The organism is Dietzia sp. 179-F 9C3 NHS (assembly GCF_045369825.1).
Lineage (GTDB): Bacteria > Actinomycetota > Actinomycetes > Mycobacteriales > Mycobacteriaceae > Dietzia.
Genome location: NZ_JBIQES010000003.1, coordinates 112,127 through 220,486 on the forward strand (window position 1 = coordinate 112,127; position 108,360 = coordinate 220,486).

The following is a 108,360-nucleotide window of genomic DNA, read 5'->3' on the forward strand; positions in this document are numbered from 1 at the left end:
TCCACCTCCCCTGCGAGCGGCCGGGCGAGGCGACGCTGTCCGCCCGCCGCGCCGCCGTCACCTGGCTCGACCGGGTCCGTCCGCGCGCCCTGTGGGTGGACGCCAGCCCCGAGATGGCGCTCGCGGTCCGGATGACGGCGACCCCGCTGGTCGCCACCCTCACCCCCGGAGCGCGGTCGGACGAGCAGCACCGGCTGGGGTGCCGGGCCGCGGACGTGCTGCTGGCCCCGTGGCCCGCGGGCGCCCACCCGGCGGCCGTCGCGGGGGCGGGCCGTGGGAGGGTGTCGGAGATCGGGGGCCTGTCCCGGTTCGAGCACCGCGAGCCGGAGCCCCGGCCCCGCCACCGCCGACGGCTGTGTCGACGGCCGCGGGTGGTCCACCTCAACAGCTCGACGACGGTGGGCGACCACAGGTTCTGGCGGGCCGTCCGATCGCGCGTGTCCCGGGCGTGCGGCTCAGACTGGCTCGAGGTCGGCGGGCCCGACGGTCGGTGGCTCGACGATCCGTGGCCCGAGATCAGTTCCGCCGACGTCGTGGTGACCGGCGCCGGGCAGTCCTCCGTGGCCGATGCCGCGTGCGCCGACGTACCACTGGTGGTGGTGCCCGAGTGGCGGCCGCACGGCGAGCACGCCGCCACGGCGCGGGCGCTCGAGGGGCTCCCGGGCGCGGAGGTCCGTTCGTACGGCGACGGTCCCTCGGAGGTCGCGGAGGTGGTGTGCCGCCGACTCGGCGGGGTCGCCGACGGCGAGGTCACCGGGATCAGGGCGCGGTGGCGGGTCGACGGGGCGGCCGAGAGGGCCGCCGACGTGGTCCGCGGCGTTGCCGAGGCCACCTCCCGCGCCGGTTGACGGTGCCCCGGGCGAATGGATGACGGAACTCTCACTCTGTGCCCGTGCGAGACAAAAACCGAGGTCTACAGGCGTAAAGAGTCGTGGCAGCCGAGAAGTCTGGGGGAAAGCCCTGGCTTCTACTAGCGATTCCTCTCTGGTCCCCCGACATGTCATTACGGTTGACAACTGTATGGACCCAGGGCCCGCCGATGGGCACTCCAGCTAAGCCATGAGAAGGGATGCGGTGTGCCCAGATTCCGGAACCTCACCCCCACGTCGGACTTCTGGTCCTGGCGTGACGACGGAGCGTGCCTCGGCCACGAGGACCTCTTCTACAGCACCGAAGACGAGAGCAAGGGCGAGCGGCGGCGCAAAGAGCAGAAGGCCGTGGCGGTCTGCGACACGTGCCCCGTCCTCGACACCTGCCGGCAGTTCGCCATGGAGTCCAAGGAGCTCTACGGCGTCTGGGGCGGCCTGACCGAGTCCGACCGGCACAAGCTGGCCGGCCGGCACCGGACCGGCTGACCCGGGCGGCCCGGCTCAGGCGGCCCGGCTCAGACGGACCGGCTCAGCCAGTCCGCGCGCGCCGGGCGCGGTGGTGCCGCAGCGCGGTCACCAGGCCCGAGCGCGGTCCCGTGTGGTCGTCGTAGGTGCGCGGCTCGCCGTCGAACATCTTCTCCGAGCGCGTCTCCGGTGCGTCGTCGCTGGTGTCCGTGAGGAAGCGGTCCGGCAGCGAGAGCTTGGCGATGGTCCGCCACGACTGCCAGTACTGCTTGTAGAGCGGCCCGGTCGTGTACGGCAGGTCCCACCGTCGGCAGACCTCCTGCACCTTCTCCGCGATCTGCCCGTACCGGTTGGACGGCAGGGTCGGGTAGAGGTGGTGCTCGATCTGGTACGACAGGTTGCCGGACATGAAGTGGGTGAGCGGTCCGCCGGTGAAGTTGGCGGAGCCGAGCATCTGCCGCAGGTACCACTGCGCCTGCGACTCGTCCTCCAGGTCCTCGAGAGTGAACTTATCGGCGCCGTCCGGGAAGTGCCCGCAGAAGATCACCGCATTGGACCAGAGGTTCCGGATGACGTTGGCGGTCGCGTTGGCCGTGATCGTCGTCTTCCAATTGGGGCCCGAGAGCAGCGGGAGCCACACGTAGTCCTTGCCCACCTGGCGCCGGGCCTTGCGGAGGAACTGGCCGATGCGTTTCTTCTGCTCGCCCCAGCCGGACGAGTTGATGGTCCCCGGCGCGATCTCGAGGTGCTGGACCCCTACGCCCCACTGGAACGCGAACGCGAGCATCGCGTTCCACAGCAGGTTCCCGGCGAACGCCGGGTGCCACGGCTGGTCGCGAGTTACCCGCACCACGCCGTAGCCCACGTCGTCGTCCATCCCGATGATGTTCGTGTACGTGTGGTGATGGTGGTTGTGGGTGGCCTTCCAGTGCTCGGAGATGCCCACGATGTCCCACTCCCAATTGCTGGAGTGGATCTCGGGGTCGTTCATCCAGTCCCACTGCCCGTGCATCACGTTGTGCCCGAGCTCCATGTTCTCGATGATCTTCCCGGCCGCGAGCAACCCGGTGCCCAGGAGCCACGCGGGACGGTAGCCCGAGAACAGCAGGACCACGCGGCCGCCCGCGACGAGCCCGCGCTGCAGCCGGATCGTGTTCCGGACGTAGCGGCGGTCGCGCTCGCCGAGGTCCTCCACGATCTCCTCGCGGATCGCCTCGAGTTCGGCACCGATCTCCTCCACGTCCTCGGGGGACAGATGGGCGTACGCCTCGACGTCTGAGATCGCCATGGCCCGACGGTACGGAGGTTCGCCGCGCCTGTCGACCGGTCCGGTCCCCGACGGCGGCGGACCCGGCGGTGGTCTAACGGCCGCCCTCGTCAGTGTGGTCGTCTGGCCACTCGCACAGTTCCTCGACGCCGTCGGAGTAGATCACCGTGAGGGTCTCCCCGTCTTGCCGGGCCGGGAGGAGTTGTAGGCAGTCGAGCATCGCGGTCGCGGACGTCGATTCGGTCGGCACCGTGACCCACGCGTCGTCGCCCTCGACCCGGACGTCGGTCGCGTTCCTGATCGACGCGACCGGCGTGAGCCGCTCCTCGTACGAGTCGTCCCCGCCCGTCGCCTCGATCGAGGCACCCGTGTCGGCGCCGGTGACGGCGTCGTTGACGGCATCGTCGCCCTCGCCGTCACTCCCACCGGAACAGGCGGACAGGCCGAGCAGTCCGGCCGTCAGCGCTCCGGCCGCGATCGTCCTCGTGCGCGTCGTGGTGTCCATCCCCGGCCTCCCGCTCGTGTGCGACTGGGCATAACCATCTTTTAATGCTCCGGCCAGGGTGTCGCGCTGCCGACACCCTGCCGACACGGCGCGGGCCCCGCCGGAAACTTCTCCGGCGGGGCCCGCGGTGGTGGGTGGTGAGCCGTCAGCTCACTTCGGTGGCATCCGGATGCCGCCGTCGACACGCACGGTCTGGGCGTTCATGTAGGGGTTGGTGAGCAGCTCCATGACCATGGAGGCGAGCTCGTCGCCCTCGCCGAGACGCTTGGGGAACAGGACGGACTCGCCGAGCTTGGCCTTGAACGCCTCCGACTCCGGGCCCTCGCCGTAGATCGGGGTGTCGATGAGGCCGGGCGCGACGGTGTTGAGACGGATGCCGGCCGCCGCGAGGTCGCGGGCCACGGGCAGCGTGATACCCACGATGCCGCCCTTCGACGCCGAGTAGGCGGCCTGGCCGATCTGGCCGTCGAACGCCGCCACCGACGCGAGGTTGACGATCGCGCCCTTGTTGCCGTCGGTGTCGCCCTCGCCACGGCTCATCGCCGTGGCGGCCAGGCGCAGCATGTCGAAGGAGCCGATGAGGTTGATCTCGATGACCTTGCGGAACGCGTTGATGTCGAACGCGGACGAGAACTCGCCGTCGCGCCCGATCGTGCGCTGCGCGTGGCCGATACCGGCCGAGTTGACGAGGTAGCGCAGCGGTCCGAGCTCGAGGGCCTTCTCGACGGCGGCCTGGTTCTGCTCGGTCTGGGTGACGTCCACGGTGACGAACACGCCGCCGACCTCGTTCGCCAGGGCCTCGCCCTTCTCGGCGTTGAGGTCCGCGACGACGACCTTGGCTCCCGCGGCGGCGAGCCGGCGGACGACGGCGGCGCCGATACCCGACGCCCCGCCCGTGACGATGGCACTTGCTCCGTTGATCTCCATGGGTCAAACGGTAACAAGTACGACCGGCCGGAGCGGCGGAGACCGGGGTTATCCCCGCCCGCCCTGACCTGCCGATCGGTCAGAACGGCGGAGGGTCCTCGGTGTCGGGGTGGAGGTGCTGGTGGTCCTCGGCGCGGAGGCGTCGGCGTTGCTCGGCGCGCCGGTCGCGGCGGTGCGGGCGCCGGCGGCGCGTGCGCGCGCTGCCGGTCTCGCCCTCCTCCGCTGCGCGGCGTTGGCGGGCGCTGGTCTCGGGGTCCCGGGGCGCTGCGAGGTGGGCCAGGGGACCGGTGGGCTCGACGGTGATGGCGACACCGGGGTCGGGGTCGGGATGGTTGGGGCCGTGGGCCCAGGTATAGCTGCCGTCGGGATTGCGCCAGTAGACCCAGATGCCCTCGGTCTTGAGGTTGTGGTCGTGCCTGCACAACCCGCCGAGGTCGTCGCTGGTGGTGCGCCCACCCGCCGCGGGGTCGTCGTGGTCGAACGGGATGATGTGGTCGAGGTCGGTGTGCGTGGCCTCCGCCTGGCAGCCGGGGAAGACACAGGTGCCGTCGCGGCCCTGGCAGAAGTGGCGCAGCGCGTCGGAGGGGCTGTAGCGGCTGGCTGCGGCGCTCGCGCGGTCGGCCAGGTCGGCGAGGTCGCTCACCCGGGGCTCCGCGGTGTGCAGCAGACGGGCCAGGGTGTGATTGGTGACGGGGCCGTAGCCGGCCAGATCGGTGGTGCCCTCGTGGTGATAGAGGTGCAGCAGGACGCGGCGGACGGCGGGCTGGGCGTCCGGGTCGCCTGGCAGGTTTCCGTCGGGATCGGGCAGGCTGGTCCAGCCACGGGACAGGGCCAGCAGGCCGGCGGCGCGGAGTTCGCCGATGCTGCGGGGGTCGTCGGGGTCGGCGGTGCGGGCCAGGGCGTTGACCCGGTCCATGATCTCGGCCCCCGTGTCGGCAGTGACCAGGGCGGAGATCTCGGTCAGATCGTCGCCCACCGGGGTCAGGGTGACGTCCTGGCCGCGGGCGGCGGTCTTGGCGCGGGCGGCGGCGCCGACGGGGTCGGTGCGCAGGATGGCCTTGGTGACCATCTTGCGCAGGGGGCCGATACAGGGCGGGTGGGTGCGTCGGCGGGTGGGGGCCAGTTGTCCGGCGATGAGGGCGTCGAGGGCGGGCATGTACTCGTCGGCAACCGTGCGGGTCTCCTCGGCGATGGTGTGGGCGGCGTACAGGCCGATCCATCCGGCCGTGAGGAGGGCGAGGCAGCGCGGAAGTCGTTCGGTGAAGTCCACGGCGGTGTCGATCAGGCGGGAGGCGGCACGTCGGGACAGGGCCATGGCGGTGCGGAGGGTTGCGGCGGCGATGTCGTGGGGGTCGCGCCCGTCGGGCCGGCCGTCGGGCATCTCGCCGGGGCCGGTGTCGCCGGCCTCGCGCAGGCAGTCGTAGGCGTACGTCACGGAGCGGGCCTCGGCGGCGTTGATGTGCCGCTGGGCGAGGTAGCCGCGTTGCTGTGTCGGTCCCCAACGGTCGTAGGCCTCGGGGACCAACACGGGTAGCCCGGAGGTGTCGAGGTAGACGAACCCTTCGGGGGCGGAGGCCGTTCCGTCGGCGGCGGGGGTGGTGAAGGTCTGTGCGGTGGTCATGACTCGATCGTATGTTCGAGGTCGGACAGCGAACTCGTGTTGCCGGTGGCGCACCTCGTCGTCGTCACCGAACCGGCGATGACCTGCGGTGCCCTGAACCCCCCGTCCTGGGCGCCCCCGGGTCACCGGGGTGGCTCCCGCCGCGGGCGGGCGGCCGGCCCGGCCGCCCACCGTCACTGGTGAACGCGCCCTGACCTGCGGTGCCCTGAAGCCCCCGTCCAGGGCACGGCCGGTGGCGGTGTACCGGGCCCCGGCGGGAATGTCCGACCCGACGGATAGGTTGGTTCCGTCGAAGCGTCCCGAGAAAGGAACCCGCACAGCCATGAGCCCCGCCGCCGAGACCAGGGAGTTCCAGGCCGAGACCCGCCAGTTGCTGGATCTGATGATCCACTCGGTGTACTCGAATCCGGACACGTTCCTCCGTGAGGTCGTCTCGAACTCCTCGGACGCCCTCGACAAGCTCCGGTTGGCCGCCCTCCAGGACGCGAGCCTCGGGGTGGACACCACCGACCTGCACATCCAGCTCGAGCCGGACGCGGCGGCGCGGACGCTGACGATTCGCGACAACGGCATCGGCATGTCCCGCGACGAGGTCGTGGACCTCATCGGCACGCTCGCCAAGTCGGGCACGGCGCAGGCGCGGGAGGCCCTGGCGGCGGCGCGCGCGGCGCAGGAGTCCGGCGAGTTGAGCGAGCAGGCCACGGCCGATCTCATCGGGCAGTTCGGTATCGGCTTCTACTCGACGTTCATGGTGGCGGACACGGTCACGCTCGTCACGCGCAAGGCCGGTGAGGCCACGGGCACCCGCTGGGAGTCCGGCGGCGAGGGCACGTACACCATCGAGGAGGCCGTCGACGCGCCGCAGGGAACCGCCGTCACGCTCGCGCTCAAGCCGGCCGGCGGCGACGCGGCGCTGCCGGACTACACCGCCGAGCACACGCTGCGCCGGGTCGTGCGGACGTACTCGGACTTCATCGCCTGGCCCATCCGCATGGAGGTCGAGCGCCCCGCGCCGGAGGCCGGGGTCCGGGACCCGGGTGACGACGACGAGGGCAACGATCCCCAGGCGGAGGACACCGTGACGGAGACCGTCACGCTCAACTCCCAGAAGGCGCTGTGGACCAAGCCGCGCTCCGAGGTGACCGCCGAGGAGTACGCCGAGTTCTACCGCCACGTGTCACACGCGTGGGACGAGCCGCTCGAGACCATCACGCTCAAGGCGGAGGGCACGTTCGAGTACCAGGCGCTGCTCTTCCTGCCGAGCCAGGTGCCGTTTGACCTGTTCTCGCCCGACACCAAGCGGGGCGTGCAGCTCTACGTCCGTCGTGTGTTCATCATGGACGACTGCGAGGAGCTGGTCCCGCCGTTCCTGCGCTTCGTCAAGGGGATCGTCGACGCCCAGGATCTCTCGCTCAACGTCTCCCGAGAGATCCTGCAGCAGGACCGTCAGATCCGGGCGATCCGCAAACGCCTGGTGCGCAAGGTCCTGCAGACGATCGAGCAGCTCCGGGCCGACCGTCCGGAGGAGTTCCGCACGTTCTGGGCCAACTTCGGGGCCGTCCTCAAGGAGGGTCTCATCCCGGCGCCCGGCGGCGACGACGCGCGCGACCAGCTGCTCGCCGTGGCCACGTTCGAATCGACGGCCGAGGCCTCGACCACGATCGCCGAGTACGTCGAGCGCATGGCCGAGGGGCAGGAGGAGATCTACTACCTCACCGGGCGGAGTCGGGAGGCGGTGGAGAACTCGCCGCACCTCGAGGCGTTCCGGGCGCGCGGGGTCGAGGTGCTCGTGCTCACCGACCCGGTCGATGAGGTGTGGGTGGACGCCGTGGGCGAGGTCGAGGGCCGGCGCCTGCGGTCCGTGGCCAAGGGCGACGTGGACCTCTCCGGGATTGGTGCGGACGCGGAGGACAAGGCGGACGAGCCGGACGCCGAGGAGTTCACCGACCTGCTCGCGTGGCTGGGCGAGGAGTTGGCGGACCAGGTCAAGCAGGTGCGGCTGTCGCACCGCCTCACCGAGTCGGCCGCCTGCATGGTGGGCGACGAGTTCGACATGACGCCGCAGCTCGAGGCCATGTACCGGGCGTCGGGCATGGAGATGCCCACGAGCAAGCGGATCCTCGAGCTCAACCCTTCGCACCCGCTCGTGCAGCGGCTGCGCGCGCAGCACGCCGAGGACGCGTCCGCCGCCGGACTGGCCGAGTCGGCCAAGCTCCTCGCGGGGGCGGCGGTGCTCGCCGAAGGCGGCGCGCTCGCCGACCCGGCCGCGTTCGCCAAGCTGCTCGTCGACCGGATCTAGAGAAGCGACTCGGCGAGCCGGAGGGTCGGCTCGTCGAACAGGACCAGCGTCGCGTCCTCGACGGAGGTGACGGTGGCGCCCGCGTCGCGGAGGGTGCCCAGGGCGGTGCGGATCGCGTCCTCGACCGGCCACCCGTAGGCTCCCGCGGAGATGAGCGGGAACGCGATCGAGCGGGCGCCGAGCTCGTCGGCCACCGCGAGGCTGTTCCGATAGCAGTCGGCGAGCCGCGCCGCGCCGCCCGGGGTGCGGCCGTGCACCGGCCCCACGGTGTGGATCACCCACCGGGCGGGCAGGTCGCCGGCGGTGGTGGCCACCGCGTGGCCGGTGGGCAGGCCCTCGGGGAGCGGGCCGGCGCGCAGCTCGCGGCAGGCAGCGAGGATCGCGGGGCCGCCGGCGCGGTGGATCGCGCCGTCCACGCCGCCCCCGCCGAGCAGGCTGCTCTTGGCGGCGTTGACGACCGCGTCGGCGGACAGTCGGGTGATGTCGCCGCGGAGAAGGCCGATCCTCATCGGGTGTCCGCGGCCTCGAGGAAGTGGACGTCGGTGCGGGAGGAGTCGAGCCGGTCCGTGAGCCACATGATGGTGGCGACCTCGCCTACCCACGCGACGCTCACGCACCAGCCGGCGAGGATGTCGCTGGGGAAGTGCACACCGAGGTACATGCGGGTGACGCCGATCGCGGGGACGTAGGCGGCCGAGCCGGCGATGACGGGCCAGCGTAGCGGGGTCTTCCACGCGAGGACGCCGGCGCAGGCGGCGAGCGCAGCGCTGGCCATGGCGTGGCCGCTGGGGAAGGAGTAGCTCTTCTCCTGGACGATGTGGGCGAAGAACGTGGGCCGCTCGCGTCGGTACATGATCTTGAGAACGGAATTGATCGTCGTCGACCCCACCAGGGACACGGTGAGCAGCGCCGCCGGGCGGCGACTCCCGCGGACGTAGGCCAGGTAGCCGGCGGCGGCGAGCGCGAAGGCGGGCACCGCCCAGACGCCGCCGAGGTGGGTGACGGCCCGCATGGCGCGGGTCGTGGCGGGCGAGTGCCGCTGCTGCAGCCACTCCATCACCGGCTGGTCGAAGGGCAACTTGGCGCCGTCGGTGATCCGCTCCGCGAGCTCGACGAACCCGATGACCGGGGTCGCGAAGCCGAGAAAGGCGACTCCGAAGACGGGCCAGGTGCTCGCGGGGAGCGGGATCTCGCGGCGATCGATGATGCTGCCGGTGAGGCCGTCGGAGGGATAGAGGCGGCGCAGCAGGCTCAGGCTGCCGGGGAGATCGGGAAGCCTCATGGGTTCAGCCTAGGCGGGGCCGGGGCGCACCGGACTGGTTCGCGGGCACTCCCCGACGATCGTCTGCACCGCCGCCCCGGTGAGCTTAGGCTGGCGTCGGATACTGCCGTGCTGAACCGCGACGGGAAGGCCAGCGATGGGCGAGACCAGAACCGAAGAGGACCTGCTCGGCACAAGGGAGGTACCGGCGGACGCCTACTATGGCGTGCACACCGTGCGGGCGATCGAGAACTTTCCGATCGCGCCCACCACGATCAGCGACATCCCGGACTTCGTCCGCGGCATGGTCATGGTCAAGAAGGCCGCCGCGCTGGCGAACCTCGAGATGGAGGTGCTCGACCCGACGGTGGCGGAGGCGATCATCGGTGCCTGCGACGAGGTGCTCGAGGACGGCCGGTGCATGGACCAGTTCCCGTCCTGCGTCTACCAGGGCGGCGCCGGCACGTCGGTCAACATGAACACCAACGAGGTGCTGGCGAACCTCGCGCTCGAGCGGCTCGGCCACCCCAAGGGCTCCTACGACATCATTAGCCCGAACGACGACGTCAACCGCTCCCAGTCCACCAACGACGCGTACCCGACGGGGTTCCGCATCGCGCTGTGGCACGCGCTCGAGCGCCTCGAGCCGGCGATCGTCGCGCTGCGGGAGGCGTGCTACGACAAGTCGGAGGAGTTCCGCGACGTCCTCAAAATGGGGCGCACCCAGCTCCAGGACGCCGTCCCCATGTCGCTGGGCCAGGAGTTCGGCGGCTTCGCGGTGACGCTCGACGAGGAGCTCCACGTGCTCGGCACGGCGGCGAGGATGCTGCTCGACGTCAACCTCGGGGCCACGGCCATCGGCACCGGCGTCAACACCCCGCCGGACTACCGGCGGGCGGTGATCCACCACCTGCGGGACGTCACGGGGCTGCCGGTGACCGGGGCGATGAACCTCATCGAGGCCACGAGCGACACCGGCGACTACGTCAACGTGCACGCCGCCCTCAAGCGGGCCGCGGCCAAGGTGTCCAAGATCTGTAACGACCTTCGGTTGCTCTCGTCCGGCCCGCGGGCGGGGCTCAACGAGATCAATCTGCCGGAGCTGCAGGCGGGGTCGTCGATCATGCCGGCCAAGGTCAACCCGGTGATCCCCGAGGTGGTCAACCAGGTGTGCTTCAAGGTCATCGGCAACGACGTCACGGTGACCATGGCCGCGGAGGCCGGTCAGCTGCAGCTCAACGTGATGGAGCCGGTCATCGCGCAGGCCATGTTCGAGTCCATCTCACTGCTCACGACGGCGTTCGAGACGCTCACGGAGAAGTGCGTCCGCGGGATCACGGCAAACGAGGAGGTGTGCCGGCAGAACGTCATGGACTCGATCGGCATCGTCACCTACCTCAACCCGATCATCGGGCACCACAACGGCGACCTCGTGGGACGGGAGTGTGCGCGGTCCGGGCGCGGCGTCCGCGAGGTGGTGCTGGAGATGGGCCTGCTCACCGAGGAGGAGGTCGACGACGTCCTCTCGCCCACCAACCTGCTGCGGCCCAAGTACAAGGGCCGCAAGGCCGGGCCGACGGCCTGAGAGGCCCGTCGGCCCGGCCTTGCGGACAGCGTTACTCGGCGGTGGGGACCGTCACTTGGCGGTGGGGACCTCGCCGACACGGCCGATGCTGGTCACGGCGATCTGGCCGAGCGAGCTCTCGAAGCCGAAGGACTTCTCGATGGCGGCGGCCGAGTCGGAGACGACGGCGTTGATCGCGGCCGAGGAGCCGGTGGCGAAGTCGAACTGGGCGAGGAAATCGGCGAGGGCCTTGAGCATGGCGTGCTCCCTGTCTTGTGGTGAACCGGGCGGACCCGGGCGCGGACGGTCTGCCCGCGCACAACCCGATTATCGGCGCAGGTGAATCGGGCGTTAGCGGCCGGACGAGTGTCGTTTGTCACCCGCTTTGCGCCGATGATCGGGGGCGATGCCGGTCCAGGACACCCGGACCGGGTCGAGCGGATACGGTCGTTTCATGAGCACTCCCACGAGCCAGGTCGTCGCCGGTCGCACCGTCGAGTTCCCCGTCCCCGTCGTGGCCGCCTCGATCTCGGGCGCCGCGTTCCTGTCCCGGGCCGCGGTGGCGCGTCGGCTCATCGCCGGGGGACGGCAGTCGGCGGTGCTGGACCGGGCGGGGGCGGAGCCGGTCGCACTGCCGGGCGGCCGGACCCCGGTCACGCTGATCCACGTCCGTTACCACGACGTCCCCGGCAACGTCCTGGGCGCGTATCACGAGGTGGGCCTGGCCTTCCAGGTGCGGCTGCCCGGGGTGGGGGTGGTGCAACACATCCACGAGCTGCCGGTGGACCAGGACTTCACGCTCGCGGCCGGCAACGAGCTGTGGGGCTTTCCCAAGTGGAAGGGCGACATGGTGGGCACGGCCGGCGGCGCGCTCGACGACGCCCGGCTCGGCCCGGTCGGCTCGGGCGGGGCGGGCGGTGTGGACCTGCGGTTCGACACCCGTCGTGGGCTCCCGTTGCCGGGGCGGCATTCGCTGGGCATGGACTGTGTCCAGGTCCGCGACGACGAGCCGGTGCTCGTCCGCGCGAGGGCACGCGTGGGTGGCGGCCGGGTGCGGCCGCTCGGAGGGGCGCGGGTGGCGCTCGCGCCGGGGGCGCGGGACGGCGGCGACGTGGCGCGGACCGCCACGGCCGTGGTGGAGCTCGGGCTGGACCGCGCCCGCGCGCTCGGCACCTTCTCCTTCGAGCGGTTCGAGGCCGAGTTCAGCGCCCCGCAGCGGCTCTGAGTGCCTCCCGCGCCGCGGGCTCGGCGGCGGACCGGTCGGTGGCCACGAGGCCGATCCGGCTTCGCCGGTCGAGGACGTCGCCGGCGTCGAGCGCGCCCTCGTGGGTCACCGCCCAGGAGAATTCGGCGCGCGTCACGTCGAGGCCCTGCGCCACCGGGTCGAGCGGCCGGTCGAGCAGCGACGCCGCGACGACCGCCGGGGCCTCGGCGCCGAACCGGGCGACGAGCGGGGCGGGGAGGGGCTCGCCCCCGGACGGGGCCGGCGTCCCGTCCCGCCCCGCCCCGACGAGCGGTAGGTCGGCGGTGCGGCACGGCCGCGCGGCGCGGCCGGCCAGGCGCCCGACGACGAGGTCGACCACCTGCTCGGTCATGAGCCGGTACTCGGTGAGCTTGCCGCCGGTTACCGTGACGAGACCGTTCGCGGCGGTGAGGATCGCGTGCTCGCGGGACAGGTCGGCGGTCTCGGTGTCGGCGGCGCTCACGCTCGCACCCGCCTCGACGAGCGGGCGTAGGCCGGCGAAGGTGCCGATCACGTCGTCGCGGGTGAGCGGACGGGCCAGGGCGCGGCCGACCACGTCCAGCAGGAAGTCCACCTCGTCGTCGTCGGGGGTCGGGACGTCGGGGACGGGGCCGGGCGCGTCGACGTCGGTGAGCCCCACGAACACGCGCCCGTTCTCGGCCGGGAGGCAGAAGCAGAAGCGGTTGGTGCTGCCCGGCACGGCCACGGTGAGCGCGCCCGTCGGGTGACCGAGGGCCTCGGCGCGCACGACGAGGTGGGTGCCGCGGGAGGGGCGCAGCCGCAGGCCGGGGGCCAGCTCGTCGGCCCATACGCCGGTGGCGTTGACGACCGCGCGGGCGGGGAGGGCGAACTCGGCGCCGGCGAGCTCGTCGCGCACGGTGACCTCGGTGCCCGACGCGGCGACGGCCCGGGTCCGGGTGAGTATCGTGGCGCCCTCGCGGGCGGCGGTGCGGGCCACGGCGACGACGAGGCGGGCGTCGTCCACCAGTTGGCAGTCCCAGTTGACGTGCCCGAACAGCAGCCCCTCGCGGCGCACGCCGGGGACGAGGTCGGCCACCCGGGCGGGCCCGACGATCCGCGCGCCGGGCAGCAGCCGCCTGCGGGTGCGGGCGAGGCGGGTGAGGACGGTGCCGGCGAGGAACCCGAGGCCGGGCAGGACGGCGTGCGCGGGGCGGGTGCCGCGGTAAACGGGGACGACCTGGGCCAGCGGGCGGGTGAGGTGCGGGGCCGTGCGGGACAGGAGGATCCCGCGCTCGACGGCCGAGCGGCGTGCGATGCCCACGTCGCCGGAGGCGAGGTAGCGCAGTCCGCCGTGGGCGAGCTTGGAGGACCAGCGGCTCGTGCCCCAGGCCAGGTCGTGGGCCTCGAGCAGGACGGTCTCGAGGCCGCGGGAGGCGGCGTCGAGCGCGATGCCGACGCCGGTGATCCCGCCGCCGATCACCACGAGGTCGACTGGGTCGCGGCGCTCGCGCAGGACGGTGAGGTCGCGGGCGCGGCGGGCGGCCGACAGCGCGGTGGCATCGGGCGGGGACACGGGAGGGGTCACGGAACCTCGTCGCGGGTGGGAGGGGGTGATCTACCGTTCCAGCATGACCCCTCAGTCACCGTCAGACAACACCCGCCTCCCCCTCCCTCCCATGACGCTTTCCCGCTGGGGCGCGGACCCGGAGGGCGAGCCGATCTCCGAGGGCACGCGCGCCCTGGTCCACGAGCTGCTCGGCGTGAGCGCCGAGGACGCGCCCCGGTTCGACGCCGCGGCCGTGCGGTCGTCGGCGTCCCGACTCACCGCCGACGACCTCGCGGCGCTCGCCGGGATCGTGGGGGAGGGCAACGTCTCTACAGACGACGAGCAACGCCTGCCGCGGGCGCGCGGCAAGTCCACGCCCGACCTGCTCCGGTGGCGACGCGACTCCGAGGTGCCGTGCCCGGACGCGGTGGTGGCCCCGCGGACCGACGACGAGGTGCTCGCCCTGCTCACGTGGTGCGGCGAGGCGGGCGTGGCGGTGGTGCCGTTCGGCGGCGGGACGTCCGTGGTCGGCGGGCTCGAGCCCGACGCCGGCGCCCACCGCGCCGTCCTCTCCTGTGACCTCGTGCACTTCGACGGGCTCGCCTCGCTCGACCCCGTCTCCGGCGAGGCGGTCCTCGGCGCCGGGCTCACGGGGCCGCGCGCGGAGGACCTGCTCGCCGCTCACGGGTTCTCGCTCGGACACTCCCCGCAGTCGTTCCCCTTCGCGACGATCGGCGGCTACGCCATGACCCGCTCCTCCGGCCAGGCCTCGGCCGGCTACGGACGGTTCGATGAGATGATCCGTGCGCTCACCGTGGTGACACCGGTCGGGGTCGTCGAGGCGGGGCGGGCGCCGTCCTCGGCTGCGGGGCCGGACCTTCGGCACTGGCTCGTGGGGTCGGAGGGGACGTTCGGGATCTGCACGCGGGTCACCGTGCGCGTCCACCCCGTTCCCGAGGAGGTGCGGCACGAAGCGTTCCGCTTCCCCGACTTCGCCACCGGCGTGCGGGCCGTCCGCGCGGTGGAACAGCAGGGGGCCGGGCCCACGGTGATCCGCCTGTCGGACGAGACGGAGACCGCGCTCAAGGCCGCCGTCGCCGGGAGCGGGGGTGACGACGAGGCCGGCGGCTGCCTGTGCGTGACGCTGTTCGAGGGCACGCCGGAGCACGTCCGCTCGCGGCACGAGGAGACGCGGGCGGTGCTGCTGGACCACGGGGGCGTCTCGCTCGGGGCCGGGCCGGCGCGGTCGTGGGAGCACGGCCGCTATGCCGCCCCGCCGCTGCGGGACTCGCTGCTCGACGAGGGCGTGCTCGTGGAGACCCTGGAGACGGCGACGGACTGGGCGGGGATCGTGGGGCTGCGTGACGCGGTCGTGGGAGCGCTCACCGAGTCGCTCGAGGCCGGCGGCACCCTCGCGGCGGTCCTGACCCACGTGAGCCACGTGTACCCCACCGGCGCCTCCCTGTACTTCACGGTGGTGGCGGGGCAGCGCGGCGACGACCCGGTGGCGCAGTGGCGGACGGCCAAACACGCGGCGAGCGAGGCGATCCTCGCGGCCGGCGGGACCATCACCCACCACCACGGGGTGGGCGCGGACCACCGGCCGTATCTCAGCGAGGAGATCGGCGAGGTTGGTGTGCGGATGCTGCGCGCGGTCAAGGCCGAGCTTGACCCGCACGGAGTCTGCAACCCGGGAACGCTGATCCCGTGAGCGCCGGGGACGGGGGGCGGTTCTCCCACCACGAGATCGGCCGGGTGGCCCTACTGGTCAACCCGGCCGCCAGCGGCGGTCGCGGCGGCGGGGTGGCGGACCGCGCGGTGCATCGGCTGCGCGAGCGCGGGGTGGATGCGGTGGTGCTCACCGGCGGATCGGCGGCCGAGTCCCGCGCGCTGGCGGCGCGGGCGGTCGCGGACCCGACGGTGGACGCGCTCGCGGTGTGCGGCGGCGACGGCATGATCTCGCTGGCCGTGCAGGACCAGGCGGGCTCGGACACGCCACTGGGGATCGTTCCGGCGGGGACCGGCAACGACCTGGCCCGCGAGTACGGGATCCCGCTCGGCGACCCGGAGGCGGCGGTGGACGTGGTGCTGGCCGGCCGGGTCGAGCGGAGCGACCTGGGGCGCGCCATCACCGACAGCGGCGAGGAGCACCTCTTCGCCTCGGTCCTGTGCGCGGGGTTCGACTCGGCGGTCAACCGGCGGGTCAACGAGATGCGGTTCGTCCGCGGTGCGCTGCGGTACGTGGTGGCCTCCGCGCTCACCTACCCCGGCTACCGCGCGCAGCGGTTCCGCCTGACCTTCGACGACGCGGACGTGGTGGAGCAGGAGATCGTGCTCAGCGCGTTTGCGATCACGCGCTGCTACGGCGGGAGCATGCGGATCGCGCCGGACGCCGACCGCGCCGACGGGCTGTTGGACGTGGTGTACCTGGAGGACGTGCCCAAGGTGCGCGGCGTGTGGAACTTCCGGAAGGTGTTCGCCGGCGAGCACGTGGGGGTGGAGGGCGTGGTGACGCGGCGGTGCCGGACGGTGCGGATCGAGGCCGCCGGGGTGGAGGCCTACGCCGACGGCGACCTCGTGGCGCCGCTGCCGGTGACGCTCGACGTGCTCGCTGGACAGGGTGCGTTTCTCGTCCCCTGAGCCCCATCCGTAACGCTGGTATCCGCTGGTCACGGGCGTATCGCCCCACATCTGCCCCATTCGCCATTCGGTTCGCTTCAGGCACGCCGAGGCGGCATGATCACCTCTATGCGCTCCAGGCTCACCGCGTCACTCGCGACCGTCCTCGTCACCTCCGCCACCCTGATGGGCGCCGGCGCCGGGTCCGCGTCGGCCCAGTCGGTCGACGGTCTGCCGGCCCTCGGCCCCGCACCCGGCGTCGAGGCACTCCTCGCCCAGGCGCGGGCCCTCGTCCCGCAGGAGGCTCTCGCGGCCGTCGGTTCCACCGGGGTGTACCGGGACGTCGCCGGCGGGCTGCGCGGCGGGCTGCGCGGCGGGATCGTTGCCGAGATCGACGCCTACCGCGTGGCGCATGGCCGCGGACCACTCGCGTCCAACCCCGGGCTCGACCGTGAGGCCCAGGCGTGGGCCGACCACCTCGCGGCCCGCGACACCGTGGTGCACAACCAGGCGCTCATCAACCGCGGCTTCGGCGAGAACATCGTGGCGGCCGGCCACTCCTGCGGCGCCGTGTGCCTGGTGAACCTCTGGAAGAACTCGCCCGGCCACAACGCAAACCTGCTCGAGCCCGGCTACCGCTCGGCGGGCATGGGGATCGCCTACACGCCCACCAAGGTCTTCGTGGTCCACAACTTCTCCTACTGATCCGCCTCCACGCCGCGCACGTATGTACGCGGTGCTCACCTCGGGCGTACCGTCCTATCCATGGCCGAACGGATCATGAGCGCACTGAGGCTCAAAACGGATGCGGGGGTGTTCCTCACCACCGTCGGGATCGTGTTGACGTTCGTCGTCATCACCTTTGCCGCCGGGACCTGGGTGGGGAATGTCTTCGGGACCCTCTCCGGGTGGATCATGACCAACCTCGGCTGGTTCTACATCGCCGGGGTGACGATCTTCCTGCTCTTCCTCGTCTGGATCGCGATGAGCCGGTTCGGGCACGTCCGGCTGGGCGGCGACGGCGAGCTCCCCGAGCACTCCACGCCCGCGTGGTTCGGCATGCTCTTCGCCGCCGGCATCGGCACGATCCTCATGTTCTGGGGCGTGGCCGAACCCATCTCGCACTTCGCCACCCCGCCCCGGGGCGGGGTGGAGCCCGGCAGCTCCGAGGCCGCGCACGAGGCAATGGCCTTCACGCTCTATCACTTCGGTCTGCACACGTGGACGATCTTCGCGCTGCCGGCGTTGGCCTTCGCCTACTTCATCTACAAGCGCAAGATGCCGCCGCGCGTGAGCTCGATCTTCGCCCCGGTCCTCGGGCAGCGGGTCTACGGGCCGATCGGCAAGGCCATCGACGTCGTGGCCCTCGTCGGCACCGTGTTCGGCGTCGCCACCTCGGTCGGGCTGGGCACCCTGCAGATCAACGCCGGGCTCAACGAGCTCTTCGGCATCGAGGTCGCGCCGTGGGTCCAGGTCCTCGTGATCGTCGTGGTGACGACCATCGCGTGCATCTCGGTGGGGGCCGGCCTCGAGAAGGGCATCAAGCGCCTGTCCACGACGAACATCGTCATGGCCATCGCCCTCCTCGTCTTCATCCTCGTCACCGGCCCCACGTTGTACCTGCTCAAGGGGACGGTCGAGTCCTTCGGCGTCTACGCCTCGACGCTGCCCGAGCTCGCCTTCTGGAACAACGTGTTCCCGGCGAGCGAGGACCTCGCCGACTGGCAGAACACGTGGACGGTCTTCTACTGGGCGTGGACCATCACCTGGTCGCCGTTCGTCGGCATCTTTATCGCCCGCATCAGCCGCGGCCGCACCATCCGCCAGTTCGTCTTCGGCGTCCTCATCCTGCCGGTGGCGTTCTCGGTGATCTGGTTCGGGATCTTCGGTATGGCGGCGTTCGACGTCGAGCTCAGCGGCTCCGGGGGCCTCGTCGAGGCGGTGGTCGATGAGGGCGACATCCCGGGGGCCCTCTTCGCGTTCCTCTCGAACTACCCGCTTGCGACCTTCGTCTCCGGGGTGTCGATCCTCCTCGTCGTCATCTTCTTCACCACCTCCGTCGATTCCGCGTCGATGGTCGTGGACATGATGGCCTCGGGCGAGGACGACTCCGTCTCGCCGGCGCCCGCCCACCAGCGCATCATCTGGGGCGTGCTCATGGGCGCGGTGGCGGCCACGCTGCTCGCCGGCACCGGCGAGGGCGGGCTCACCGCACTGCAGGAGGTCATCACGGTGATCGGCCTGCCGTTCTTCGTCATGGGCTTCGTCATGATGTTCAGCCTCGTCCGCGGCATCGCCACCGACCTGGGCGAACGGCCGCCCACCGTCACCCGCCAGTGGGACCGCGCCTACTCGGCGGAGGAGTTCGAGCGGAACGAGGGCGCGCCGTCGCCGGAGCCCGTCGGGCCGCTCTCCCGGATCCCTGACGAGGACGAGAAGGTGGACGAGGACGACGCCCCGCCGGGACGCATGGGCTGATCGGCGGGTGTGGGCCACGGCCGCGAACCGGTTGTGGATTGACACCTGTCAAAACTACGGTGGACGTACAGCAACACGATCTCACCGAAAGAGGGGCGAGCGCCCGCCATGGGTCCCAGCGAGAGGTCCACCACCGTTCACGGCGCCGTCCACGATGCGGTCGCCGCCACGGTCCGTCTCGGGGCGGTCACGACGATCGAGGCGGCCCAGCTCGTCGTCGACCACACCGTCGGCCGGCTGCTGGACACCGATCCGGACCGGGTCCGCTAGGCGGTCAGTACCCGCGCACGCCGAGCATCGTCATGCCGGTATGCATACGGGCGCCCCATTGATACGAAAGAGAAATGTGGTGTACATAACACCATTTCGGTGACTTGACTTACACTCGGTAATCCAGCACGGGTGCTTGGAAATTCCGGGCGCCCGGGTAGTGCAGGAGGTTCTCGATGATCCAGAACGCCCTCGTCACCACGCTGCGCGTGGGGGTGGCCACGACCAACGAGGTCGCCCAGATCCTCGTCGACAACACACTCGGGCGCCTGCTCAACACCAACCCCGACAAGGTCCGCTAGCCGGGACCCGCCGCGGCTCACCGGCTCGGGGTGACGTCCCGGACCTCGCCCACGAGCCGTGCGAGCACGTCCCCGAGGGCCACGACGCCCTCCGGCTCCCCGCCCCCGCCCACGATCGCCAGGTGGGCGCGCGCCCCCTGCATCGCCGAGAGCACGTCGTCGAGCGGCGTGGTGGGCAGCACCTCGCCGATCACGCGGATCCGCTCGTCGCGCAGCGGCTCGGCCGGGTCGTCGGACACGATGTCCTTGACGTGGACGTAGCCAGCGAACCCGCCGTCGGCCGCCCGCACCGGGAAGCGCGAGTGCCCGGTCCGTACGCACAGCTCCTGCACCTCGCCGGTCGTCCAACCGGCCTCGACCGTGTCCACCTCCGCGAGCGGGCGGGCCACGTCGGAGGCGGTGATGTGGTCGAAGGCCAGCGCACCGGCGAGCAGGGTGGCCTCGTCCTCGTCGAGCAGCCCCTCGTCGCCGGAGGCCTCCACCATCCCCAGCATCTGGTCCACGGTGAACGTGGTCTCCACTTCGTCCCGCGGCTGCACCCGGCACACGTAGCGGACCACGAGGTTCGCGGTCTGGTTCATGAGCCAGATCGCCGGCAGGAACACCAGCACGAACACGCGCAGCACGGGCCCCAGCAGCAGCGCCGCGGCCGCGGGCCGGGCGATCGCCATGTTCTTGGGCACCATCTCGCCCAGCACCATGTGCAGGAACGTCACGATGAGCAGCGCGATCACGAGCGCGATGGGATGGACGAAGCCCCGGGGCACCCCGACGGCGTCGAGGGGCTTGGCGATGAGGTGGGCGATCGCCGGCTCGCCCACCGCGCCGATGAGCAGCGAGCACGCGGTGATGCCGAGCTGGGTCGCGGCCAGTGAGCCCGAGACGTTCTCCAGCCCACGCAGGGACCAGCGGGCCCGCAGGCTGCCCTCGGCCGCGCGCGGCTCCAGGTGGTCGCGGCGGGCCGAGACCATGGCGAACTCGGAGGCCACGAAGAAGCCGTTGCCCAGCAGCAGGAGTACCAGGATCGCGATCGCGGTGACGTCATTCATCGTCGTCCCCCTCCTCGGCGGGGCGCTCGACGGTGGCCCGGAGCCGGCCGACGCGGTAGGCGTCCATCGACTCGACGGTCAGGCGCACGCGGGCGCGGGTGGGCAGGTCGTCGCCGTCGCGGTGCTCGTGGTCGTGCGCGTCCACCACGATCTCGTCGCCCACCTCCGGGAGCCGGTCCAGCCGTTCGGAGAGCAGGCCGGTGAGCGTCGAGGAGGTGTCGGGCGGCGGGATCTCCAACTCGAGCACCGCGCCGAGCTCGTCGGGGCGCGTCAGGCCGGTGACGACGACGGTCTGGTGGTCCACCGGCTCGTGCGTGCGGGAGGCGGTGTCCTGCTCGTCGTCGATCTCCCCGACGATCTCCTCGACGAGGTCCTCGAGCGTGACGATCCCGGCGGTGCCCCCGAACTCGTCCACCACCACGGCCATCTGCAGCTCCGACTCGCGCAGCAGCCGCATGAGGGGGTCCAGGGACATCGCCTCGGAGACCACCGTGGCCTCGGAGACGATGTCGCGGACCGGGGTCGTGGCGCGGTCGGCCGCGGGGACGGCGAGTGCCTGGCGGTAGTGCACCACCCCCACCACCTCGTCGACCGTCCCGCCGAGCACCGGGAAGCGCGAGGTGCCCGTCCGGGCGACCGTGTCGAGCAGGTCCTGGGCGGTGTGGTCGCGGAGGAACCGGACGAGGGGGCGCGGCACCATCGCGTCGGAGGCACGGTGCTCGCCGAAGGAGATCGAGCGGGTGACGAGCTCGGCGGTGTGCGGGTCCATCGACCCCTCCCGGCCGGAGCGGGCGGCCGAGGCCCGCAACTCCTCGCCGCTGCGCGCGTCGCCCGGCTCCTCCTGCGGGGTGAACCCGAGCAGGCGCAGGACCCAGTTGGCGGAGGCGTTGAGCGCGGTGACGAGCCAGCCGAACACGGCCATGAAGATCTTCTGCGGGAGCACCACGAGCCGGGAGACCCGCATCGGCGCGGCGATCGCCCAGTTCTTGGGGACGAGTTCGCCGAAGACCATCTGGAGGAAGGTCACCACCACGAAGGCGGCCGTCATCGCGATTCCGCGGGCCGCCGCGTCCGGCATGCCGGCCAGGCCGAGAGCGTCGGTGAAGAGCTCGCCGACCGAGGGGCCGGTGAGGAAGCCCACGACGAGGCTCGTCACGGTGATGCCGAGCTGGGCGCCGGACAGGTTGGTGGAGGTGCGCGAGAGCGAGTCGTCGAGCGTCGAGGCGATCCGGTCCCCCTCCGACCTGGCCGCGCGCACGTCGGCGCGGTTGACGGTGAGGAAGCCGAACTCGACGGCCACGAAGAGCGCGTTGGCCGCGATGAGGACGACCACCGCGAGAGTGAGGACAACTGCGAGTGCCACGGGCGTGCGGGCCTCAGGCGCCGTCGGTGGTGCCCTCGGTGCCCCCGAGAGTGTGATCCGGCTGGTCGGGTGCCCGGTAGACGCCCTTCTGGCGGGCGCGCTCCTCGGCGTGCGCGTCCTCGTCGGCGGTCCCGCCGGTGGCCGCGCCGGCGTCGGCCGCGTCGTCCGTGCGGGCGTCGCAGCCGTCGCCCACCCGCGTGCCGTCGATGGTGTTGCCGTAGTTCTCCACGGGCTCGGGGGGTGTCTCGTCCTGCACGGGGGTCTCCTGACGGTGAGGGTGCTGGCGTCCGACAGAAACGACACTAACCGGCCGGGCCCGCGACGGCCTACTCTGTAGTCCATGGCGGACAACCCCTTCGGTCGGGTCATCACCGCGATGGTGACCCCGATGCACGACGACGGCGCGATCGACTACGACGGGCTGCAGCACCTCGCCGTCCACCTTGCCGACCGCGGCCACGACGGGCTACTGGTCAACGGCACCACCGGCGAGTCCGCTACCACCACCGACGACGAGGACTACGCGTGCGTGGCGGCCGTCGTCGAGGCCGTGGGTGACCGCGTCGCCGTCATGGCCGGGTGCGGCACCAACGACACCGAGCACTCGATGCGCGCCGCCGAGGAGATGGCCGACCGTGGCGCCGACTCGCTGCTCGTGGTGACTCCGTACTACAACAAGCCCACGCAGGACGGGATCGTCGAGCACTTCCGGATGATCGCCGAGGCCGGCGACCTGCCGGTGATGGCCTACGACATCCCCGGGCGCACCGGCACCGCGCTGGCCACGGACACGATCCGCCGCCTCTCCGAGATCCCCGGGGTCCGGGCCGTCAAGGACGCCAAGGGCGACCTCTTTGAGTCCAGCCGCCTCATGGCCGAGACCGACCTGCTCTGGTACTCGGGCGACGACGTGCTCAACCTCGTGCACCTCGCGATGGGCGCGACCGGCATCGTCTCGGTCGTGGGTCACGTGGCGGGCACCGACTACCGCGCCATGATCGAGGCCGTGGACGCCGGCGACCTGGCGCGTGCCCGCGAGATCCACACCCGCCTCATCCCCGCCGTGGACGCGATCATGCACACCTCGCAGGGTGCGATCCAGGTCAAGGCGGCGCTCAAGGATCTGGGCGTCATCGGTTCCGACCGGCTGCGGATGCCGCTCATGCAGGGCCCACCGGCGCACCGGGAGAAGCTGCGCGCGGGCCTGGCGGCCGCGGGACTGGCGTAGCGGGTTGACCGGTGCCATGGCGCAGCACGAGCTGCTCAGGGCACGGGGCGGGCGAACTCCACCATCTCCGTGCAGCGGTCGAACAGTTTCGCCGCGGCGGCCGGATCGTGGGAACGCCTGGTCGAGGAGACGACCGCGGGGTATCCCTTGAGGCCGCCGAGGGCGCGCGGGCCCACGAACGTCCCGCCGGGCAGGTCACGGACGGTCGCGGCGAAGAGGGTGGGCAGCGCGCCCATCGCGGCGGTCTGGCCCACCCCGGGGATGGCGTTGCCGAGGGCCATGAACCGGTCGACGCCGTTGCGACCGCTCTGCCTGATGAGTTCGGTGGCCGTGTACCCGGGGTGCGCTCCGTACGAGCGCAGGTCCTCGCCGGCGCTCCGGAAGCGGCGCTGCCACTCGTAGGCCAGCATGATGCACGCGAGCTTGGAGTGGCCGTACGCTGCGAGCGGCCGGTAACCGCGAAGGTCCATGCTCAGGTCGTCGGGCCGGATCCGCCCCCACAGGTGCGCGAGCGAGCCCAGCCACACCACGCGGTCGGTGAGGCGGCGGTGCAGACCCAGGGTGAGCGCGTGGTGGCCCAGGACGTTGACGCCGAACTGCATCTCGTGGCCCTGCGCGGTGCGCGCCCACGGGATGTTCATGAGGCCGGCGTTGTTGACCAGCACGTCGATCTTCTCGTCCGTGGAGTCGACGAACTCGCGGACCGAGTCGAGGTCGGCCAGGTCGAGGCGCCGGACCTCGGTGCGGTCGCGGGCCGCGGCGGGGAGGGAGTCGCGGGAGGCCGCGGCCTTCTCGAGGTTCCGGCAGGCCATGATCACGCGGGCGCCCCGGGCGGCGAGTGCCTCGGTGGTCGCCAGGCCGATGCCGGCGTTGGCGCCGGTCACCACGAAGGTCCGGCCCGACTGGTCGGCGATGTCGGTGCTGTTCCATCCCGGGGTGCGGCTCATGACGCACAGTCAACCAGCCCTGGTGGAGGGGCCGCACGGGATCTGGTGGTAACACAGTGTCGCCTGGGACGATGTTCTTGTGACACACTCGCGTGGTGTGTCCGGCCGGTCGTGCCCGCCGTGCCCACCCACGCAGTCTCGATCGATACCACCGGAAGTGACCCATGACCTTCGACCGCCGCACCTTCCTCCGCCGTGCGGGACTCGGCGCCGCCGGCGCCGGTGCCCTCGCCGCGGGCCTGTCGCCCGCCGTCGGCGCGCAGTCCTCGATCCCCGCCCCCCTCGGAGCGCTGCCCGGCGCCGGAGCCGGCGTCCCCATCGGAACCCTGCTCGACTACGCCGCGGGCCCGCCGTCGGGTGCCGCGGTCCGCGCGGCCGGCCACCTCGGCGCGGTCCGCTACTGCTCGCGCCGCCGTCCGGGTGCGGAGTGGATGACCGGCAAGCCACTGCTGCGCCGTGAGGTCGACGACTTCCGCGCCCACGGCCTGTCGATGGTCTCCTGCTACCAGTTCGGCAAGGACGCCACCGCGGACTGGAAGGCCGGCGCCGGCGGCGCCGACCACCACGCGCCGATCGGCATCCGCCTCCACCGCGAGGCCGGCGGCCCGGCCGGCGTGCCGATGTACGTGGCGATCGACGACAACCCGACGCGCTGGCAGTTCGACAACCAGATCGCGCCGTACCTCGACCGCTGGCGCGGGCACCTGCACGCCGCGGGCATGACGCTCGGCGTGTACGCCAACGCGCCCACGATCGACTGGTGCCGCCAGCGCGGCCTCGGGCAGTACTTCTGGCAGCACGACTGGGGCTCGGGCGGCCGCCTCAACCCGGCCGCCACCCTCCACCAGAAGGCCGGCCGACAGTGGGCCGTGGGCGGCGTGATGAGCGACATCAACGACGTCTACGCGCTGGACTTCGGCCAGTGGTGGCCGCTGGACCCGATCACGCTGGCCGCCGGCAGCCTGAGCTGATCGGCGGGCCGCGCGCCGTCCGGCACGGGGCGGGACCGTCTCAGTCGACGGTGATCTCGCCCATCGTCCCCCACTCCTCGCCGTCGAGCGTGGTGTTGAGGATCCGCGGCGTGCGCTGCAGGTATTGCGCGGCGCTGCCGGTGAAGTCGGCGAAGTGCTCCGAGTTCACGTGCTCGGCGGGGGCGTCGCCGTCGCGGAACGCCTCGCACAGCAGGTAGGTGTTCGGCTCGTCGGTGGAGCGGTACCAGTCGAACCACAGGTTCCCCGGCTCGGCGCGGGTGGCCTCGGTGAATGCGCGGGTGATCTCGATCCAGCGGTCGGCGTACTCGGGCTTGACGTCGAATCGGACGTTGATGAGCATCATGCCCCCATGATGCCGTCCGAACGCCGCCGCCGGGGGACGTGACTCGCACACGGGGCGGGAACAGGCCTACCCTGGGCCGGGTGACCACCGAGTTGAGCACCGCGAATCCCTGCGTCGCGCCGTCCGGGGCGGGCGCGTCCGTCCGCGCGGTGTGGGATCGCCTGTCCGCCGACGCCCGCACGAGCCGGGACGAGCCGCTCATCGCGGGCCTAGTCCTGGACCTCATCGACGGCTGCGACGACCTGGCGGAGTCGCTCGCCCGGCTCGCCGCCTCCCGCGTCGCGACCCCGGAGATCGGCCGCCACGTGCTGGAGAAGGAGATCCGGGGCGTCCTGGCCGAGGACCCGCGGCTTCTCGAGGCGGTCGCGGCGGACCTCGTGGTGAGCCACGAGCGTAACCCCGCCTACCCCAACTACCTCGTGCCGTACCTGTTCGCGAAGGGCTTCCTGGGCCTACAGGTGCACCGGGTGGCGCACGAGATGTGGAACTCGGGTCGCGTCATGGCCGCCTCGTTCCTGCAGAGCCGGGTCTCGGAGGTGTTCGGGATGGACATCCACCCGGCGGCCCGCGTGGGCTCGGGCGTGATGATCGACCACGCCACCGGGATCGTCGTCGGCGAGACCTGCGTGATCGGTGACGGGGTCTCGATCCTCCAGAGCGTCACGCTCGGCGGCACGGGCAACGAGGACGGCGACCGGCACCCCAAGATCGGCTCGGGCGTACTGCTCTCGGCGGGCTCGATCGTGCTCGGCAACGTCCGGGTGGGCGACTGCTCGCGGGTGGCCGCCGGCTCGGTGGTGCTCGACGAGGTGCCGCCGCACACGACGGTCGCCGGGGTGCCCGCCAAGGTGGTCCGCCGGCACGCCGACTCGCTGGTGCCCGCGGACCGCATGGATCAGGAGATCGACCCCGCCGGCTGATGGCCGCGAGGGGCACGACGCGACATGCGTGTACTGGTGGTGGACGACGAGCCGGCGCTGCGCGAGAGCGTGCGCCGCGGGCTCGTGTCCGGCGGCTGGACGGTGGAGACCGCACCCGACGGCGAGGAGGGCCTCTACCTCGCGTCGGAGGGCGATTTCGACGTGGTGGTCCTGGACATCATGATGCCGCGTCGGAGCGGGTACGACGTGGTGCGCGAGCTGCGCCGCCGCGGGGTGTGGACGCCGGTGCTCATGCTCACCGCCAAGGACGGGGAGTACGACGAGGCCGACGCGTTCGACCTCGGCGCCGACGACTACCTGGTCAAGCCGTTCTCCTTCGTCGTCCTCGAGGCGCGCCTGCGCGCGCTCGTCCGGCGCGGCGCCCCCGAGCGGCCCACCGCGTTCACCGCCGGCGACCTCGTCGTGGACCCCGCGGCGCGCGAAGTGCGGCGCGGCGAGCAGCGCATCAGCGTCACCGCCCGCGAGTACGCGGTGCTGGAGTTCCTGATCCGCAACCGGGGCCAGGTGGTGTCCAAGGCGCAGATCCTGAGGGCGGTGTGGGACGCGGCCTACGACGGCGACGACAACATCGTCGAGGTCTACGTCGGCTATCTGCGCCGTAAAATCGATGCGCCGTTCGGGGCGCGCGCTATCGAGACCGTGCGCGGCCAGGGGTACCGGCTCGTCGACTCCACCGCCGCGCGGTAGCCCCGGGTCTCAGTCGTCCGGCGCGCCGAGGGGCTCCACGGGCAGCTCGACGACGAAGCGGGCGCCACCGCCGGGAGCGTCCGCGACGTGGACCGACCCGCCGTGTGAGCGGGTGATCTCGGCGACGATGGCCAGGCCGAGCCCTGACCCGCCGCTGTCGCGGCCGCGGTCGGCGTCCAGGCGCGCGAAGCGGTCGAACACGGTCGCGCGCTGGTCCGGCGGCACGCCCTCGCCGTCGTCGTCCACGGTGAGCGCCGCGCGCGGCGCGTCGGGGGCGGAGCGGTCCACGGTGAGCTCCAGCGTCACCGCGGAGCGGGCGTGGCGGCGCGCGTTGTCGGCGAGGTTGCGGACCACGCGCAGCAGGGCGTCCGGGTCGCCGACGAGGCGGGCGGGCTCCACCCGCACGGTCACCTCGAGCGGCGCGCCGGCCCCGGGGCCGCCGACGCCGCGGAGCCGGGCGGCCTCGGACAGCACGATGTCGTCGAGGTCGGTGTCCTCGCGCCGCAGGGGGACGCCGCGCTCGTCGTTCTTGGCCAGTAGGAGCAGGTCCTCGACCATTGAGCGCATGCGCACCACCTCGGGCAGCAGCAGCTCGTCGACGGTCTCCACGTCCACGGGCGTGCGGGAGGTGGAGGAGAGCTCGAGCATCGTGGACAGGGTGGACAGCGGGCTGCGCAGTTCGTGGGAGGCGTCGCCCACAAAGGCGACCTGGGCGGTGCGGGCGGCGTCCAGGCGGGCGAGCATGGCGTTCATGGTCCCGGCGAGGCGGGCGATCTCGTCGTCGGCCTCGGGGACGGGGACGCGTTCGCCGCGGCCGGAGGAGGAGATGTCGGCGACGCGGGTGCGGATGGACTCGACCGGGCGCAGGACACGCCCCATGGAGTAGGAGACGAACACTGCGGTGGCGAGTCCGGCGACGGGCACGAAGCCCAGGAAGAGGACGGCGCCGGCGTCGAGCATCGTGGCGTAGCGGCTCGTGTCCGTGCCCACCTCCACGACGAAGGTCGCCCCGCCGAGGTCTACGCCCACGGAGGTCACCCGCAGCTCGACGCCGTCGGGGGAGCGCACCTCCTGCTCGAGGATCTCGCCGACCGCGGGCACGGGCAGCGGGCCGAGCCCCTCGAGGCCGTGGGTGACCTGGGCGGCGAGCAGCCGGTTGCCGGGCCCGGCGATCCGCACGAGGTCCACGCCGGAGGCGGGCTGGGAGATGAGGTCGAATGCGGCGCCGGGTCCGTGCCGGATGAGGTCGGCCGCCACGTTGAGGGCGCGCTCGCGGTCGGTGGTGTCGATCGCGTCGTGGACCGCCCAGCGCAGCACGAGCCAGGCGCCGCCGGCGGCCACCGTGAGCACGAGGGTGACGATCGCGGTGGCCACGACCGTGGTGGTGAGGCGGATGGGCCACCTGCGGGGATGGGCGAGGAGGTCCCGGTTCACGAGCACGCGTCCATTGTGCCGGTCGCCGGTAGGGTTCGAGCGGTGAGGGAATCGACGCACACCGGACCCGAGCCGCGCCTGGGCATCACGTGGACCGAGGACGCCGACGGCGAGTTGACCTGGCATCAGATCGTCGCCGACCAGGTGGTGGCGCCGGAGGGCCGCTTCGCACTGGGCGGGCTCGCGGTGCTCGTGGACTCGGCGCTGGGCAGCGAGAACCACAAGCGGCGCCCCGGCGGCACGTGGACCGTCACCACCGAGTTGCGCCTGGACCTGCTCGCCACGCCGCGGGCCGGCTCGGCGGGCCTGGGGGTCCGCGCGGCCCACCTCGGCGACGACGGCCACTGCCTCACCACGCGCGGCGAGGTGCTCGACGACGACGGGCGCGTGCTCGCTGCCGGCTTGGTCAAGTCCATGGAGATCCGCGGGATCGAGGGTGCCGACGAGTACGACGAGGAGCCCCCGTGGGCATCCGCCCTCGTGCCGGGCACGCTCGCCGAGGTGCTGTGCCTGGACCTGCGCGAGGCCGCCCCGGGGCCGACCGGGGCGCGAACGGTCGAGGGGGTCATCGCCCCGGAGCCCTCGCTGGCCAACCCGATCGGCGCGCTCCACGGCGGCGTCTTCGCTGCGGCTGCGGAGACGGTGGGCGCGGCGTTGTTCTCCCACGAGCGGCAGGTCAGCTCGTCGTCGCTCGACGTCCGGTACGTGCGGCAGATCCCGCTGGTCGGGCCGGTCACCGTGCGCGCCGAGGCGCTGCACGACGGGCGCAGCTGGGGCATCGCGCATGTGGAGACGCGCGACGAGCGCGGCCGGGTGAGCGCCACGGCGACGGTGACGGTGTACGGCGACCGCTAGGTTGGTGATACATCAACATTCATGTAGGTTGGGGTCGTACGGTAACGACGACCGGAAGGTAGGCCCCACATGAAGATCGGCATCGTCCTCGGCAGCATCCGGGAGGGTGCCAGCGGAGACTCCGTGGCGAAGTGGGTGGTCGAGCAGGCGTCCTCCCGCGACGCGGCCACCTATGAGCTCGTCGCGCTCCGCGACTTCGACGTCCCGCTGCTCACCTCGGCGACCGTGCCGGGGGCGGCGAAGAAGCAGTACGACGACGAGCGGGTCACCCGCTGGAGCCGGGCCATCGACTCCTACGACGCCTACGTCTTCGTCACCCCCGAGTACAACCACGGTGTCCCGGGCGGGCTCAAGAACGCCTTCGACTCCCTGGGCGACGAGTGGGCCGACAAGCCCATCGCCTTTGTCTCCTACGGCGCCGAGGGTGGCGTCCGCGCGGTCGAGCAGTGGCGCCAGATCGTCGCCAACTTCCGCATGTACGGCGTGCGCCAGCAGGTCTCCCTGAGCCTGTTCACCGAGTTCGGCGAGAACGGCGCGCAGCCCAACGAGCGCCGCGCCGGCGAGATCGCCACGCTCTTCGATCAGCTCGAGGACGCCGCGCGTCGCTTTGCGTGAGTCGGCCCGAGAGCAGTGGGCCCGCCCTCCGGTGGATCGGAGGGCGGGCCCGCCCGCGTCGTGTGCGTCGCGCGTCAGTTGAGCGCGGCGAGCGCGGCGTCGTAGTCCGGCTCGCTGGTGATCTCGTCCACGAGCTGGGTGTGGGTGACCTTGCCGTCGGCGTCGAGCACCACGACGGCACGGGCGTTGAGGCCGGCGAGCGGGCCGTCGGTCATCCGGGTGCCGTAGTCCTCGGCGAAAGACGCGCGGAACGTCGAGCCGGAGGTGGCGTTCTCGATGCCCTCGGCGGCGCAGAAGCGGCCGAGTGCAAACGGCAGGTCGGCCGAGACGTTGACGACGGTGGTGTTGTCCAGGCCGGCAGCCTTCTCGTTGAACGTGCGGACCGACTGCGCGCACACGCCCGTGTCGACGCTAGGGAAGATGTTGAGCACGACGCGGCGGCCCTTGAGCCCCTCCGAGGTGACCGCCGAGAGGTCCGAGCCGACGAGGTCGAACGCCGGCGCGGCGGAGCCGACGGCGGGGAGCTCGCCGGACGTGGTGACGGGGTTGCCCTTGAATGCGGTGGTTGCCATGCGTCCGTTCTACCGGATGGCGGGCTGCTCCGTCTGGTCCACGGCCCGCCACAGGTACCGCGCGGCCACCGAGCGGAACGGCGCCCACGACCCGGCCCGGTCCAGCATCTCGGCCGGCGTGGCCCGGCGCTCCAGGCGCAGCGTCCGCTCGAAGCCGCGACGCACCCCCACGTCGGCCACCGGGAACACGTCGGGGCGGTCCAGGAGGAAGATCAGCAGCATCTCGACCGTCCACCGGCCCACCCCGCGGACGGTGGTGAGGGCGGCGACCACCTCGTCGTCGTCGAGCCCCCGCAGCTCCTCCAGGGTCGGGATCCGGCCGGTGACCACCGTGTCGGCGAGGTCGCGCAGCGCCGCGACCTTGGGGCGCGAGACGCCGCAGGCACGCAGCTCCTCGTGGCCCAGGGCCGCCACCCGCGCGGGGTCGAGGTGGCGCGGCACGTCGGCGTCGGAGGCGCGGTCCCGGAGGCGCCCGGCGATGGTCGCGGCGGCCTTGACGGAGAGCTGCTGGGAGAGGATCGACGACGCCAGCCGGTCGAACAGGGTGTGCGGCCCGGCGTCGGGCGCCGGGGCCAGGGTGCAGGGCCCGACGACGTCGACGAGCAGCCGCAGATCACGATCCGCCGCCCGGAGGTGCCGGACCGCCTCCGTCCTGCTGTAACCCGCGTCCATAGGGGGCACGGTACGCCCGGATCCCGGGGAGTACCCGTCGGCGGGTAACGTCGGTAGAGTGGGCGCCGATATCCACCGGGTGAGGAGTTCCCCGGTACGGGGGAGAAGACCAACCTGGGGGAGGACCCTGATCGTGCGTGACCTCAATCGTCGTCTGGCCGCGGGTGCGGCCGCCGTCGCTCTCGGACTCGGCGCCGGCGCGGGCACCGCGTCCGCCGGCTCGACCGACATGCCCTCGGGAACCGCGCTCGTCAACGGCGCCACGATGCTCGGCTGCCAGTTCGGCGGGCAGGAGATCCTGCAGGCGTGCACCGAGATGGAGCTGCTCACCACCGACGACCCGGCGCTGCTCACCGTCAACCCCTTCACCACGGACATCGTGATCCTCGGTGCCGGGCTGTACCCGGACGGCGGCATCCGCCCCGTCCTCGAGGAGCGCCTGCGGACCGGGCTGCGCCTGGCCAACGACTTCCCCTTCGCCCGCGTCGTGGTGACCGGCGGCGTCCCGCAGAACGGCCGCACCGAGGCGCAGGCGATGTCGGAGTGGCTCCGCGGCGCCGGCGTGGCGCCGCACCGGATCTCCGAGGAGAACCAGTCCAACTCGACGGTGCAGAACGCCCAGTTCAGCAACCGGCTCTTCTACGACCGGGGCACCACCGGCGCGGTGATCGTCACCAACGACTTCCACCTCAAGCGCGCCATGCTCAACTTCCGGCAGGCCGTCGACGGCCGGATCCCGGTCGCGGGCGTCGTCGCGCGGGGGTGACGGCGAGGGCGGTGTCGTCCGCCGGTCCCTAGACTCGCCGCATGCCCCACACGCTTCTGTCGGCCGCCGAGGGCGGTGACCTCGGCGGGATCGCCGGCTGGGCCGTCGACGTGATGGGCGCCCTCGGGGCGCCCGGCGCCGCGCTCATCGTGGCGCTGGAGAACGTCTTCCCACCCATCCCCAGCGAGGTGATCCTCCCGCTCGCCGGGTTCGCCGCCGCCCAGGGCACGTTCTCGCTCGCCGCGGCGATCATCTGGACCACCGTCGGCTCCCTGGTGGGCGCGCTCGTCGCGTACGGGCTCGGCTACTGGCTGGGCGCCGAGCGGGTGCGCGCGCTGTTCGAGCGGGTCCCGCTGCTCAAGGTCGAGGACGTGGAGAAGACCCAGGAGTGGTTCGCGCGCCACGGCCCCGCCTCGGTGTTCCTCGGCCGCATGGTGCCGGTCGTGCGCTCGCTCATCTCGATCCCCGCCGGGATCGAACGCATGAACTTTCTGCTGTTCGTCGTGCTCACCACCCTCGGCAGCCTGCTGTGGAACGCGATCTTCGTGGTGGGCGGCTACCTCCTCGGCGCGCAGTGGCACCGGATCGAGGCCGTGGCCGGGTGGTTCTCCGACGCGGTGGTCGGTCTGCTCCTCGTGCTCGCCGCGGTGTTTCTCGCTCGACGCTCGTGGCAGGCGTGGGCGGCGCGGCGCGGGGCCCGCGCACCACGGGAATGACGACGACGGGGAATGACGGAGCCGGCCACCGCGTTGGGTGATGTGACAGCAACAATGCCGTGACAGTTCCGCCGTCGTCCCCGAGGAGGCCCCCGTGTCCGCCATCCGCCAGGTTGTCCCGCTCGCCCAGCAGTGGCCGGGCGTCGATCCGTTCCTCTTCGCCGTCCACCACCGCGACGAGTTCCCTGCCGCCGACGGCGACACCATGCGCCCCGCCGCCCCGCTCACGGGCCGCGACCTGGGCCAGGACTTCTCCGGCACCGACGGCTGGTCGATGTACCACGGCACCACCGTGCCGGGCTTCCCGCAGCACCCGCACCGCGGCTTCGAGACGGTGACGGTGGCACTCGAGGGTGTCATCGACCACACCGACTCCCTCGGCGCGGCCGCCCGCTTCGGAAACGGCGACACCCAGTGGCTCACCGCCGGCGCCGGGATCGCGCACGCCGAGATGTTCCCGCTCCTGCGCGACGACGCGGCCAACCCGCTCGAACTGTTCCAGATCTGGCTGAACCTCGCGCCCGAGGACAAGGACGCCGACCCGCACTTCGCCATGTTCTGGGGCGAGGAGACGCCGGTCGTGGTGCGGGGCGAGGAGGGTGCGCGGGCGCGGTTCCGGGTCATCGCCGGTGAGGTCGACGGAGTGCGCGCGCTCGCGCCGCCGCCGGAGTCGTGGGCCGCGCGTGAGGAGAACCACGTGGCGATCTGGATCGTCACCCTCGACCCCGGCGCTTCGACCGAGCTCCCCGCCTTCCCCGACGAGGCCGTGCGCACCCTCTACAACTACGGGGGCGCGCTCACCGTGGACGAGCGCGAGCTCGGCTACGAGGCGGCCGTACTCGAGCCGGCGCCGGTCACCGTGACAGCGGGCGACGACGGCGCGGCGTTCCTCGTCCTCCAGGGCCGGCCGATCGGCGCACCCGTCGTCCAGCACGGGCCGTTCGTCGGCACCTCCCGGGAGGACATCGTGGCCGCGATGGACGACTACCGCGCCGGCCGTTTCGGGCAGTGGACGCTCGAGCGGAACGATCCCGTGCACGCCCGCGGCGAGGGGCGGTTCGCCCGCTACCCGGACGGGATCGAGCACCGGCCGGGCGGGACCGCCTGACGGGCGCCGCGCCGGCCGGTCAGGCTGGCGGCCACCCCGATCGCAGCAGGTCCACGCTCTGCCCCTGGCCCAGGATGGACTGCCGCATCTGGTCGGAGAGGAACTCCAGGAGCGCCTCGGACAGGGGCGCGTGGTCGGAGGAGACCGCGTCGCGGTCCACTGCCACGTGCAGGTTGTGGGCAAAGGCGTCGACCGCGGTCTGCGCCACGCAACTGTGCGTGGACACCCCGCACAGCAGGAGGTGCGCCACGCCGAGTCGGGCGAGTTCGGCGCGCAGGGTGGTCTCGACGAAGGCGCTGTCGCGGGTCTTGGTCACCTCGACGTGGCCGCCGACCTCGAGCCCGTCGAGGAACCGGGCCTGTTCGCTGCCGGGGAAGGCGAAGCCCTCGCCGTCCTCGCGCATGTTGAGCGTCCACGTGGAGCCGTCGCGGGCGTGCTCGGTCCGCACGAGGATCACCGGCCGGCCGGCCTCGTGGGCGGCGCGGATGAGCTCGTTGACCCGGCCCACCAACTCGTCGCGCATCTCGGCGAGGTCGGGGAACTCGAAGTAGGAGTTCTGCATGTCGATCACCACGAGCGCCGTCTCGCCGGTGGGCTGCGCGAGTGCGCCCGCCGCGCGGTCCTCCTCCGGGCGCCACCAGGTGTCGGTCACCTCGACGGGTGTCGTCCGCTTGTGCCGGTTGCGCTTCCAGGCGGCCTCGATGGTCTCGGCGGCCTCGTCGGGGACGGTGCGGCCCTCGAGGTAGTCGTCGATGTCGTCGTAGCGCAGGCCCAGCTCCTCCTCGTCGGTCTGGCCCACGTTCTCGTCGAGCAGGTCCGCGGTGGGCACCTTGTCCCACAGCCGCTGGGGCGCGCCGAGGTGGCGGAGCAGTTCGCGGGCCTGCCGCTTGTTCAGGCCCGACATCGGCAGGACGTCCGCGGCGCCGTCGCCGAACTTGGTGAAGAACCCGGTGACGTTCTCGGCGGCGTGGTCGGCGCCCACCACGAGCAGCCCGCGGTCGCCGGCGAGCGCGTACTGGGCGACCATCCGCAGCCGAGCCTTGGCGTTGCCCTTGGTGAAGTCGGTGAGCTCGGCGCCCACGGCGTCCCGGAACTCGGTGTTGAACGCGTCCACGGGCGGGGCGACGTTGACCGTCACCACCTCGTCGGCGCCCACGAACTCCACGGCGGCCACGGCGTCGTCCTCGTCGTGCTGCACCTTGTAAGGCAGCCGCATCCCCACGAACACGGCCTCCCCGCCGGCGTCGCGGACGCGCTCGGCCGCGAGCTGGGCCAACCGCCCGGCGAGCGTGGAGTCCACGCCCCCGGACAGGCCCAGCACGTAGCCCTTCGTGCCGCTGGCCGCGAGATAGTCGGCGAGGAACGCCACGCGTCGCTCCACCTCCGCCGCGGGGTCGATCTCGGGCCGGACGGCCAAAGCGTCGATGATTCTCTGCTGAAGCGGGCGCATAGCCCCCAGTGTGGGAGGTCGGCGCGCGGCGGCGCCACCGGGGTCAGGCCCCCGGCCGCCCGGCCCGATCTGCCCGGCCGCGGACGAAGGCGCCCACGGTCTGTGGCCACGCGGCGACGTCGGCGGGGGAGCGCGCCACCCCGAGCCGGGCGTCCGGGAGCAGCTCGGCGAGGTGTTCGGCGACCTCGAGCGGGTGGGAGGCGTCGTCGGGCCACGCGAGGAGCTGCACCGGCACCGCGATGCGTGCCACCTCCTCTCGCGGCGGCAGGTCGGTGGCGGCGGCGCCGCGGAAGGCGGCGGGCAGCCACGCGTCGGCCACGTCGGGTGCGGTGGCGGGCAGGTCCGGGTCGATCGCGGGGGACGTGGGTGGCCGCCACGTCCGCTCGGCCCACCGGGCCACGCCCCAGCGCTCGACCTGGCGGGCGCCGAGCTCGTAGGTGCGCGCCTGCCCGTGCCGCCACTCCCACACGGTCGGCGGGATGGCCAGCGTGAGCGAGGCGAAGCGGGCCGGCTCCCGGACCGCCGCCGTGAGCAGCGTCGCGGCGCCCATCGACGCGCCCACCCCGTGGACGGGACGGCCCGGGAAGGTGGCGTCGAGCAGGGCGAACAGGTCATCGGCCAGGCGCGGCCACGTGTAAGCGGCGGGGTCGGGGGAGCCGGGGCTCTCGCCGTGGCCACGCGCGTCGTAGCGGAGCACGCACAGGCCGTCCTGGCCCGCCGTGAGGTCGCTCCCGGTCGACTCCGCGCGGCGCCGGCTCGAGGAGAGTCCGTGCAACTGCACCACGGGGAGGCCTCCGGCCACGGCACCGCGGAGGTCGTGGGAGAGATCCGGCCGGGTCACGCTCACACCTCCGGCCCTCCCGGGTTGCAGCGCTCGCCGACCATCGTGCCCTCGTCCACCACCGGGCGCCACGGCTCGAGGTTCCACGTGGGCTTGTCCGGCTCCACGAGGCGCGCCCAGGTCCAGTGGCAGGCGAACTGCTCCCACATGCCGGGGGCGTCGGCGTCCGGGGCCAGGGCGAGCACCTCGCCCCACGCGGTCGCCGCGTCGTCGGGACCCTGGGTGGCGCGGCCGCCCGGTGTCGGGGCGACCCGCAGCGTGCTGCCGAGGTCGGTGTCCGACCAGGTCGCCGACGCCACGTACGGCCCATTTAGCGAGATCGGAGCGGTGGTGGTGGCGGTGGCCGGTACCGACGGCGGGGTCACCGGCACGACGGGCGGGAGCGGTGAGGGCGGCGGGGGTGGTGACGACGAGGTGACCGCCGAGGTCGCCGCGCCCGCCGCCGGGCCGGCGTCCGGGGCGTCTACGTCGGGCGCGCAGCCGGCGGCGCAGGCGGCCGCCGCCACGAGCACGAGAGGTGTCGCGGAGGCCGGGCGGAGGAGGTGGGGACGCATCGGGCGCAGTCTGCCACGGCGTCGTCGCGTCGAGGAGGATCGACGGAAAGGGTTGCGCCGAGGCGCCCGTGGCGGGATCCTGTGGCACTGAGGGATCACGGTGTCCGCGGACCGCCCGCGGACCGCCCCGCCGACAAGGAGTGTGACAGTGTTCGACCTCTCCCAGTTCCAGGCCGTGTGGGACAGCATCTTCCCGACGGTCTTCGGCCCGCTCGCCGCGTCGGTCGACACCCTCGGCGCGTCCGTCGAGGGACCCTGACCCGAGGGGAGACGATCCCCGGGGTCTGCGTCACCCCGCCGCGAGCACCTTCCGCAGCGTCTTGACGTTCCGCGTGGTGAGGTGCCGCTTGTTCGCGCGCGCGTCGAGCACCTTCCCGGCAGCCGACGACAGGGTGGAGCCCTTGGCCACCCGCCAGTAGACGCAGCCGGGCCCGGCGGCGACGGCCTCGGTGTTGCCGCCGGTGCCCGGCTCCCGCGCGCTCGTCGCCGTGTCCACGGCAGGGTCCACGGCCGCGGCCATCGCCTCGGCGACCCGGGCGGTGACCGACGGGTCGTCGGAGAACACCAGGTAGTCGTGGTGTTCGGCGAGGCTCTCGAAGGGGTAGGCCGCGACCGCGTCGGCGAGCGCGTCCAGCGCGAGCACCTGGACCACGGCGTCGTAGCCGAAGCGCTCCCTGTAGGCGGCCTCGAGCGCGTCCCGCAGCTCGGGGTCGGGCCGGGAGTCGGTGAGGAGCACGTTTCCCGTCGCCAGGACGGTCCGCACGTCGGCGCATCCTGCGGCCTCGGTGCACGCCGCCAGGTCGGCCATGGCTATTCGGGCGCCCCGGCCCACGTTGATCCCGCGCAGCAGTGCGACCCGGCGGACCGCCGGCCCCCGGCCCGCGCTCGGGCCTGTGCCCGCGATCGTGCCCATGTGTCGATCCTCGCACCTGATCGCGCGCCCGAGGGTAGTTTCACGACCATGGCAGTCTCAGTGCAGTCAGTGACCGATATCGAGGCGAGCGTCTCCGAGATCATGGAGGTGCTCGCCGACGTCGAGAGCCTCGTGGACTGGTCCGCCGCGCACAAGGCCGTGGAGGTCCGCGAGGCCGACGCCGACGGATGGCCGCTCGTCGTGTGGGAGAAGATCTCCCAGTTCGGCGTCTCCGACGAGATGGTCGTGCAGTACGAGTGGTACGACGGCGAGGTCTCCTGGTCGCTTGTGGAGAGCGGCACCCAGAAGATTCAGAACGCCCGCTACACGCTCACCGACAACGGCGACGGTACGACCCATGTGGTGTTCGACCTCGAGGTGGACCTCAAGATCAAACTGCCCGGAATGGTGGTCAAGAAGGCGCAGAAGGCGATCGCCGACACCGCTACCAAGGGGCTTCGCGACGAGGTCCTGCGGCGACAGGACTGAGCCGGCCGGTCTCAGGAGCCGAGCAGGTCCAGCGCCGCTCGCACGCCGACCGCCGGGAGCTGTCCCGGCGCCGAGGCCTCGCCGACGGTGGCGAACGTGGCGGCCGAGCCGAAGACCCCGCCGCCGATCCGGGTCACCGCGCCGAGCGATCCCATCGCCATGGTGACGAGCGGGATCCCCGCGTCGCGGTGCCGGCGCTCGGTGGCGTCGAGCAGGGTGACGACGTCGGCCGCCGACCGCGGCATGACCGCGATCTTGGCCACGTCCGCGCCGGCGGACTCCATGGCGGCCAGCCGCGCGACGATCTCCTCCCGGGGCGGGGTCCCGTGGAAGTCGTGGTTGGACGCCACAACCGGGGTGCCGTGCGCGTGGGCGGCGGCGATCGCCTCGTCCGCGTGCGGGTGCCGGTACTCCACGTCCACCGCGTCCGCCAGGCCGGAGGCCGCCAGGGCCGTGACGAGCGCGGCGTAGGCCTCGGCTCCGAGCTCGGCGGCCCCGCCCTCGGCGCTGGTCCGGAACGTGGCGAGCACCGGCACCTGTGGTAGCGCCGCGGTGAGTTTCCCGAGCGCCTCCACCGCCGCCGCCGGGTCGGCCGCGGCGGTGAACGGCGTGTAGTGGTCCACCCGCCACTCCACCAGGTCGAACGGGTCGGGGTCGCACGGTGCCCCGCGCAGGGCCGCCACCCCGGCCTCGAGCTCGGCCGGCGTCGCGCCCGTGAGGGGCACGACGACGGACGGCGAGCGGTGGTCCAGGATCAGCGGCAGGCGTGGCATAGCCCTAGACGCTACGAGACCTCAGTGGGGTCCCTCGCACGGACACGGCAGATCGGTGCGGACCAGTTCCAGCGCCGGTCCCGGGTCGTGCGCCGGTCGGCCGTAGTACTCGTACGCCCAGATCAGCTCCCGGCCGTCCGCGGGGAGCACCTCCCAGCGGTGCCCGCCCGGGCCCTCGCAGAGGAGGTGGCCGACCGCGAGTTGCGTACCGTCGCGGACTGCGCGACTCCAGCCGCTCAGCACCTCTGCCGTCTCGCGGGCGTCGAGTCCGCGGACGAGGAGCTCGGGGTGGCCGACCTCGGTGAGGCCGACGGTGTAGCCGAAGCGCGCGGATACGGGCTCCGGGTCCGCCGTGCAACCGGGGCAACTGCAGCTCTCGCCCACGTGCACCAGGTGCACGCCCTGGCGGGCGATGTTCTGGGCCACCTGCACGGCGGGGCCGGATAAGAGATCCCGTGGGTCCGGCGCTACGGGCGCGACGGGCGTGCCGGTGCGGATGGCGCGGGCGCGGGCCCGCTTCCGGCGGCGGCGCTCGGCCCGGCTCGGGCGCCCGATGCGGTTCGGCGGCACGGTGCGGACCGGGCTGGCGGCGCGGGTGGGGCCGGAGGCGGGGATCACGGTGTCGGACATGGCGTACTCCTCGTCGCTGTGTGCGTCACGGTCCCGTGGACGGGACCACCGGATCGAACGGGTGCTCGATCCGGTGGTCACCGTAGATCCCCACTACGACATCGACCCGGGACGTGCGCCGAGGGGGCGGTCCGGGATCCGTGCCACACCTGATGTGTTCACCGCGTACTCATGGAATACTCATCCACATGCCTGCTCGCACAACGGGTTTCCGCCGGTCCGTCTCCGTCGCCGTGGCGCCGCTGCTCGCCGCGGCCGGCGTCGTCGTCACCCAGGCCGGCGCGCCCGCCGCGCAGGCCGCGCCGGCGTGGGGCCCGTGCCCCGAGTCGGTCACCACTCCCGGCGCGGTGTGCACCACGGTCTCGGTCCCCGAGGATCACGCGCAGCCGGACGGCGAACGGATCGACGTGACGGTCTCCAAGCTCCCGGCGCGGAACCCGGAGGCCAGGCGCGGGGTGTTGTTCGGCAACGCGGGCGGGCCGGGCGGGGACTCGCTCACCTACTTCGACGACGACGAGGTGGCCACCTGGCCACAGGAGATCCGGGATGAGTGGGACCTCATCGGAGTCCAGCCGCGGGGGCTCGCGCATGCCGGACCGCTGCACTGCGCGCCGCTCGATCCCAACGATCTGCTGACGTTGGCCACCAACTCGGGCGGGGCGCTCCGGGCGTCCTGCGAGGCGGTCGGCGGCGACCGGTGGCGGCACCTCACCACGGAGAACACGGCGCGCGACTGGGAGGAGGTGCGCCGCGCACTGGACGAGGAGCGGATCTCGATCCACGGCCTGTCCTACGGCACGCTGCTCGGCTCGACCTACGCGACGTTGTTCCCGCAGCACACGGACAAGCTGGTGCTGGACTCCGGCGTGCACCCCGACTGGATCTGGAACGAGATGCTGCTCCAGCAGTCCGAGCCCTACAAGCGTCGGGTGCACGCGATGTTCGACTGGATCGCGGCCAACGACGCGGTCTACGGGCTCGGCGACACCCCGCTCGCGGTGTACAGGCGGTGGTCGGCGCGGGTGGTGGAGGAGTCCGGCGCGGTGCCGACCCTCGCCCCGCCCCCGGCCCGTGAGGGCGACGTGCCGCCCGAGTGGCGCGTGGTGGCCCGGCAGTGGATCGACGGGGTGACGCTCACCGGCCCGGCCCGCGCGCAGCTCGACGGGCTGGCCTCCCAGCTGCTGCGCCCGGGCGCGATGCAGTCCCACTCGATCCTGTTCGCCGCGACCCGCCAGGCCGCGCCGCAGTCGGTGCTCTGGCCCGAGATCGCGACGGCGATCCGCGACGGCTCGCCTGTCGGCGCGCAGACCCCGGACATGCCGGAGGTGCCGGAGGAGTTCCTCATCGCGCTGAACATGCAGGCCATCGTGGTGTGCAACGAGAACCGTGTGCCCCCGAACCCCCTGGCCTACCCGGGTTTCCTGTGGACCCAGTTCGTCACCGGGGACCTCTTCGACTCGGTCGGCCTCATGTTCACCTCGGGCGCCGCGTGCGCGGGCGCGCCGCCCGTCACCACGCCCGTCGATCTGCGCAACCACGGTCTGGACACGCAGCCGCTGCTGCTCAACTCCCTCGGCGACCCGCAGACTCCGCACCACGGAGCGCTCGCCCTGGCCGATCGGATGGGCGCTCACGTGGTCACGGTCGAGGGCGGCGACCACGGTGTGGTGGCCAAGCGGAACCGGGTCGTCGACGACGCGGTGGTGGAGTACCTGCGCACGGGCCGCACCGGCGTCACCCACGCCCCGGCCCCGCCGATGCCCGCCGCCGGGTAGGGGCCGGGCGTCACCTCGGCGGCGGCGCCACCCCGCAGGTGTTCGGCGCGGGTGCGCCGTTGACGCGGTCCACGAGGTAGCGCTGCACGTCCAGGACGTGCAGCGGCATCGGCGCGAGGTGGTTGATCACCGAGCGCGGCAGGATCGGCGGCGTGGGATCGGTGACGAACTCGACGGTCGCACCGAGGTCGCACCAGTCGCGCGCGAGCTGCTCGACCTGGCCGTAGGGCACGGCGTCGTCGTGGAGGTTGCCCTGGACGCGCACCGGCACCGAGGGTGCGATCCGCCCGATTCGCTGGCGGTCCAGCGCGGCCATGATCACCGGGTTCTCGCGGATCACCTCCGAGGCCCGGCGGCCGTCGGCGAGGAACGCCGGGGTCTCCCGGAGTCCGAACGTGAGGATCGAGTCGGCGATGCACTGGTGGCGCGCCACCTCGAGCAGCTCCCTGCCGCGGTCGTTGAGGAGCCGGTCGAACTCCGGCCCGACCTCGGGATTGCCCACCTTCAGGCTGTTGACCGTGTAGGCCAGGGCGCCCACGATGAGCGAGCCGTCGATCCGGTCCAGGACCGCCACGAGGTCCGCCGGCGGCGCCGAGGCGGCCGCGCCCACCGCGTTGAGCTCGGACGCATAGCGGGCGGCCTCCTCCGCCGCGGCGGCGGCCGCCGAGCCGCCCTGCGAGTAGCCGGAGAAGACCACCGGGGTGTCCGGGGCCAGGCGCGAGCCCGGGATACGCAGCGCGGCGCGCGCGGCGTCGAGCGTGGAGTACGCCGACGAGGCGCGGTCCACGTAGGTGTGGTCGCCCGGGGTCCCCAGCCCCTCGAGGTCGGTGACGACGACGTCGAAGCCCGCGTCGAGCAGCACGCCGGCCTGTAAGATCTCGTATCCCGCGCCCAGAGAGGGCGGCGCCGTCTGGATGGAGAGCAGGTTCTCGAATCCCCTGGACGGCGCGCACAGGTCGCCCTGCCCCTGGGTGCCCGGCGCCACCGCGGCGAGCGGTCGCGTGCCCCGACCGGTCCACGGCCTCGGCGACTGCAGCAGCGTGCCCGTCACCGCGACGGGCGTGCCGGCCGCGCCAGTGGAGCGGTACATGATCCGCTCGGCCACGGGCGGCACCGGCAGGCCCGGAAGCCCGGCGGCCACGCGCATCGGCTCGTGCCGGAGGAGGTCGCCGTTCCGCTCGGCGGCCGCCGCGACGTCGGCGGGCGGGGTGTAGAAGGCGGTGTGCCGGGGGCTGTCGAGCGATCCGACGTCGACCGCCGAGGCGGTGGGCGCCGCGGCGCCCACCGTCAGCGCGACCGCCGTCGCCACGGACGCGAGGAGCCGGACCTCCCGCCCTCGGCCCCGGCGTCGCGATGCGGGCCTCGTCGTTGTCTCCATGTCCGTCCCCCGGTCCTGCTCGTCGTCCACCGCCGACCACCGGGGCCGGCGGGCTCTGGCGGGAGTATATGGCGCAGATCACCGGCGCGGTACGGGCACACTGGGAGGCACGGTCGCGAGGAGGTGCATCGGATGAGGGTCGGGTTGGCGCTCGGATCGGGCGGGGCGCGCGGATACGCGCACATCGGGGTGATCCGCGAGCTCCAGGCGCGGGACCACGAGGTGGTGGGTGTCGCCGGGGCGTCGATGGGAGCCGTCGTGGGCGCGCTACTCGCGGCCGGGAGACTCGACGACTTCGAGGAGTGGGTCCGCGGCCTCACCCAGCGCGACGTGCTGCGGCTGCTCGACGTGTCGTTCGCCGGCGGCGGCGCGATCCGTGCCAACAAGATCATGGGCGTCATCGGCGGGATGGTCGAGGACATGCGGATCGAGAACCTCGAGATCCCGTACACCGCCGTGGCCACCGACCTGCGCGCCCGCCGCGAGGTGTGGTTCACGCGCGGCCCCGTCGACGTGGCCGTGCGGGCGTCGTTCGCCATCCCCAGCGTCGTGACGCCCGCGCTCGTGGGCGGGCGGATCATGGTCGACGGCGGCGTGACCAACCCCGTCCCGCTCGAGCCGCTCGCCTCCGTGGACAGCGATCTCGTCCTGGCCGTCTCGCTCACCGGCCGACGCGCCGGCATCCGCGGCTCGACGTTCCACGAGAGCTCCGACCCCGACGAGCCCTCGCCCGAGGCCGAGCCGAGGATCGCCAAGCGGTCCTCCGGCTCCGGCTCCCCGGGCGCGGCGGCCAAGCTCGGCGGGCGCATCCGCACCGCGGCCGCCGACGTGCGCGACGCCGACCTCGTGCGGCTCATCGCCGCCCGCTTCGGGCAGGACCCCGCCGACGTCGACGCCGTGGGCACCGCCCAGACCGAGGAGGCCTCCGAGGAGGTCGAGGAGGTCGTGGAGGAGGCCGAGGAACAGGCCGCCGACAAGGGGCTCGGCACGCTCCCGGGGACGCTGCGCGTGTTCGACGTGGTCACGCAGACCATCGAGGCCATGGAGAGCCTCGTGACCGGCTATCGGATGGCCGGCAACCGGCCCGACGTGCTCGTCGAGGTGCCGTCGGACGCCTGCTCGGCGTTCGACTTCCACCGCGCCGACGAGATCATCGCGCTGGGCCGCCGGCTCACCGCCGAGGCCCTGGACCGCGTGGGGGTCTGAGGGGTCAGTTCCCGTCGGCCCCACCCTCGTTGGTGTCCCCGCCGTCCTGACCGAGCTGCGGCAGATGCTGCGAGCAGAAGGCCTTGACCGCCGCGGCCACGACGAGCGGGGCCTCGGTCACCGGCGCATCCGGGTGGGCGTCGTTGTACCGGCCCAGGACGTCGAGGTAGCCCGTGCCCTCGTCGAGCGAGGCGCAGACGTCGCGGCCACGGGTGAGGTAGTCCTGCTCGTCCTCGGGATCCACTCCCACGGCCCGGATGTCGCCGAGGAACTCCTGGTCGGGGTCCTCGGCGCCGCCGTCGGTGGCGCCGCCGACGGCCGAGGTGGCCTCGGCCGCAACCGAGCCCACGGCGCTGGTGGCCTCCCCGACCGCGTTCTCGGCGGTGCCCTCCTCGCCGCACGCCCCCAGGACGAGCGCGAGCGCGGCGAGGCCGGCGGCCGCGACCGTGGTGCGGGGGCGGGCGGTGTGTCGAGCGGACATGGCGGATCCTCCTGCGGCGGTAGGCGGGTTTCCCGCAGAGTACGAGGCGCCCGGCCGCGGGCACACCGATCCGGTCGGGGCCGTGGAGCGGGGCCGTCACCGGGCCGGCATCCGATGTTCTTCGTGTCGTTCCGCGCGCCGACCTAGGATGGGGCGCATGGGCAGTAAGTCGAGATTCACCGGAGTTCTGGAGGTGGGCCGCGCGCGCCACGACGACGGCGTCCGGCGCCTCGTCGAGAGCTTCCACGCCGTCCCCGCGGGCGAGCCCGTCCGGCTGGCCAAGCCCACGTCCAACCTCTTCCGGCCGCGGGCCTCGTCGTCGTCACCCGGTCTCGACACCACCGGGCTGACCCGCGTGATCTCCGTGGACCCGGTCGCCCGCACCGCCGACGTCCAGGGCATGTGCACCTACGAGGACCTGGTCGACGCCACCCTGCCCCACGGCCTCATGCCGTATGTCGTGCCCCAGCTCAAGACCATCACCCTCGGCGGCGCCGTGACCGGCCTGGGGATCGAGTCCACGTCGTTCCGGCTGGGGCTGCCGCACGAGTCGGTGCTCGAGATGGATGTGCTCACCGGCGCCGGCGAGATCGTCACCGCCCGGCCCGACGGCACCGGGCGCGAGCAGGCCCTGTGGCGCGGCTTCCCCAACTCCTACGGCTCGCTCGGCTACGCGGTGCGGCTGCGCATCGCCCTCGAGCCCGTGCAGCGGTACGTGGAACTGCGGCACGTGCGGTTCGATTCCCTCGCAGCGCTCGAGGACGGGCTGGCGCGGATCGGCGAGTCGGGAAGCCATGACGGCGAGGTGGTCGACTTCCTGGACGGGGTCGTGTTCTCGGCCGGCGAGGCCTACCTCTGCCTGGGGCGGCGGACCGACGAGCCGGGGCCCGTCTCCGACTACACCGGGGTGCGCGACAAGCAGGCCGTCTACTACCGCTCGATCCGCCACGGCGGACCGGCGGGGTCGGTGGTGCGCGATCGGCTGACCATCCGCGACTACCTGTGGCGCTGGGACACCGACTGGTTCTGGTGCTCGCGCGCCTTCGGCGTGCAGAACCCGAGGGTACGGCGGTTCTGGCCGCAACAATTGTTGAGGTCGTCGGCGTACTGGAAGATCATCGGCCTCGACCACCGCTACGACCTGGGCAACCGCATCGGTGCGCTGCGCGGTGAGGGGCCCCGTGAGCGCGTGGTGCAGGACGTCGAGGTGACCGTGGACCGGTGCGCCGAGTTCCTGGACTGGTTCCTGCGCGAGGTGCCCATCGAGCCGCTGTGGGTGTGCCCGCTGCGGCTGCGCGAGGGCGCACCGGCACCGGGCGGAACGCGACCCTGGCCGCTCTATCCCCTCGCGCCGGACACCCTCTACGTCAACATCGGCTTCTGGTCCTCCGCCCCGATCGAGCCGGGCATGGCAGAGGGGGCGTGGAACCGTCGCATCGAGGACGAGGTCTCCCGCCTCGGTGGCCACAAGTCCCTGTACTCCGAGGTGTTCTATTCGCGCGAGGAGTTCGATCGGTTGTACGGCGGCGGGCACGCGGCATCGTTGAAGGCGGAGTTCGATCCCGAGGGGCGGTTGCCGTCCCTCTACGAGAAGGCGGTGGGTACGCGGTGAAGCTGGGAGGGGGCCCGGGCAGGGGCCGGGGGGCGGGGGAGTCCACCCGCATGACGCTGGGCGAGATCATCGGGGCGTTCGCCACGGACGAGCCACCTCTGCGGATCGAGGCCTACGACGGCTCGGTGATCGGGCCGGCGGACAGCCCCCTCGCTCTACGGCTGAAGAGCGAGAAGGCGCTGCAGTACTTCGTTACCGCCCCCGGCGATCTGGGCCTGGCCCGCGCCTACCTCATGGGCGAGCTCGAGATCGTGGGCGTGCACCCCGGCGCCCCCCACGACGTGTTCGGCGCCCTCGAGGTGTTCCGCAAGCACATGACCCGTACCCCCGACGCCCGGACCATGCTGCGCATCGCCCGCTCGGTGGGGCTGGAGAACCTCAGGGTGCCACCGATCCCGGAGCAGGAGGTGCCACCGCCGTGGCGCCGCATGCTGCACGGCATGCGCCGGCACTCCAAGGAGCGGGACTCGCAGGTGGTGAGCTACCACTACGACGTCTCCAATCGCTTCTACTCGTGGATCCTCGGGCCGTCCATGACCTACACGTGCGCGTGCTACCCGTCCGCGGAGGCCTCGCTCGAGACCGCGCAGGAGAACAAGTACCGCCTCGTGTTTGACAAGCTGCGCCTGCAGCCCGGCGACCGGCTACTCGACGTGGGCTGCGGCTGGGGCGGCATGGTCCGTTACGCCGCCGCCCGGGGCGTGCACGTGATCGGCGTGACCCTGTCCCGCGAGCAGGCCGAGTGGGCGCGGGAAGCGATCGCCGCCGACGGGCTCGCCGACCTCGCCGAGGTCCGCCTCCAGGACTACCGCGACGTCCCCGAGCGCGACTTCGACGCCGTGAGCTCCATCGGCATGACCGAGCACATCGGGCGGCGGAACTACCTCGACTACTTCACCCGCATCGAGTCCTACCTGCGGCCCGGAGGGCGGTTCCTCAACCACTGCATCACCCGGCCCGACAACTCGCGGGTCACCAAGGCGGGCTCGTTCATCGACCGCTACATCTTCCCCGACGGCGAGCTCGCCGGCGCCGGCACCGTCCACGCCGAGATCGAGAACGCCGGCCTCGAGGTGGTCCACGAGGAGAACCTGCGCCAGCACTACGCCTTCACGCTGCGCGACTGGTGCGCCAATCTCGTCGAGCACTGGGCGGAGGCCGTCGAGGAGGTGGGCGAGCCCATGGCCAAGCTCTGGGGCCTGTACATGGGCGCCTGCCAGTACGGCTTCGAGTACAACAAGATCCAGCTCCACCAGATCCTCGCCGTCAAGCTCGGCGACCGCATGACCTGGGACGTGCCGCTGCGGCAGTGGTGGGAGGCCTGAGGACGGCCGCCGGATCGGTCGCGTCCGAAATCGGCGACTCGGCTGCACGATCGGCGAGGCATGTGAGAGCCGCCGATCCAGCAGTGGAGTCGCCGATTTCGGAAGGCGGGGACGGGGGCGGGCGGTCGTGCCGGGTGCCTCAGAACCAGTCGGGGTCCATGTCCAGCGTCGTGCGGTCGCCGGAGGCGAGCAGGTCCAGCTGGGCGTCCACGGTGGGCAGCTCCCACCGCAGGAAGTAGCGTGCGGCCTGGAGCTTGCCGGCGGCGAAGGCGTCGGAGGAGTCCTCGAGCCGCGGGCCCAGGGCGAGCACCTGCTCGAGCCACATCCACGCGATCACCACGTGCCCGGTGGCCTCGAGGTAGGCGGTCGCGTTGGCGAGCATCGCCACTGGGTCCGAGGCGCCGAGGCCCACGAGGAACCCGGTGACCTCGACCAATCGATCGACCCGCGTCCGGAGCGCCCCGGCCAGGTCCGCGAGCTCGCCGCCCGCCGCCTCGGCGGCCGCGCACGTGGCGTGGATCCGCTCGACGAGCGCGGCCGCCCCGGCGCCGCCGCCGGCGATCATCTTGCGCCCGAGCAGGTCCTGCGCCTGGATGCCGTGCGTGCCCTCGTGGATGGCATTGAGGCGGTTGTCGCGGTAGTGCTGCTCGACGTCGTAGTCGACCGTGTACCCGGCCCCGCCCAGGACCTGGATCGCCAGGTCGTTGGCGTGCAGGCACCACTGCGAGGGCCACGACTTGGCGATCGGCGTGAGGACGTCCAGGAGGGTCTTGGCGGCAGCGGCCTCCTCCGGAGACCCGGACTTCTCGTCGTCGACAAGCCGTGCGCAATACAGACCCAGGGCGAGCGCGCCCTCGACGTAGGACTTCTGGGCGAGCAGCATGCGCCGCACGTCGGCGTGCCCGGTGAGCGGCACCTGCGGCTCGTCCGGCGCCACGCCCACCGGCCTGCCCTGCGGCCGCTCGCGCGCGTACGCCAGCGACTTGAGGTACCCGGTGTAGCCGAGCGCCGTGGCGCACAGTCCCACGCCGAGGCGGGCCTCGTTCATCATGGTGAACATCTGCTTGAGCCCGGTGTTCTCGGCGCCCACGAGGTAACCGACCGCGCCGGGGCGGCCGCCGGGGGTGTGCAGGCCATCGCCGAGCGTGGGCATGGTGTTGACCGTGCCGCGGAAGCCCATCTTGTGATTGAGGCCGGTAATCACCACGTCGTTGCGCTCGCCGAGCGAGCCGTCGTCGTTCACCAGGAACTTGGGCACCACGAACAGCGAGATGCCGCGCGTGCCGGCGGGGGACCCGGGGACCTTGGCCAGCACGAGGTGCACGATGTTCTCGGTCATGGAGTGCTCGCCGCCGGAGATCCACATCTTCTGCCCGAACAGGCGGTACGTGCCGTCGTCCTGCGGCTCGGCACGGGTGGTGATGTCGGCGAGGTTCGACCCGGCGTGCGGCTCGGACAGGCACATGGTGCCGGTGAACCGGCCCTCGAGCATCGGCCGCACGAACCGCTCGATCTGCTCGTCGGTGCCGTGCGCGAGCAGCAGGTTGGCGTTGCCGGTGGTGAGCAGCGGGTAGCCGGTGGTGGCGACGTTGGCGGCGTAGAACCACGCCATGCACGCGAGGTAGGCGGTGTGTGGCAACTGCATGCCGCCGACGCGCGCGTCCATGGCGGCGCCCACGAGGTCGGCGTCGGCAAAGGCCCGCAGTGCCTCGCCGATCTCGGGGATGAGCTCCACGTCCTCGCCGACGAGTCGCGGCTCGGTGAGGTCGGAGGCACGGTTGTGGGGCGCGAAGTAGCGCGCGGCGAGGTCGGCGGAGAGGTCGACGACGGCGTCGATCGTCTCTCGAGAGTGGTCGGCGAACCGCTCGCGCTCACACAACTCGGACACGCGCAGCCAGTCGTGGAGGAGGTAGTCCAGGTCGGCTCGGCTGAGGATCGTGTCGCGGGTCATCGCGACGTCCCGGTGGTGCCGGCCCCGGCGTTCCCGGCACGCGCGGTCTCGGCGGCCTTCGCGCCCATGGCGCGCATGATCCGCGTGTACGCGACCGGCAGGAAGTGCTTGGCGCGGTAGGAGCGGCGCGCCTCGCCGTCGGGGAGGACGAGGAACGTGCCGGCGTCGAGCGCGCGCATCGCCTCTGCGGCGACCTGGTCGGCGCTACGGCCGGAGCGGTCGATGAGCTTGCCCGCGAACTCGGCCGCGGCCGGGTCGGAGGCGTTGAGGCTGGCGGCGAGGTTGGTGCGGAAGAACGACGGGCAGATCACGGAGACGTCCACGCCGTACGGCTCGAGCTCCCAGCGCAGGCTCTCCGAGATCGCCACGACCGCCGCCTTGACGGCCGTATAGGAGCTCATCGACGGCGGGTGGACGAGGCCGGCGAGCGAAGCGGTGTTGACGATCCGCCCGCTGCCCTGCGCCTTGAGCATCGGCGTGAAGGTGCGGCAGCCGCGGGCCACGCCGAGCAGGTTGATGTCGGTGATGAGCCGCCAGTCCTCCTCGGTGAGCAGGTCGATGCGGCCGCCCTGGGCGATGCCGGCGTTGTTGACGACGACGTCGACGCCGCCCCAGATCCGCTCGACCTCCTCGCGGGCGGCCCGCCACTCGTCCTCGGAGCGGACGTCCAACCGGAGGTAGCTGGCGTCCGGTGGGACGCCCGCGGGGCGCTCGTCGGTGGGGGCGAGGTCGGTGACGATGACGCGGTCGCCCCGCTCGAGGAAGGCGGACGCCAGGGCCAGGCCGAAGCCGGAGGCTCCGCCGGTGATGAGCACGCGGCGGTTGGCGTCCGGGGCGGAGGTCGCGGCGGGCGAGCCGAAGGGCAGGCGGTCGAGGGCTGAGCGGGCGGGTCCGGGTAGGCGCATGCCCGGCACGTTACCCGCCGGGCATGGGTGCCGGTTGCCCCGCGGACCCGAGGAAGTCGGCCGCCATGGTCACGGCGGGCCCGGAGGAGTCGGCGCCCTCGATGAGGACCGCGAACGCCAGGTCGCCGGTGGAGCCCACGAACCAGCCGTGGGCCGGCCCGTCGCCGACCTCCGCGGTGCCGGTCTTGCCGCCGAGTCCGGGGATTGACGACGCGGCGGTGGCCGTCCCGGAGCGCACGGTCTCCTCCATGAATCCGCGCAGGGTGCTCACCACATCCTCCGGTAGCGGCTCCGGCGACTGGTCCGCCACGGCCGGCATGCCGTCGATCACCACGGGCAGCACCATCCGCCCGCCGTTGGCGAGCGAGGCCTCGAGGAGCGCCATGCCGAAGGGGCTGGCCAGCACCTCGCCCTGACCGATCGCGGCCTCGACTCGGGCCGGCCCCTGCTCGGTGACGGGCACGGTCCCGGTGATCGTGGTGAGGCCGGGAGTGGTGAGGTCGACGCCGAGACCGAGCCTGGCCGCGGTGTCCTTCATCGCCGACGGCTCCAGCCGGTCGCTGATCACGGCCTGGCTCGTGTTGCACGAGCGGGCGAACGCGGTCCGCAGCGGGACCTCGCCCAGGGCGAAGTCGTCGTCGTTGGGGATCGTGCGGCCCGAGACGGTGATCTGGGCCGGGCACGGCACGACCTCGTCGCGGCCCACCACGCCGGCGTCGAGCGCGGCGGCGGTGGTGACGGTCTTGAACGTCGACCCCGGCGGGAACTGCCCCTGCAGCGAGACCGGCCCCTGGGCGTCGGCGGCCGAGTTCTGTGCCACGGCGAGCACGCCGCCGGTGGAGGGCTGGATCGCGACGATCGACGCGGCCCGCCCGGAGGCGTCCACGGCGCGCTGCGCCTCCCGCTGGATCGACGGCTGGTAGGTGGTGACGAGGTCGTCGACTTCGCCCCGGGGCGCGCCGCCCAGCTCCACCGGTTCGGCGTCGGGGTTGACGAGGGTCGCCGACCAGCCGCCCGCCTCGCGCAGCGCGGTGAGCCACGCGCCCTCGAGCTCGGTGAAGCCCGGCGAGCGCAGCTCGCGGTCAACCTGGATGAGCCGGCCGGACTCGGGCAGCGTGACCCCCTCGATCGCGGCCAGCTGCTCACGGATCGGGTCGATGTCCTCGGGCCGCAGCGCCACCACGGTGTACGGCTGCCCGGGGTTCTCGGACATGCCGTCGCGGATCGACTGCCCGGTGATCGTCGGCGCGGCGCCGCTCACGAGCCCGGCCACCGGGTCCGCGGCGTCGGTGGCGTCCGGAGAGAGTGTCACCGCCGTGACCGGCATCCATTGCATGAGCGGTGCCCCGGTGCGGTCGACGATGCTCGTGTCCCAGTCCAGGTCCTCGGTGAACCGCAGCGTGCCGCCGGGGGCGAGGCGGGTGTCGAGGATCGTCGGCGCCCACTCGACCCGCCACTGGTCACCCTCCTTGACGGTGCGCGCCTCGCCGCCGGTGGTGACACTGCGCTCGGGTCCTTCCTCCTGCGGCGGTTCGGTCGAGGACGCCAGGTCCCACGTGATCTCGAGCCGCACCGGGTCCTTGTCCGGCCGCCGGTCGCTGCCGGTGGTGGCCGCCGAGCCGATGGTGCCGAACGTCGAGATCGTCTCGGTGAGCCGCGCCTCGGCGGTCTCGGGGTCGGTGGTGAGCGCGGCCGCGGCGGTCAGGTTGCCGCGGGAGAGCTCGTCGATGAACTGCTGGAGCTCGTCGGACCCGGTGTCGCCGGTGATCGCGGCGCAGCCGGTGCCGGCCAGGGCCACCGCGAGTGCGACCGCGGCGAGACCTGTGGTGGCGCGACGGGCCCGGTGACTACGATGCATGGGGTGCATTCCTCCACGAAACCAGACTCGGGCCGGAAGCGCCCGGGCCGCGCGGCCGCGTGGGCCTGGACCCGGTGATCGGCCTGGTCCCGGTGGTGGGCGACGCCCTCGGCGGGATCGTCGCGGCCCTCGTTCTGGGTGAGGTCGTGCGTCACCGCGTGCCGATCCACGTGCTGTTCCGCATGGGGTGGAACTACGTCGTGGACGCCGTGATCGGACTCGTCCCGCTCGCCGGCGACGTGGCCGACGCCGCCCACAAGGCCACCTCCAAGAACCTGCGTCTGCTCGACCGCACGATCGCCAGCGGCACGCAGGTCGACACCACCGTTCGCGGCTACGTGGGCCGAGCCCTCGGCGCGGTCGGCCTCGTGCTGCTCGTGATCCTGGGTCTGGCCGGCATCGCCGTGTGGGGCGTGCTCCACGTCTTCGGCGTCGTCTGAGGCTCCGGCCGCCTCCGCTGCAGCCCTACCGAAATCGGCGACTCCGCTGGTGGATCGGCAGCGCATGTGAGGGTCGCCGACCCAGCAGCGGAGTCGCCGATTTGCCGGGGGCGAGGCGGGGCGGGGGTGGGGTCAGTCGCGGGTGACGGGAAGCAGGCGGCGGACCACGTCGTCGAGCGTGATGACGCCGCGCACCTCGGCGGCGTCGGTGCCGGGGATGCCCTCGGGCTTCTCGACGACGACGAGGTGGGCTCGCGCCTCCCGCATGCGCCGGAACGCGTCCGCCACGGACAGGTCGTGCTCGAGCGCCAGGCAGGGTCGCATGAGGTCACCGGCGGTGGCGTCGGGTCCCGCGGTGAGCGAGTCGCGGGCGTGGATCACGCCCACGACCGTCGTGCCGTCGAGCACGAGCAGCCGCAGGTGCCCGGTGCCGCGGGCGACCTCCCGGATCTCCTCGGGGGTGGCGTCGACGGGCACCGACGACATCCCCTCGGGCGTCGCGGACTTGTCCACGCCGCGCTCGCCGAGCAGGTCGCCCACGGTGAGCTCCTGCAGCTCGAGGGCGCCGAGGAGCTGGCGGTGGTGCGTGTCGTCGAGCGTGCCGGCCTCGCCGGAGTGGCGGACCAGCTCGCGCAGCGAGTCGGCGTCCTGTCCGGCGCCCACCTCGTCGATGGCCTCCACGCCGAGGCGGTGCAGGATCCGGTTGGCCGTGGTGTTGAGCACCACGAGCAGCGGTCGCGTGACCCACAGGAACGCCCGCATCGGCAGCGCGAGGATCGTGGCCGAGTACTCGGGGTGTGTGATGGACCACGACTTGGGCGCCATCTCGCCCGCCACGAGGTGGAGGAACGTGACGATGATGAGCGCCAGGACAAAGGCGATGACGTCGGCGGTCCAGTAGGGCAGCCCCCAGCCGGCGAAGACGGGCGTGAGCCAGTGGTGCACGGCGGGCTTGGTGATGGAGCCCAGCGCCAGCGCGCACAGTGTGATGCCGAGCTGCGCCCCTGCCAGCAGCAGGGTGAGCTCGGAGGCGTTGCGCAGGGCTGCGCGGGCGGCGGCACTCGTGGCGGCGGCATCCTCGAGCCGGTGACGACGGGCCGAGATGAGCGAGAACTCCACGGCCACGAAGAACGCGGAGGCCACGATGAGCAGGACGGTCGCGCCGAGCACGACGAACGGGTTGCTCATGAACCCGGTCGGTGCCTCGGCGGCGAGGACCACAGCGGGGCCGGCGGTCATCGGGCCACCTCCTCGACGACGATGTGCACCTGGGCGGGCACGCGACGCTCGACGCGCCGGACCTCGGCGCGCAGGATCCGGTCGGCGGACAGTTCCTCGAGTACGTCCGTGTCCGGCAGCGGGACGTCCACGCGGTCGCCCACGGCGGGCAGCTCGCCGGAGGTGGCGATCACCAGCCCGCCGAGGGTCTCGGCGTCCACATCGGGCAGGGTGATCTCGAGTAGCCGCTCGACCTCGTCGAGGTGGGTCTCGCCCGGCATGAGCCAGCCCAGGCCCTCGCTCACCGGCACGCCGGCGGCGGAGTGGGGGTCGTGCTCGTCGGCGATCTCACCGACGATCTCCTCGGCCATGTCCTCCATGGTCACGACGCCGGCGAAGCCGCCGTACTCGTCCACGACCACCGCCATCTCGGCGCGTTCGGTGTCCAGGCGGATGGCCACGTCGGGCAGGGGCAGGGAGGTGGGGACGACGACGGGGGCGCGCATACGGCGGGACACGGGCGTGGTGGCCGCCTCGTCGTCGTCGACGGTGAGCAGGTCGTGGAGATCCACGACGCCGAGCACGTCGTCGGCGTCCTCGCCCACCACCGGGTAGCGCGTGTGGCCGGTGGCCATCTTGGCCACGACGTCGGCGACCGTGTCCTCGGCCCGCACGACGTCGGTGCGCGAGCGCGGGATCATGGCGTGTTCGGCCGGCTGGCCCGGGAAGTCGAGCATGCGGTCGAGCAGGCGACTGAGCTCGGGGGACAGCTCACCGGTCTCGCCGGACTCGGCCACAATGTGCTCGAGGTCGCGCGCGGTGGCCGAGTGCTCCTTGTCGTGGACCGGCTCGATGCCGACCACCTTGAGCAGCGCCTCGGAGGCCTTGTCGAACAGCCCGATGAGCCAGCCGAACAGGGCCAGGTAGAGGGTGGTGGAGCGGGCGAGCCAGCGGGCGACGGGCTCTGGCTTGGCGATCGCCAGGTTCTTGGGCACGAGCTCGCCGAAGATCATCTGCACGACCGTCGAGAACAGCAGGGCGAGAATCGTGCCGATCGCCACCCCGGCGGCCTGAGGCACGTTGGCCATGCCGAGGAGCTCGCCGAGGGACCGGCCGATGAGCGGCTCGGCCACGTACCCGACAAGCAGGGCGGTGACGGTGATGCCGAGCTGGGCGCCCGACAGCATGAACGACGTGCGGCGGGTGACGCCGAGGACCCGCTCGGCGGCGGCGTCGCCCTTCTCGGCGGCGGCCCCCATGCGGGAGCGGTCGACCGCCATGAAGGCGAACTCCTGCGCCACGAAGTAGCCCGTGAGCGCGGTGATCGCGAGGACGACGAGAACGCCGACCAGTAGTGAGAGTGCGATGCTCATCCGGTGTGCCCCCTTCCGTGAAGGGGGCTGCTAGATCGGGCCGGGGTGTCGGCTCGGCTCACTGGTGGTGCTCCTGCGCAGGTCGGGGACGCGGAGACGTCCCTGGTTCGAGGATGTGTCCCGGGGTGATCCCGGGACCGTGTCGATTGTCCCGTCCCGTGGCCGGAAAGTCGATTCCGCGGATGATCGGAGAGTGAAGGCGGGTGAGCGGAAGTTGTCCGGCAGGCGTCGCAGGAGTATCACTGTCTGACATGGCAACCGACGAGACGGGCAGCACCCCCGCCGATCTCACCCCTCACACCGACCCTTCCGCCGACTATCCCGCCGGCGCCGACGAAGACCCCGCCCTCGCCGACTCCGACCGCCGGTTCTTCGGGCACCCCCTCGGGCTGGCCAACCTGTCGGGCATCGAGCTGTGGGAGCGCTTCAGCTTCTACGGCATGCAGGCGATCCTGGCTTACTACATCTACTACGCGGTCGGGGAGGGCGGCCTCGGTTACTCGCAGCAGATCGCCACCTCGATCGTCGGCGCGTACGGCGGGCTCGTCTACGCCTCCGCGATCCTCGGTGGCTGGGTCGCGGACCGGCTCCTCGGCGCCGAGCGGACGCTCTTCGGCGCGGCCGTGCTCATCATGGTGGGCCACGTCTCGCTCGCGGTGGTCCCCGGCGCGATCGGCCTCGGAATCGGCCTGGTGAGCGTGGCCGTGGGCGCCGGCACCCTCAAGGCCACCACCTCGACGGTCGTCGGCGGCATGTACCGGCTCACCGACGACCGCCGCGACGCCGCCTTCTCGATCTACTACATGGGCGTGAACATCGGCGGCCTGCTCGGGCCGTTCGTCACCGGCTGGATGTGGCAGTGGCGGGGCTTCCACTGGGGCTTCGGCGCCGCCGCCGTCGGGATGGCGCTGGGCCTGATCCAGTACGTCGCCATGCGCCGCTCCACCCTCAAGGGCGTCGGCGTGGTGGTCCCCAACCCGCTGCCCCGCCCGCAGCGCCTCTGGTATCTGCTCGGCGGGCTCGTCGTGGTGGCGCTGGTGGTCACGGCGATCGCCACCGGCCTCCTCCCGCTGGAGCGGCTGGCGACGGTCGTCACCGGCATCGCCGTGGTGGGAGCGATCGCCCTGTTCGCGATCCTCATCGGCAGCGCCCAGACCACGGCCGAGGAGCGCAGCCGCGTGGTGGCGTTCATCCCGCTGTTCTTCGCCTCGGTGGCGTTCTGGGCGATCTTCCAGCAGCAGTTCACCGTAATCGCCATCTACTCGGACCAGCGGCTCGACCGGAATCTGGGCGGCTGGGAGATGCCCGCGAGCTGGGTGCAGTCGATCAACCCGCTGTTCATCATCCTCTTCGCCGCCGTGTTCGCCGCGATGTGGGTCAAGCTCGGGGACCGGCAGCCCTCGACTCCCATGAAGTTCGCCCTGGCGAACCTCATCATGGGTCTGGCCGCCCTGGCCTTCCTGCCGTTCGTGGGCCACGCGGCCACCCCGCTGCTCGCGATCGTCGGGATCCTGTTCCTGTTCACCATGGCGGAGCTCCTGCTCTCGCCGGTGGGCCAGTCGGTGTCCACCAAACTCGGCCCGCGGGCGTTCAAGACCCAGATGGTCGCGCTGTTCTTCCTCACCGTCTCCATTGGCAGCGCCCTGTCCGGCGTGCTCGCCGGCTACTACAACCCGGACGACGTGGGCGCCGAGCGCACCTACTTCCTCGCGTTGGGCATCGCCGCGATCGTCGTGGCGGTGTCGATGGCCGCGCTCACGCCGTGGATCAGGAAGAAGATGCTCGGGGTCCGCTGAGGTCCACTGTCTGAGGTCGGTGAGCCGGGCGACAGGTGTCGTAGGCCAGGGCGTCGATCCCACGCCGCTCCACGCCGGTGTCACCGCCGGGCATCCGGCCTCTCCTCGGCCTCGTCGTTGGCCTCGCGTGGGGACCCGGATAGGGTCGGGGCCATGACGTCACCGGAGCCATTCCTCTCGGGCACCGGCCGTCGCCTCGATCCTGCGGGCGCGCTCGTCGGCGTCGTCCTGCCGCTGGTGGCCGTGGCCGCGGTCGTCGCGTGGCTCGCCACGCGGTGGGGTGAGCTCCCGGACCCGTTCCCCTCGCACTGGGGTCCATCCGGTGAGGCCGACGCGTGGGCGCCCCGAGGGGAGGCGATCGGGTTGCCGGCGGCCATCGTCCTGGTCACGGTCCTGCCGATGACGATGCTCGCGGCGTTCGCCCGGGTGGACCGATTTCTGCGGCGGATCCTGCTGGCGGTGGGCGCGCCGGTCCTCGGCATGGTCGGGGCGCTCCTGCTGGCCCCGGTGTGGCGGGCGCTGGCCGGCGATCCGGAGCCGCCGGTCACCGACTGGGAGGCCGCGCTCGGCGCGGCGGTCGGGCTCGTGGTGGGGCTCGTCGGCGCGGCGATGCTCGTGGACGGGCGGCCGCGTGTCCCGGCCCCGGAGCGTCCCGACCCCGCGCTGCCGCGTGCCCCGCTCGTCGAGCTGGAGTACCGCCTCGCGCTGGGGCCGTCATGGCGCTATGGCATCCTCGCGCTCCTCGTGGGCACCGTCGCGGTCACGCTGGTGCTCCTGCCCGGCCTCGGCGTGGCGATGGCGTTCGTGCTGCTGCCCGCGCTCGTCGTGGTGTTGCCGTTCGTGGTCCACGTCGGTCCTGACGGACTGAGCGTGCGGCAGGCGGGCATGGAACTCCTCCGAGTCGACGCCCGGGAGCTCGCCGCCGCGAGCGTCACCACGATCGACCCGTGGGCCCACGGCGGCGTTGGCTATCGCCTCACCGGCCGGGGTTCGGTGCTGCTCGCGACGGGCCGGGGGCCGGGTGTCCTGGTCGCGACGGGCTCGGGCCGGTCCGTGCGCCTCGGGGTGCCGGCAGCCGGGGCGGGCGGGCCGGCAGCGGCCGAGCGGGTGGCGGGCGTGCTCAACGCGGCCGCGGATGCCGCGGGCCCCGGTCGCTGAGTCCCTCACGACAGAGCATCCTTGACGGCGCCGGTGGTTTCAGGTCCGCGCGGTTGTCAGTCCGCCGAGCCCTTCTGCCAGGTACTCCACGGCACGGACCAGTCGCCGTTCTGCCACACCTCGAGTTCGGGGCCGCCGGTGCCGCGCACCTCCACGACGTCGCCGGCGACGGCCTGGTCGAAGTACCACTGCGCGTTGGCGGGGGACAGGTTGAGGCAGCCGTGCGAGACGTTGGTGTTGCCCTGCGCCCACATCGACTCGGAGAGGGCGTGGAAGTAGATGCCGTCGTTGGAGATGCGGACGCCGTGCGCGACCGTGGTCTTGTAGCCGCCGCTCTCGATGGGGAAGCCGTAGGTCGAGGAGTCCATGACCACCGAGCTGGCCTTGTCGAGGACCGTGTAGGTGCCCCGCTGGGTCCAGAAGTGCATGCTCACGCCGTTGTAGGTGGCGTAGCCGCCCTTGCCCATCGAGGTGGGCATGGTCATGACGGGCTTCTGGTCGTGGAAGACCGTGACCGTCTTGGTGGCGTCGTCGGCGATCGCGACGCGGCGCTGACCGATGGTGAAGTGCGCCTCGGCGTTCTCGCCGCCCCACTGGCCCCCGCCGAGGTCGCGGCCGTTGGTGTCCAGCTCCACGTTCACCTCGGTGCCGGTGGCGTAGAAATCCTTGGGGCGCCAGTGCGCGGTGTAGTCGTTGAGCCAGAACCAGTTGCCCTCGACGGCCGGCTCGGTGGTGACGTGCATGTGCTCCTCGACTGCGTCGCGGTCTGCCACCGGCTGGTCGAACTTGGCGGCCACGATGATCCCGACCCCGTACTCGCGGTCCGACTCCAGCGCGCCACCGCCGGAGGAGACGAGGCTCGGGGTGACGATGCTCGTCGGGTTGGCCATGGTGAAGGACCGCTTGTCGGTCTTCGGCCCGCCCTCGGCGCCCTGGTAGGTCACGTCGAGCGTGTAGGTGCGCCCGTAACCGAGCGGGACGGCGGGCTTCCAGGAGGAGCCGTCGCGCGCCATCTCGCCCTCGATGACCTTGCCCGCGTCGTTGGTGAGGACCGCCTTGGTGATGCGGCCGTTCGCCACCTCGGCGGTAACGCCGTCGACCACTGCTACGCCGGTGGCCTTGTCCTTCGGGGTGACCGTCAACGACGCCGGGGCGGGCGCCTCCTCGGTCTCGGTGGGGGTGGTCTCGCCGGCCGAGCCCGAGGGCACGGGGATCGTGCAGCCGGTGAGGGCGAGGAGGATCGCCCCGATCACCGCCACCAGGGCGAGGGCCGGGAACCCGGTGCGTGGGGCGACGCGGGACCTGGACAGGGACATGCAGAGCTCCGAAAAAGGCGAACGGGGGCGAACCGGTGAGAACCGGAGTCGCCGTTTATCATGCCCGTGGGGTCCGACACGCGGCTAACTCGACATGGCTCACTCAGGGTCTCGTGTCCGAGTTGTGATCGCGGAACACCGGGAACGGCCGCGATTGTGACCAGAATCTCAGCGGAGGCGGCGGTGTGGGGCGGAGGGGAGTACAACGGAGGGCATGAACCTCGAGCGTCCCGTCACGATCATCGGTGGCCACGGCAAGGTCGCCCTCCGCGTCGCCAGGATCCTCAGCGATCACGGCACCGACGTGTACTCGATCATCCGGAATCCCGACCACGCCGACGACGTCCGGGAGGCCGGTGCGCACCCGGTGGTCGCCGACGTCGAGGAGCTCGACGCGGAGGGGCTCGCCGAGAAGGTGGTGCGCGGCTCCGGCGCCGTCGTGTGGTCGGCGGGCGCCGGCGGCGGCAACCCGGACCGCACCTACGCCGTGGACCGGGACGCCGCGATCCGCACGATGGACGCGTGCGCGGAGGAGGGCGTGGAGCGCTTCGCCATGGTCTCCTACCAGGGCGCCGGGCCCGACCACGGCGTCCCCGAGGACTCCTCTTTCTTCCCCTACGCCGAAGCCAAGGCCGCCGCCGACGAGTACCTGCGCGGCACGAAGCTCCACTGGACCATCCTCGGACCCGGCAAGCTCACCGACGAGCCCGGCCGCGACACGATCGGGGTCGGCGAGGACATGCGGGAGGATCGCGCCACGAGCCGCGACGAGGTGGCCGCCGTCATCGCCGCCGTCCTGCGTCGCCCGGACACGGTTGGCCGCACCATCGAGTTCACCGACGGCGATACGCCGATCGGGGAGGCACTGACCCGCGAGTGACGTAGCGTCGGTGCCCGTGAGGGTTCTGGTGACGTGCTCCTGGATCACCGCCGCCTGTGCCCTGCTCATCGCGTTGTGGACCGCCCCGCAACTCCTGGCCACCGGGGTCGTGGGCGTCGGCGGCTCCCCGCTGTTCGAGGTGCTCTACCTGTTCCCCGCGCTCATCGGGGTCCCGGTGTGTCTGCTCGCCGCGGCGGTGGCCGCGACCCTTCTGGTCCGAGGGGTGGTGACGACGACGGCCCGCCGCCTGCTCGCCTGGGGGCAGATCCTCACCGTGACGCTCCTCGCGCTGTGTGTGGCGGCGCTCGCGACGCCCCGCGCGACCGGGTGGGAGCTCGCGCTCATGCCCGGTGCGCTGCAGGTCGGGCAGGTCGTCGTGGCGGCGGGGCTGATCCTGCTGGTCCGCGATGGCCGCCGAGGCGGGTGAGCGTGGGGCCGCGCCGCGGAGCGACATCCTCTCGGCCAGCCGGCAGCGGTCCGCCCGGGAGACTCGTCGACCGGGAACCGGCACGACGCGGTGCCTGATGGGCAGAATGGGGTCCATGCGCGCCATCCATATCTCCAGCCATGACGGCCCCGAGGCGATCGAGGTCGTCGACATCCCCGAGCCGGAGGGCGGTGATGCCGTCGTCATCGACGTCCACGCCTCCGGGGTGACCTTCCCCGAGGTCCTCCAGAGCCGCGGGAAGTACCAGATCTCGCCGCCGATGCCGTTCGTTCCCGGCTCCGAGGTCGCGGGCGTCGTGCGGTCGGCGCCCGCGGGGTCGGGCTTCGCCGCCGGTGACCGCGTGTGCGCCTTCCCCGGGCTGGGCGGCTTTGCCGAGGTCGTGGCGGCCGACCCGTCGTGCGTCTTCCCGCTGCCGGACTCCCTGAGCTTCGTCCAGGGCGCCTCGGTGCCGATGAACGTCCTCACCGTCCACTTCGCCCTGGCCCACCGCGGCCGGATGCAGCCCGGCGAGACCGTGCTCGTCCACGGCGCCGGCGGCGGCATCGGCATCGCGGCCACCCAGTTCGCGGCGGCGCACGGCAACCGCGTCATCGCCGTGGCCTCCACCGAGGAGAAGCGGGAGCTGGCACTGCGGGCCGGGGCCTCCGACGCGATCTCCCCCGAGGGGTTCAAGGACACCGCCAAGGAGCTCACCGACGGCCGTGGCGTCGACCTCGTCGTCGACCCTGTGGGCGGCGACCGCTTCACCGACTCCCTCCGCGCCCTCGGCCAGGAGGGGCGGATCCTCGTCATCGGGTTCACCGCCGGCGAGATCCCCACCGTCAAGGTCAACCGCCTGCTCCTCGGCAACAAGAGCGCCGTGGGCGTGGGCTGGGGCGAATACTGGATGAGCAACCCCGGCTACCTGCAGAAGCAGTGGGCCGAGGTCGAGCCGCTGCTCGCCGCCGGAAAGCTCGACCCGCTCGTCGGCGCCGAGTTCCCGCTCGAGCGGGCGGCCGAGGCGCTGCAGCTCATGGACGGCCGCGGGGCGGTGGGCAAGATCGTGCTCACCCACGGGCGCTGACGCCGGCCCCCGCAACCGGCGGCCTGCCCGCATGCTTCTGCCACCACCTGCCCCTGCCTTTGTCTTTGCCTCTGCCGGCCCCGCCACCGTTAGTGCACACTCGCCACGGCGCGCGCCGTGGCAGATGTACACGAAGGGTGGCGAGGACGGGCAACGGCGGCATCTGCTATAGCAGTTGCCACAGATCGGGTCTCGGGTCTCGGGCCTCGGGCCTCGGGCCTCGGGCGACTGGCCTCGGGTCTCGGGCGACGGGCGAGAAGCGACGGGCGTCGGGCTCGTGAGCGGAACCGCCGGAACCTGGCGCAGCCGCTGACACTCGCGGACGCTAGAACGCTCCCTCCGGCATCCGCATCACGTCGAGGTCCAGCAAGTCAGTCGTCGCGCAGGCGGCCCACACCTGCGGCAGATGCGCGCGGCTGTGCCGGATGCGTCGGTCAGGGGGAGCGTGCGGGGCCGGGGCGCCCAAGACCGGGCTTCTAGGGCACCGCAGGTCCGAGGCCTAGCGGTGGTGCGGGCGGTACCACCGCAGGCCGTCGAATCCGGCGAAGTCGGTGTCGAAGGAGCAGACGGCGGTGCCGTGTTCGATGGCGAGTGCCGCGAGGTGGGCGTCGGTGACGAGGTTGCCGCGGAGATCGCCGTCGACCAGGAGGCGTTCGAGAATGGCGCGGTGCCGAGTGCCCGGTTCCGGGATCCAGGTCTGGTCGGCGTCGAGCCAGTCGGTGATGAACCTCCACGCCTCGGACGTCGATCGGGGTGACGCGGAGACCCTCGGGTTGGTCGAGATCCGTTGGAACGCCAGTATCGACGCCCAGGGCAGCCCGACCCGCTCGTCCCCGTTCATCGCGGCGGTCAGCCAGTCGCGCGCGACGTCGTGATGGTGCGCGCTCTCGTCGACGGCGTAGAGCAGAACGTTCGCGTCGACGATCATCCGGCGGCCTCGGCGTCCCCGGCCGTCCTGTCTTCCGCGTCGTACTGGTCGAGAAGCTCCAGCACCTCGCCGATGTCGGTCACGTCGATCTTCAGGCCGAGGTCGGCGGTTCGTTGCGTGAAGGGGGTGCGACGGGGCCTGTCGGCAGCGGCGAGTCCGGCCTTCGCCAGCCGGTTGACCGCCTCGCCGAGACCGATGTGGTGCTCGCGGCAGAGCTGCTGGGCTGCGGCGAGCACCTCGGGATCCAGCCGAACCGTGGTGCGCATGTCCTGGACACTAGCATCAGTGATGCAGCCCTGGTGTGCCACTGAATCAGGGGTCTGACCTGCGATGCCCAGGATGGGGCATCCAGGGCACCGCAGGTCGGGGTCGCGCGCAGCCCGCCGCCTCCCCGCTGCCCGGCAGCTCAGCCCGTGAGCGCCTGCAGCCGCCGCCCGGCCTCATCGAGAACCGCGGGGCTCTTGCAGAACGCGAACCGCGCGAGGTGGGCGAAGTCGCCGGCGAAGTCGTCCACGAACCCGGTGAACGGCACCGCCGCCACGCCCACCTCGGCGGGAAGCTCCCGGCACCAGGCGGCCGCGTCGGTCACCCCGAGCGGGCGTGGGTCGGCGGCGAGAAAGTAGGTGCCGTGGGTGACGGCGAGGTCGAGCCCCACGCCCGAGAGGATCCCCACGAGCTGGTCCCGCTGGGCCTGCATCGTGGCACGTAACTGCTCGATCCACGCGGCCTCGTGGCGCAGCGCGTGCGCCACACCCAGCTGCAGCGGCGTTCCGGCGGCGTAGCTCATGTACTGCTTGGCGGCCCGCGCGCCGGACACGAGCGTCTCCGGGCCGGTCATCCAACCGATCTTCCAGCCGGTGCAGTTGAGCATCTTGGCGGCGCTCGAGATCCGCACGGTCCGCTGGCGCATGCCCGGCAGGGTGGCGATGGAGACGTGCTCGTGGCCGTCGAAGGTCAGGTGCTCGTACACCTCGTCGCTGATCGCGATCGCGTCGAACTCGTGGCACAGCGCGGCCACGGCCTCGAGGTCCTCGCGCGGCAGCACCGCGCCGGTGGGGTTGTGGGGGGTGTTGACGAGGACGGCGCGTGTCCGCGGGGAGAAGGCGGCCCGCAGTGAGTCCACGTCCAGGCGGAAGGAGGTGCCGTCGCGGACGAGCCGTGCGGAGCGACGGGTGGCCCCGGCCATCGCGACGGTGGCCGCGTACGAGTCGTAATAGGGCTCGATGACGACCACCTCGTCGTCGGGCTCCACCAACCCCACCACCGCGCCGGCGATGGCCTCGGTCGCGCCCACGGTGACCAGCACCTCGGTGTCCGGGTCGTGGACCAGGCCGGTGTGGTGGGCGACGTGATCGGCGACGGCGAGGCGCAGCTCCGGCATGCCCTGCCCGGGCGGGTACTGGTTGTGCCCCTCCCGCATCGCGCGGGCGGCGGCCTCGAGCATGGCGGGCGGGCCGTCGGTGTCCGGAAACCCCTGCCCCAGGTTGACGGCGCCGTGCCGTGTGGCGAGCTGGGAGACCTCGGAGAAGATCGTCGAGGCGTGGGGGAGGAGGCGTCGGACTGTCATGCGGGCAGCCTAGGCGGATCGGCGGCGCCCGATACGATGGGCGCATGACCGACCGCCCCGCCGTCACCCCGTCCGCCCCCGGAGCGTGCCCGCAGCGTCGCGCGTTCCTCGCCGCCGTCCCCGGCGTCGTGCTCCTGCCGGGCGTGCTCTCCGCGTGCGGGATCACCCAGCCCGCGCAGCCGGTGTCCACCGAGCAGGCCACCACCTCGGTGCCGCAGACCACCATCCCCGCCGCCGACATCCCCGTGGGCACGGCGAAGTCGGTCAAGGCGGGTGGCGAGTTCGTGATCGTGGCCCAGCCCACCGAGGGCGAGTTCGTCGCGTACTCCGCGCGGTGCACCCACCAGGGCGGAATCGTCCAGGTGGTCCAGGACCTGCACCTGCGCTGCCCGCTCCACGGTGCCGAGTTCGACGGCGCCACCGGCGAGAACACCTCGGCCCCCGCGCCGCGGCCGCTGGACGTGGTGCCGGTCAGCGAGTCGGGCGGGCAGCTCACGCTCGGCTGATCCCGGGCGGGCGGGTTGCGACCGTGCGCAGGTAGGAGTACAAATGAGAACACGTTCTCAGGGCGGGGTGAAACTCCCCACCGGCGGTGATGTCACCGGTCCCGTGACCGGCGACGAGCCCGCGAGCGCTCCGCGCGGGGGCCCGAATCGGCAGAGGCCGATCGGGCCGGACACGCGGGGGTCAGCAGACCCGGTGTGATCCCGGGGCCGACGGTCACAGTCCGGAGGGAAGAGAACGCCGCGTCGCCCGGGCGCACCGTCGGCCTCGTCCGAGGGTTATCCGGGGGCGCTGCATCGTAGCCCTGGGCCCGTCTGTGTACAGCCCGTGAAAGGGGCGCACGATGAGCCTTCTCACCCAGTTTCTCGACGCGCAACTGTTGATCGGCGGGGTGCCCATCCTGTGGCGCGAGATCGTCGGCAACGTCTTCGGCCTGGCGGCCGCGATCGGCGGCATGCGTCGCGTCGTGTGGGCGTGGCCGGTCGGTATCGTCGGCAACCTGCTGCTGCTCACCGTCTTCCTCGGCGGCGTGTTCCACACCCCGCAGGATGTGGACCTCTACGGCCAGGCCGGCCGCCAGGTCATGTTCCTCGCCGTGGGTGCGTACGGCTGGTGGCGGTGGTCCCGTGACAGGCGGGAGAACGCGGCCGCGAATCGTGCGGCCGCGCCCCCGGCGGGCGTCGTCCCCACCGAGGCGCCGGCGGTGCGCCCGCACTGGGCGACCGGCCGGCAGCGGGCCGGGCTGGTCATGGGGATGCTCGTCGGCACCGCGGTGTTCGGGTGGGTGTTCGCGCAGCTCGGCTCGTGGGGCCCGTGGGCGGACGCGTGGATCTTCACCGGTTCCGTGCTCGCCACGTACGGCATGGCCCGCGGCTGGACCGAGTTCTGGCTGCTGTGGATCGCCGTGGACATCGTCGGCGTGCCGCTACTCCTCCGGGCCGGGTACTACCCGTCCGCGGCGCTGTACCTGGTGTACGGGGCGTTCGTCATCTGGGGCTTCGTCGTGTGGTGGCGGGCCGACCTGCGCGAGCGGGCAGGCGCCGCTGCCCCGGCCGCCGCTGCCGCCGCCGCTGCCCCTGCGCCGGTCCCGGCCGCCGCTGCCCCGGCTGCCCCTGCCCCGGCTGCCCCGGCCCCGGCCGCCGCCGTCGCTGCCCCGGCCCCGGCCAAACAGCGATGATCGCGAGCAACAGCGTCCATGACCGGTGTTGGACACGATCATCGCTGTTGGAAGCGGGAGCAAGGAAGCGGGAGCAATCCGGTTGGCCCAGTCTCAACTGGCCTGGCGCTACAGCTCACGCGCGCGGCGCGGCCGCACGGCGGCCACCACGATCAGCGAGAGCGCGGCCAGCCAGAAGCCGAGCCCGCGGAAGTCGATCCACGCGAACACCAGTCCGGAGAGCAGCCCGCCCACGGCGCCGGCCAGGGCCACGGCGACGTCCGCCTGCCCCTGGACGGAGGCGCGCACCGCTATCGGTACCGCGGAGGCGAGCACGGTGGTGCCGGCCACGAGCCCCAGGCTCCAGCCCACGCCCAGCAGGATGAGCGCGATGGTGATGAACAGCGTGTTCTCGGGCGGTGACACGGCGGCTATCACGCCGGAGACGAGCAGGACGATCCCGGCGGAGATCGACACCGTGCGGGTGCCGTACTTGTCCACGAGCCACCCGGACAGCGGGGCGGGCAGGAACATTGCGGCCACGTGCAGCGAGATCACGAGCCCCACCACGGTCACGGCGTGGTCGTGCGCGCGCATGTGGACCGGGGTCATGGTCATCAGGCCCACCATGACGAACTGGGTCAGCGCCATCACCACGACGCCGGTGATCACCTCGCCGGTCCAGATGCGGCCGGGCACGGGGAGCGGCGCCTCCGGGGAGGAGAGGGAGGAGGGCGAGGAAGGGATGCTCGGCGACGACGAGGGGGCCGTCGCGGACTTGTCGGCGGCCGCCCGGCGGCGCGCCTCGATCAGCGGGTCAGGGCGCAGCAGCAGGGAGATGACGAGTGCCGCCGACCCGTACGCGAGCGCCGCGAGGAGGAACGGTCCGGCCAGCGGGGCGAGCCCCATGCCCTCGGCTACGACCCCCGTAGGGCCTACGAGGTTGGGGCCGGCGACGGCGCCGGCGGTGGTGCCGAGCAGGACGTAGGACAGTGCCCGCGCGCGGTGGGCGGGCGAGGCGAGGTCGGCGCCGGCGTAGCGGGCCTGCAGGTTGGTGGCGGTGCCGGAACCGTAGATCACAAACGAGAGGAACAGCAGGGGGAGTGAGCCGATCGCGGTGGCCACCACGATCCCCACCGCGCCGAGGGCTCCGAACGTAAAGCCGGCGGCCAGTCCGGGGCGGCGACCGCGGGCCTGGGAGAGCTTGCCCACGAGCACGGCGGCCAGCGCCGAGCCGCCCGTGAACAGGGCGGCCGGCAGGCCGGAGAGCGCCGAGCCGCCGAGCATGTCCTCGGCGAGGAGTGCGCCCACGGTGACGCCGGCGGCCAGGCCCGCGCCGGCGAGGAGTTGACCCAGGACCAGGACCGCGAGGATCCGGCGTTGGAGCGGCTCCTCACGAGTAGAGGTGACGGCGGTGCTCATCGCCGTTCCCAGTTCCGGGCGTGCAGCAGGACGTCCACGGCGGTGGCCTGTCCGGCGGGGCGCAGGTCGTGGCGCAGCGAGACCACCTCGAGGTCCGCGGCACCGCGGGCCAGGTCGGCCACGGTCGGCAGGACGGTGGGGTCCTGCGGGCCGCCGACGCCGCGCGCGAGGTTCTCGGGCGCGTGGCCCAGGTACACGAGGTGACCGCCGGGCCTGAGCCAGCGGCCCGCCTCGCTGATGACCCGCGTCAGGGCGTCCGGATCCAGGTGGAGGAAGCCGATGACGACGAGGTCGACCTGCTCGGCCGGGGACCAGGTCGTGGCGTCGCCCACCACCCAGTCGACGTGGCCGCTGCGTCCCTCGTCGCTGTCCTTGGCGCGGGCCTGTTCGATCGCCACCTCGGAGAAGTCCACCGCGGTGACGTCCCAGCCGTGCGCGGCCAGCCAGCGGGCGTGGCGACCGTCGCCGCAGGCGAGGTCGATCGCGGTGCCCACGGCGAGTCCGTGGTCCTCGGCGTTGGTCACCTCGGCGACGATCCGCGCGGCGGGCGTGGTGCCCCAGGCGTCGGGCTGGGCGAGGTACCGGGCGTTCCAGTCGGAGGCGTCCACGGGAGGTCCTTTCGGATCGTTCGGGCCGGCGGGACAAGCGAGTGCGCGAGTCAGGGGCGGCGGAGCCAGACGAGGTGTTCGGTGTCGCCCTGGAGTTCCAGTCTGCGCCACAGCACGCTGCCGGGCACGGCTTGGCTCGGGTGGCAGTCCACGGCCGCGCGCTGGGCGGTGCGGTCGACGCGCAGGGTGAGGTCGATCTCGGCGACGGGGCGGCCCACGAACCCGACGTGGCCCTCGTCGGCGAGGGTAGCGCAGAGCTCCTCGGGGACGGTCCAGGCCAGCACGCCCAGGTCGTGGCGGTCGGCCACGCGGACCGCGGCGGCGGTGGCCGCGATGTGGTCGGGGTGGCCGCTGATCCCGGTGGAGTCGAGCGTGACGATCCCGTCGGCACCGCTCGCGGCCACGGCCCGGTCGACCTCGCCGTCGAGCACCTCCTCCGCGACCCCGGCGAGGCCGCCGTCGGGCAGGCTCCGAAGGTTCACGTCGCGCGCGCCGAGGGCGTCGGCGGCGGCGCGGAGCTCGTGGGAGCGGATCTCGGACAGGTCGCCGTCCACGCCGTGAAGGGTGGACGCTTCGCCGCGGGTGAGGCACAGTACGTCCACGGCGGTCCCGCGGGCGACGAGGGTCGAGAGGATGGCACCGAGGCCGAACGACTCGTCGTCGGGGTGGGCCACCACGACTAGTGCTGTGTCCCAGGAGGGCAGGCCGTCCCCCGTTTCGCCGGATCGCGTCCGCTCGTCCCTCATACCCCAGAGGGTATCCGGAAGCGGCGTGACGCGTCAATGACCGGGGGTGGCCCGGGTGGGATCCGGGAGGACGTGGACCGAACCAGGTTCCGACCCGGCGATCAACCCGGGCGGCGCGGATCGAGCGGAACCACGGTGGGCGTGCCCGTCACCGGGTCGGCCGCGATCAGGCACGGCAGCCCGAAGACCTGGTGCACCAACTCGGCGGTGAGGACGTCGGCGGGAGCGCCGGTGGCCACGATGCGGCCGTCCTTCATCACGACCAGGTGCGTGGCGTAGCGGGCGGCCTGGTTGAGGTCGTGGAGGACGGCGATCACCGCGCGTCCGGCCTCGTGCTGATCGCGGAGCAGGTCCAGCACATCGTACTGGTGCGCGATGTCGAGGTAGGTGGTGGGCTCGTCCAGCAGGAGGATGGGCGTTTCCTGGGCGAGCAGCATGGCGATCCACACGCGCTGACGCTGGCCGCCGGAGAGTTCGTCGACGAACCTCGGTGCGAGCTCCGTCACCCCTGTGGAGGTCATCGCGTCTACCACCGCGGTGTCGTCGGCGCGGCTCCACTGGCGTAGTGGGCTATGGTGCGGATGCCGGCCCCGGGCCACCAGGTCATCGACACGGATTCCCTCCGGGGTGACCGCGCCCTGTGGCAAGAGCCCGATCCGGCGGGCGATCCCCTTGGTGCGCATCCGGTGGAGGTCCCGGCCGTCGAGAAGGATCCGTCCCTCGCCGGGGACGACCACGCGGGCCAGCGCCTTGAGCAAGGTGGATTTGCCGCAGGCGTTGGGGCCCACGATCACCGTGAACGCGTCCTCTGGTAGTTCCAGGTCGAGATCGGCGGCCACGACCCGGCGTTCGTATGCGAGCCGCGCCCCCTCCACCGTGAGCCCGCGGCGGCGTCCATGCTCGAGCTGGGCACCGGCGCGGGCATCACGGTCGAGGGGGGTGAGGCGCATCAGCCCAGGATCTCCCGGACATCGTCGAGGATCTCGTCGGCGCCCAGCACGCCGATGCCGACCATCCAGGTCTCGTCCTCGACCTTGTAGGCCTTCCCGGCCTTCACCGCGGGCAGGTCCCCCCACAGACCGGTCACGGTGGCCATGGTGGTGGCGGTGGGGTCGCCGCCTGGGTTGGTGAAGAACACGACGTCTCCGGCGATCTGCTCGTACAGCTCTGGGGACAGCTCGGCCATCGAGTACTCGTTCCACTCGCGCTGGCCCAGGTCGAAGCCCATCTGCGACAGGATCGACCCGGAGAACGTCCCCGGGCCGTAGAGGCGGAAATTGTCCGGGCGGAACCGCACGATCGACATGCTGGTGCCCTCGGCGCCCACCTGCTCGCCGACCTCGGCGATGCGGGTGTCGAGGTCGTCGATCAGCTCCTCCATCTCCTCGCCCTCGCCGAGGGCGGCGGCGGTGATCCGCGCCTGCTCCTGCCAGTCTGTGCCGGAGTTCTCGGAGAACACGGTCGGGGCGATGCCCGAGAGCTCGTCGTAGATGGCCTCGTGGCGGACCTTGGCGCCGATGATGAGGTCGGGGGCCAGGGCGGCTATCGCGTCGATGTCGGGCTCGGAGGTCAGGCCCACGATCTCGGCGTCCACGTCACCGAGGTACGGCGGTGCGCCGGTGCCGGCGCCGGACTCGGTGATGCCGACGGGTGTGTGACCGAGCGCGACGAGGGCGTCGAGGTGCGGGGAGTCGAGGACGACGACCCGCTCCGGCGCCCCCTCGATCACGGTGTCGCCCATCGCGTGCGTGACGGTGTAGGCGTTGTCCGAGGAGGCCTCCCCGGAGTCACCACCGCCCGAGCACGCGGACAGGGTCAGGGCGGAGGCGATCGTCACGGCGATCAGGGCGGGCACCGACCGGCGCCGGCTGAAGATTCTGGTCATGGGTACAGATCAAACCACATAGGCAAGGATAACCTAACAATCTCCCTGCTCTAGAGTTCCACCGTGGCCCCACGACCTCACACAGCCCCCGACATCGCCGAGCGCCCGGAAGCGCAGGACACACGACCATCCCGCCGCGGGGCCGGGCTGGTCCCCGGGTTGATCGTCGCCCTGCTCGCCCTGGCCGCCGCGGTGGTGGCGAGCCTCGGGATCGGCGCGCGTCCGATCCCGCCCATCGAGGTGGTGGGCGCGCTACTCGGCCAGGGCACGCAGAGCGTGGTGGGGATCGTCGGCGAACTGCGGGCCAACCGGACCGTGCTCGGGCTGGTGTGCGGGGCGGCGCTCGGCGCGTCCGGCGCGCTCATGCAGACCGTCACCCGCAACCCGATCGCCGACCCGGGGATCCTCGGAGTCAACGCCGGCGCCGCTCTGGGTGTGGTCGCCGGCGCGACGATCACCGGTGGGCTCGGTCTGGCCGCAACGGTGTGGTTCGCTCTTGTCGGTGCGGGCGTGGCGTCCGCGATCATCCTGCTGCTCAGCGCCTCGGCCCTGGCGGCCTCCTCCCCCGTCCGCCTGACCCTCGCCGGTGTGGCACTTGCGGCCGTGCTCTCCGGTCTGAGCCAGGCCTTCGTCGTCCTCGACGAGGCCGTGCTGCAGGCGTACAGCTTCTGGCAGGTCGGCTCGCTCACCGCCCGCTCGATCGACGAGGTCACCGGCGTCGTCCCGATCGTCGTGGTCGGCGCGGTGATCGCCCTGCTCCTCCTGCGCGGGCTCGACGCCCTCGCACTGGGCGACGATTCGGCGATCTCCCTGGGCGTGCGCCCCGGCCGGGTGCGCGTCTGGTCTCTGGTGTCCGTGGCGCTGCTGGCGGGCACCGCGACCGCATTGGCCGGGCCGATCAGCTTCGTGGGACTCGTGGTCCCGCATCTCGTGCGCGGAATGGTCGGCGCGAGCCTGATCCGGGTGGTGCCGATGTCGATGGTGGTGGCACCGGCGCTGCTGTTGGCGGCCGATGTGATCGGCCGTGTGATCGGCGGAGGTTCGGAGACCCCGGCGGGAGTGGTGATGGCGTTCATCGGCGCTCCGCTGCTCATCGCGTACCTCGCCACCGGACGGAAGGTGGGATCAGCGTGACCGCCGGAGCCCCTGACGCCCCCCAGGCGCCCCCGACCGCCGGCCCGGGCGGCGCCTCCGCCGCCGGCCTGCCGACCGGGGAACGCCTGCTGTCCGCGGGTGGCTTCACCGTGCGCGTGCACGAACGGACCGGCCTCGTCACGGCGATCCTGGCCGTGCTGACCGTCCTCCTCGTCGTCGTCTCCCTGGTCATCGGCGAGTTCAGGATCTCGGTCCCCGACGTCGCGGCGACCCTCGTCGGCGACGCGCCCGACCGCACCACCCGGTTCTTCATCCACGAACGTCGACTGCCCCGTGCGCTGGTGGCGGTGGCCGTCGGGGCAGCGTTGGCGGCCTCGGGCGCCCTGTTCTGCGCGCTCACCCGCAACCCCCTCGCCAGCCCGGACATCATCGGCATCACCCAGGGCGCCTCGGCGGGCGGGGCCACCGTGATCCTCGTGTTGGGCGGCGGGATCGCCCAGGTCGCCGCGGGCGCACTCGTCGGGGCGGCGCTCACCGCCGGGTTCATCCTCCTCCTCACGTGGTGGCGCGGGCTCGGCGGCGCGCGCCTCGTCCTGCTCGGGGTGGCGCTCGGTGCACTGGCGATGGCGTACGTCGCGCACCTGCTCTCCAGGGGGTTCGTGGCCAGCGCCGTGACCGCTCAGGTCTGGCTCACGGGCTCACTACAGGGGCGCGGCTGGTCCGAGCTGTGGCCGCTGGCCTGGGTGCTGCTCGCGGCCGCGGTGGTGATCTCCACGCAGGCGCGGAGCATGCGGGCGTTCGCGCTCGGCGACGACGTCGCGGTGGCGCTCGGCGTCCCCGTCCGCCGCGCCCGGTTGCTCCTTCTGGGGGCCGCCACCGCGCTCGCCGGCGCGGCGGTGGCCACGGCCGGGCCGGTCTCCTTTGTCGCCCTGGTCGCACCCCACGTTTCGCGGCTGCTCACCCGCGGCGACCGGGTCCTGCCCGCGGCGCTGCTCGGCGGGTTGCTGCTCTTGGCGTCGGACCTGGTGGCTCAGCACGCGTTCGCCCAGCCGCTACCGGTGGGCGTGGTGACCGTGGTGCTCGGCGGGGCGTTCTTCCTGGGCCTGTTGTGGCGGGAGGGGCGGCATGGTTGAGCGGTCGGCCCCGCCCGCGTCCGCGCCTGCTGCCCGGCGGCCACGCAACCCCCATCGCGCGGAGAGCTGGCAGCCGACCGCACTGCGCCGGGTCCGCGTGCGGGCGGTCGACGAGGTCGCGCCCGGGCTGGTGCGAGTCACGCTCGTCGGCGACGAGCTCGGGAGGTTCGCCACCCCCGGCACCACAACCCCCACCGGCCCGGTCGGCAGCCCCGAGCTCGTGCCCGCCGTGTGCAGCCCGTTCTTCGACGACGTGGTGGTCTTCTGCCTGCCCGATCCGGCGACGGGCGAGGTCACGCTCCCCGTTCCCACGCCGGGCGGCGGGCTGGTCAACCCGCCGGGCGGCGCGGCCCTGGTGCGTGAGTACACCGTCCGGACCGTGCGAGACGGCGCGCTCGTCGTGGACCTGGTGCGCCACGCCGAGGGCGCGGGCGTGCGCTGGCTCGAGACGGTCCGGCCGGGCGATGAGCTGACGGTCGTCAGCCCGCGGGTCAGCCGGGAGCTCCCCGCAGTGGAGCGCATGCTCGCGGTGGGGGACGCCACCGCCCTGCCCGCGTTGGCCCGGCTGATCGAGGAGCGGCCGCCGACCCTGGCGCTGGACGTGCTGGCCGCGGTCCCGGACCCGGCAGCGCTGCCGCGCTCCGTCCTGCCCGCGGTCCCCCTCGCCGATTCCGACCGCGTGCGGGTCCGGATGGTCACGGCGGCGCCCGGTTCGGCTGTGGAGACGATCGAGGCGCTGGCCGTAGCAGCCGTTCCCTGCGGCTTCGCGTGGGTGGCAGGCGAAGCAGGCATGGTCGCGGCGGTACGTCGACATCTGCTTGACCGCGGACAGGAACCCGACCGCGTCCAGTTCACCGGCTATTGGCGCCTCGGCGGGTCCCTCTAGAGGGACCTGTTCAGCCCTGAGCGCACCTCGCGCATCGGCGGGCGTTCGATCGGACTGACCTCGACGGTCTCGGCGGTGAACCCGCCGCTCGCGACCCCGTCCGCGGCGTCGCGCCGGTGCAGCGTGAGGCGAGCACGGACCGGTTCGGCGGACGCGATCCGCCCATGCCGGAGTAGCCGCTCCCGGACCGCGAGGTGTTGGTGCACGGCCATCACCGCCAGCGCCGCGTCGGGCGAATTGCGGTGCCTCCGCACGCCCAGGTCGACCTGAGCGAGCGCGTCGAGTTCGTAACATTCGTAGAGGTCGATGAGGATCCCCAGGTCGACGCCGTACGCGCCGGCGAAGGGGATGGATTCCAGGACCTCGCGGGTCCCGGCGTACTCGCCGGCGAGCGGCTGCACGAAGCCCCCGAGCTCCGGCCAGTGGGCTGCGAGCAGAGGGCGGGCCACGAGCTCTGTGACCCGGCCGCCGCCGGCGGGCAGGACGGTGCGGCCGTCGTCCAGGGGACGGTCGTAGGCGCCCTTGCAGAACACCACGCCCGGCTCGGTGAGCAGCGGGCCCAGCAGTCCCACGGCGTAGGAGGGGTCGAAATCGCGTAGATCGGCGTCGAGAAAGGCCAGCAGGTCGCCGTCGGTGGCGGCGAGAGATTTCCACAACGCCTCGCCCTTGCCGGGCACGTCGCCGTAGCCGGGGAGCACCGCGCCCTGGGCCACCACGTGGGCGCCGGCCGCACGCGCCACGGCGGCCGTGGCGTCGGTGCTGTGGGAGTCAACGACGACGAGCTGGTCGATCAGCGCGACCCGCTCCATCAGCTCGGTGCGCAGTGCGGCCACGATCGTTCCGACCGTCGCTTCCTCGTCGCGGGCGGGCAGCACCACAGAGATCCGCCGACCTGCTTTGGCCTTGACCAGATCGGCAGCCCGGAAGTCGCCTGCGCGGTACGAGCGCCGCGCGGCCCACTCGCGGACCCGGTCGAAGCGGTCCGCGAGTGGGCCGGCGGCATGTGGGTTCACGCCCGCGATCCTGCCAGAACGGCCGGGGCGGGGGCCGGCGGCGTCGCCGTTGCCCTCGGTGGGAGGTGGTCGCAGATGGTGAGCAGTCCGCGTCGCGTCGCACCACCCTGTGCCAGCATGGGGCCATGGATTTTTCCCCGTCCCCCCGGGCCGCCGAGATCACCGCCGCAGTCCGCGAGTTCATCGCCACCGAGATCGCCCCGGTCGAGCCCGAGATCCACGCCGACATCGCCCGCCGCCGACTGGCGGGTGAGGACTCGTGGGCCGTCGACCCCCGGGTCACCGAGCTCCAGCGCAGGGCCCGCGAGCAGGGCCTGTGGAACCTCTTCCTGCCCGCCGGGCACGAGGGTCCTTATGCCGAGCGGTACGGCACCCGCGGCGGCACCGGCCTGAGCAACCTCGACTACGCGCCCGTCGCCGAGGAGACCGGCCGGTCCTTCCTCGCTCCGCTGGTCTTCAACTGCAACGCCCCGGACACCGGGAACATGGAGGTCCTGCTCAAGTACGGCTCACAGGAGCAGAAGGACGAGTGGCTGGACCCGCTGCTCGACGGCCGCATCCGCAGCGCGTTCCTCATGACCGAACCCGCCGTGGCCTCCTCCGACGCCTCGACCATGGCCGCCACCGCGCGGATCGAGGGCGACGAGGTGGTACTGGACGGCCGCAAGTGGTGGTCCACCGGCGTCGGTCACCCGGACTGCCGGGTGGGCATCTTCATGGGCGTCACCGATCCCGACGCGCACCGCCACCAGCGCCACTCCATGGTGCTCGTGCCGATGGACGCGCCCGGCGTGACCGTCGACAGGATGCTCACCGCCCAGGGCGTCTACGACGAGCCGCTCGGCCACGGGGAAGTGACCCTCGAGGGGGTCCGCGTACCGGTCGGCAACATCATCGCCGGCCCCGGCCGCGCCGCCGAGATCGCCCAGGGCCGACTGGGCCCCGGCCGCGTCCACCACTGCATGCGGCTCATCGGGCTGGCAGAGATGGCGCTCGACCTCGCCTGCTCGCGCGCGTCGTCCCGCGTGGCCTTCAGCAAACCCATCGTCAACCTCGGCGGCAACCGGGAGCGGCTCGCCGAGGCCCGCATCGCGATCGACCAGGCCCGCCTGCTCGTCCTGCACGCCGCGTGGAAGCTGGACACGGAGGGCGCGGCGCCCGTCGAGGTGAGCGCCATCAAGGTGGCCGCCCCGCGCATGGCCCAGCAGGTCGTGGACATGGCCATCCAGCTCCACGGCGGCGGCGGGATGAGCGACGACTTCCCGCTCGCCGGCGCCTACGCCACCGCGCGTTCCCTGCGGCTGGCCGACGGCCCCGACGAGGTCCACCTCGGCGTGGTCGCCCGAGCGATGCTCGCCCCCTACCGCGACGCGGCCCGCGCCGCCGGGACCACGGAGGCCGCCCGATGAGCACCGAGCGCCGTACCGCCCCCTCTGACCGGGTGCCCGGCGCGCGCGGGGTTCGCGCGGAGGACGCGTTCGACGTGGCCGCCGTGGCCGCCTGGCTGCGCCGCGTCGCGCCCGAGGACCCCACGGTGCTGGCCGGGGTGGACCTGGGGACCGACGACGAGCCGGTCCTGCCCGAGGTCCGCCAGTTCTCCGGCGGGGCCTCCAACCTCACGTACCTCCTGCGCTATCCGGGCGTGGACCTCGTGCTGCGCCGCCCGCCCGGGGGGACCAAGGCCAAGAGCGCCCACGACATGCGGCGCGAGTACCGCGTCCAGTCGGCGCTGCGGCCGGTGTTCCCGCTCGTGCCGCGGATGGTCGGCTACTGCGACGACCCCGCGGTGATCGGCTCGGACTTCTACGTGATGGAGCGGCTCGAGGGCACGATCCTGCGCAAAGAGATCCCGCGCCAGCTGCGGATGGACGTGGTGGCCACGCGCCGGATGTGCGAGCGGGCCGTCGACGTGCTCGCCGAGCTGCACTCCGTGGACGTGGAGGCCGCCGGGCTCGGCGAGCTGGACCGGGGAGAGGGCTACGTGCGCCGCCAGGTCGAGGGATGGTCGGCCCGCTACCGCCGCGCCCGCACCCCTGACGTGCCCGACTTCGCGCCGGTGATGAGGTGGCTCGACGCGAACCAGCCGGAGGACGTGGCCCGCCGGCTCATCCACAACGACTACCGGCTCGATAACCTCGTCCTGGACCCGGACGACCCCACGCGGATCGTCGGGGTCCTGGACTGGGAGATGGCCACGGTCGGCGACCCGCTCATGGACCTCGGCAGCGCTCTGGCCTACTGGGTGGAGGACGGCGACAGCCCGCTGTTCAAGGCGTTCCGCCGCCAGCCCACCCACGCCCCGGGCATGCTCACCCGCGGCCAGGTGGTCCAGCGCTACGCCCGTCGTGCCGGGATCGAGATCACCGCCGAGCAGTGGCGCTTCTACGAGGTCTTCGGCCTGTTCCGGCTCGCCGTGATCGCCCAGCAGATCAACCATCGGCTCTACCACGGCCAGACCACCAACCCCGCCTTCCGCGCCTTCCGGCCCGCGGTGGTGCTCCTCGAGCAGCGCTGTCTGCGGCTCATCCGGACCGGGTCGGCGTCGTTCGAGCCGCGGAACCTCGGCCCGCGCGACGTGCTCCCGCGGACGCTCGAGGCCTCGCGGATCTGGGCGCCGCTCGTCACCGGCGCGGTCCACGACGTGCGTACCGGGGTGGCCCGACTCGTCCGCAAGGGGAGGCGGGGCTGATGGGAGCCATCCACCTGGTCCGCCACGGGCAGGCCTCCTTCGGTACCGGCGACTACGACCGGCTCTCCGAGCTGGGGCACGAGCAGGCCCGGCTGGCCGGCGAGGACATGGCCGCGCGCGGCCTCCGTCCCGACGTGGTGATCCACGGCGGTATGCGCCGCCAGCGCGAGACCGCGGAGGGGCTGCTCGCCGGAGCCGGCTGGGACTGCCCCGTCGAGGTGGACCCCCGGTGGGCGGAGTACGACGCGGACGCGGTTCTCGACGCTGCCCGCGAGGCCGGGCTCGCCTCGGACGCCGGGACGCTCGACACCGCCGGCTCCTCCGAAACGGCCAAGCGGGCCTTCCAGAGCCAGCTCGACGCCGCCCTCGGCCACTGGGCGGGGCTGCAGGCCTTCGCCGACTACCGGACGGACGCCGACGCCGCGCTGGCGGCGGCCGCCGAGCGCTCGGGCAGCGGCCGGACCACCGTCGTGGTGAGCTCGGCCGGGACCGTCTCCCTCGCCGTGGCGGGCCTGCTCGCCGACCCCGAGGGCGTGGTGGGGGTGTGGACCCGACTGCAGCGCGTCACCGTCAACACCGGCATCGCCCGCGTCGTCGTGGGGCGTGGCGGGATGACGTGCATCGCCGTCAACGAGCACCAGCACCTGGAGCGGGCCGCCGGGCCCGGGGACCGCAGTCGGCTCGTCACGCTGCGTTGAAGACGGTTGCCGACCGGCTCCGGTGTCCTACTGTGGTGACATGCCCACCTTCCAGCGCGGACACACCACGATCGCCTACACCGACACGGGCGCCCCCGCGGGCCGCGAGGACGCCCCTGTCGTGCTCTTCGCACACGGTCTGCTGTTCTCCGGCTGGATGTTCCAGCACCAGATCGCCGCGCTCCGTGAGCGCTTCCGCTGCGTGACCATCGACTTCCGCGGCCAGGGCGAGTCCCCGCGCGCGCTCGGGGGGTACGACATGGACACGCTCACCGTGGACGTGGCCGAACTGCTGCGCCACCTGCAGATCCCGGTTGTCAACTACGTGGGTCTGTCCATGGGCGGCTTCGTGGGCATGCGCCTGGCGGCCCGCAACCCCGAGAGCGTCCACACGCTCGCCCTGCTCGACACCGCGGCCACCGCCGAGGAACCCGCCAACCGCAGTAAGTACAAGACCCTCGCCAAGGTGTACCGTGTGGCCGGCATCAAGCCGCTGCGTTCGCGGGTCGCCCCGATCATGCTCGCGCAGCGCAACCTCGAGGCGCCGTGGGTCGACGAGTGGATGACGATGCTCGAGCGCACCGACCGCGCCGGCCTTGTCAAGGCGATCGAATCCGTGGCCGACCGTGACCCGTGCGAGGTCGAGGCCGGGCGGATCATCGCTCCGACCCTGGTCATGGTGGGCGCCGAGGATGCGGCCACCCCGCCCGAGAAAGCACGCCGCATCATCGACCTCATCCCGTCCGCGCGCCTCCACGAGATCCCCGGCGCCGGGCACTCGGCCACCATGGAGGCGCCCGAGGAGGTCAACGCCCTCCTCCTGCCCTTCCTCGAGGAGCACAACACCTGATGTCCAGGCCCTCCGGACCTGTCCGCATCCTCACGGGGAAGGTCTCGGCCTGGCTCACCCTGCTGGTCGTGCTGCTCTTCACCGGGGCCGTCATGGGCCTGAACTCGTCGGAGGGCTCCTCGGACGCCCCGTCGACTCTCCCGGACACCTCGGAGGCCGCCGAGGTCTCTCGCCTCCAACAGGAGTTCCCCGACTCGGGCACGGTCCCGGCCGTGCTCGTGGTGACCCGGGAGGACGGCGGAGCGTTGGGACCCGACGGTCTCGCCGCGGCGGCCGCCGCCGGGGGCCGGATAGCCGGGGTCGTGGGCTCGGCGCCCCAGGGGCCGATCCCGTCCGAGGACGGCGCCGCCGCGCTCGTGCTGGTGCCCGTGGACTCCGCGGTCCTCTCCCGCGAGGAGGGTCGCGACCTCGTCAAGGACATGCGCGCCGTCGCCTCCGAAGGCCTCGGTCCGGGCATGATGACGCAGCTCACCGGCGGTCCCGCCTTCGCCGCCGACACCGCCGCCGCCTTCGAGGGGGCCGACGTCCGCCTGCTCGCCGCCACGGCCGCCGTCGTGGCGATCCTGCTCGTCATCACCTACCGCTCGCCGGTCCTCTGGTTGGTACCGCTGCTCGTGGTGGCGCTCGCCGACCGGGTGGCCGCGCTGCTCGTCGAGCGCGCCGGTGAGCTCCTCGACGTCACCGTCGACGCGTCGACCTCCGGCATCGTCTCCGTCCTCGTGTTTGGCGCCGGCACCAATTACGCCCTGCTGCTCGTCTCCCGGTACCGCGAGGAGCTCCGCCGGACACCGGACCGTCGGCAGGCCCTACGCGACGCCTACCGCGGCGCCCTGCCCGCCATCCTGTCCAGCAACATCACCGTGGTGCTGGCGCTGCTCACACTCCTGCTCGCGGCGCTGCCCAACTACCGCTCCCTCGGCCTGTCCGCCGCGGTGGGGCTGCTCGTGGCGCTGGTCTACGCACTCGTGGCCCTGCCCGCCGCGCTCGCCGTGTGCGGACGCGGCCTGTTCTGGCCGTTCGTCCCGCGCCCCGGCGAGAGCAGGGCCACGGACGCGAGCACGGACGCGGAGGACGTGCCCGGGGTGTGGGGCCGCATCGCCCGCGCCGTCGCCGAGCGCCCCGTCCGCGTGCTCGTCTCGTGCGTCCTGCTGCTCGTGGTGCTGGCGTTCGGCCTGCTCGGTACCCGCGTGGGCCTGAGCCAGACCGAGCAGTTCCGCACCGCGTCCGAGTCCGCCACCGGCCTGGAGACCGCCGCCCGGCATTTCCCGGCCGGCGTCACCGACCCCGTCACCGTGCTCACGCGCACCGGCACCGAGGGCCCGGTCCTCGAGGCCGTCCGCGGCGTCGAGGGCGTGGTCCGGGCCCGGCCCGCGGGCGAGTCCGACACCGGCTGGTCGCGCGTCAGCGTGACCCTCGACGCCGCCCCCGCCACGGACCGCTCCGAGGAGAGCGTCACCTCCCTGCGCGAGGCCGTCCGCGAGGTCCCCGGGGCAGAAGCCAAAGTGGGCGGCTCGGTGGCCGAGGTCGTCGACACCACCGAGGGCAACCTCCACGACCTCCGGCTCATCGTCCCGTTGATCCTGCTCGTGGTGTTCGTCGTCCTCATCGTGGTGCTCCGCGCGCTCGTGGCCCCGGTGCTCGTCCTGCTCGCAACGATCCTGTCCTCGCTCGCGGCGCTCGGCATGGGCACGTTCGTCACCACCCGGATCCTCGACTTCCCGGGACTGGACGTCTCGGTGCCTCTGTTCAGTTTCCTGTTCCTCGTGGCGCTGGGCGTGGACTACTCGATCTTCCTCACCATCCGCGCCCGCGAGGAGGCGGCCACGCACCACACGCGCGAGGCGATGCTCCGCGCCGTGGCGCTCACCGGCGGCGTCATCACCTCGGCCGGCATCGTGCTGGCCTCGGTGTTCGTGGTGCTGGGCGTACTGCCGCTCATCGTGCTCACCCAGGTGGGCGTGATCGTCGCCCTGGGCGTTCTGCTCGACACCTTCGTCGTCCGCACGCTCGTCGTGCCGGCGCTGTTCACCCTCGTCGGGGACAGGGCATGGTGGCCCGCGCGGCTCGGCCACGCTCTCGACACCGGCCCCCGACCCGGAATCCACCGGAACGATAATCCCGAGGAGACCACCGCATGACCGCATCTCGCCGGACCACCGTCCGCTCCCTCGTCACCGTGCTCGCCGCGGCACCCCTGATCGCCGGGCTCGCCTCGGCGCCGGCCGCCGGCGGCCAGGACCTCACCGACGGCGGGCGCCTCGGCGGCGGCTCCTCCCAGCTCCTGCCCGAGGGCGTCGCGATCGGTTCGGTCGGTGGCCCCGAGCTCACTCAGGTGGACACCCTCGACCCCGCTCGCTACGCCGGAAAGTGGTACCAGGTCGCCGCGATTCCGCAGCCGTACACGCTGCAGTGCACCCACGGCACCACCGCGGAGTACGCCCTCACCTCGCCCACCACGATCTCGGTGCGCAACGCGTGCGGGTCGGCGATCAGCACCGACTCCGTGATCGAGGGGGAGGCGACGATCCGGGACACGGCGACCAACGCCTCGCTCCGGGTGAACTTCCCCGGCGTCCCTTTCCAGAATCCGAACGGTCCCGTCAACTACCGGATCACCTACCTCGCCGAGGACTACTCGCTGGCCGTGGTGGGGGACCCGACCCGCTCGTCGGGCTTCGTCCTGAGCCGGACGCCGGCCCTCACCGCCGAGCAGTGGTCGACCGTGCACCGTGTGGTCGAGCAGCGCGGCTGGTGGCCATGCGCCTTCCTCACCGTGCCGATGGACGGCGGACGCGGCGACGCGACCCCGGTGTGCCTGATGCCGCGATGAGCATCGAGTTGAGCTGCGCAGTCCGGGCCGACGCGGTCGAGGCCTGGCGGTACCTCGCCTCGCCCGGGGCGTTCCGCCGGCTCTCCCCGCCGTTCATGCCCCTGCGACCCGTGTCGGAAGCGGACTCGTTGCGCGACGGCCGCGCTGTCCTGGCCCCGCGCTCGGCGCTGCCCGGCCCGCTGGGAACGACGCTCGGTCCCCCCTGGGTCGCCCGGCACGAGCCGGACGGGTTCGTGGAGGGCGAGCGGTTCCGCGACCGCTGCGTCTCCCAGCCCTACGCCGCCCTCACCGGATGGGTACACGAGCACACCGTGGTCGACGGCCCCGGCGGCGCGGTGCTCGGCGACCGGGTGCGGGCGAGGGTGCCGGCTCGGATGCTGGAGCCGGTCTTCGCGTACCGCTACCGCCACATGGACGCCGACCTCGCGCGGCTGCGCGAGCTGGCCGGCCACGGCGGGGACGTGCCGCTCACGGTGGCGGTGACCGGGGCGTCAGGGCTCATCGGCACGGCGCTCACCGCTCTGCTCGGGGTGGCCGGCCACCGGGTGGTGCGGCTGGTGCGCGGCACCGCGGACGGCGTAGACGAGCGTCGGTGGGACCCGGACGCCCCCTCGCCGGACCTGCTCGACAGCGTAGACGTGCTCGTCCACCTGGCCGGCGCCCCGGTCGTCGGGCGGTTCACCGACGAGCACGTCGCCCGGGTCCGCGACAGCCGGGTCGATCCCACCCGTCGCCTGGCGGAGCTGGTGGCCGCCCGCGGCGGACGCACCACGCTGGTGTGCGCCTCGGCGATCGGCTACTACGGTCCGGACCGCGGCGACGAACCGCTCGACGAGCAGGCCGATGCGGGCGGTGGCGTGCTCGCCGGGATCGTCACCGATTGGGAGAACGCCTGCGCACCGGCTCGCGACACCGGGGCGCGGGTGGTCTCGATGCGCACCGGACTCGTGCTCTCCGGAGCGGGCGGGTTGCTGCCGCCGCTGGCCGCCGTCGTGCGCTCCGGACTGGGTGGCCGCATCGGTTCGGGGAGGCAGTGGATGTCGTGGATCTCGCTCGACGATCTCGCGGACCTCTACCTTCGCGCGGTCGTCGACCCGGACGTGGCGGGCCCGATCAACGCGGTCGCGCCCGGTCCGGTCCGCAATGACGAGTTCGTCGAGGCGCTCGGGTCGGTGCTGCGGCGACCCACACCGCTGCCGGTCCCCGGGTGGGCGCCGGGGGTGGCGCTCCGCCGGGACGGCGCACGCGAGACCGTGCTCGCCGATCAGCGGGTCGAGCCCGGGTGGGCAGTGTCCACCGGGCACCGGTTCCGCCATCTGGACCTGAGCAGCGCGTTCGCCGTCGAGCTCGGCAGGCAGTCCGTGCCCGGCCCCACCGAATTGCTCGGCGCCGGAGCGTGAGGCGAGGGGGCGTACGCATGAGCGAGCGGAGCAGCCGTCGGCCGTCGGTGCTGTGGGTACGCCGCGACCTGCGACTAGGCGATCATCCCGCGCTCGCGGTGGCAGCCACCACGGGCCCGGTGCTGCCGCTGTTCGTCGCAGATCCGGCGCTGTTGCGACGTGCCGGAGCACCCCGTCTGGCCGCGTTGCGCGGCGCGCTCGAGGCGCTGGACCGCGCGTTGGACGGGCGACTGTGTGTGGTTTCGGGTACCCCCACCACGGTGGTGCCGGCGGTGGCGCGGGCCGTCGATGCCGACACCGTCCACGTCTCCGAGGACTTCGCCCCCTACGGAGCGGCCCGCGATCGCCGAGTCGAACGGGCACTGGCGCAGGACGGCCGCGCGTTGGTGCGGACGGGGTCGCCCTACGCGGTCTCCCCGGGCCGTGTCCGCACCCGGCTGGGGGAGCCGTATAAGGTCTTCACCCCGTTTCGGCGGGCGTGGTACGAGCACGGCTGGCCCGCGCCGGCCCACGTGGACGCCGGTGTTGTGGGTTGGTGTCCGGCTCCGTCTGAACGGAACGCCACGCCGGTGCCCGTCGCCGAGGCGATCCCGGTCGAGGATCCGCACGCTCACCTGCGCGAGGGTGATCTCGGGCCCTTCGGTGAGGGCGCCGCCCTCGACCGGTGGGTGAGCTTTCGCGCCGAGCGGCTGGCCGGGTATGCCGCGGACCGTGACCGCCCCGACCTCGACGCCACCTCCCGCCTGGGCGTGGATCTCAAGTTCGGCACGATCCACCCTCGCACCCTGCTCGCCGACCTCGCCTCCCTCGGGGCCACCGATTCCCTGCCGGAGGACCTGGCGTCCGGGCGCGACGCCTTCGCCTCCGAGTTGGCGTGGCGCGAGTTCTATGCCGACGTCCTGCACCATCGCCCACGTTCGGCTCGCGAGGAGGTGGACCTGCGCTTCGCCGGGGTGGCGTGGGCGACCGGCGCCGAGGCGGAGGCGGACTTCGAGGCATGGAAGGCCGGGCGTACCGGGTACCCGATCGTCGACGCCGGGATGCGGCAACTCCTCGCCGAGGGATGGATGCACAACCGGCTACGTATGATCACCGCGTCCTTCCTCACCAAGGACCTGCACGTGGACTGGCGCCGTGGCGCCGCGCACTTCCTCGACCATCTCGTTGACGGTGATCTGGCCTCCAACCAGCACGGATGGCAGTGGACGGCAGGTACGGGTACCGATGCCGCCCCGTACTTCCGGGTGTTCAACCCCGTCGCCCAGGGGCGACGCTTCGACCCGGAGGGTGACTACGTGCGCCGCTGGGTTCCCGAGCTCCGCGGGGTAGCCGGTCCAAAGGTCCATGAACCGCGGACCGACGGTGAGGGTGGCTACCCGGCGCCTCTCGTCGACCACGCACAGGAGCGGCGCGTGGCCATAGCCCGCTACGAGGCCGCGCGCGATGCCGCGACCTAGCGGCCGCGGTCAGCGCTGCAGGATCATCGGCACGAGGGCGCGCCGGGCCAGTGCCCGTATCTGCTCCTCGGACTCCACAACCGGTGGCCCGTCCGGCATCACCACGAGTGAGTGGAGAAAGCGGCCGACCACGGCGCCGATCTCTCTGGACAGCCGCTGCACCTCGTCGTCCCCTATCGGCCGCGTGTGCACGTCGGCGTCCCACGTGTTGCGGAGGAACTCGGCGACGAGCTCGGTGATCGCGCCGAGCACCGAGTCCGACTGCGTGGCGAGCATGGCCATGGCCTCGGCGCGGTCCATCTCGACGAGGCGGCGCAACAGTTCGCTGTCGCGGATGTCGAACACCGTCCCCACGAGCAGGTCCTCGACGTGCCGGACGGCGTCCCACTCGAGGGACTCGAAGGGGATGAAGCGGTCGTTGAGCGACATCATGAGCCGCTGCGTCTCGTGCGCGTACATCGCGCGCAGCACCTCGTCGCGCGTGCCCAGCCGGCGGTACAGGGTCACGCGGGTGACGCCGGCGGCCTTGGCGATGTCGTCGGTGCTCGTGCCCTTGATGCCCCGCGAGGCGAACACCGCGGCCGCCGTCTCGATGAGGCGGATGTCCTCGGCGTCGAACTCCCGACCGGCGGTGGTCGCCTCGCTGGCGTCACTCACGGCCGGTGGTGCTGCCCGTACTCGTCGGCCTCCCGATGCGTGGGGTACGCGTCCGCCGGGCCCGGGGCCGGGCCGGAGGGCAGGCCCTGCGGCGGGCCGCCGAGGGCGTCCCTCTGGTCGTGCCCGGCGCCGGCGGTGTCGGGGGCCGCGCCGCCCTCGGACTCGGGGACCATGTCGAACACGTCCGGCTTGGGCTTGGGCCGGCGGCGCCCCTCGTCCTCCGTCGTCGACGACCCGGCCCCGCGGGCGGCGGCCTCGGCGGCGGCCACGGACTGCGCGATCTCGGGGTCGGTCGAGGTGTCGAACCAGCTCTCGGGCGCCGAGGGCAGCTCGGCGTCGTCGGCGTCACCGCTCGGCTCGTAGCGGAACACGCCCTCCTCGTCCTTCTTGGCCATCGCCTTGGCGAACGTCTCCAGCGAGTCGCCGAACTGCGAGGGGATCATCCACATCGTGGCGGCGTCGCCCTTGGCCATCTCCGGCAGGTTCTGCACGTACTGGTAGGCGAGCATCTCCGGCGTGGGCTTGGAGGACTTGACCGCGGCGTTGACGCGGGCGATCGCGGCGGCCTGGCCCTCGGCGACGAGGTAACGGGCGGCCCGCTCACCCTGGGCGCGGAGCATCCGCGACTGGCGCTCGGCCTCGGCGGAGAGGATCGAGGCCTGCTTGTTGCCCTCGGCGTCGAGGATCGCGGCCTGCTTGGCGCCCTGCGCGGTGGTGATGGCGGCCTCGCGCTGGCCCTCGGCGGTGAGGATGATGGCCCGCTTCTCGCGGTCGGCCTTCATCTGCTTCTCCATCGACTCCTGGATCGAGGGCGGCGGGTCGATCGAGCGCAATTCGACCCGGGCCACGCGCAGGCCCCAGCGGCCGGTCTCGGAGTCGAGTACGCCGCGCAGCTGCTTGTTGATCATGTCGCGGCTCGTCAGCGTCTGCTCCAGCGTGAGCCCGCCGACGACGTTGCGCAGCGTCGTGGTGGCCAGCTGCTCCACGGCCACGATGTAGTTGTTGATCTCGTAGACCGCCGACTTGGGGTCGGTGACCTGGAAGTAGACGACCGTGTCGATGCTCAGCGTGAGGTTGTCCTCGGTGATCATCGACTGCGGCGGGAAGGTCACGACGCGCTCGCGGAGGTCCACCTTGGCGCGGACGCGGTCGATGAACGGGATGATCAGTGTGAGCTGGCCGCTCACGGTGCGCTGGTAGCGGCCGAGCCGCTCGATGACGGCCGCCTCGGCCTGGGGGATGAGCTTCACCGAGCTCACCACCACCGAGACGATCAAGACGACGAGGAAGGCGAGGAAGATCAAGCCACCCATGGTTCTCCTAGCGGTTCGGTCGTTCTGGCGGTCTGCTAGACGCCGCGCACGACGATCGCCGTGGCGCCTTCGATCTGGTGCACGAGGACCTTCTCTCCGGCGGCGAACGTGTCGCCGTCGAGCAGCGGTCGCGCTGTCCAGGTGTCGCCGCCGATCTCCACCAGGCCCCCGCCGGGGCCGACGGCCTCGACGACGGTACCCCCGCGGCCGGTGAGCGCAGCCGTGTTGGTGTCGTGCTCCGGGAGCGCGGAGAGTATGCGGCGGCGGACCACCGGGCGGACGCCCACGACGAGGATGATCGAGACCAGAGCGAACGCCAGCGCCTGCCCCCACACCGGGGCGCCGAGGAAGGCCGCCGCGGAGCCGCCCAACGCGCCGCCGGCGAGCATGAGGAGGAAGAGTTCTCCACTCACGGACTCGCCGGCCGCGAGCAGTACCGCCGCGCCCAGCCAGATCAGCCCTACGTGCATGCCTCCGACAGTACCGATTTCGGGCGCCCCGCAGTGGCTCACCTCACCGCGGACCGTGCGGGAGTCCGCGGGCGGCAGGCGTCCGGGTTCTCAGCGGTTGTTAAGCTCGCGCCATGCGCAACCCCGGCCGGGCGACCGGCATTCTCGCCCTGGCGCTCGCCGTCTCGGTCGCCGGGACCGGCGTTCCCGCGGCGACGGCCGCCCCCACCGTCCTGCCGCACGAGATCTTCTCGCCGCCCGTGGTGGACTCCGTGCTCGACGGCCGGCTCGCCACGCCGGAGGAGTGGTTCCCGACCCCGCCGCAGGAGGACCCGTTCTACGCGGACCCCGAGGTGGGCCCGGACATGCCCGCCGGAACGCTGCTGCGCTCGCGCAGGGTGCAGCCGCAGAACGTGCTCATCCGCTTCGGCGGTCTCGACGCCTGGCAGGTTCTCTACGCCAGTACCGGGCTCGACGGCGGGTCCCGCGTGGTGAGCGGCATCGTGCTGGTCCCGCACGCCTTCGGGGAGCACGGCGAGAAGCGCGTGGTGAGCTACCTCGAGGCCAATGACAACCTCGCCCCCGGGTGCGGGCCCAGCTACCGCTGGGTGGGCGGGAACACCGCCGACCTCGCGCAGGTCTCCCTGGGGCCGATCCCACAGATGCTCGCCCGCGGCTGGGCCGTGGCCATGACCGACTTCGGAAACAACGGAGCACCCGGCGTGCACCCCTTCTCGGTGGGCGCGCTCTCCGGCCCGGCCGCGCTGGACATCCTCCGCGCGATCGAGCAGGTGCCCGACGCCCCGATCGAGCCGGACCTGCCGGCCGCGATATTCGGGCTGGCGGGCGGCGGCGTCGCCGGCACCACGGCCGCCGAGATGGCGGGCTCCTACGCCCCCGAGCGGCGGATCGTGGGCTCGGTCCTCCAGGGCATGGTCGTGGACTCGACGAGCTTCGAACACTTCGCCGGCGGCGAGCTCGCCGCCGGCTTCGTGGTGGCCAACGCCCTGGGCTATGCCGCCGCGTACCCCGAGATCGACCTCGACTCCCGGCTCACGCCGCTCGGCCGGCAGGTGGCCGATGTGTTCCACACCAGCTGCCAGCTCGTCTACGGGCTCACCCCGGGGCTACCACTGCAGGCGGTGTTCGCCGGCGGCCTGCCCAGCGACGACCCGGCCTTCCGTCGCCGCTACGACGAGGGGCGACTGGGTAAGCAGACCCCCAACGCGCCTGTGTACCTCAGCTCGTGCCCCACCGACTGCCTCGTGCCGTATTCCGACGTGCTGTGGCTGGCCGACCGGTACGCCGAGGGCGGGGCGAGCGTGACGATCGACCCCACCGAGTGTGGCTTCCAGGACTTCGTCCGCGACGCCTGGCGCGCGAGCACCGAGCTGGTGGGGATCCAGGGCGTGCCGTGGCTCGAGCAGCGTTTCGACGCCGCCGCGTGGGGCGACGCTGGCGTGCCGGGGATCCACCGAGTGATCGAGCAGACCGACGGCGGCGCGGCTGCGGGCAGCCGGGCGGCCGGCGTGGGCAGCGAGGGCTCGTAGCGGCGGGCGGGTGGCCGCGGGCGGGCGGCGGCCGACCTCCTAGTCGTCGTCCTCCGGGTCCTCGCCGGCGAGAGCGCGCGCGGCGAGGGTCTCGGACTCCGCGACCTCCCACACTTCCTTGGCGGCGGCCAGGTTGAGCAGGATGATCACCACGCCCAGGACGATGTCCGGCCAGCCGCTCATCGTCCACGCGGTGACGCCGGCCATGGCGATGATGACGACGTTGATGATGACGTCGTTGCGCGCGGCGAGGAACGCGGCGGTGGTCATGGAGCCGCCGTGGGACCGGATCCGCGCGAGGATGAGCGCGCAGGTGAGGTTGACGACGGCGGCGCCGCCGGCCGTGATCGCGAGCAGTGGCACGTCGGGCGGGGACGGGTCGCCGGCCTTGACGAAGGCCTGCCACGCGGCCGCCACGGCGGGCGCGCAGATGATCACCGCCATGATCTTCCCGGCCGTCGCCCGCTTGGCCAGGGGGAGCCCGAGCGCCAGCGCGATGATGACGTTGACGGCGGTGTCCTCGAGGAAGTCCACCGAGTCGGCGAGCAGCGCCACCGAGCCGATCGCCAGCGCGACCGACACCTCGACGAAGAAGTAGGCCAGGTTGAGCGCGGCCACCACGAGCACGATCGTGCGCAGCTTCGCGGGCGTGGTGACGGGGGCGCCGACGTCGGTCATGGAGCAGACGCTAGCCGAGCGCCGAGGGGCGGATCTCGGAGGTGGGGCCTAGGCTTACCGCGTGTCCGTGCTCAAGAAGTTCGCGTGGCTGTCCGTCGCGACGGCCGTCGTCACCATCGCCCTCAAGGTGGGCGCGTGGTGGGTGACCGGCTCGGTCGGTCTCCTCTCGGACGCCGCGGAGTCCGTCGTCAACCTCGTGGCGGCGGTCATCGCGCTCATCGCCATCACCGTGGCCGAGCGGCCGGCGGACGACGACCACCAGTACGGCCACTCCAAGGCCGAGTACTTCTCGGCCGGGGCCGAGGGGGCGATGATCCTGGTGGCCGCGGCGTTCATCGTCTATACGGCCGTCGAGCGCATCATCAACCCGCGGCCCCTGGAGTCCCTCGGTCTGGGTCTGCTCATCTCGGTGGTGGCGGCCGTGATCAACGCCGTGGTGGGGCTCATCCTGGTGCGGGCCGGCGCCCGACACCGCTCGCGCACGCTCGAGGCGGACGGCAAGCACCTGCTCACCGACGTCGTGACCTCGATCGGCGTGGTGGTGGGCGTGGCCCTGGTCTGGCTCACCGGCTGGGAGGTGCTCGACCCCGTCGTCGCGATCCTGGTGGGCCTCAACATCCTCTACGTGGGCTACCGACTGGTCCACGTCTCCGGGATGGGGCTCATGGACGCCACGCTGCCCGACGAGGACAACCGGGCGATCGAGGAGGTGCTCGCACGGCACCGCGTGCCCGGCGAGGTGGACTTCCACGAGCTGCGCACCCGGGAGTCGGGACGGTGGCGGTTCGTCGAGTTCCACGCGCTCGTCCCCGGTGAGTGGAGTGTGGACCGCGGCCACGACCTCGTGGAACTGGTCGAGCAGGAGATCCACGACGCGCTTCCCCACAGTCACATCACGTCCCACCTCGAACCGATCGAGGACGAGCGCGCGTACAACGACGTACACCTGTAGGGCACCGGCCAGTGAGCCGCGTCACATAGACTGCGGTCGTCCCTCGTTCTCACCCTCGGAGGCCCCACATGCCGTTCACCAGCCCCCTACCCGACGTCGAGATCCCGGCGAAGAGCGTGTACGACTTCCTCTTCGGCGACATCGCCGAGGCCGACCTCGACAGGCTGGCCTTTGTCGATAGCCGCGACGGCTCCGAGACCACCTACCGTTCGCTCATCGAGCAGATCGACCTGGTCGCCGGCGCGCTGCGACACCGCGGGATCGAGCAGGGCGACGTGGTGGCGCTGCACTGCCCCAACGTCCCGGCGTTCGGCGCCGTCTTCCACGGCATTCTGCGCTCGGGCGCCATCGCCACCACCGTCAACTCGCTGTTCACCGGCGACGAGATCGCCAAGCAGCTCCGCGACTCCGGGGCGAAGATGCTCGTCACGGTCTCGCCGCTCATGGAGGCGGCCAAGGCCGGTGCGGCCCGCGTGGGGCTCGACGACGCCCACGTCGTCGTCCTCGACGGCGCCGAGGGGCACCCCAACCTCCTCGACCTCTTCGCCGACGGCGCCGCGCCGCCGGAGGTCGACTTCGACCCGGCCACGCACCTCGCCGTCCTGCCCTACTCCTCCGGTACCACGGGCAACCCCAAGGGGGTCATGCTCACGCACCGCAACCTCGTGGCCAACGTGTGCCAGACGCGGCCCATGATCGACGTGCGCCACGATGACCGCCTGCTCGCGGTCCTGCCGTTCTTCCACATCTACGGTATGACCGTCCTGCTGAACGCCGCGCTCTACAACCGCGGGTGCCTGGTGACGATGCCGCGGTTCGACCTCCAGGATTTCCTCCGCACGGTCTCCGAGTTCCGCTGCACCTACGTGTTCATCGCACCCCCCGTCGCGGTGGCACTGGCCAAGCACCCGATGGTCGACGAGTACGACCTGTCCAGCGTTACCACCATCTTCTCCGGCGCTGCCGCGCTGGACGCCGAGCTCGGCAACGCGGTCGCCGCGCGTCTGGGCTGCCACGTCAAGCAGGGCTTCGGCATGAGCGAGATGAGCCCGGTGAGCCACGCTCACCGCCCCGACGTCGCGGCCCCCCTGGACTCCGTGGGGGTCACCCTGCCCAACATGACGTGCAAAATCGTCGAGCCCGGAACCTCTGACGAGGTGGCGTACCCGGCGGCCGGAGAGGTCGACGACGAGGGTGGCGTCGCGCTCAGCGAGCCCGGCGAGCTCTGGTGCGCCGGCCCCAACGTCATGGTGGGGTACCTGAACAACGAGCAGGCCACCCGCGATTCGCTCGATGACGAGGGCTACCTGCACACCGGCGACATCGCGCGCGTGGACGCGGACGGCAACGTCTACATCGTGGATCGGCTCAAGGAGCTCATCAAGTACAAGGGCTACCAGGTGCCGCCGGCCGAGCTGGAGGCGCTGCTGCTCACCAACCCGCAGATCGCCGACGCGGCGGTGGTGGGGGTGCGCGACGCCGACGGCGAGGAGGTGCCCAAGGCGTTCGTCGTGCGGCAACAGGGCGCGGAACTGGACGAGCAGGGCGTCATGGACTTCGTCGCCGAGCGCGTGGCCCCGTACAAGAAGGTCCGTGCCGTGCAGTTCATCGACGAGGTGCCCAAGTCGGCCGCGGGCAAGATCCTGCGCAAGGACCTGCGCGCCGGCGCCTGAGCCGACGCCGGAGCCCGCCGTCCGCCTAGGATCAGGGCATGGTGTTCCGATCCAGGGGTGAGTCCGTTCGGCGCGGCGGCGGGGCCTCCGGAGGTATGGACCTGGGCACCCGGGCACTCGTGCTCGGGTCCTGCGCGCTGGCCGGTTCGTGGATCCCGCTGCTCAACATCGTGGCGTTTGTCGCCGCCCTCATGGCGATCGGCTTCGGGGCGCTCGCCAAGTGGCCCACGGGCTGGATCACCAACGAGGAGCCCGACCCGCGGCGCGCGGTGTGGGGGATAGCGCTGGGAGGCCTCGCGGTCGCCGTGTTCGCGGTGACCGCCTACCTCTACTCGCGTGGTGGCGGGGGCGGGTTGGCGATACCGTAGCGGTGACGTCCCGCTGTTCCAGCGGGTGCGTAGTGGCCCGCGAGCTGGAACTCTGGCGGTCGATCGCGCGTCCCCGCGCGGTCGAAGAATCCACGTTCCCCACAACGGAGGCGAGATGAACCGCAGGAACGACCCCCACAATCTCCCCATGGACGACGGCCGCGGCGCCTACGCTGGCGAGCCGGCGGTGCGGCGGAAGGGCGGCGCCGGGTTGGGCATCGCGGCGCTGCTGCTCGGCCTCCTGGCCCTCGCTGTGTCCTGGATCCCGGTCCTCGGCGTCGCCGGCATCGTCCTGGGCCTCATCGCCATCATCGTGGGCCTCGTCGCCCGCGGCCGCTCCAAGCGGATCAACGGCTCGGGCCGGGGTTCGGGTGTGGCCGGCGCGATCCTGGGCCTGCTCGCCGTGATCATCGGCGGACTCATCACGTTCGGCATCGCCTCGCTGGTCCAGAACACCGACGCCGGCCAGTGTCTACAGGACGCCGGGACCGACCAGGCCAAGATCGAGCAGTGTCTCCAGGAGTACGGGGACGAGGCGCGCGACCGCCTGGACGAAGCCACGACGAACAACTGACCGGCCCTTGGCGGCCCGGCCCCCTCACCGCCGGCCCGCCGGGCTCACCCGGCGTTGGACACCACCCAGCCGATGGCGGTGCGCATACGCCGGGCGAACGTGCCCGGGTGCGTGGCGCACACTGCGTGACCGGCGGTGATGGGGAACACCGCGCTGTGCGGCAGCAGGTCGGCCATCTCGTCCTGGATCCAGCGCGGGAACGCCACGTCGCGCATCGTCTTGATGATCGCCACCGGCAGGTCGAGCTGATACAGCCACTCGGTGGAGTTGAACTTGGCGACCTCGCCGATCACAGTGCGGTGGGTGGTAAACGAGACGGAGGAGAGCTCCCGCATCGCCCAGCGGTGGGCGTTGAGCGGGTCGTCGTCCTCCTCCAACTCCTCCGCGAACTCCATGGGCACCGTGTTGAGCAGCGGGCTCGTGCGCAGGAATCCACCCATGGTGAGCTTCTCCAGGGCGTTGCGCTCGGCGCCGGTGCCGGTGGCCGCCAGGACGAGCCCCCCGAGCCGGGACGGGTCGCGGCGGGCCGCGAGCTGCGAGATGAGACCGCCCATCGAGTAGCCGCCGAGGACCGGCTTCTCGAGCTCGAGGTGGTCGATGACGCGCAGGACGTCGTCGGTCAGGGTGTCGAACCCGAAGTCACCCTTGAAGCCCTTGCCGTGCCAGCGCTGGTCAAAGGAGATGAGACGGTACTCACCCCGCAGGCGCTGGAAGGTCTGGTACCAGTTGAGCATCCCGGTGGCGGCCATTCCGTGAAGCAACACGACCGGGGTGAGGTGCTCCTCGCCGGTGTCGTACAGCCGGGTCCGCACGTCGTCGGTGAGGGTGACGAACCTGCCCTTGGGGAGCTGGGACAGGTCGGGGGCCATCTTGGGCAGCCGCGCGGCCGCGCGGGGGAGCCCGCTCACCACCGCGAACGGATTCCTGGGCATGCATACCTCCTGGGGTGCCTGCGTCCGATTGTCCTCCACGGCCGGCTCCGGCGCAGAATCACCCCGTGCTGACGAGCCGGCGCTCCACGAGGAAATCCCTCGCGACCTGCGCGGGGTCCTCTCCGTCCACGTCGACGCGCATGTTGAGGTCCACCATGACCTCGTTGGTGAGCACGTCCTCGAGCGGGGCCAGGACCTCCTCGATCTCCGGGTGCTTGTCCAGGACCTCGCCGCGGATCACCGTGGCGAGGTTGTAGACGGGGAAGAAGCGCTTGTCGTCCTCGAGCACCACCAGATCGAGCCCCTTGACCCGGCCGTCGGTGACGTACACCTCGCCGAACGTGCACTCCCGGCCCACCGCGGTCGCCTGGTAGATGATGCCCGGTTGCATGATCGGGACCGGGACCGTCTGCGCGTCGAAGCCGTAGGTGTCCGCGAGGCCGGGCCAGCCGTCGCGGCGCACGGAGAACTCGGTCTCCATGCAGGTCACGGCAGCGGACGGGTCAGACCGGACGAGGTCGGCGTAGTCCGAGAGCGTCCGTACCCCGGTCCGCTCGGCGGCCTCGCGGTTGAGCGCGAAGGAGTAGGTGTTGTCCACGGTGGTGGGCGGCATCCAGCGGATGTCGTTCTCCTCGAGATCGGCATCACGGACCGCCTCCCACTGGCCCTGCGGGTCGCGGATGGGTTCCTCCTGGCCCATGTAGCTCATCCAGGCGGTGCCCGTGTACTCCATACCGATGTCCACCTGCCCGGTGATCATCGCCTGCCGGAAGCTGTTGGACCCGGCCAGCGACGACATGTCGGAGACGTCCATCCCGGCGGCGGCGAGGAGGAACTCCACTAAGTAGCTGGCCAGGACGCCCTCGGTGAAGTCCTTGCCGCCCACCGCGATGCGCACGCCCTCGAGCTCGGCCACGGTCCCGTCCGGTCCGGGGCCCACCGGCAGCGGGACGGACCCGCCGTCGCTGAGCCCGCAGCCCGTGGCCACGAGCACCGTGGCCAGTCCGGCGGCGAGGGACCGGGTCAGCGCCCGGAGGGGGCGGCGTCGCGTGGCGGTCATCGGAGCCCCCTGGGGTTGAAGAGCCGCTCGCCTACGCCGCCGAGCCAGTCGACGAACAACGCGAGGCACACGGCGAGGACGGAGCCCACCACGAGGGTGCGGTGGTCCTGGAGGCGGTAGCCGGTGTCGATGAAGATCCCCAGGCCGCCGGCATCCACGAGGAAGCTCAGGGTGGCCGTCCCCACCGCCAGCACGAGGGTGGTGCGCAGGCCGGCGAGGATGAACGGCACGGCCAGCGGCAGCTCCACCGAGCGCAGGACCCTCCTCGCCGTCATCCCCTGGCCCCGGGCCGCCTCGAGCAGGGCGGGGTCCACGTTCCGGATCCCGACGATGGTGTTGCGCAGCACCGGCAGCAGCGCGTACGCCGCCACGGGCAGGACCCCGATCCAGAACCCGGTGCGGTTGGTGGCCAGGAAGAGCAGCACGATGAGCCCGATGGCCGGGGCCGCCTGACCGATGTTGGCGATCCCGATCGCAACGGGGGCGAAAAAGCCCATGCGGGGGCGGGTGAGCAGGATCCCCAGTGGCACGCCGATCGCCACCACGATGAGCGTCACCGCGATCGTGATCTGGATGTGCTCGAGGATCCGCTGCGAGATCGACGCGGCGTTGAGGGAGGCCTGCTGCGTCTCGCTGAGGTCCCCGGTGAGCGCCCACCACAGCACGGCCGCGCCCACGACCAGCACGAGCACCGGCTGCACGAACAGCCGGATCTTCTCCGCGCGCGACTCGGTGGAGGCGGTGGCGGTGCTCACGCCGGCCCCGAACCCTGCTCGGCCCCGGCGTGGTGGTGCTTGATCCGGCGGAGCTCGTCCACGAGGTCGTCGATGCTGATCGTTCCGCGGTACGCGCCGGAGGAGTCCACGACGACCGTGGTGGCGCTGGCGGTGGAGAGCAGGCCGTCGAGCGCCTCCTGGAGCGTCGAGTCCACGGTCACGTGGCCGCCCACCGGCTGGCCGCCCGACCGCAGGTCCGGCATCGACTCCACGCGGTCGCCGCGCACCCAGCGGGCCGGGCGGCCGGCGTCGTCGAGCACCACGCCCCACTCGTCGGGGCTCGCGCGGAGCCGGCCGGCGAATGCGTGCGGCGACTCGGACTCCCTCGCCGTGGGCGCCTCGCCCAGCGCCACGTCGCCGACGGTGCGGAGGGTGAGCGTCTTGAGCGCGGCGTCGTCGCCGATGAAGCCCGCGACCGTGTCGTCGGCCGGGTGGGAGAGGATCGACTCCGGGGTGTCGAACTGCAGAACCGACGAGCCGGGGCCGAGCACGGCGATCCGGTCACCGATCTTGACCGCCTCGTTGAAGTCGTGGGTGACAAAGACGATGGTCTTGTGCAGATCGTCCTGCAGCCGGATGAGTTCGTCCTGGAGCGCGGCCCGCGTGATGGGGTCCACCGCGCCGAACGGCTCGTCCATGAGCAGGACCGGCGGGTCGGCGGCGAGCGCCCGGGCCACGCCGACGCGCTGTTGCTGGCCGCCGGAGAGCTGGGCCGGGTAGCGGTCGCGGAAGTCCGCCGGGTCCAGGCCGACGAGCGTCAGCATCTCGTCCACGCGCTCGGCGATCCGGCGCTTCTTCCACTTGAGCAGCTTCGGGACGGTTGCGATGTTCTGGGCCACGGTCATGTGCGGGAACAGGCCGGAGGCCTGGATGGCGTAGCCGATCTCGCGGCGGAGGGCGTCAGGGTCCAGCTCCCGGTTGTCGCGACCGTCGATCGTGATGGTGCCGGAGGTGGGCTCGATGAGCCGGTTGATCATCCGCATGGTGGTGGTCTTGCCGCAGCCCGACGGGCCCACGAACACGGTGGTCCGCCCGGCGGGCAGTTCGAGGGAGACGCGGTCCACGGCCGGCGTGTCCTGGCCGGGGAAGATCTTGGTGACCTCGTCGAGGACGATCGGCACTCCGGAGACACCGGCATCGGCGTTTCGGGTCGGCGCGGCGGGTTCGGTCACTGGATCCCCCTGGCAGTGAGGCGTCCGAGTAGGACGAGGAGCCCGTCGAGGACGAGCGCGAGGACGACGATGAGGACGGTGGCGGTGAGGGCCATGGGTACCGCGGTGGGCGTACCCACTCGGGACAGGCCCGCAAAGATGAGGTTGCCCAGGCCCGGGCCCTTGGCGTAGGCGGCGATCGCGAGGATGCCCATGGACATCTGCGTGGAGACCCGGATGCCGGCGAGGATCGACGGCCACGCCAGCGGCAGCTCCACCCGCCCGAGGACACCCATCCGGCTCATCCCCACGCCGCGGGCGGCGTCCACCGTGGCGGCCGGCACCGCGTCGAGCCCGACGATGGTGTTGCGCAGGATCGGCAGCACCGCGTAGATCACGAGAGCCACCATGGTCGGCAACACTCCCAGCCCGAGGACCGGGATGAGCAGGCCGAGTAGTGCGAAGGACGGCACCGTGAGGGCCGTCGAGGCCAGGCCCGTGGCCACGGCGGAGCCCGCCCGGCTGCGGTACACCGCCACACCGACCAGCAGCGAGAGCGCCGTGGCCAGGAGCACGGCCTGGACCGTGGCACTCACGTGCTGCCACGAGTCCACCGCGAGCTGGGTGCGACGCGTGGAGAGGAAGTCGAGGAGGGCGTTCACGGCATGGGGCCTCCCGTCCGGATCGGTTGTCCCCCACGCTAGTGCGCGGGCCCGACCAGTACCCGCTACTTCGACATCTGTGGTGCACTGTGGGCATGAACCAGCGGTATGCGCACCCCCTCGAGGACGAGGCCCTCGAGCACCTCGACGAGCTCCTGGCCGCCTCGGGCCGCATCGCCCTCCGGCACTTCCACGGCGACCTGGAGTCAATGGGAGCCGCCGACAAGAGCGGTGGGCGCGACTACGACCCCGTGACCGAGGCGGACCGGTCGATCGAGGCGCTGCTGCGCGCGGGGATCTCCGCGATGTCGCCGGGTGACCGCGTGGTGGGGGAGGAGAACGGCGCCTCCGGGCCCGACGACGCCCGGCGCACCTGGTACCTCGACCCGATCGACGGCACCAAGGCGTTCCTCACCGGCATGACGGGCTGGGGCACGCTCGTCGGAGTGGTCGAGGACGGCCGCGCCGTCGCGGGCTTCATGGACCAGCCGGTTCTGGGTGAGACCTTCGGCGCCGTGCACGGCCGCGCCGTCGTGCGACGCCGCCCCGATTCCACGAGCCCCGACGGGCCATCCCTTGTCGAACTACGTACCTCCGGCTGCCGGGAGCTGTCCGAGGCGATCATGTACACCACCCACCCGTCGATGTTCGGCGAGTCCGGCGAGACCCGCGAGAGATACGACGACCTCGGTCGACGCGTCCGCCTCCAACGCTTCGGCGGGGACTGCTACGCGTACTGCATGGTGGCCGCGGGACGGGTCGACCTCGTCGTCGAAGCCGACCTCAAGCCCTACGACATCGTGGCCCTCATCCCCATCGTCGAGGCCGCCGGCGGTGTGGTCACCGGACCCGACGGCGAGCAGCCCCTCGGGGGCGGCACCGTGGTGGCCGCGGCGACCCCCGAGCTCGCCGAGCAGGCGTGGGCGGTGCTGCGCGGAGAAGGCTGACCAGGGGTAAAACCACGTCGTGGCGCGATCGTCACACGGATCGGATGCGGACCGGGGACGAGCGGGTTAGAACCGATTCATGGGCGACAGGGCGAAACACGAACGGTCAATGAAGACCATCGAGACCAAGGTGCCAGCGCGGATGGACCGGCTCCCCTGGGCCGGGATCCACTGGAAGGTGATCATCGGCCTCGGCACGGTGTGGATCCTCGACGGCCTCGAGGTCACGCTCATCGGCTCCCTCGCCGCGCGGCTCGTCGAGCCGGGCTCGGGTCTGCCCATCACCGAGGGGCAGATCGGCCTGGCGGCCTCGATCTACATACTCGGTGCGGTGCTCGGCGCCCTGTTCTTCGGGCGACTCACCGACAAGTGGGGTCGCAAGAAGCTCTTCATCATCACCCTTGTCGTGTACTGCCTCGCGACGCTGGCCACGGCATTCTCCGTGGCGCCGTGGATGTTCTTCGTCTGCCGGTTCTTCACCGGCGCAGGTATCGGGGGCGAGTACGCGGCCATCAACTCGGCGGTCGATGAGCTCATCCCCGCTTCGTACCGCGGCCGCGTCGACATCCTCATCAACGGCACCTATTGGCTGGGTGCGGCGTTCGGTTCGTTCTACTCGCTGTTCTTCCTCAACACGGCGATGTTCAGCGAGAACATGGGGTGGCGGTACGCGCTGGGCGTGGGCGCCGCCCTGGGAGTGGTGATCATCTTCGTTCGCCGCCACGTCCCGGAGAGCCCGCGGTGGCTGTTCATCCACGGCCGGGAGGACCAAGCGGAGAAGATCGTCGGCGAGATCGAGGAGTCGGTCGAGGAGGAGAAGGACGAACCCCTCGAGCGGGTCCCGGACGACGAAGCGCTCACCATCCACCAGCGCGAGTCCATCACCCTCACCGAGATCGCCAAGACGGCGTTCGGGAAGTATCCCAAGCGCGCGATCCTCGGGCTGGCTCTGTTCGTCGGCCAGGCGTTCCTCTACAACGGCATCACCTTCAACCTCGGCACGCTCTACCAGAACTTCTACGGCGTCTCCTCGGACAGTGCCCCGCTGCTCCTGGCGCTGTTCGCGGGCGTGAACTTCGCCGGTGCACTGATCCTGGGGCCGCTGTTCGACAAGGTCGGGCGCAAGAAGATGATCTCCGGCACCTACCTCGGTTCCGCGCTGGCCACCGTGCCCCTGTACGTCGTCTTTATGTCCGAGGCGGGCGGGCTGTGGGGCTTCGTTGCCCTGCTCTCGCTGACGTTCTTCATCGCGACCGCCGGCGCCTCGGCCGCCTACCTCACGGTGAGCGAGATCTTCCCCATGGAGACGCGCGCCCTGGCGATCGCGTTCTTCTACGCGATCGGCACGGGACTCGGTGGAGTCATCGGCCCGTTCCTGTTCGGCAACTTCGTCGAGAGCGGTGAGCGCGGTCTCGTCGGCCTGGGCTTCCTCATCGCCGCCGGCATCATGGCGATCGGCGGTATCGCCGAGATCGTCCTCGGCGTGGACGCGGAGGGGCAGTCGCTCGAGGACGTCGCCGCGCCCATCACCTCGCAGGACCCGGCCGGCGGCGGCGATTCCGGGGTCGCACAATCGAAGAGTGGCTGACGCGCTCTTCCCGCTCGACCGCCCGCCCGCGGTCCTCGGGTCCGGCGCCGTCCACCTGCCGGGCTGGATGGGGCGCGACCAGCAGGAGTACCTCCTCCGCGCGTGCGCCGGCTGGGCCGCCGATCGCGCCCCACGCACCGTCGTGCTGCCGGGCGGGGGCCGGATGTCGGTGCGTACGTTCAGCCTGGGGCGGGGGTGGACGCCCTACCGGTACGACGACGACGAGGTCGTTCCGCCTCTACCGGTGTGGCTGCTCCGGGCGGCCCGGTCCGCGCTCGCCGCGGCGGCCGGCGTCTGCCCGGAGGTCCTGTCCGGCGGCGTCGACCCCACCGCCTACACCCCCGACGCCGCCCTGGTGAACCTCTACGGCCGTGGGTCCACGATGGGGCTGCACCAGGATCGCGACGAGGCCAGCGACGCCCCCGTGGTCTCGTTGAGCCTGGGCGACGCCTGCACCTTCCGCTTCGGCACCCCCGAGCACCGAGGTCGCCCCTACAGGGACGTCCGGCTGGAGTCGGGCGACCTCGTGGTGTTCGGCGGGCCATCCCGGCTCGCGTTCCACGGCGTGCCCAAGGTGTTCGACGGTACGGCGCCGTCCTGGTGCGCCGACGTCCTGGGCGCCCCGCCCGGGCGGGTCAACCTCACGCTGCGGCGGACCCGGCCCGACGACTGACGCCGGCCGGGTCAGGGGCGCATTCGCCGGAAGCCCACGACGGGGCGGCCGTCGGCCAGGCCCTCGCGGGGAGCGCAGACGTTCTCCACCTGGGTCCGGGCCTGGTCGCGCACGGGCGTGTCGGGGTCGAGGACCGAGAGGTACTCGAAGTGCTCGGCCAACGCGTCGACGGCGGTCTCGACGAACCCGTCCACCACCACGTAGTGCGTGGGGTCGGGGGTGGACTCGAACCAGAACAGCGGCCGGGCCTCCCCGGACTCCACGCCGGCGGCCGCGGCGAGGTCGTCGAACACGGTGCCCACGGCGGCGCCGAACTCCATGTGGTCGCTCTGATTGGGGGCGCCGGGCGCCCACTCGGGGCCGGAGTAGAGCGAGACCACCACGTCGGGACGGTGGCGGCGGATCGCGTCGGCCACGGCGTCGCGCAGGTCGGGGCCGTCGACGATCCGGCTGTCCGGGAAGCCGAGGAACTCGACCTCGGTCACCCCCACTATCGCCGACGAGCGGCGCTGCTCCTCCTCGCGGACCGGCCCGGCGACCTCGGGGGCCATGCCCTCGATACCGGCCTCGCCGCTGGAGGCCAGGACGTACACCACGTGCCGGCCCTCGGCGGTCCAGCGGGCCACGGCGGCGGACATGCCGTACTCGGGGTCGTCCGGGTGCGCCACCAGGACGAGGCAGCGGGTCCAGTCGGTGGGGAACGGCTCGGGCGCGGGGGTGGTCTCGGATCCGGATGCGGTCATGGCACGAGTATGACCGGCGCGGTCAGGACGGCGACCGGATTCCGGCCGTGGCGAGCGCCTGCGCGATCGGCTCCGGCAGGGGCGGCGGGGTCGGCGCGGGGAGGTGGACCGGCAGGTGGTCGGCGACCTCGCGGGGGACCTCGATCCCGGCGGGCAGGGGCACCTCGGCGCTGCCGGTGACGAGCATCGGCTGCGCGGGCACGTCGACGAGGGCGCCGGCGAGATCGGCGTTCTGGTCGGCGGGCGTGCCGTAGGTGATCGCCGCGATCGAGAAGTCGCGGCCGAAGGAGGCGGACGCCACCACGCTCGGTCCGTGGTCGCTCCAGCCCCACTTGGTGCCCTCGACGCCGGACAGCCGGGAGGTGCCCCAGTTCTGGGGGGTGCCGTCGGCGGCCATGGGCTCGGCGGTCCGCATCCAGTGCAAGAGCGGCGACCCCGGGTCGTGCTCGCGCTTGGCGTCGAGGAACCGCGTGAGGTCGGCGGCCGAGGTCCGGGACGTCCCCCAGGTCGGGCCGGGCCGGGTCGCGGTGAGCCCGTAGTGGGCGGCGGGCGAGGAGACGGTGACAGGCCCGTATTTGTTCCACAGTTCCTGCGCGGCGGCGTCGTCGCTGGCCCGGATCATGCGCTCGCACAACCACCGGTCGTGCGCGGAGCCGTCGCCCCGGGTGAGCACCCAGTCGGCCATGAGGAGCTTGACCTCGGACAGCGCCGGGCGGGACTCGTGGCGGTTGCCGGTGCCCACCTCGCCGATCGGCGTGGACAGGGAGATCGAGGTGCGGGCGGGGGCCGTGACGCCGCCGGGTCCGGGGGCGGGGGCGGCCGCGGCCAGGGCGGGCGGCCCGAGGAGGAGGACCGCGGCCGCCGCGGTGGCGGCGGGCAGGGTGCGGGTGAGGTGCATGGTGTGGTTTTTTCGCCGGGTGGATGAGAGTCGAGAGAACTTTAACCGCCCGTACCCCGACCCGAGTGGGGTTTCCCGGTGCGAGCCCGGCCGCGATCGCGGACTCCTTCGCGGGTGCGGTCGTAGGCTGACGGCAGTCCTCGTCGTCGTCGACCCCCAGGAGGCCCCTCGTGTCCGCACTCTTCCCCGACTACCGTCCCACCTGGGAGTCCGACGACCACCGGCTGCTCCGCGAGCACGCGCGGGCGTTCTTCGCCAAGGAGATGACGCCCAACCAGGCAAGGTGGGCCCAGCAGAAGTTCGTGGACCGCGAGACCTGGCGGCGCACCGGAGAGGCCGGCCTGCTGCTGCTCGACGTGCCGGAGGAGTACGGCGGGCAGGGCGGCGACGCGGCCATGGAGTACCTCGTCACCGAGGAGCTCATCTACAGCCTCGACACGGCGTTCGGGATGGGCGTCGGCTCCACCATCACGCCGCACTACGTGATGAACTACGGCAGCGAGGAGCAGAAGAAGGCGTGGCTGCCCAAGATTGCCTCGGGCGAGTGGATCGCTGCGATCGCCATGACCGAGCCCGGCGCCGGCTCGGACCTGCAGGGCGTGCGCACCACCGCCAGGCGTGACGGCGACGAGTACGTGATCAACGGCTCCAAGACCTTCATCTCCAACGGCGGCTCGGCCGACTTCGTGGTGGTGGTGGCCAAGACCGACCCCGAGGCCGGGCACAGGGGGATGAGCCTGTTCGCCGTCACCGCCGACACCCCCGGCTTCGAGCGCGGCCGCGTGCTGGAGAAGATCGGCCGCCACGGCGCGGACACCGCCGAGCTGTTCTTCAACGACATGCGCGTGCCGGCCGCCAACCTGCTCGGCGGCGAGGAGGGGCAGGGCTTCTACCAGCTCATGAACCAGCTGCCGCGCGAGCGCCTGGCGATCGCCGTGGACGCGGTGTCCATGGCCGAGGCCGCGGTGCTGCAGACGATCGACTACGTCAAGGAGCGCGGCGCCTTTGGCAAGACCATCTTTGACTTCCAGAACACCAAGCACGAGCTCGCGTACTGCAAGACCGAGGTCTACACGGCCAAGGTGTTCGTGGACCACTGCGTGCAGCTCGACGTGGACGGCCGGCTCGACGCGACCACGGCCTCGATGGCCAAGCTCAAGGCCACCGAGATGCTCGACGACGTGGTGGACCGCTGCCTGCAACTCTTCGGCGGCTACGGCTACATGATGGAGTACCCCATCGCGCAGATGTACGCCGCGGCCCGCGTCATGCGGATCTACGGTGGCACCAACGAGATCATGAAGGAGCTCATCGCCCGCTCCCTCTGACGGGAGCATCGACAGGTATCGGTACCTTCGCGGGTAGGAACCACGATGACCGACCGCCCCTCTGCCCTCTACAACTGTGTGCCCAACGCGGGCGATCGGGGCACGGTGGCCGAGCGCGACGTCGTGGTGATCGGCGGCGGACAGTCAGGTCTCGCCGCCGGCTTCTACCTCACCCGCGCGGGCGCGGACTTCGAGATCCTCGACGCCGCCCACGCCCCGGGCGGGGCGTGGCCGCACACGTGGCCCTCGCTCCGGCTGTTCTCGCCGGCCGAGTACTCCTCGCTGCCCGGCAAGCGGATGCCGGCGACCGACGGCGCCGGGTCGGGCGGCGAGAACCCCGACGCCGATCACGTGGTGGAGTACCTGCGGGCGTACGAGGAGCGCTACGACCTGCCCGTGCGCCGCGAGGTCCGGGTGGCGCGCGTCGAACACGCCGACGGCGGCGGGTTCCTGATCCACACCGACGACGGCCGCACGTGGCGCTCCCGCGTGGTGATCAGCGTGACCGGCACCTGGTCGCGGCCGTTCGTGCCCGCCGTCCCGGGCGCCGCCGGCTTCCGAGGCGAGCAGGTCCACAGCGCGCACTACCGCGGTCCGGACCGCTTCGCCGGCCGCCGGGTCGTGGTGGTGGGCGGCGCCAACTCGGGCGCTCAGATCGCCGCCGACCTCGCCGGGCACTGCGACCTCACCTGGTGCACGCTCGGGCCGCCCCGGTACCTGCCTCAGGACGTCGACGGTCGCGAACTGTTCCGCGTGGCGAGCGCCGCCGTGCGCGGCCAGGGCGGGGGCGGGGTCGCGGAGCTCGGCGACATCGTCGTCGTCCCCCCGGTCCGCGCCGCGCGCGACGCCGGGCTGCTCCGGGCGACCCCCATGTTCACCCGGTTCTCGGGGGACGGGGTGGAATGGGACGGGGTGGAATGGGACGACGGCGAGGCCGTGCGGGTCGACGCCGTGATCTGGTGCACCGGGTTCCGACCCGCCCTCGGGCACCTGTCCGGGCTAGGCCTGCCGCGGCGCCGCGGCCGGATCGTCACGGACGGTCCCCGGGTGCCGGACGTGCCGGGGCTGTACCTGCTCGGCTACGGCGACTGGTGCGGCGCCGCGTCGGCCACGCTCATCGGGGTGGGGCAGTGGGCCAGGGGTGCCGTGGGGGACGCGCTCGGGGATTGATACCGCTGCTCGTGATCCAAGGCAGAGTCGCGCCGGTCAGAGGCCCTCGACGATCTCGAGGAACTCCTCCGCGTAGGCCAGGTGCTTACGCAGGCGCGCGAGGCGCTCGGCGGTCTCGCCGCGGATCTCGGCGATCGTGGCGGTCGCCGCCTCCGGGGCGCTTGCGCGGGCGTCGAGCGCCGCGCAGAAATCCCGCATGCGCTCGAGCGGGAAGCCCAGCGGCTTCATCCGGCGGATGAGCAGGATCCGCTCGACGTCGGCCTCGGTGTACAGCCGGAACCCGCCGGGGGAGTGGGCTGACGGACTCGCCAGGCCCAGTTCGTCGTAGTGGCGCAGGCTGCGGATCGAGAGCTCGGTGCGCTCGGCCACCTCGCCGATCTTCATCGTCTGCTCGCCCTCGATTGGCCCGCCCACAACTCTCCCGTTACGGTAGCTTTCTACTCTCACGTGGCGTGAGAGTCCCGACGACGACTGTAGGTGATCCGTGAGCGACGCGACCCCGACCGGCGTGCTGCCCTCGTTCCGCGAGGCGTTCTCCTCGCCCGCCCGCCTCCGGACCGAGGTGCTCGCCGGTCTCGTCGTGGCGCTGGCGCTCATCCCCGAGGCCATCTCGTTCTCGATCCTCGCCGGCGTGGACCCGCGCGTGGGGCTCTTCGCCTCGGTGACGATGGCCGTCACGATCGCCTTCACCGGCGGCCGGCCCGCCATGATCTCGGCCGCCACCGGCGCCGTCGCGCTGGTGATCGCTCCCGTGATGGCCGAACACGGCCTCGAGTACCTCATCGCCACCGTGCTGCTCGCCGGCGCGATCCAGGTGGCGCTGAGCCTGGTGGGCGTGGCCCGGCTCATGCGGTTCATCCCGCGCTCGGTGATGGTCGGCTTCGTCAACGCGCTGGCCATCCTCATCTTTGCAGCCCAGATCCCGCACCTCGTCGGCGTGCCGTGGCTCGTGTACCCGCTCGTCGCGGCGGGGATCGCGATCATGGTCTTCTTTCCGCGCCTGACCACCGTCATCCCGGCGCCGCTCGTCGCGATCATCGCCACCACGGTCGTGGTCGTGGCCGTCGGCTGGTCGGTCCCGGACGTGAGCGACCAGGGCGAGCTGCCGACCACCTTGCCGTCACTGATGTTTCCCGACGTGCCCCTCGCGCTGGACACGCTGCGGATCATCGGGCCCTACGCCCTGGCCATGGCGCTCGTGGGGCTCATGGAGTCCCTGATGACGGCGAAGTTGGTCGATGACATCACGGAGACCCACTCCGACAAGACCCGCGAGGGCTGGGGGCAGGGCGTGGCCAACCTCGTCACCGGGTTCTTCGGCGGCATGGGCGGCTGCGCGATGATCGGCCAGACGATGATCAACGTCAAGGAGTCCCGCGCCCGGACGCGCCTGTCCACGCTGCTCGCCGGCGTGTTCCTGCTGATCCTGGTGGTGGCGCTCGGCGACATCGTGGGGCTCATCCCCATGGCCGCCCTGGTCGCGGTGATGGTCATGGTCTCCGTCGGCACCATGGACTGGCACTCCGTCCACCCGCGCACGCTGCGGCTCATGCCGTTCCCCGAGACCCTCGTCATGCTCGTCACGGTGGCCGCGACCGTGTGGACGAGCAACCTCGCGATCGGCGTGATCCTCGGCGTGGTCACCGCGATGGTGATGTTCGCCCGGCGCGTGGCGCACATGACGACCATCGAGAAGGTCGCCGAGCTCGACACCAACCACGACGGGTCGGTGGACACGCGCACCTACCGGGTCCGCGGCGAGCTGTTCTGGGCCTCGAGCAACGACCTCGTTTACCAGTTCGACTACGCCGACGACCCGGAGCACGTCGTGCTGGACCTCTCCGAGGCCGACATCTGGGATGCCTCCACCGTGGCCACGCTCGACGCCGTGCAGCACAAGTACGCGGCCAAGGGGAAGACGCTGACGGTGGTCGGGCTCGACGGCGCGAGCCAGGAGCGGCTCGAGCGGCTCTCGGGGAGACTCAACGCCACCGGCGCTAGCTGATCGTCACGCCGCCGGTGGGGGCGAGTTCGCCCTCGGCGCCCTCGAGCCACCACATCTCGATCTCGATCTCGCGCTTGGTGCCACCGCGACGCTTCGGTTCGTCCTCGATCTCGATGTCCACGCGGAGCGACTCCGGGATCGGGATCTCGAGGCTGTTGCCGGCCTGGTCGAACGTCACGGTGCCGGCGCGGATCTTCTCGGCGAGGGTGGCGAGGAGGTCGGCGAGCGCCTCTCGTGAGTAGGTGTCCTTGCTCTTGAGGAGCTGGGTGGAGCGGGCCATGGTGATCACCTTCTTGGGTCGAAATCGGCCGCTGACCTCCATTGTCTCACATTCTGAAACGTTCGTCGGGGTATCAGGTGGGTCGGACGTCGACGATCGCGCGGATCTCCTCGAACGCCTCCGGCACGATGCTGTAGTGCGCCATCCGGCCGCGCTGCTCGCGGGTGACCAGGCCGGTCTCGACGAGCTTCTTCATGTGATGACTCACCGTGGGCTGGCTGATCCCCAGCGGCTCGGTGAGCGTGCACACGCACACGTCGTGGCAGTCCGCCGCGGCGATGTGGGAGAGCAGACGCAGGCGCATCGGGTCGGCCAGGGCCTTGAACCGCGCCGCCGCAGCCTCCGCCTCGGCGCGCCCCAGGGGTCCGTGGGCGCCGGCGATGCAGCAGGAGGGGTCGAGCGCGGTCATGCGGCCAGGGTACGCGGCGGGGGCCCCTCGCCGTCTCCACATATTGACCAATGTCGATACAAAGCCTACCGTCGTGCCGTGAGCACCCACACCACTGCGCGGGCGACCGAACCCGTCGCGCAGAAGATGTCCTTCCTCGACCGCTACCTCGCCGTGTGGATTCTCGTGGCGATGGCGGCGGGGCTGCTCATCGGCCGGCTCGTGCCGGGTGTTGCGGCCGCGCTCGACTCGGTCAAGGTCGCGGACGTCTCCCTGCCCATCGCGCTGGGTCTGCTCGTCATGATGTACCCGGTCCTGGCCAAGGTGCGCTACGACGAGACCGACCGCGTCACCGGGGACCGGAAGCTCCTCGTCATGTCGCTGGTGCTCAACTGGGTGGTCGGCCCGGCGCTGATGTTCGCGCTCGCGTGGCTCATGCTGCCCGACCTGCCCGAGTACCGGACCGGCCTCATCGTGGTGGGGCTCGCGCGCTGCATCGCCATGGTCTTCGTGTGGAACGACCTCGCGTGCGGCGACCGTGAGGCGGCGGCCGTCCTCGTGGCCATCAACTCGGTGTTCCAGGTGATCGCCTACGCCGGCCTCGGCTGGTTCTACCTCCAGACGCTGCCCGGCTGGCTCGGGCTGGAGACCACGAGTGCCGAGTTCTCCGTGGGGGCCATCGCGCTCAGTGTGGTCGTGTTTCTCGGCGTGCCGCTCGTCGCGGGTTTCCTCACGCGGCACGTCGGGGAACGCGCGCGGGGTCGGCAGTGGTACGAGGAGACCTTCCTGCCGCGGATCGGCCCGTGGGCGCTCTATGGCCTGCTCTTCACCGTCGTCGTCCTCTTCGCCTTCCAGGGCGAGGCCATCACCACCCGGCCGCTCGACGTGGCCCGGATGGCGCTGCCCCTGTTGGCCTACTTCGTCCTCATGTTCGGCGGCTCGCTGTTCGCGGCCCGCGCAGCAGGGCTGAACTACGCCAAGTCCACGGCGGTCGCCTTCACCGCCGCCGGTAACAACTTCGAGCTCGCGATCGCGGTGGCGATCGGCACCTGGGGCGTCACCTCCGGCCAGGCGCTCGCCGGCGTGGTCGGGCCGCTCATCGAGGTGCCGGTGCTCGTCGGTTTGGTGTACGTGGCCCTCTGGGCGGGCCGGCGCTTCTTCCCCAGCGACCCGACGGTGCCGGGCGCGCTGCGCCAGGATCCGCGTGCCGGCAGGACCGCGGCCGTCGCGCCGACGAACCCGCATGCGGCCTCGGCGGACCCGTACGCCGGGGAGGCGGGGCGATGAGCGCGCGCCCCGTCGTCCTCTTTGTATGCAGGTCCAACCGCGGTAAGTCGCAGATGGCCGAGGCGCTGCTGCG

Annotated in this window: 110 protein-coding genes, 1 pseudogene and 1 riboswitch (2 of these 112 only partly in view); of the genes and pseudogenes, 57 read left to right on the top strand and 54 right to left on the bottom strand. The window is 72.2% G+C overall.

Annotated features, from left to right (window positions below; genetic code table 11):
* Positions 1 to 848, top strand: partial view of a hypothetical protein gene (locus ACH0BZ_RS05070; RefSeq protein ID WP_406896888.1) — the 3' portion only. The gene continues 151 nt to the left of window position 1, outside the view; the window shows 848 of its 999 coding nt (coding positions 152–999); the start codon falls outside the window, past its left edge; its stop codon occupies positions 846 to 848.
* Between the two features lie 228 nt (positions 849 to 1,076).
* Complete coding sequence (locus tag ACH0BZ_RS05075) at positions 1,077 to 1,355, top strand: WhiB family transcriptional regulator (RefSeq protein WP_406896889.1); 279 nt, start codon at positions 1,077 to 1,079, stop codon at positions 1,353 to 1,355.
* A gap of 43 nt (positions 1,356 to 1,398) precedes the next feature.
* Here ACH0BZ_RS05075 and ACH0BZ_RS05080 read toward each other — a convergent pair whose 3' ends face one another.
* The 4 genes from ACH0BZ_RS05080 to ACH0BZ_RS05095 all read right to left on the bottom strand — a co-directional run bounded on the left by ACH0BZ_RS05080 (position 1,399) and on the right by ACH0BZ_RS05095 (position 5,654).
* A complete protein-coding gene (locus ACH0BZ_RS05080) occupies positions 1,399 to 2,622 on the bottom strand; it encodes a fatty acid desaturase family protein (RefSeq protein WP_406896890.1) in 1,224 nt (407 codons plus the stop codon).
* Between the two features lie 73 nt (positions 2,623 to 2,695).
* A complete protein-coding gene (locus ACH0BZ_RS05085) occupies positions 2,696 to 3,106 on the bottom strand; it encodes a hypothetical protein (RefSeq protein ID WP_406896891.1) in 411 nt (136 codons plus the stop codon).
* A 150-nt stretch (positions 3,107 to 3,256) separates the two neighbouring features.
* Positions 3,257 to 4,033, bottom strand: coding sequence for an SDR family NAD(P)-dependent oxidoreductase (locus ACH0BZ_RS05090; RefSeq protein ID WP_406896892.1), 777 nt, complete (start codon positions 4,031 to 4,033; stop codon positions 3,257 to 3,259).
* Between the two features lie 79 nt (positions 4,034 to 4,112).
* Positions 4,113 to 5,654 carry a DUF222 domain-containing protein gene (locus ACH0BZ_RS05095; RefSeq protein WP_406896893.1) on the bottom strand — a complete coding sequence of 514 codons (1,542 nt, stop codon included), beginning with the start codon at positions 5,652 to 5,654 and terminating at the stop codon, positions 4,113 to 4,115.
* Positions 5,655 to 5,976: 322 nt separating this feature from the next.
* Here ACH0BZ_RS05095 and htpG point away from each other — a divergent pair, with 322 nt between their 5' ends.
* A complete protein-coding gene (gene htpG, locus ACH0BZ_RS05100) occupies positions 5,977 to 7,953 on the top strand; it encodes a molecular chaperone HtpG (protein WP_406896894.1) in 1,977 nt (658 codons plus the stop codon).
* On the opposite strand, the gene ACH0BZ_RS05105 is transcribed toward htpG, so the two are convergent.
* Together ACH0BZ_RS05105 and ACH0BZ_RS05110 are read right to left on the bottom strand one after the other, a co-directional pair.
* Positions 7,950 to 8,462, bottom strand: coding sequence for an O-acetyl-ADP-ribose deacetylase (locus ACH0BZ_RS05105; RefSeq protein ID WP_406896895.1), 513 nt, complete (start codon positions 8,460 to 8,462; stop codon positions 7,950 to 7,952). The two genes, htpG and ACH0BZ_RS05105, sit on opposite strands and share 4 nt — an antisense overlap.
* The gene (locus ACH0BZ_RS05110) at positions 8,459 to 9,235 is read right to left on the bottom strand and encodes a phosphatase PAP2 family protein (protein WP_406896896.1); all 777 of its coding nucleotides are present in this window, start codon (positions 9,233 to 9,235) and stop codon (positions 8,459 to 8,461) included. Before ACH0BZ_RS05110 ends, ACH0BZ_RS05105 begins: the two co-directional genes overlap by 4 nt.
* A 136-nt stretch (positions 9,236 to 9,371) precedes the next feature.
* On the opposite strand from ACH0BZ_RS05110, the gene aspA reads away from it, so the two are divergent.
* On the top strand, positions 9,372 to 10,799 hold the full coding sequence (gene aspA, locus ACH0BZ_RS05115) for an aspartate ammonia-lyase (protein WP_406896897.1): 1,428 nt from the start codon (positions 9,372 to 9,374) through the stop codon (positions 10,797 to 10,799).
* 51 nt (positions 10,800 to 10,850) lie between these two features.
* On the opposite strand, the gene ACH0BZ_RS05120 is transcribed toward aspA, so the two are convergent.
* A complete protein-coding gene (locus ACH0BZ_RS05120) occupies positions 10,851 to 11,036 on the bottom strand; it encodes a hypothetical protein (RefSeq protein WP_406896898.1) in 186 nt (61 codons plus the stop codon).
* A gap of 196 nt (positions 11,037 to 11,232) precedes the next feature.
* Here ACH0BZ_RS05120 and ACH0BZ_RS05125 point away from each other — a divergent pair, with 196 nt between their 5' ends.
* Positions 11,233 to 12,003, top strand: a complete 771-nt coding sequence (locus tag ACH0BZ_RS05125; protein WP_406896899.1) for an acetoacetate decarboxylase family protein — start codon at positions 11,233 to 11,235, stop codon at positions 12,001 to 12,003.
* Here ACH0BZ_RS05125 and ACH0BZ_RS05130 read toward each other — a convergent pair.
* Positions 11,981 to 13,567 carry a glycerol-3-phosphate dehydrogenase/oxidase gene (locus tag ACH0BZ_RS05130; protein WP_406896900.1) on the bottom strand — a complete coding sequence of 529 codons (1,587 nt, stop codon included), beginning with the start codon at positions 13,565 to 13,567 and terminating at the stop codon, positions 11,981 to 11,983. The genes ACH0BZ_RS05125 and ACH0BZ_RS05130 overlap by 23 nt on opposite strands.
* A gap of 91 nt (positions 13,568 to 13,658) precedes the next feature.
* Here ACH0BZ_RS05130 and ACH0BZ_RS05135 point away from each other — a divergent pair, with 91 nt between their 5' ends.
* From ACH0BZ_RS05135 to ACH0BZ_RS05160, 6 genes are all read left to right on the top strand, one after another.
* Positions 13,659 to 15,239: an FAD-binding oxidoreductase gene (locus tag ACH0BZ_RS05135; protein WP_406896901.1), complete on the top strand. Its 1,581-nt coding sequence runs from the start codon at positions 13,659 to 13,661 to the stop codon at positions 15,237 to 15,239.
* Positions 15,236 to 16,168 carry a diacylglycerol kinase gene (locus tag ACH0BZ_RS05140; RefSeq protein ID WP_406896902.1) on the top strand — a complete coding sequence of 311 codons (933 nt, stop codon included), beginning with the start codon at positions 15,236 to 15,238 and terminating at the stop codon, positions 16,166 to 16,168. Before ACH0BZ_RS05135 ends, ACH0BZ_RS05140 begins: the two co-directional genes overlap by 4 nt.
* A 108-nt stretch (positions 16,169 to 16,276) precedes the next feature.
* Positions 16,277 to 16,852 (top strand): CAP domain-containing protein, encoded by a 576-nt coding sequence (locus ACH0BZ_RS05145; protein WP_406896903.1) that lies wholly within the window; start codon positions 16,277 to 16,279, stop codon positions 16,850 to 16,852.
* 60 nt (positions 16,853 to 16,912) lie between these two features.
* Positions 16,913 to 18,625 carry a BCCT family transporter gene (locus ACH0BZ_RS05150; protein ID WP_406896904.1) on the top strand — a complete coding sequence of 571 codons (1,713 nt, stop codon included), beginning with the start codon at positions 16,913 to 16,915 and terminating at the stop codon, positions 18,623 to 18,625.
* 108 nt (positions 18,626 to 18,733) lie between these two features.
* Positions 18,734 to 18,895, top strand: a complete 162-nt coding sequence (locus ACH0BZ_RS05155; RefSeq protein WP_406896905.1) for a hypothetical protein — start codon at positions 18,734 to 18,736, stop codon at positions 18,893 to 18,895.
* 176 nt (positions 18,896 to 19,071) lie between these two features.
* Positions 19,072 to 19,197 (top strand): hypothetical protein, encoded by a 126-nt coding sequence (locus ACH0BZ_RS05160; RefSeq protein ID WP_406896906.1) that lies wholly within the window; start codon positions 19,072 to 19,074, stop codon positions 19,195 to 19,197.
* Positions 19,198 to 19,214: 17 nt separating this feature from the next.
* Here ACH0BZ_RS05160 and ACH0BZ_RS05165 read toward each other — a convergent pair whose 3' ends face one another.
* Genes ACH0BZ_RS05165 through ACH0BZ_RS05175 form a run of 3 tightly spaced genes read right to left on the bottom strand, consistent with a single transcriptional unit; the run spans position 19,215 to position 21,865 of the window.
* A complete protein-coding gene (locus ACH0BZ_RS05165) occupies positions 19,215 to 20,246 on the bottom strand; it encodes a hemolysin family protein (RefSeq protein WP_406896907.1) in 1,032 nt (343 codons plus the stop codon).
* A complete protein-coding gene (locus ACH0BZ_RS05170) occupies positions 20,239 to 21,609 on the bottom strand; it encodes a hemolysin family protein (protein WP_406896908.1) in 1,371 nt (456 codons plus the stop codon). Before ACH0BZ_RS05170 ends, ACH0BZ_RS05165 begins: the two co-directional genes overlap by 8 nt.
* A gap of 13 nt (positions 21,610 to 21,622) precedes the next feature.
* Positions 21,623 to 21,865: a hypothetical protein gene (locus tag ACH0BZ_RS05175; protein WP_406896909.1), complete on the bottom strand. Its 243-nt coding sequence runs from the start codon at positions 21,863 to 21,865 to the stop codon at positions 21,623 to 21,625.
* A gap of 84 nt (positions 21,866 to 21,949) precedes the next feature.
* Between ACH0BZ_RS05175 and dapA the strand changes: the two genes are divergently transcribed.
* Positions 21,950 to 22,837: a 4-hydroxy-tetrahydrodipicolinate synthase gene (gene dapA / locus ACH0BZ_RS05180; protein WP_406896910.1), complete on the top strand. Its 888-nt coding sequence runs from the start codon at positions 21,950 to 21,952 to the stop codon at positions 22,835 to 22,837.
* Between the two features lie 35 nt (positions 22,838 to 22,872).
* Here dapA and ACH0BZ_RS05185 read toward each other — a convergent pair whose 3' ends face one another.
* Positions 22,873 to 23,784 (bottom strand): SDR family NAD(P)-dependent oxidoreductase, encoded by a 912-nt coding sequence (locus ACH0BZ_RS05185; RefSeq protein ID WP_406896911.1) that lies wholly within the window; start codon positions 23,782 to 23,784, stop codon positions 22,873 to 22,875.
* A gap of 164 nt (positions 23,785 to 23,948) precedes the next feature.
* Here ACH0BZ_RS05185 and ACH0BZ_RS05190 point away from each other — a divergent pair, with 164 nt between their 5' ends.
* Positions 23,949 to 24,755, top strand: coding sequence for a DUF1906 domain-containing protein (locus ACH0BZ_RS05190; protein ID WP_406896912.1), 807 nt, complete (start codon positions 23,949 to 23,951; stop codon positions 24,753 to 24,755).
* Between the two features lie 40 nt (positions 24,756 to 24,795).
* On the opposite strand, the gene ACH0BZ_RS05195 is transcribed toward ACH0BZ_RS05190, so the two are convergent.
* A complete protein-coding gene (locus ACH0BZ_RS05195; protein WP_406896913.1) occupies positions 24,796 to 25,119 on the bottom strand; it encodes a putative quinol monooxygenase in 324 nt (107 codons plus the stop codon).
* A gap of 80 nt (positions 25,120 to 25,199) precedes the next feature.
* Here ACH0BZ_RS05195 and epsC point away from each other — a divergent pair, with 80 nt between their 5' ends.
* Together epsC and ACH0BZ_RS05205 are read left to right on the top strand one after the other, a co-directional pair.
* On the top strand, positions 25,200 to 26,039 hold the full coding sequence (epsC, locus tag ACH0BZ_RS05200; RefSeq protein WP_406896914.1) for a serine O-acetyltransferase EpsC: 840 nt from the start codon (positions 25,200 to 25,202) through the stop codon (positions 26,037 to 26,039).
* A gap of 24 nt (positions 26,040 to 26,063) precedes the next feature.
* A complete protein-coding gene (locus ACH0BZ_RS05205; protein ID WP_406896915.1) occupies positions 26,064 to 26,747 on the top strand; it encodes a response regulator transcription factor in 684 nt (227 codons plus the stop codon).
* A 9-nt stretch (positions 26,748 to 26,756) separates the two neighbouring features.
* On the opposite strand, the gene ACH0BZ_RS05210 is transcribed toward ACH0BZ_RS05205, so the two are convergent.
* On the bottom strand, positions 26,757 to 28,187 hold the full coding sequence (locus ACH0BZ_RS05210) for a sensor histidine kinase (RefSeq protein WP_406896916.1): 1,431 nt from the start codon (positions 28,185 to 28,187) through the stop codon (positions 26,757 to 26,759).
* A 36-nt stretch (positions 28,188 to 28,223) separates the two neighbouring features.
* Between ACH0BZ_RS05210 and ACH0BZ_RS05215 the strand changes: the two genes are divergently transcribed.
* Both ACH0BZ_RS05215 and ACH0BZ_RS05220 read left to right on the top strand, forming a co-directional pair.
* A complete protein-coding gene (locus ACH0BZ_RS05215; RefSeq protein ID WP_406896917.1) occupies positions 28,224 to 29,036 on the top strand; it encodes a PaaI family thioesterase in 813 nt (270 codons plus the stop codon).
* A gap of 69 nt (positions 29,037 to 29,105) precedes the next feature.
* Positions 29,106 to 29,651, top strand: coding sequence for an NADPH-dependent FMN reductase (locus ACH0BZ_RS05220; protein WP_406896918.1), 546 nt, complete (start codon positions 29,106 to 29,108; stop codon positions 29,649 to 29,651).
* Positions 29,652 to 29,725: 74 nt separating this feature from the next.
* Here the strand turns inward: ACH0BZ_RS05220 and tpx are convergent, their stop codons facing one another.
* Together tpx and ACH0BZ_RS05230 are read right to left on the bottom strand one after the other, a co-directional pair.
* Entirely contained in the window at positions 29,726 to 30,223 is a 498-nt protein-coding gene (gene tpx, locus ACH0BZ_RS05225) for a thiol peroxidase (RefSeq protein WP_406896919.1), read from the bottom strand.
* A gap of 9 nt (positions 30,224 to 30,232) precedes the next feature.
* Complete coding sequence (locus tag ACH0BZ_RS05230; protein ID WP_406896920.1) at positions 30,233 to 30,895, bottom strand: DNA-3-methyladenine glycosylase family protein; 663 nt, start codon at positions 30,893 to 30,895, stop codon at positions 30,233 to 30,235.
* Between the two features lie 133 nt (positions 30,896 to 31,028).
* Between ACH0BZ_RS05230 and ACH0BZ_RS05235 the strand changes: the two genes are divergently transcribed.
* The 3 genes from ACH0BZ_RS05235 to ACH0BZ_RS05245 all read left to right on the top strand — a co-directional run bounded on the left by ACH0BZ_RS05235 (position 31,029) and on the right by ACH0BZ_RS05245 (position 33,485).
* Positions 31,029 to 31,661, top strand: a complete 633-nt coding sequence (locus ACH0BZ_RS05235; protein ID WP_406896921.1) for a YdcF family protein — start codon at positions 31,029 to 31,031, stop codon at positions 31,659 to 31,661.
* Positions 31,662 to 31,702: 41 nt separating this feature from the next.
* Positions 31,703 to 32,377, top strand: coding sequence for a DedA family protein (locus ACH0BZ_RS05240; RefSeq protein WP_406896922.1), 675 nt, complete (start codon positions 31,703 to 31,705; stop codon positions 32,375 to 32,377).
* Between the two features lie 94 nt (positions 32,378 to 32,471).
* A complete protein-coding gene (locus tag ACH0BZ_RS05245; RefSeq protein WP_406896923.1) occupies positions 32,472 to 33,485 on the top strand; it encodes a pirin family protein in 1,014 nt (337 codons plus the stop codon).
* A 19-nt stretch (positions 33,486 to 33,504) separates the two neighbouring features.
* On the opposite strand, the gene ACH0BZ_RS05250 is transcribed toward ACH0BZ_RS05245, so the two are convergent.
* The 5 genes and pseudogenes from ACH0BZ_RS05250 to ACH0BZ_RS05270 form a co-directional block, all read right to left on the bottom strand.
* Positions 33,505 to 34,137, bottom strand: coding sequence for a cysteine hydrolase family protein (locus ACH0BZ_RS05250; RefSeq protein WP_406897126.1), 633 nt, complete (start codon positions 34,135 to 34,137; stop codon positions 33,505 to 33,507).
* Positions 34,117 to 34,935, bottom strand: a pseudogene (gene nadE / locus ACH0BZ_RS05255) (ammonia-dependent NAD(+) synthetase); the annotation flags it as partial. The pseudogene nadE and the gene ACH0BZ_RS05250, both read right to left, overlap by 21 nt.
* Before the next feature lie 43 nt (positions 34,936 to 34,978).
* Positions 34,979 to 35,776 (bottom strand): alpha/beta fold hydrolase, encoded by a 798-nt coding sequence (locus ACH0BZ_RS05260; RefSeq protein ID WP_406896924.1) that lies wholly within the window; start codon positions 35,774 to 35,776, stop codon positions 34,979 to 34,981.
* 2 nt (positions 35,777 to 35,778) lie between these two features.
* A complete protein-coding gene (locus ACH0BZ_RS05265; RefSeq protein WP_406896925.1) occupies positions 35,779 to 36,330 on the bottom strand; it encodes a DUF2599 domain-containing protein in 552 nt (183 codons plus the stop codon).
* Positions 36,331 to 36,619: 289 nt separating this feature from the next.
* The gene (locus tag ACH0BZ_RS05270) at positions 36,620 to 37,243 is read right to left on the bottom strand and encodes a DUF1697 domain-containing protein (RefSeq protein WP_406896926.1); all 624 of its coding nucleotides are present in this window, start codon (positions 37,241 to 37,243) and stop codon (positions 36,620 to 36,622) included.
* Between the two features lie 48 nt (positions 37,244 to 37,291).
* On the opposite strand from ACH0BZ_RS05270, the gene ACH0BZ_RS05275 reads away from it, so the two are divergent.
* Positions 37,292 to 37,732 carry an SRPBCC family protein gene (locus ACH0BZ_RS05275; protein ID WP_406896927.1) on the top strand — a complete coding sequence of 147 codons (441 nt, stop codon included), beginning with the start codon at positions 37,292 to 37,294 and terminating at the stop codon, positions 37,730 to 37,732.
* Positions 37,733 to 37,743: 11 nt separating this feature from the next.
* On the opposite strand, the gene aroD is transcribed toward ACH0BZ_RS05275, so the two are convergent.
* Positions 37,744 to 38,505, bottom strand: coding sequence for a type I 3-dehydroquinate dehydratase (gene aroD / locus ACH0BZ_RS05280; protein WP_406896928.1), 762 nt, complete (start codon positions 38,503 to 38,505; stop codon positions 37,744 to 37,746).
* A 21-nt stretch (positions 38,506 to 38,526) separates the two neighbouring features.
* Positions 38,527 to 39,135, bottom strand: a complete 609-nt coding sequence (locus tag ACH0BZ_RS05285) for a DUF4262 domain-containing protein (RefSeq protein ID WP_406896929.1) — start codon at positions 39,133 to 39,135, stop codon at positions 38,527 to 38,529.
* A gap of 188 nt (positions 39,136 to 39,323) precedes the next feature.
* On the opposite strand from ACH0BZ_RS05285, the gene ACH0BZ_RS05290 reads away from it, so the two are divergent.
* Complete coding sequence (locus ACH0BZ_RS05290; RefSeq protein WP_406896930.1) at positions 39,324 to 40,910, top strand: alpha/beta hydrolase; 1,587 nt, start codon at positions 39,324 to 39,326, stop codon at positions 40,908 to 40,910.
* Between the two features lie 10 nt (positions 40,911 to 40,920).
* Here the strand turns inward: ACH0BZ_RS05290 and ACH0BZ_RS05295 are convergent, their stop codons facing one another.
* The gene (locus tag ACH0BZ_RS05295; RefSeq protein ID WP_406896931.1) at positions 40,921 to 42,219 is read right to left on the bottom strand and encodes a lipase family protein; all 1,299 of its coding nucleotides are present in this window, start codon (positions 42,217 to 42,219) and stop codon (positions 40,921 to 40,923) included.
* 201 nt (positions 42,220 to 42,420) lie between these two features.
* Between ACH0BZ_RS05295 and ACH0BZ_RS05300 the strand changes: the two genes are divergently transcribed.
* Positions 42,421 to 43,494, top strand: coding sequence for a patatin-like phospholipase family protein (locus tag ACH0BZ_RS05300; RefSeq protein WP_406896932.1), 1,074 nt, complete (start codon positions 42,421 to 42,423; stop codon positions 43,492 to 43,494).
* 4 nt (positions 43,495 to 43,498) lie between these two features.
* Here the strand turns inward: ACH0BZ_RS05300 and ACH0BZ_RS05305 are convergent, their stop codons facing one another.
* Complete coding sequence (locus tag ACH0BZ_RS05305) at positions 43,499 to 43,975, bottom strand: DUF732 domain-containing protein (protein ID WP_406896933.1); 477 nt, start codon at positions 43,973 to 43,975, stop codon at positions 43,499 to 43,501.
* A gap of 157 nt (positions 43,976 to 44,132) precedes the next feature.
* Between ACH0BZ_RS05305 and ACH0BZ_RS05310 the strand changes: the two genes are divergently transcribed.
* Together ACH0BZ_RS05310 and ACH0BZ_RS05315 are read left to right on the top strand one after the other, a co-directional pair.
* Entirely contained in the window at positions 44,133 to 45,587 is a 1,455-nt protein-coding gene (locus ACH0BZ_RS05310; RefSeq protein ID WP_406896934.1) for an FAD-binding oxidoreductase, read from the top strand.
* Positions 45,588 to 45,637: 50 nt separating this feature from the next.
* Positions 45,638 to 46,912, top strand: coding sequence for a class I SAM-dependent methyltransferase (locus ACH0BZ_RS05315; RefSeq protein ID WP_406896935.1), 1,275 nt, complete (start codon positions 45,638 to 45,640; stop codon positions 46,910 to 46,912).
* A gap of 139 nt (positions 46,913 to 47,051) precedes the next feature.
* On the opposite strand, the gene ACH0BZ_RS05320 is transcribed toward ACH0BZ_RS05315, so the two are convergent.
* From ACH0BZ_RS05320 to ACH0BZ_RS05330, 3 genes are read right to left on the bottom strand one after another with little or no spacing between them, the layout of a single operon-like run.
* Positions 47,052 to 48,863 carry an acyl-CoA dehydrogenase gene (locus tag ACH0BZ_RS05320; RefSeq protein ID WP_406896936.1) on the bottom strand — a complete coding sequence of 604 codons (1,812 nt, stop codon included), beginning with the start codon at positions 48,861 to 48,863 and terminating at the stop codon, positions 47,052 to 47,054.
* On the bottom strand, positions 48,860 to 49,768 hold the full coding sequence (locus ACH0BZ_RS05325; protein WP_406896937.1) for an SDR family NAD(P)-dependent oxidoreductase: 909 nt from the start codon (positions 49,766 to 49,768) through the stop codon (positions 48,860 to 48,862). The genes ACH0BZ_RS05320 and ACH0BZ_RS05325 overlap by 4 nt, the downstream gene beginning before the upstream one ends.
* 10 nt (positions 49,769 to 49,778) lie before the next feature.
* On the bottom strand, positions 49,779 to 51,626 hold the full coding sequence (locus ACH0BZ_RS05330; protein ID WP_406896938.1) for a penicillin-binding transpeptidase domain-containing protein: 1,848 nt from the start codon (positions 51,624 to 51,626) through the stop codon (positions 49,779 to 49,781).
* Between the two features lie 59 nt (positions 51,627 to 51,685).
* On the opposite strand from ACH0BZ_RS05330, the gene ACH0BZ_RS05335 reads away from it, so the two are divergent.
* Entirely contained in the window at positions 51,686 to 52,066 is a 381-nt protein-coding gene (locus ACH0BZ_RS05335; RefSeq protein WP_406896939.1) for a DUF4112 domain-containing protein, read from the top strand.
* Between the two features lie 132 nt (positions 52,067 to 52,198).
* On the opposite strand, the gene ACH0BZ_RS05340 is transcribed toward ACH0BZ_RS05335, so the two are convergent.
* Both ACH0BZ_RS05340 and ACH0BZ_RS05345 read right to left on the bottom strand, forming a co-directional pair.
* Positions 52,199 to 53,254, bottom strand: a complete 1,056-nt coding sequence (locus ACH0BZ_RS05340; protein WP_406897127.1) for a hemolysin family protein — start codon at positions 53,252 to 53,254, stop codon at positions 52,199 to 52,201.
* Positions 53,255 to 53,301: 47 nt separating this feature from the next.
* Entirely contained in the window at positions 53,302 to 54,657 is a 1,356-nt protein-coding gene (locus ACH0BZ_RS05345) for a hemolysin family protein (protein ID WP_406896940.1), read from the bottom strand.
* A 251-nt stretch (positions 54,658 to 54,908) separates the two neighbouring features.
* Between ACH0BZ_RS05345 and ACH0BZ_RS05350 the strand changes: the two genes are divergently transcribed.
* Positions 54,909 to 56,453 (top strand): peptide MFS transporter, encoded by a 1,545-nt coding sequence (locus ACH0BZ_RS05350; RefSeq protein WP_406896941.1) that lies wholly within the window; start codon positions 54,909 to 54,911, stop codon positions 56,451 to 56,453.
* A 153-nt stretch (positions 56,454 to 56,606) separates the two neighbouring features.
* Positions 56,607 to 57,611 (top strand): DUF1648 domain-containing protein, encoded by a 1,005-nt coding sequence (locus tag ACH0BZ_RS05355; protein ID WP_406896942.1) that lies wholly within the window; start codon positions 56,607 to 56,609, stop codon positions 57,609 to 57,611.
* A gap of 56 nt (positions 57,612 to 57,667) precedes the next feature.
* Here the strand turns inward: ACH0BZ_RS05355 and ACH0BZ_RS05360 are convergent, their stop codons facing one another.
* The gene (locus ACH0BZ_RS05360; protein ID WP_406896943.1) at positions 57,668 to 58,927 is read right to left on the bottom strand and encodes an Ig-like domain-containing protein; all 1,260 of its coding nucleotides are present in this window, start codon (positions 58,925 to 58,927) and stop codon (positions 57,668 to 57,670) included.
* A 214-nt stretch (positions 58,928 to 59,141) separates the two neighbouring features.
* Here ACH0BZ_RS05360 and ACH0BZ_RS05365 point away from each other — a divergent pair, with 214 nt between their 5' ends.
* The 3 genes from ACH0BZ_RS05365 to ACH0BZ_RS05375 all read left to right on the top strand — a co-directional run bounded on the left by ACH0BZ_RS05365 (position 59,142) and on the right by ACH0BZ_RS05375 (position 61,318).
* Complete coding sequence (locus tag ACH0BZ_RS05365; protein ID WP_406896944.1) at positions 59,142 to 59,807, top strand: SDR family oxidoreductase; 666 nt, start codon at positions 59,142 to 59,144, stop codon at positions 59,805 to 59,807.
* A 16-nt stretch (positions 59,808 to 59,823) separates the two neighbouring features.
* Positions 59,824 to 60,234 (top strand): hypothetical protein, encoded by a 411-nt coding sequence (locus ACH0BZ_RS05370; RefSeq protein WP_406896945.1) that lies wholly within the window; start codon positions 59,824 to 59,826, stop codon positions 60,232 to 60,234.
* 115 nt (positions 60,235 to 60,349) lie between these two features.
* On the top strand, positions 60,350 to 61,318 hold the full coding sequence (locus ACH0BZ_RS05375; protein ID WP_406896946.1) for an NADPH:quinone oxidoreductase family protein: 969 nt from the start codon (positions 60,350 to 60,352) through the stop codon (positions 61,316 to 61,318).
* 499 nt (positions 61,319 to 61,817) lie between these two features.
* Here ACH0BZ_RS05375 and ACH0BZ_RS05380 read toward each other — a convergent pair whose 3' ends face one another.
* From ACH0BZ_RS05380 to ACH0BZ_RS05390, 3 genes are all read right to left on the bottom strand, one after another.
* The gene (locus ACH0BZ_RS05380; RefSeq protein ID WP_406896947.1) at positions 61,818 to 62,246 is read right to left on the bottom strand and encodes a TA system VapC family ribonuclease toxin; all 429 of its coding nucleotides are present in this window, start codon (positions 62,244 to 62,246) and stop codon (positions 61,818 to 61,820) included.
* Positions 62,243 to 62,512, bottom strand: coding sequence for a hypothetical protein (locus ACH0BZ_RS05385; RefSeq protein WP_406896948.1), 270 nt, complete (start codon positions 62,510 to 62,512; stop codon positions 62,243 to 62,245). The genes ACH0BZ_RS05380 and ACH0BZ_RS05385 overlap by 4 nt, the downstream gene beginning before the upstream one ends.
* Positions 62,513 to 62,652: 140 nt before the next feature.
* Positions 62,653 to 63,813 (bottom strand): pyridoxal phosphate-dependent aminotransferase, encoded by a 1,161-nt coding sequence (locus ACH0BZ_RS05390; RefSeq protein ID WP_406896949.1) that lies wholly within the window; start codon positions 63,811 to 63,813, stop codon positions 62,653 to 62,655.
* Between the two features lie 44 nt (positions 63,814 to 63,857).
* On the opposite strand from ACH0BZ_RS05390, the gene ACH0BZ_RS05395 reads away from it, so the two are divergent.
* Together ACH0BZ_RS05395 and ACH0BZ_RS05400 are read left to right on the top strand one after the other, a co-directional pair.
* Positions 63,858 to 64,319 (top strand): Rieske (2Fe-2S) protein, encoded by a 462-nt coding sequence (locus tag ACH0BZ_RS05395; protein ID WP_406896950.1) that lies wholly within the window; start codon positions 63,858 to 63,860, stop codon positions 64,317 to 64,319.
* Between the two features lie 49 nt (positions 64,320 to 64,368).
* Positions 64,369 to 64,560: riboswitch (FMN riboswitch) on the top strand.
* A 100-nt stretch (positions 64,561 to 64,660) separates the two neighbouring features.
* Complete coding sequence (locus ACH0BZ_RS05400) at positions 64,661 to 65,494, top strand: nicotinamide riboside transporter PnuC (protein WP_406896951.1); 834 nt, start codon at positions 64,661 to 64,663, stop codon at positions 65,492 to 65,494.
* Between the two features lie 108 nt (positions 65,495 to 65,602).
* Here ACH0BZ_RS05400 and ACH0BZ_RS05405 read toward each other — a convergent pair whose 3' ends face one another.
* The 5 genes from ACH0BZ_RS05405 to ACH0BZ_RS05425 form a co-directional block, all read right to left on the bottom strand.
* Positions 65,603 to 66,895, bottom strand: a complete 1,293-nt coding sequence (locus tag ACH0BZ_RS05405) for an MFS transporter (RefSeq protein WP_406896952.1) — start codon at positions 66,893 to 66,895, stop codon at positions 65,603 to 65,605.
* Positions 66,892 to 67,503, bottom strand: coding sequence for a class I SAM-dependent methyltransferase (locus tag ACH0BZ_RS05410; RefSeq protein ID WP_406896953.1), 612 nt, complete (start codon positions 67,501 to 67,503; stop codon positions 66,892 to 66,894). Before ACH0BZ_RS05410 ends, ACH0BZ_RS05405 begins: the two co-directional genes overlap by 4 nt.
* Before the next feature lie 50 nt (positions 67,504 to 67,553).
* Positions 67,554 to 68,249, bottom strand: a complete 696-nt coding sequence (locus tag ACH0BZ_RS05415; protein WP_406896954.1) for a PIG-L family deacetylase — start codon at positions 68,247 to 68,249, stop codon at positions 67,554 to 67,556.
* A 101-nt stretch (positions 68,250 to 68,350) separates the two neighbouring features.
* A complete protein-coding gene (locus ACH0BZ_RS05420) occupies positions 68,351 to 69,199 on the bottom strand; it encodes an ABC transporter ATP-binding protein (RefSeq protein ID WP_406896955.1) in 849 nt (282 codons plus the stop codon).
* Complete coding sequence (locus ACH0BZ_RS05425) at positions 69,199 to 70,134, bottom strand: ABC transporter substrate-binding protein (RefSeq protein WP_406896956.1); 936 nt, start codon at positions 70,132 to 70,134, stop codon at positions 69,199 to 69,201. The genes ACH0BZ_RS05420 and ACH0BZ_RS05425 overlap by 1 nt, the downstream gene beginning before the upstream one ends.
* Positions 70,135 to 70,197: 63 nt before the next feature.
* Between ACH0BZ_RS05425 and ACH0BZ_RS05430 the strand changes: the two genes are divergently transcribed.
* The 3 genes from ACH0BZ_RS05430 to ACH0BZ_RS05440 are packed head-to-tail and all read left to right on the top strand — an operon-like array spanning position 70,198 to position 73,248.
* A complete protein-coding gene (locus tag ACH0BZ_RS05430; protein WP_406896957.1) occupies positions 70,198 to 71,268 on the top strand; it encodes a FecCD family ABC transporter permease in 1,071 nt (356 codons plus the stop codon).
* Positions 71,265 to 72,362 (top strand): FecCD family ABC transporter permease, encoded by a 1,098-nt coding sequence (locus tag ACH0BZ_RS05435; RefSeq protein WP_406896958.1) that lies wholly within the window; start codon positions 71,265 to 71,267, stop codon positions 72,360 to 72,362. Before ACH0BZ_RS05430 ends, ACH0BZ_RS05435 begins: the two co-directional genes overlap by 4 nt.
* Entirely contained in the window at positions 72,355 to 73,248 is an 894-nt protein-coding gene (locus ACH0BZ_RS05440; protein WP_406896959.1) for a siderophore-interacting protein, read from the top strand. Before ACH0BZ_RS05435 ends, ACH0BZ_RS05440 begins: the two co-directional genes overlap by 8 nt.
* On the opposite strand, the gene ACH0BZ_RS05445 is transcribed toward ACH0BZ_RS05440, so the two are convergent.
* Positions 73,245 to 74,261 carry a glucosyl-3-phosphoglycerate synthase gene (locus tag ACH0BZ_RS05445; RefSeq protein ID WP_406896960.1) on the bottom strand — a complete coding sequence of 339 codons (1,017 nt, stop codon included), beginning with the start codon at positions 74,259 to 74,261 and terminating at the stop codon, positions 73,245 to 73,247. The two genes, ACH0BZ_RS05440 and ACH0BZ_RS05445, sit on opposite strands and share 4 nt — an antisense overlap.
* A gap of 125 nt (positions 74,262 to 74,386) precedes the next feature.
* On the opposite strand from ACH0BZ_RS05445, the gene ACH0BZ_RS05450 reads away from it, so the two are divergent.
* Genes ACH0BZ_RS05450 through ACH0BZ_RS05485 form a run of 8 tightly spaced genes read left to right on the top strand, consistent with a single transcriptional unit; the run spans position 74,387 to position 84,185 of the window.
* The gene (locus ACH0BZ_RS05450; RefSeq protein WP_406896961.1) at positions 74,387 to 75,670 is read left to right on the top strand and encodes an acyl-CoA dehydrogenase family protein; all 1,284 of its coding nucleotides are present in this window, start codon (positions 74,387 to 74,389) and stop codon (positions 75,668 to 75,670) included.
* Complete coding sequence (locus ACH0BZ_RS05455; RefSeq protein WP_406896962.1) at positions 75,667 to 76,950, top strand: phosphotransferase family protein; 1,284 nt, start codon at positions 75,667 to 75,669, stop codon at positions 76,948 to 76,950. The genes ACH0BZ_RS05450 and ACH0BZ_RS05455 overlap by 4 nt, the downstream gene beginning before the upstream one ends.
* Entirely contained in the window at positions 76,950 to 77,648 is a 699-nt protein-coding gene (locus ACH0BZ_RS05460; RefSeq protein WP_406896963.1) for a histidine phosphatase family protein, read from the top strand. The genes ACH0BZ_RS05455 and ACH0BZ_RS05460 overlap by 1 nt, the downstream gene beginning before the upstream one ends.
* 40 nt (positions 77,649 to 77,688) lie before the next feature.
* Entirely contained in the window at positions 77,689 to 78,498 is an 810-nt protein-coding gene (locus ACH0BZ_RS05465) for an alpha/beta fold hydrolase (protein WP_406896964.1), read from the top strand.
* On the top strand, positions 78,498 to 80,636 hold the full coding sequence (locus ACH0BZ_RS05470; RefSeq protein ID WP_406896965.1) for an MMPL family transporter: 2,139 nt from the start codon (positions 78,498 to 78,500) through the stop codon (positions 80,634 to 80,636). Before ACH0BZ_RS05465 ends, ACH0BZ_RS05470 begins: the two co-directional genes overlap by 1 nt.
* A complete protein-coding gene (locus tag ACH0BZ_RS05475) occupies positions 80,633 to 81,328 on the top strand; it encodes a lipocalin family protein (protein ID WP_406896966.1) in 696 nt (231 codons plus the stop codon). Before ACH0BZ_RS05470 ends, ACH0BZ_RS05475 begins: the two co-directional genes overlap by 4 nt.
* On the top strand, positions 81,325 to 82,728 hold the full coding sequence (locus tag ACH0BZ_RS05480) for a TIGR01777 family oxidoreductase (protein ID WP_406896967.1): 1,404 nt from the start codon (positions 81,325 to 81,327) through the stop codon (positions 82,726 to 82,728). Before ACH0BZ_RS05475 ends, ACH0BZ_RS05480 begins: the two co-directional genes overlap by 4 nt.
* 17 nt (positions 82,729 to 82,745) lie before the next feature.
* Complete coding sequence (locus ACH0BZ_RS05485) at positions 82,746 to 84,185, top strand: cryptochrome/photolyase family protein (protein WP_406896968.1); 1,440 nt, start codon at positions 82,746 to 82,748, stop codon at positions 84,183 to 84,185.
* A 9-nt stretch (positions 84,186 to 84,194) separates the two neighbouring features.
* Here the strand turns inward: ACH0BZ_RS05485 and ACH0BZ_RS05490 are convergent, their stop codons facing one another.
* Genes ACH0BZ_RS05490 through ACH0BZ_RS05500 form a run of 3 tightly spaced genes read right to left on the bottom strand, consistent with a single transcriptional unit; the run spans position 84,195 to position 86,625 of the window.
* Positions 84,195 to 84,842 (bottom strand): helix-turn-helix domain-containing protein, encoded by a 648-nt coding sequence (locus ACH0BZ_RS05490; protein WP_406896969.1) that lies wholly within the window; start codon positions 84,840 to 84,842, stop codon positions 84,195 to 84,197.
* Positions 84,839 to 86,155: an SPFH domain-containing protein gene (locus ACH0BZ_RS05495; RefSeq protein WP_406896970.1), complete on the bottom strand. Its 1,317-nt coding sequence runs from the start codon at positions 86,153 to 86,155 to the stop codon at positions 84,839 to 84,841. The genes ACH0BZ_RS05490 and ACH0BZ_RS05495 overlap by 4 nt, the downstream gene beginning before the upstream one ends.
* 35 nt (positions 86,156 to 86,190) lie before the next feature.
* Positions 86,191 to 86,625, bottom strand: coding sequence for an NfeD family protein (locus ACH0BZ_RS05500; RefSeq protein ID WP_406896971.1), 435 nt, complete (start codon positions 86,623 to 86,625; stop codon positions 86,191 to 86,193).
* Positions 86,626 to 86,738: 113 nt separating this feature from the next.
* On the opposite strand from ACH0BZ_RS05500, the gene ACH0BZ_RS05505 reads away from it, so the two are divergent.
* Positions 86,739 to 88,154: a lipase family protein gene (locus ACH0BZ_RS05505; protein ID WP_406896972.1), complete on the top strand. Its 1,416-nt coding sequence runs from the start codon at positions 86,739 to 86,741 to the stop codon at positions 88,152 to 88,154.
* Between the two features lie 39 nt (positions 88,155 to 88,193).
* Here the strand turns inward: ACH0BZ_RS05505 and ACH0BZ_RS05510 are convergent, their stop codons facing one another.
* Positions 88,194 to 88,832 (bottom strand): cation transporter, encoded by a 639-nt coding sequence (locus ACH0BZ_RS05510; protein WP_406896973.1) that lies wholly within the window; start codon positions 88,830 to 88,832, stop codon positions 88,194 to 88,196.
* A 61-nt stretch (positions 88,833 to 88,893) separates the two neighbouring features.
* Here ACH0BZ_RS05510 and ACH0BZ_RS05515 point away from each other — a divergent pair, with 61 nt between their 5' ends.
* From ACH0BZ_RS05515 to ACH0BZ_RS05530, 4 genes are all read left to right on the top strand, one after another.
* Positions 88,894 to 89,784 (top strand): cation diffusion facilitator family transporter, encoded by an 891-nt coding sequence (locus tag ACH0BZ_RS05515; protein WP_406896974.1) that lies wholly within the window; start codon positions 88,894 to 88,896, stop codon positions 89,782 to 89,784.
* Between the two features lie 68 nt (positions 89,785 to 89,852).
* Positions 89,853 to 91,457: an AMP-binding protein gene (locus ACH0BZ_RS05520; RefSeq protein ID WP_406896975.1), complete on the top strand. Its 1,605-nt coding sequence runs from the start codon at positions 89,853 to 89,855 to the stop codon at positions 91,455 to 91,457.
* A gap of 38 nt (positions 91,458 to 91,495) precedes the next feature.
* Positions 91,496 to 91,825 (top strand): hypothetical protein, encoded by a 330-nt coding sequence (locus ACH0BZ_RS05525; RefSeq protein ID WP_406896976.1) that lies wholly within the window; start codon positions 91,496 to 91,498, stop codon positions 91,823 to 91,825.
* A gap of 148 nt (positions 91,826 to 91,973) precedes the next feature.
* Positions 91,974 to 92,399, top strand: coding sequence for a DUF4190 domain-containing protein (locus ACH0BZ_RS05530; protein WP_406896977.1), 426 nt, complete (start codon positions 91,974 to 91,976; stop codon positions 92,397 to 92,399).
* A 44-nt stretch (positions 92,400 to 92,443) separates the two neighbouring features.
* On the opposite strand, the gene ACH0BZ_RS05535 is transcribed toward ACH0BZ_RS05530, so the two are convergent.
* Genes ACH0BZ_RS05535 through ACH0BZ_RS05555 form a run of 5 tightly spaced genes read right to left on the bottom strand, consistent with a single transcriptional unit; the run spans position 92,444 to position 96,980 of the window.
* A complete protein-coding gene (locus tag ACH0BZ_RS05535) occupies positions 92,444 to 93,331 on the bottom strand; it encodes an alpha/beta fold hydrolase (protein WP_406896978.1) in 888 nt (295 codons plus the stop codon).
* A 58-nt stretch (positions 93,332 to 93,389) separates the two neighbouring features.
* Positions 93,390 to 94,391, bottom strand: coding sequence for a glycine betaine ABC transporter substrate-binding protein (locus tag ACH0BZ_RS05540; RefSeq protein WP_406896979.1), 1,002 nt, complete (start codon positions 94,389 to 94,391; stop codon positions 93,390 to 93,392).
* The gene (locus ACH0BZ_RS05545) at positions 94,388 to 95,146 is read right to left on the bottom strand and encodes an ABC transporter permease (RefSeq protein ID WP_406896980.1); all 759 of its coding nucleotides are present in this window, start codon (positions 95,144 to 95,146) and stop codon (positions 94,388 to 94,390) included. Before ACH0BZ_RS05545 ends, ACH0BZ_RS05540 begins: the two co-directional genes overlap by 4 nt.
* Positions 95,143 to 96,339: an ABC transporter ATP-binding protein gene (locus ACH0BZ_RS05550; protein WP_406896981.1), complete on the bottom strand. Its 1,197-nt coding sequence runs from the start codon at positions 96,337 to 96,339 to the stop codon at positions 95,143 to 95,145. The genes ACH0BZ_RS05545 and ACH0BZ_RS05550 overlap by 4 nt, the downstream gene beginning before the upstream one ends.
* Positions 96,336 to 96,980, bottom strand: coding sequence for an ABC transporter permease (locus tag ACH0BZ_RS05555; RefSeq protein ID WP_406896982.1), 645 nt, complete (start codon positions 96,978 to 96,980; stop codon positions 96,336 to 96,338). Before ACH0BZ_RS05555 ends, ACH0BZ_RS05550 begins: the two co-directional genes overlap by 4 nt.
* Positions 96,981 to 97,075: 95 nt before the next feature.
* Between ACH0BZ_RS05555 and ACH0BZ_RS05560 the strand changes: the two genes are divergently transcribed.
* The 3 genes from ACH0BZ_RS05560 (at position 97,076) to ACH0BZ_RS05570 (ending at position 100,188) form a co-directional block, all read left to right on the top strand.
* On the top strand, positions 97,076 to 97,927 hold the full coding sequence (locus ACH0BZ_RS05560; protein WP_406896983.1) for an inositol monophosphatase family protein: 852 nt from the start codon (positions 97,076 to 97,078) through the stop codon (positions 97,925 to 97,927).
* A 109-nt stretch (positions 97,928 to 98,036) separates the two neighbouring features.
* On the top strand, positions 98,037 to 99,515 hold the full coding sequence (locus ACH0BZ_RS05565) for an MFS transporter (protein WP_406896984.1): 1,479 nt from the start codon (positions 98,037 to 98,039) through the stop codon (positions 99,513 to 99,515).
* Positions 99,508 to 100,188, top strand: a complete 681-nt coding sequence (locus ACH0BZ_RS05570) for an alpha-ketoglutarate-dependent dioxygenase AlkB family protein (RefSeq protein ID WP_406896985.1) — start codon at positions 99,508 to 99,510, stop codon at positions 100,186 to 100,188. The genes ACH0BZ_RS05565 and ACH0BZ_RS05570 overlap by 8 nt, the downstream gene beginning before the upstream one ends.
* Positions 100,189 to 100,199: 11 nt before the next feature.
* Here the strand turns inward: ACH0BZ_RS05570 and ACH0BZ_RS05575 are convergent, their stop codons facing one another.
* Positions 100,200 to 100,931, bottom strand: coding sequence for a PIG-L deacetylase family protein (locus tag ACH0BZ_RS05575; protein WP_406896986.1), 732 nt, complete (start codon positions 100,929 to 100,931; stop codon positions 100,200 to 100,202).
* 22 nt (positions 100,932 to 100,953) lie between these two features.
* The gene (locus tag ACH0BZ_RS05580) at positions 100,954 to 101,829 is read right to left on the bottom strand and encodes a hypothetical protein (protein ID WP_406896987.1); all 876 of its coding nucleotides are present in this window, start codon (positions 101,827 to 101,829) and stop codon (positions 100,954 to 100,956) included.
* A 170-nt stretch (positions 101,830 to 101,999) separates the two neighbouring features.
* Between ACH0BZ_RS05580 and ACH0BZ_RS05585 the strand changes: the two genes are divergently transcribed.
* Complete coding sequence (locus ACH0BZ_RS05585; RefSeq protein WP_406896988.1) at positions 102,000 to 103,157, top strand: acyl-CoA dehydrogenase family protein; 1,158 nt, start codon at positions 102,000 to 102,002, stop codon at positions 103,155 to 103,157.
* A gap of 45 nt (positions 103,158 to 103,202) precedes the next feature.
* The gene (locus ACH0BZ_RS05590) at positions 103,203 to 104,327 is read left to right on the top strand and encodes an ArsO family NAD(P)H-dependent flavin-containing monooxygenase (RefSeq protein WP_406896989.1); all 1,125 of its coding nucleotides are present in this window, start codon (positions 103,203 to 103,205) and stop codon (positions 104,325 to 104,327) included.
* A gap of 36 nt (positions 104,328 to 104,363) precedes the next feature.
* Here the strand turns inward: ACH0BZ_RS05590 and ACH0BZ_RS05595 are convergent, their stop codons facing one another.
* Positions 104,364 to 104,711 (bottom strand): MerR family transcriptional regulator, encoded by a 348-nt coding sequence (locus ACH0BZ_RS05595; RefSeq protein WP_406897128.1) that lies wholly within the window; start codon positions 104,709 to 104,711, stop codon positions 104,364 to 104,366.
* A gap of 100 nt (positions 104,712 to 104,811) precedes the next feature.
* Here ACH0BZ_RS05595 and ACH0BZ_RS05600 point away from each other — a divergent pair, with 100 nt between their 5' ends.
* Positions 104,812 to 106,332 carry a SulP family inorganic anion transporter gene (locus tag ACH0BZ_RS05600; RefSeq protein ID WP_406896990.1) on the top strand — a complete coding sequence of 507 codons (1,521 nt, stop codon included), beginning with the start codon at positions 104,812 to 104,814 and terminating at the stop codon, positions 106,330 to 106,332.
* On the opposite strand, the gene ACH0BZ_RS05605 is transcribed toward ACH0BZ_RS05600, so the two are convergent.
* The gene (locus ACH0BZ_RS05605; protein WP_406896991.1) at positions 106,325 to 106,612 is read right to left on the bottom strand and encodes an amphi-Trp domain-containing protein; all 288 of its coding nucleotides are present in this window, start codon (positions 106,610 to 106,612) and stop codon (positions 106,325 to 106,327) included. The two genes, ACH0BZ_RS05600 and ACH0BZ_RS05605, sit on opposite strands and share 8 nt — an antisense overlap.
* 73 nt (positions 106,613 to 106,685) lie before the next feature.
* Positions 106,686 to 107,021 carry an ArsR/SmtB family transcription factor gene (locus ACH0BZ_RS05610; RefSeq protein ID WP_406896992.1) on the bottom strand — a complete coding sequence of 112 codons (336 nt, stop codon included), beginning with the start codon at positions 107,019 to 107,021 and terminating at the stop codon, positions 106,686 to 106,688.
* A gap of 126 nt (positions 107,022 to 107,147) precedes the next feature.
* Between ACH0BZ_RS05610 and arsB the strand changes: the two genes are divergently transcribed.
* Both arsB and ACH0BZ_RS05620 read left to right on the top strand, forming a co-directional pair.
* Entirely contained in the window at positions 107,148 to 108,287 is a 1,140-nt protein-coding gene (arsB, locus tag ACH0BZ_RS05615) for an ACR3 family arsenite efflux transporter (protein WP_406897129.1), read from the top strand.
* Positions 108,284 to 108,360: the 5' end (the start) of a low molecular weight phosphatase family protein gene (locus tag ACH0BZ_RS05620; RefSeq protein ID WP_406896993.1), read on the top strand. The gene runs 361 nt beyond the window's last position; 77 of the gene's 438 nt are visible here — the first part of the coding sequence; it begins with the start codon at positions 108,284 to 108,286; its stop codon lies off the right edge, out of view. The genes arsB and ACH0BZ_RS05620 overlap by 4 nt, the downstream gene beginning before the upstream one ends.

What these genes read in the sequence shown, in the direction of transcription:
- ACH0BZ_RS05145 (WP_406896903.1), top strand. Translation starts at nt 16,277, where the DNA reads ATGCGCTCCAGGCTCACCGCGTCACTCGCGACCGTCCTCGTCACCTCC.
- dapA (WP_406896910.1), top strand. Translation starts at nt 21,950, where the DNA reads ATGGCGGACAACCCCTTCGGTCGGGTCATCACCGCGATGGTGACCCCG.
- ACH0BZ_RS05135 (WP_406896901.1), top strand. Translation starts at nt 13,659, where the DNA reads ATGACGCTTTCCCGCTGGGGCGCGGACCCGGAGGGCGAGCCGATCTCC.
- ACH0BZ_RS05165 (WP_406896907.1), bottom strand. Translation starts at nt 20,246, where the DNA reads ATGAATGACGTCACCGCGATCGCGATCCTGGTACTCCTGCTGCTGGGC.
- ACH0BZ_RS05495 (WP_406896970.1), bottom strand. Translation starts at nt 86,155, where the DNA reads ATGGGTGGCTTGATCTTCCTCGCCTTCCTCGTCGTCTTGATCGTCTCG.
- ACH0BZ_RS05530 (WP_406896977.1), top strand. Translation starts at nt 91,974, where the DNA reads ATGGACGACGGCCGCGGCGCCTACGCTGGCGAGCCGGCGGTGCGGCGG.
- ACH0BZ_RS05425 (WP_406896956.1), bottom strand. Translation starts at nt 70,134, where the DNA reads ATGACCAGAATCTTCAGCCGGCGCCGGTCGGTGCCCGCCCTGATCGCC.
- ACH0BZ_RS05460 (WP_406896963.1), top strand. Translation starts at nt 76,950, where the DNA reads ATGGGAGCCATCCACCTGGTCCGCCACGGGCAGGCCTCCTTCGGTACC.
- ACH0BZ_RS05355 (WP_406896942.1), top strand. Translation starts at nt 56,607, where the DNA reads ATGACGTCACCGGAGCCATTCCTCTCGGGCACCGGCCGTCGCCTCGAT.
- ACH0BZ_RS05120 (WP_406896898.1), bottom strand. Translation starts at nt 11,036, where the DNA reads ATGCTCAAGGCCCTCGCCGATTTCCTCGCCCAGTTCGACTTCGCCACC.
- ACH0BZ_RS05385 (WP_406896948.1), bottom strand. Translation starts at nt 62,512, where the DNA reads ATGCGCACCACGGTTCGGCTGGATCCCGAGGTGCTCGCCGCAGCCCAG.
- ACH0BZ_RS05110 (WP_406896896.1), bottom strand. Translation starts at nt 9,235, where the DNA reads ATGAGGCTTCCCGATCTCCCCGGCAGCCTGAGCCTGCTGCGCCGCCTC.
- ACH0BZ_RS05190 (WP_406896912.1), top strand. Translation starts at nt 23,949, where the DNA reads ATGACCTTCGACCGCCGCACCTTCCTCCGCCGTGCGGGACTCGGCGCC.
- ACH0BZ_RS05230 (WP_406896920.1), bottom strand. Translation starts at nt 30,895, where the DNA reads ATGGACGCGGGTTACAGCAGGACGGAGGCGGTCCGGCACCTCCGGGCG.
- ACH0BZ_RS05325 (WP_406896937.1), bottom strand. Translation starts at nt 49,768, where the DNA reads ATGCGCCTACCCGGACCCGCCCGCTCAGCCCTCGACCGCCTGCCCTTC.
- ACH0BZ_RS05350 (WP_406896941.1), top strand. Translation starts at nt 54,909, where the DNA reads ATGGCAACCGACGAGACGGGCAGCACCCCCGCCGATCTCACCCCTCAC.
- ACH0BZ_RS05475 (WP_406896966.1), top strand. Translation starts at nt 80,633, where the DNA reads ATGACCGCATCTCGCCGGACCACCGTCCGCTCCCTCGTCACCGTGCTC.
- ACH0BZ_RS05540 (WP_406896979.1), bottom strand. Translation starts at nt 94,391, where the DNA reads ATGACCGCCACGCGACGCCGCCCCCTCCGGGCGCTGACCCGGTCCCTC.
- ACH0BZ_RS05535 (WP_406896978.1), bottom strand. Translation starts at nt 93,331, where the DNA reads ATGCCCAGGAATCCGTTCGCGGTGGTGAGCGGGCTCCCCCGCGCGGCC.
- ACH0BZ_RS05265 (WP_406896925.1), bottom strand. Translation starts at nt 36,330, where the DNA reads ATGCGTCCCCACCTCCTCCGCCCGGCCTCCGCGACACCTCTCGTGCTC.
- htpG (WP_406896894.1), top strand. Translation starts at nt 5,977, where the DNA reads ATGAGCCCCGCCGCCGAGACCAGGGAGTTCCAGGCCGAGACCCGCCAG.
- ACH0BZ_RS05415 (WP_406896954.1), bottom strand. Translation starts at nt 68,249, where the DNA reads ATGAGGGACGAGCGGACGCGATCCGGCGAAACGGGGGACGGCCTGCCC.
- ACH0BZ_RS05405 (WP_406896952.1), bottom strand. Translation starts at nt 66,895, where the DNA reads ATGAGCACCGCCGTCACCTCTACTCGTGAGGAGCCGCTCCAACGCCGG.
- ACH0BZ_RS05420 (WP_406896955.1), bottom strand. Translation starts at nt 69,199, where the DNA reads ATGCGCCTCACCCCCCTCGACCGTGATGCCCGCGCCGGTGCCCAGCTC.
- ACH0BZ_RS05205 (WP_406896915.1), top strand. Translation starts at nt 26,064, where the DNA reads ATGCGTGTACTGGTGGTGGACGACGAGCCGGCGCTGCGCGAGAGCGTG.
- ACH0BZ_RS05365 (WP_406896944.1), top strand. Translation starts at nt 59,142, where the DNA reads ATGAACCTCGAGCGTCCCGTCACGATCATCGGTGGCCACGGCAAGGTC.
- ACH0BZ_RS05390 (WP_406896949.1), bottom strand. Translation starts at nt 63,813, where the DNA reads ATGACAGTCCGACGCCTCCTCCCCCACGCCTCGACGATCTTCTCCGAG.
- ACH0BZ_RS05610 (WP_406896992.1), bottom strand. Translation starts at nt 107,021, where the DNA reads ATGACCGCGCTCGACCCCTCCTGCTGCATCGCCGGCGCCCACGGACCC.
- ACH0BZ_RS05095 (WP_406896893.1), bottom strand. Translation starts at nt 5,654, where the DNA reads ATGACCACCGCACAGACCTTCACCACCCCCGCCGCCGACGGAACGGCC.
- ACH0BZ_RS05450 (WP_406896961.1), top strand. Translation starts at nt 74,387, where the DNA reads ATGGATTTTTCCCCGTCCCCCCGGGCCGCCGAGATCACCGCCGCAGTC.
- ACH0BZ_RS05400 (WP_406896951.1), top strand. Translation starts at nt 64,661, where the DNA reads ATGAGCCTTCTCACCCAGTTTCTCGACGCGCAACTGTTGATCGGCGGG.
- ACH0BZ_RS05300 (WP_406896932.1), top strand. Translation starts at nt 42,421, where the DNA reads ATGAGGGTCGGGTTGGCGCTCGGATCGGGCGGGGCGCGCGGATACGCG.
- ACH0BZ_RS05505 (WP_406896972.1), top strand. Translation starts at nt 86,739, where the DNA reads ATGCGCAACCCCGGCCGGGCGACCGGCATTCTCGCCCTGGCGCTCGCC.
- ACH0BZ_RS05285 (WP_406896929.1), bottom strand. Translation starts at nt 39,135, where the DNA reads ATGTCCGACACCGTGATCCCCGCCTCCGGCCCCACCCGCGCCGCCAGC.
- tpx (WP_406896919.1), bottom strand. Translation starts at nt 30,223, where the DNA reads ATGGCAACCACCGCATTCAAGGGCAACCCCGTCACCACGTCCGGCGAG.
- ACH0BZ_RS05380 (WP_406896947.1), bottom strand. Translation starts at nt 62,246, where the DNA reads ATGATCGTCGACGCGAACGTTCTGCTCTACGCCGTCGACGAGAGCGCG.
- ACH0BZ_RS05565 (WP_406896984.1), top strand. Translation starts at nt 98,037, where the DNA reads ATGAAGACCATCGAGACCAAGGTGCCAGCGCGGATGGACCGGCTCCCC.
- ACH0BZ_RS05360 (WP_406896943.1), bottom strand. Translation starts at nt 58,927, where the DNA reads ATGTCCCTGTCCAGGTCCCGCGTCGCCCCACGCACCGGGTTCCCGGCC.
- ACH0BZ_RS05590 (WP_406896989.1), top strand. Translation starts at nt 103,203, where the DNA reads ATGACCGACCGCCCCTCTGCCCTCTACAACTGTGTGCCCAACGCGGGC.
- ACH0BZ_RS05080 (WP_406896890.1), bottom strand. Translation starts at nt 2,622, where the DNA reads ATGGCGATCTCAGACGTCGAGGCGTACGCCCATCTGTCCCCCGAGGAC.
- ACH0BZ_RS05525 (WP_406896976.1), top strand. Translation starts at nt 91,496, where the DNA reads ATGGTGTTCCGATCCAGGGGTGAGTCCGTTCGGCGCGGCGGCGGGGCC.
- ACH0BZ_RS05500 (WP_406896971.1), bottom strand. Translation starts at nt 86,625, where the DNA reads ATGCACGTAGGGCTGATCTGGCTGGGCGCGGCGGTACTGCTCGCGGCC.
- ACH0BZ_RS05185 (WP_406896911.1), bottom strand. Translation starts at nt 23,784, where the DNA reads ATGAGCCGCACCCCGGGATGGAACAGCACCGACATCGCCGACCAGTCG.
- ACH0BZ_RS05440 (WP_406896959.1), top strand. Translation starts at nt 72,355, where the DNA reads ATGGTTGAGCGGTCGGCCCCGCCCGCGTCCGCGCCTGCTGCCCGGCGG.
- aspA (WP_406896897.1), top strand. Translation starts at nt 9,372, where the DNA reads ATGGGCGAGACCAGAACCGAAGAGGACCTGCTCGGCACAAGGGAGGTA.
- ACH0BZ_RS05310 (WP_406896934.1), top strand. Translation starts at nt 44,133, where the DNA reads ATGGGCAGTAAGTCGAGATTCACCGGAGTTCTGGAGGTGGGCCGCGCG.
- ACH0BZ_RS05155 (WP_406896905.1), top strand. Translation starts at nt 18,734, where the DNA reads ATGGGTCCCAGCGAGAGGTCCACCACCGTTCACGGCGCCGTCCACGAT.
- ACH0BZ_RS05465 (WP_406896964.1), top strand. Translation starts at nt 77,689, where the DNA reads ATGCCCACCTTCCAGCGCGGACACACCACGATCGCCTACACCGACACG.
- ACH0BZ_RS05150 (WP_406896904.1), top strand. Translation starts at nt 16,913, where the DNA reads ATGGCCGAACGGATCATGAGCGCACTGAGGCTCAAAACGGATGCGGGG.
- ACH0BZ_RS05305 (WP_406896933.1), bottom strand. Translation starts at nt 43,975, where the DNA reads ATGTCCGCTCGACACACCGCCCGCCCCCGCACCACGGTCGCGGCCGCC.
- ACH0BZ_RS05470 (WP_406896965.1), top strand. Translation starts at nt 78,498, where the DNA reads ATGTCCAGGCCCTCCGGACCTGTCCGCATCCTCACGGGGAAGGTCTCG.
- ACH0BZ_RS05480 (WP_406896967.1), top strand. Translation starts at nt 81,325, where the DNA reads ATGAGCATCGAGTTGAGCTGCGCAGTCCGGGCCGACGCGGTCGAGGCC.
- ACH0BZ_RS05580 (WP_406896987.1), bottom strand. Translation starts at nt 101,829, where the DNA reads ATGCACCTCACCCGCACCCTGCCCGCCGCCACCGCGGCGGCCGCGGTC.
- ACH0BZ_RS05330 (WP_406896938.1), bottom strand. Translation starts at nt 51,626, where the DNA reads ATGCATCGTAGTCACCGGGCCCGTCGCGCCACCACAGGTCTCGCCGCG.
- ACH0BZ_RS05085 (WP_406896891.1), bottom strand. Translation starts at nt 3,106, where the DNA reads ATGGACACCACGACGCGCACGAGGACGATCGCGGCCGGAGCGCTGACG.
- ACH0BZ_RS05575 (WP_406896986.1), bottom strand. Translation starts at nt 100,931, where the DNA reads ATGACCGCATCCGGATCCGAGACCACCCCCGCGCCCGAGCCGTTCCCC.
- ACH0BZ_RS05275 (WP_406896927.1), top strand. Translation starts at nt 37,292, where the DNA reads ATGGCAGTCTCAGTGCAGTCAGTGACCGATATCGAGGCGAGCGTCTCC.
- ACH0BZ_RS05105 (WP_406896895.1), bottom strand. Translation starts at nt 8,462, where the DNA reads ATGAGGATCGGCCTTCTCCGCGGCGACATCACCCGACTGTCCGCCGAC.
- ACH0BZ_RS05340 (WP_406897127.1), bottom strand. Translation starts at nt 53,254, where the DNA reads ATGAGCAACCCGTTCGTCGTGCTCGGCGCGACCGTCCTGCTCATCGTG.
- ACH0BZ_RS05315 (WP_406896935.1), top strand. Translation starts at nt 45,638, where the DNA reads ATGACGCTGGGCGAGATCATCGGGGCGTTCGCCACGGACGAGCCACCT.
- ACH0BZ_RS05395 (WP_406896950.1), top strand. Translation starts at nt 63,858, where the DNA reads ATGACCGACCGCCCCGCCGTCACCCCGTCCGCCCCCGGAGCGTGCCCG.
- ACH0BZ_RS05320 (WP_406896936.1), bottom strand. Translation starts at nt 48,863, where the DNA reads ATGACCCGCGACACGATCCTCAGCCGAGCCGACCTGGACTACCTCCTC.
- ACH0BZ_RS05485 (WP_406896968.1), top strand. Translation starts at nt 82,746, where the DNA reads ATGAGCGAGCGGAGCAGCCGTCGGCCGTCGGTGCTGTGGGTACGCCGC.
- ACH0BZ_RS05455 (WP_406896962.1), top strand. Translation starts at nt 75,667, where the DNA reads ATGAGCACCGAGCGCCGTACCGCCCCCTCTGACCGGGTGCCCGGCGCG.
- ACH0BZ_RS05125 (WP_406896899.1), top strand. Translation starts at nt 11,233, where the DNA reads ATGAGCACTCCCACGAGCCAGGTCGTCGCCGGTCGCACCGTCGAGTTC.
- ACH0BZ_RS05510 (WP_406896973.1), bottom strand. Translation starts at nt 88,832, where the DNA reads ATGACCGACGTCGGCGCCCCCGTCACCACGCCCGCGAAGCTGCGCACG.
- ACH0BZ_RS05220 (WP_406896918.1), top strand. Translation starts at nt 29,106, where the DNA reads ATGAAGATCGGCATCGTCCTCGGCAGCATCCGGGAGGGTGCCAGCGGA.
- ACH0BZ_RS05270 (WP_406896926.1), bottom strand. Translation starts at nt 37,243, where the DNA reads ATGGGCACGATCGCGGGCACAGGCCCGAGCGCGGGCCGGGGGCCGGCG.
- arsB (WP_406897129.1), top strand. Translation starts at nt 107,148, where the DNA reads ATGTCCTTCCTCGACCGCTACCTCGCCGTGTGGATTCTCGTGGCGATG.
- ACH0BZ_RS05560 (WP_406896983.1), top strand. Translation starts at nt 97,076, where the DNA reads ATGAACCAGCGGTATGCGCACCCCCTCGAGGACGAGGCCCTCGAGCAC.
- ACH0BZ_RS05345 (WP_406896940.1), bottom strand. Translation starts at nt 54,657, where the DNA reads ATGAGCATCGCACTCTCACTACTGGTCGGCGTTCTCGTCGTCCTCGCG.
- ACH0BZ_RS05090 (WP_406896892.1), bottom strand. Translation starts at nt 4,033, where the DNA reads ATGGAGATCAACGGAGCAAGTGCCATCGTCACGGGCGGGGCGTCGGGT.
- ACH0BZ_RS05240 (WP_406896922.1), top strand. Translation starts at nt 31,703, where the DNA reads ATGCCCCACACGCTTCTGTCGGCCGCCGAGGGCGGTGACCTCGGCGGG.
- ACH0BZ_RS05375 (WP_406896946.1), top strand. Translation starts at nt 60,350, where the DNA reads ATGCGCGCCATCCATATCTCCAGCCATGACGGCCCCGAGGCGATCGAG.
- ACH0BZ_RS05195 (WP_406896913.1), bottom strand. Translation starts at nt 25,119, where the DNA reads ATGATGCTCATCAACGTCCGATTCGACGTCAAGCCCGAGTACGCCGAC.
- ACH0BZ_RS05290 (WP_406896930.1), top strand. Translation starts at nt 39,324, where the DNA reads ATGCCTGCTCGCACAACGGGTTTCCGCCGGTCCGTCTCCGTCGCCGTG.
- aroD (WP_406896928.1), bottom strand. Translation starts at nt 38,505, where the DNA reads ATGCCACGCCTGCCGCTGATCCTGGACCACCGCTCGCCGTCCGTCGTC.
- ACH0BZ_RS05160 (WP_406896906.1), top strand. Translation starts at nt 19,072, where the DNA reads ATGATCCAGAACGCCCTCGTCACCACGCTGCGCGTGGGGGTGGCCACG.
- ACH0BZ_RS05520 (WP_406896975.1), top strand. Translation starts at nt 89,853, where the DNA reads ATGCCGTTCACCAGCCCCCTACCCGACGTCGAGATCCCGGCGAAGAGC.
- ACH0BZ_RS05595 (WP_406897128.1), bottom strand. Translation starts at nt 104,711, where the DNA reads ATGAAGATCGGCGAGGTGGCCGAGCGCACCGAGCTCTCGATCCGCAGC.
- ACH0BZ_RS05605 (WP_406896991.1), bottom strand. Translation starts at nt 106,612, where the DNA reads ATGGCCCGCTCCACCCAGCTCCTCAAGAGCAAGGACACCTACTCACGA.